Below are 114,261 nucleotides of genomic sequence, written 5' to 3'. Positions count from 1 at the left end.
CGTGCGGGTGGCCGGTGATGTCCTGGACGCGGATGCGCCAGCCGTCGGCGGGCGGCGGGCCCGCGACGGCGGTGTCGCCGCCCAGGCTGACCAGGACGCCGCAGCCCGAGGCCTCCGCGAGGTGCCGGGCGGCGCGGTCCGCGGCCCAGGCCTTGGCAGTCGCGCCGAGATCGAGGCGGATGCCGCGCGGGACGGTGACCGTGCCGGCTTCGCAGTCGAGGGTGATGCGGTGGTGGCCGGGGACCGAGTGGACTTCGAGGCGTACGGGAAGCCCGTCGCGCTCGACCAGGCGGTAGTCGCGGTCGTAGCCGATGGCCTCCATGGCGGAGCCGACCGTGGGGTCCACCGCACCCTTCGTGAGGCGGGCGGCCCGCAGGGCGGTGGCCAGGGCGTCGGCGAGCAGGGGGCTGACGGGGGTGGTCAGGCCGCCCGCGGAGTCCAGGGCGACCAGCTCGGAGTCCTTGCGGAACCGGCTGCAGGCCGCGTCGACCTCGGCGAGGCTGCGGGCCAGCAGCCAGCTGCAGGCGTCGAGGTGCTCGGGGTCGGTGACGACCAGGCGCACCCGGCTGCCGAGGGCGTAGGAGTCGGCGGATGCGGTACGGGTACGCGGTGCGGTCGCGGGTGCCATCACGAGCTCCCCGACGTCGTGTCGCTGGAGCCGGTGTCCGTGCTCGCGGACGGGGTCGAGCTCGGGGACTGGAGCTGGGAGGAGTCGTCGGCCGTGGAGCTGGAGTCCGAGCTGGAGCTGGAGCTGGAGCTGGAGGAACTGTCGTCCGTGGAGCTCGAGCTGGAGGAGCTGTCGTCCGTGCTGGACGCGCTCTCCTTGCTCGGGGTGGAGCTGGGCGTGGAGCCCGTGTCCGTACCGCTCCCCGTCGTCTCTGCCGCGTCCGCCTGCATCGTGCCGACCAGCGCCGCCACCGCCGCCGTGCCGGCCAGCGCGGTCGCTGCCGTCACCGCCGCTATCCGGCGCCTTCCTCTGCTCACCCGGCCCGTCATCACTCTCCCGTCCGAGCGACAAGGGCTGTCGCTCCACGCCCTACGGTGGGCGCTTCAGATGAGAGCAGGCTGAGACAGCAGTGATCCCGGGATGAGCATTCCGCCCATCCCGGGAAAACCAGACATTTAGCCTACGAGGCGTGCGATCGCTTCCTCGACCGTGAGCTCCTCGCGCTCGCCCGTACGGCGGTCCTTCAGCTCCAGGACGCCCTCGGACGAGCGGCGGCCCGCCACCAGGATCTGCGGTACGCCGATGAGCTCCGCGTCCGTGAACTTCACGCCCGGCGAGACACCGGGACGGTCGTCGACCAGGACCCGCACGCCCGCGGCGCCCAGCTTCTCGGAGACGTCCAGGGCCAGCTCCGTCTGGAGCGCCTTGCCCGCCGCGACGACGTGCACGTCGGCCGGGGCGATCTCCTTGGGCCACGCCAGGCCCTTGTCGTCGGCGGTCTGCTCGGCGAGGGCCGCGACCGCGCGCGAGACGCCGATGCCGTACGAGCCCATGGTCACGCGGACCGGCTTGCCCTGCTGGCCGAGCACGTCGAGCTGGAAGGTGTCCGCGTACTTGCGGCCCAGCTGGAAGATGTGGCCGATCTCGATAGCGCGGTCCAGCGTGAGGCCGGTGCCGCAGTTCGGGCAGGGGTCGCCCGCCTCGACCACGACGACGTCGAGGTAGTCGTCGACCTCGAAGTCACGGCCCGCGACGACGTTCTTCGCGTGCTTGCCCTCCTTGTTGGCGCCGGTGATCCAGGACGTGCCGGCCGCGATGCGCGGGTCGGCGATGTAGCGGACCTTGTCCAGGCCCTGGGGGCCGACGTAGCCGCGTACGAGATCCGGACGGCCCTCGAAGTCCTCGGCCGTGACCAGCTCCACGACCGCCGGGGCCAGCTGCTCCTCCAGCTTGCCGAGGTCGACCTCGCGGTCGCCGGGGACGCCGATGGCGACGATCTCGCCGTCGATCTTCACCAGGAGGTTCTTGAGGGTCGCGGAGGCCGGGACGCCGAGGTGGGCGGCCAGGGTCTCGATCGTCGGGGTGTCGGGGGTGTCCAGCTCCTCCACCGCGCCCGGGGCCTCGGCTGCGGCGACCGCGGCCTTGAAGGTGACGGCCTCGGTATTGGCGGCGTAGTCGCAGTTCGGGCAGTCGGCGAAGGTGTCCTCGCCGGCCGCCGCGGGGGCCAGGAACTCCTCGGAGGCCGAGCCGCCCATCGCGCCGGAGACGGCGGAGACGATGCGGTGGTCGAGGCCGAGGCGCGTGAAGATCTTGATGTACGCGGCGCGGTGCAGCGCGTACGACTCGGCGAGGCCCTCGTCCGTGGTGTCGAAGGAGTACGAGTCCTTCATCTGGAACTCACGGCCGCGCAGCACGCCGGAGCGCGGACGCGCCTCGTCGCGGTACTTCGTCTGGATCTGGTACAGCATCACCGGCAGGTCCTTGTAGGACGAGCACTGGTCCTTGACCGTCTGCGTGAAGATCTCTTCGTGCGTCGGGCCGAGCAGGTAGTCCGCGCCCTTGCGGTCCTTGAGGCGGAAGAGCAGGTCGCCGTACTCCTCCCAGCGGCCGGACGCCTCGTAGGCCTCCTTGGGCAGGAGGGCGGGGAGGAGGACCTCCTGGGCGCCGATGGCGTCCATCTCTTCCCGTACGACACGGGTGATGTTGTCGAGGACCTTCTTGCCCAGGGGCAGCCAGGTCCAGATGCCGGCCGCGTTGCGGCGGACGTAGCCGGCGCGGACCAGCAGCTTGTGGCTGAGTGTCTCGGCGTCCGCCGGGTCGTCGCGCAGTGTCTTGACCATCAACTTGGACATGCGCTGGACCTGGGCCATGGTGACAACTCCTGCTTGCGAATCGGTGATAGCAGGAGGTTAGCCGGGGGGCGGGCGGCTGCGGTAATTGGTTAACGGCGGCGGAGCGGCAGCGGGGCGCCCATCACCGCGTACGGGAGCGCCGCCGAGGGGAAGTGGACCTGCTCGGCCAGGTCCTCGTAGCCCAGCTTCCGGTAGAGCCCGCGGGCCGGGGACTCGGTGTCGATCGCGGAGAGGATCGAGCGCGGCTGCTCGGCGCTGTCGGTGATCTGGGTGATCAGGCGGCGGCCTGCGCCCCGGCCCTGGAAGTCGGGGTGGACGTGCAGTTCGGTGATGACGAACGAGTCGTCGAGCCAGTCGGCGGCGCCGTTGGTACGCAGGTAGGGCTCGACGACGGTGGACCACCAGTGGTTGCGGTCGTTGGGCATGCCGTAGACGAAGCCGACCAGCCGGCCGTCGAGGGAGGTCGCGCCGAGCGCGCGAGCACCGGGGTTGAGGAGGTGCCGCAGCACGATGTGGCGGCGGACGCCGACCTCGTCCGCGCTGAGCCCGAAGGCGAGGGCCTGTACGGCGAGGGCCTCGTCCACGCGCTCGGCGAGGTTGACCGGACCGACCACGACGTCATCCACCATGCCCGGCACCTTATGTCAGGGCGCGGTCAGTACGCCTCGAAGCCGTCGCGGAAGACCGGAAGCTTCTCGCCGGCCTCGACGGGCAGGTGAAATCGGTTCTGCCGGGGCGGCATCGGGCAGTTGTACTGGATCGAGAAGCCGCACGGCGGGACGAAGGCGCGGTTGAAGTCGAGGACGACCCGGCTGCTGCCCTCCTCGCGGTGGACGAAGAGGAAGCGCCCGGCGCCGTACGTGGAGACGCCGTTGGTGGGGTCGCCGAAGACCAGCAGCAGCGTCCCGTCGTCGTCGAAGGCGCTGAGCGTGTACGGGGTGGAGTCCACGGTGAGCGTGATGTCGCCGGGGACGACGAGCTCACGGGTGCCGCCGTTGTCGCGGATGTGCTCGAAGGAGACCTTGCGGGCGTCGGCGACCGGCGTGTAGTCGGCCTCCAGGACCCATGCGGGGTCGTACGGGAAGACGTCCGTGCGCTCGAAGTGCTCGATGGCCGGGGACTTCGCGTCCCAGAAGCGCAGCGCGAACTCGGGCTCGCCGGTGACGATGTCGGTGCGCTCGACGGTGGTGACGGTCACGCTCGACGGCTGCCCTTCGAGGGCGGCTTCGGTGTCGGGGCGCTCGCCTGCGGGCAGCCAGCGGGTCTCGACGAGGGCGAGGTTGCCCTGGGGTGCGGTGAGCGAGCGCAGGCGCTCGGCCTGCCACTGGTCCCAGGACTGCTCGGCGGGTGTCTTCTCGGCCATGTCGTACTCGCTCACATCGGTAGTGCTTCAGAACAGGACACTCATGAACGCGCCGGTCTCCCGGAAGCCGACGCGGCGGTAGGAGGCGCGGGCGGCGGTGTTGAAGTCGTTCACGTACAGGCTGACGACCGGGGCGACGTCGGCGAGCGCGAAGTTCAGTACGGCCGCCATGCCGGTCTCGGAGAGCCCGCGGCCGCGGTACTCGGGGGCGACCCAGACGCCCTGGATCTGGCAGGCCCGTACGGTGGCGGCACCGATCTCCGCCTTGAAGACGACCCTGCCGTCCTCGATCCGGGCGAACGAGCGGCCCGCGCCGACCAGTTCGGCCACCCGCGCCTGGTAGAGCAGCCCGCCGTCACCGGCCAGCGGGGAGACGCCGACCTCCTCGGTGAACATGGCGACACAGGCCGGCATGATCACCTCCATCTCGTCCTTGCGGATGCGGCGGACCAGCGGATCGGGCCTGACCTCGGGCGAGGGCTGTTCGGTGACCATCAGGGGCTGGTGCGCGCGGACGTCGCGGGCGGGGCCCCAGTTCGGCTCCAGGAGCTTCCAGAGCAGGGAGGTCGGCTCGGCGGGGCCGACGATGGAGGAGCAGCGGCGGCCGCTGCGGCGGGCCCGGTCGGCGAAGGCGCGGACGGCGTCGGGGGTGGCGCAGATGGGGACGAGGTTCGCCCCGGAGTAGCAGAGGGAGCGGAGCCGGCCGTGTTCGTACCAGCCCCACATCTCACCGCCGAGCCGCCAGGGATCGAGCCCGGCGACCTGCACGCGGGAGGTCACGAAGGCGTTCGCGACGGGCTCGCTGTGGAGGATGGCGAGCGCGGCGTCGAGGTCGCTGGGTTCGAGGACCCGGGTGGCGGTATGCGTCAACACAAGGGGCCTCACCAAACGGTCTGCTGATCTCCGAACTGTACCTGGCGCGTCTGAGCCCCGCCCGGAGTACCGGACGGGGCTCGGACACCTGAAGCCGTGTGTCAGCTGATGGAGACCTCGGGCTCACCGGACATGACGCCGTCCTTCTCCATCTGCTCGGCGATCTTCATCGCTTCCTCGATGAGCGTCTCGACGATCTTCGACTCGGGGACGGTCTTGATGATCTCGCCCTTGACGAAGATCTGCCCCTTGCCGTTGCCGGAGGCGACACCGAGGTCGGCCTCGCGGGCCTCGCCGGGGCCGTTGACGACGCAGCCCATGACGGCGACGCGCAGCGGCACCTCCATGCCCTCGAGTCCGGCGCTGACCTGGTCGGCGAGCTTGTAGACGTCGACCTGGGCGCGGCCGCAGGAGGGGCAGGAGACGATCTCCAGGCGGCGCTGCTTGAGGTTCAGCGACTCCAGGATCTGGAGCCCGACCTTGACCTCTTCGGCGGGCGGCGCGGAGAGCGAGACGCGGATGGTGTCGCCGATGCCCTCGGAGAGCAGGGCGCCGAAGGCGACCGCGGACTTGATGGTGCCCTGGAAGGCGGGACCGGCCTCGGTGACGCCCAGGTGCAGCGGGTAGTCGCAGGCGGCCGCGAGCTGGCGGTAGGCGTTGACCATGACGACCGGGTCGTTGTGCTTGACCGAGATCTTGATGTCGCCGAAGCCGTGCTCCTCGAAGAGGGACGCCTCCCAGAGCGCGGACTCGACCAGCGCCTCGGGCGTGGCCTTGCCGTACTTCTTCAGCAGGCGCGCGTCGAGGGAGCCCGCGTTGACGCCGATACGGATCGGGGTGCCGGTGTCGCGCGCGGCGTGCGCGATCTCCTTGACCTTGTCGTCGAACTGCTTGATGTTGCCCGGGTTGACCCGGACCGCGGCGCAGCCGGCGTCGATGGCGGCGAAGACGTACTTCGGCTGGAAGTGGATGTCCGCGATGACCGGGATCTGCGACTTCGAGGCAATGGTCTTCAGCGCGTCGGCGTCGTCCTGCGTCGGACAGGCGACCCGGACGATCTGGCAGCCGGAGGCCGTCAGTTCGGCGATCTGCTGCAGCGTCGCGCCGATGTCGGAGGTACGCGTGGTGGTCATGGACTGCACGGAGACGGGGGCGTCACCGCCGACGGCGACCGTGCCGACCTGGATCTTGCGGCTGACCCGTCGTTCGGCGAGCTTGGTCGGAACGGCCGGCATTCCGAGAGAAATCGCAGTCATGCGCAGTGCATCCCCAAGGTGTGGATCGAGGTCCCGAGATCAGCGGGCTTCGGCTTCCGAGATTACGTCACCGGAGGGCGCGGCAGCGCACTGCGGTCGGGAATCCCCCCAAACGTGAACGGCCGGACACAAAACGTGTCCGGCCGTCCCCAAGTGTTCTTTCCTAGGTGATTTTGACGGGATTGACGATGTCCGCCACGAGCACCAGGACGGTGAAGCAGATGAAGATCCCGGCAACGACGTAGGCGACGGGCATCAGCTTCGCCACGTCGAATGGGCCCGGGTCGGGGCGCTTGGTGAGGCGGGCGAGGTTGCGCCGCAGCGACTCCCAGAGCGCTCCCGCGATGTGCCCGCCGTCGAGGGGCAGCAGCGGCAGCATGTTGAAGAGGAAGAGGGAGAGGTTGAAGCCCGCGAGGAGGAACAGCATCATCGCGATCTGGTTCTCGGCGGGGACGTCCAGGGTCATGACCTCGCCGCCGATGCGGGCCGCGCCGACGACTCCGACCGGGGAGTCGGCCTTGCGGTCGCCGCCGTCGAAGGCCGCGTTCCAGAGGTCGGGGATCTTGGTCGGGAGGGCGATGATCGAGTCGACGCCGTTGGAGATCATGTCGCCCATGCGGCTGACGGAGTCGCCGAAGGAGAGGGGCTGGATCTCGGAGGCCGGCGAGTATCCGAGGAACCCGGCCGGTACGTACTCCCCGGGCACGGCGTCGCCGTTGGAGTCCTTCTTGTTCACCGTGTTCTTGGCCAGGACCGGGTGCAGGTCGATCCGCTTGCCGTCGCGCTCGACCGTGACGGTGGCCTTGCCGATCGTGGCGCGGATGTGGTCCGAGAGCTCCGACCACTTGGTCACCGGGGTCCCGTTGAAGGCCACGATCTTGTCGCCGACCTGCAGGCCGGCGGCCTTGGCGGGCGAGGCCGCGTCGCCCTTCTTGCAGGTTTCACGGTTCTCGCTCGCCGAGATCACGCAGTTCGAGACGCTGGCGACCTTGGTGGTGCTGGTCTGGAAACCGAAGCCCATCGCAACGCCCATGAAGATCACCACGGCGAGGATCAGGTTCATGAACGGACCGGCGAACATCACGATGACGCGCTTCCACGGCTTGCGCGTGTAGAAGAGGCGGGTCTCGTCGCCCGGCTGCAGTTCCTCGAAGGCCGCCGAGCGGGCGTCCTCGATCATGGAGCGGAACGGCGAGGACGAGCGGGCCTCGATCTTGCCGTCGGGGCCCGGCGGGAACATCCCGATCATGCGGATGTAGCCGCCCGCGGGGATCGCCTTGACCCCGTACTCCGTGTCGCCCTTCTTGCGCGACCAGATCGTCGGGCCGAAGCCGACCATGTACTGCGGTACGCGGATGCCGAAGAGCTTGGCCGTCGACAGGTGACCCAGCTCGTGCCAGGCGATCGAGAAGAGCAGCCCGAAGGCGAAAATGACGATGCCGAGGACCGACAACAGAATCGTGGTCATGCGCGAGCCTCCGCTGTGGCCTTCTGGGCGAGTTCACGGGCCCGGGCGCGTGCCCAGGTCTCCGCTTCCAAGACGTCCGCGACCGTCAGAGAAGTTCCCGCTGTCGGGGTTCCGTGCTCGGTCACGACCGCTGTGACCGTATCCATGATGCCGTTGAACGGAAGCCGCCCCGCGAGGAACGCCTCCACGCACTCCTCGTTCGCCGCGTTGAAGACGGCCGGCGCCGTGCCTCCCAGGCCGCCGACGTGGCGGGCGAGGCCGACCGACGGGAAGGCCTCGGTGTCCAGCGGGAAGAACTCCCAGCTGGAGGCCTTCGTCCAGTCGAAGGCGGGCGCCGCGTCCGGGACGCGCTCCGGCCAGCCGATGCCGATCGCGATGGGGCCGCTCATGTCGGGCGGGGTGGCCTGGGCGAGGGTCGAGCCGTCGGTGAACTCGACCATGGAGTGCACGTAGGACTGCGGGTGGACGACGACCTCGATGCGGTCGAAGGGGATGTCGTAGAGGAGGTGCGCCTCGATGACCTCCAGTCCCTTGTTGACCAGGGTGGCCGAATTCACGGTGATGATCGGGCCCATCGCCCAGGTCGGGTGCGCGAGCGCGTCCTCGACGGTGACGTCCGCGAGTTCCGACCTCGTACGGCCGCGGAAGGGACCTCCCGACGCGGTGACGACCAGCTTCCGTACGTCGGCGCGCTTTCCGGCGGCCAGGGCCTGGAAGAGCGCGGCGTGCTCGGAGTCGACCGGGATGATCTGGCCGGGCTTGGCGAGGGCCTTCACCAGGGGGCCGCCGACGATCAGCGACTCCTTGTTGGCGAGGGCGAGCGTGCGGCCCGCTTCGAGAGCGGCGAGCGTGGGGGCCAGGCCGATCGATCCGGTGATCCCGTTGAGCACGGTGTGGCAGTCGGAGGCCGCGAGCTGGGTGGCGGCGTCGGGGCCGGCCAGGATCTCGGGCAGCGGATCGTTTCCGTACTGCGCGCGCAAGGCCTCGCGCAGTGCGGGCACGGTGTCCTCGCGGGCGACGGCGACGGTACGGACACCGAGCTGCCGCGCCTGCTCGGCGAGGAGAGCGACCCGGCCTCCCGCGGCGGAGAGCGCGGTGACGCGGAAGCGGTCGGGGTTGCGGAGGACCAGGTCGATGGCCTGGGTGCCGATGGACCCGGTGGAGCCGAGGACGACGATGTCCCGGCTTCCTTCGGACGCGTCGAAGGCGATGTGCGGGTCGGCGAGGGGGGCAGGGCTGTCGCTCATGCCCCCATTCTTGCCGCATCGACTGTGCGGAATGACAGGGGCGTCAGTTCTTGGCCGCCTGGAATTTCTTCCACTGCGCGTCGACGATCTCCTGCGGCACTCCCCCGATGTCCTTCGTGGAGAGGATCGAGGCGCGGAAGGAGAGGGTGGTGGAGCCGGAGCGGGCGACGGTGAGGTAGCGGTAGAGCTTCAGTTCGCCCTTGACGTCGAGGACCGTGAAACGGAAGGCCTTGGCCTCGTCGCCGATGGCCGGGGCCTTGAGCGTCTCGACCTTGAGGTACTTCCCCTTGGCGACGGCCCGCTCCTCGGTGAAGCCTGCCGCGCAGGCCGTGCCGGCCTTGGTGAGGGCCTGCATGACGCGGGCCGCGTTTCCTTCGGCGTACGTCCTGAGCTGGACGTCGACGCTCTCGCCGAGCATCTCGTCGGGCTTGTCGACGGTGCGGTTGACCTCGGCGACGGGGGCGCCGTACTGGCCGCTGGCCTCCTTGAGGCTGACGAGCGGCTGGCAGACCTCGGGGTCTGCGGTGTACTCGTCGCTGAACGGGCCGTCGAGGGCGGGTTCGGAGGCGGTGTACGGGCCGACGGGCTCGCCGTCGGTGAGGGAGGCTGCGGTCAACCGGGCCTTGGTGAGCGGTGCGGGGGCCTTGACGCTCTTGGACGCGGACGGCTTGGCGTCGGCCTTGTCCTTGCTGTCGCCGCCGCATGCCGCTGCTCCTGCGCAGAGCACGGCCACGAGTGCGCCGGCCGCTGCGCGTCGTCTGTGGTGCTGGTTCATGTGTCTGGCTCCCCGCCCCTGAAGTCTGATCAACTGGCGTCGATCAGAGACCGATTGTAGGGACGGGACGAGGAGGTCCGGTGGAGCATTTTCTGCGCCCCGAGGGGACGCCGCCGACGAATGGATACAGCCACGCGGTCGCTTTCAGCGGGAAGTCCGTCGCCGTCTCCGGCCAGGTGCCGGTGGATGCGGAGGGGCGGATCGTCGGCGAGGGCGATGCCGAGGCCCAGATACGGCAGGTGTTCGTGAATCTGCGGGCTGCGCTGGCCGGGGCGGGCGCGGAGCTCGCCGACGTCGCCAAACTCACCGTCTTTCTCACGGACTTGGCCGATCTGGGGGCGTTCCGGAAGGTGCGGGACGAGTTCATCGACGTCGAACGGCCGCCCGCCTGCTCGCTGGTGCAGGTGGTGGGGCTGGTCCATCCGGCGTTCCGGGTGGAGATCGAGGCGCTCGCCGCACTCCCCGCGTAACCCGGTTACAAACGTTCCCGTATATCGTGGTGGCATGAGTGAACCCGCCGGTCTGCGCGAGCGCAAGAAGGACCGCACCCGCCAGCTCCTCTCCGACACCGCCATCGAGATGTTCCTGGCCGACGGCTTCGACCGGGTGGGCGTCGCCGACATCGCGGCCGCGGCCGAGGTCTCCAAGCCGACGCTCTTCCGCTACTTCGCGTCCAAGGAGGACCTCGTCCTCCACCGGTTCGCCGATCACCAGGGCGAGTCGGCCGGGGTCGTGCGGGACCGCGAGGCCGGCGACACTCCGCTGCAGGCGCTGCACCGGCACTTCCGGGCGGGACTCGACGCGCACGATCCGGTCACCGGGCTCTGCGACCACCCGCAGGTACTGGCCTTCCACCGGCTGGTGTTCGACACCCCGAGCCTGACGGCCAGGGTCGCCGAGTACGCCGCGGCGGACACCGAGGCACTGGCCGGGGCGCTGGCCGAAGCGCCCGGCACGGCGTCGGGGCCGCTCGCCCACTCGCTGGTGGCCGCGCAGTTCATCGTCGTACGGCAGATGCTCGCCCGGAGGAACTGGGCCGAGCTGGCGGGCGGCCGCAGTGTCCGTCAGGTGCACCCCGAGGCCGTGGCCGCCGCCGAGCTGGCGTTCTCGCTGCTCAGTGACGGGGCATCCAGTCACGGCTACTGAGGATGTCGAGCCGTGACACCGCCCGGGTCAGGGCGACATAGAGCCGGTTGAGGCCGCGGGTCTCCGCTTCGACGATGTCGGCCGGCTCCGCGACGATCACGTGGTCGTACTCCAGGCCCTTGACCGTCGAGACCGGCATGACGGTCAACCTCTCGCCCCCTACGGGCAGTTGTGCGCCGACGAGCGCCGCCGTCACGCTCTCCGTGAGCACGTCCGGGACCAGTACGCCGATCGATCCCTCGTGGCCGAGCGCCTCGCGCGCCGCCTCGACGACCGCCTTCTCGAGGTCGGTGACGTCGGTGGTGCGCAGCCGGCCGTCGGTACGGAAGGAACGAGTCGCGGGGACGTCCACGTGCAGCTCGGCCAGGAGCTCGTTGGCCAGCTCCACCACCGCGGCCGGCACCCTGAACCCGGTGGTCAGGGCGATCACCTGCGCCTGCGGCTTGCCCAGGAGCTCCAGTTGTTCGGTCCAGGAGCGGGCCGCCCAGGGCGCGGTGCCCTGGGCGAGGTCGCCGAGGACGGTGATCGAGCCGTGCTCACTGCGGCGGGCGACCGCGCGGCACTGCATCGGGGACAGGTCCTGGGCCTCGTCGATGATCACGTGTCCGTAGCCGGCGGGCCGCTCGATCAGGCCTGAGAGTTCGTCGAGGAGTACGGCGTCGGCCGCCGTCCACTTCGCGCTCTTGAAGGAGCGCGGCCGCTTGGGCCACCGGAGGGCTGCCAGCTCCTGCGGCGGTTCGCAGAGAAACTCGAAGAGCACCTGCTCCGGTTTGACCGTCGGCCACACCTCGTCGAGGAAGGGCGTCACCCTACGGCCCGTCCGCTGCACCCAGGCCGCGTTGACCGGCAGCGCGCGCCGCTCCGCCTGCAGTTGCATCAGCGCCACGATCCGCGACCGGACGCGCTCACGGCCGACGCTGTACGGGACCGCCGCGCGCACGGTGTCGTCGACGATGCGGCGCAGGTCGTCCGCGTCCACGCGCCAGACGAACGCACCGTCCCGGACGGCGACGGGCTCGGTGGGCTTGGTGATCCGGCCGTAGAGCACGGTGCGCAGCGCCTGCGCCATGCCGGCGCCGTGCTTGATGACGGCGGCCTCTTCGCTGTCGGTGCCGAGGACGGGGCCGCGCGCCAGGAACTCCTCCATGGTGCTCTGTTCGACGTCGACCTCGCCGAGCGCGGGGAGCACGGCCGAGATGTATCCGAGGAAGGCCCGGTTCGGGCCCAGCACCAACACCCCTGCGCGCTGGAGCCGTTGGCGGTGGGAGTAGAGGAGATAGGCCGCCCGGTGCAGTCCGACGGCGGTCTTCCCCGTGCCCGGTGCGCCCTGGACGCAGAGGGACTCCTCCAGGCGGGCGCGGACCAGGTCGTCCTGTTCGGGCTGGATGGTGGCGACGATGTCGCGCATCGGGCCGACCCTGGGGCGCTCGATCTCGGCCGCCAGGAGCTTGCTGCTCGTCTCCGCTCCGTCCGCCAGGAGCTCGTCCTCGAACCCGGTCAGCTCCGTACCCGAACCGGACCAGCCGAAGCGGCGGCGTACGGCCACGCCTTGCGGGTCGCGGCCGCTCGCCTGGTAGAAGACCTTCGACACCGGTGCGCGCCAGTCGATCACCACGGGCAGCGCGCCCGTCTCGCCGGAGATGTGCCGCCGGCCGATGTGGTGGCTGCGGCCGCCGTGCTCCCCGGAGTCGAAGTCCAGGCGCCCGAAGAACGGCGGCCCGTCGGGCTCCTCGCTCATCTCCTTGGCCAGGCTCTTCAGATACCGGCCGAGCCGCTCGGCGCCGAAGCGGTCGGCGGAGACGGTCTCGCCCGCGATGACGTTCTCGTGGGCCCCCTCCAGCATCCGGCGCAGTCCGGCCCTGCACCGCTCTACGTATGCGCGCTCCTGGTCGAGTTCCTTCATCCAGCACCCCCTGAACAACTTTAACCGAGTTACGAATTTAACTTGGTTAGATTAAGTCATTCGGCCGGGACCCGCAAGACCGTGACGGCCCCGAGCGCCGCCAGGGCGGTCAGCAGTACGGCGAAGACCGTCGCCCCCGTGGACAGCCCCACCGCATCGCTGAGATAGCCGGCGGCGACGGGGAGCGCGCCCGCCGGGAGGTAACCGCCCATGTTCAGCGCCGAGTTGGCCTCGGCCAGGCGGCGGGCCGGGATCGTGGAGTTCAGCAGCGTGAGGCCGCCGAGCTGACCCGCACCCTGACCCGCGCCGGCCAGGATCGCGGCGGTGATCAGCAGGGCGGGCGATTCGGTGCGTACGGCTGCGATCAGGGCCAGCATCGCCAGGGCCGTGCTCGTCGCGCCGGCCAGGAGGACGGACCTGATCCGCAGGGCGCGGACCGCGAACTGCACCGCTGTCGCGGCCAGGAACATCACGAAGGCCATCGCCCCGGCCACCATCCGGCTCTCCGTGCCGAGGAGGGAGGAGAGGAGGGAGGGGCCGAGCGAGAGGACGAAGGACGTTGCGGTGATTCCGGGGGCGAACACCGCGATCCCGAGGGCGAGTTGGCGCCGGTTCGCGCGCGGGACCGAGGGGATGCGGATCCAGGACGCGGGGGCCTGTGCGCGGTCCGGGCGGCGCAGCGGCATCCGTACGGCGACCACGAGCGCCGAGACCAGGAGGGCCGCCTCCACCGCGAAGACCGTGACCGTCGGGGCGGGGGCGAGTTCAGACAGTACGCCCGAGAGCAGCGGGCCGAGCCCGGCGCCCAGCACCATCGCGCAGGAGGCGAGGAGCGCCGCCAGGCGGGTGCGGTCGGGGCCCGCCACGTCCGTCACCGCCGCCATTCCGGCCGAGACGGCGGCCCCGACCGCGATGCCGGTGAGCAGCCGGGCCGCGATCAGTGCCGCCACCGAGTCGGCCGTGGCGAAGATTCCGCAGGCGAGGAGGGCGAGGGCCAGGGCGGGGAGGAGGACCGGTTTGCGGCCGATGCGGTCGGAGAGGACGCCGGAAACGAGGAGCGAGGCGATCAGGCCGGCGATGTAGCAGGCGAAGACGACGGTCAACACGCCCCTGGAGAAGCCGATTTCGCGCTGCCAGAGGCCGTAGAGCGGGGTCGCCGCGTTGGAGAGGACGAACACCGCCGTCACCGGCCAGGCCGCGAGCCAGATCCAGCGGCGGGGGGCCGGGGGCGACGGGTTGTGGGTGGACCGGGCTGGTACGCGGGCATGCCGGACAGACGTCACGGGGGTCTCCCTCACCGAGCTTCAGTACGAGTTTTCTCGAACTTAGCATGCAGTACGATTCAAGTCGTACTGATGAGATCGATGAGGGAGACCCCCGTGCCGTCCGCAGTCCTCCCGGAGCCCCTGCCCGAACCCGCCGTCGCCGAGCTGCGCCTGGAGACCGTCCTCGGCGCGCTCAGCGATCCGCTCCGGCTGGGCATCGTCCGCAAACTCCTGCTGGAATCACCGGAGTCGGACCGCACCTGCGCCTGGTTCGGGATCGACCGGCCCAAGTCGTCGCTGACCCATCACTTCAAGGCGCTGCGCGAGGCGGGCGTGACCAGACAGCGGCAGTACGGTCTCGAGCGGCGCAGCCTCGTGCGCGTCGACGACCTCGATGCCCGCTTCCCCGGGCTGCTCGACCTGGTGAGAGAGTGGACCCCGCCTACCGCGTGAACGCCGCGAAGGCCTCGTGGAAGCCGGGGAAGGTTTTGCGGACGCAGCCCGGGTCGTCGAAGGTGATGCCCGGGGTGCGCAGGCCCGTCACCGCGAACGACATCACGATGCGGTGGTCGCCGTGCGTGGTGATCTCGGCCGGGCGAGGTGTCCCCGGCCGGATCTCGATCCAGTCCGGGCCTGTGGCGACCTCGATACCGAGCGCGCGAAGGTTGTCGGCGCAGGCCTCCAGGCGGTCGCACTCCTTGACGCGGGTGTTGCCGACGTCCTCGATCCGTACGGGAGTTGATGCGTACGGGGCGATCGCCGCCAGCGTCGGCATCGTGTCGGAGATGTCACGCATGTTGACCGTGAGGCCGGTGAGGCGGTCCGGTCCCGTGACGGTGGTCGCGTCGGCCGTCGTACGGACGTCCGCGCCCATGCGCGACAGGACCTCGACGAAGCCCAGGTCGCCCTGGAGGGCTCCGGTGCCCAGGCCGGGGACCGTCACCTCGCGGCCGGGCGTGAGGGCGGCCGTCGCGAAGAAGTAGCTCGCGGTGGAGGCGTCGGGCTCGATCGCGTATGTAGTGGCGCGGTAGCCGGTGGGCGGGACTGAGAAGACGTTGCCCTCGCGGGTGGGGCGGGCGCCGAAACTGCGCATCATCGCAAGGGTGATCTCGATGTACGGGGCCGAGACGAGGTCCGTGACGGTGATGCGCAGGCCCTCGGCGGTGAGTGGGCCGAGGAGGAGCAGGGCGGTCAGGTACTGGGACGACTGGCCTGCATCCAGGGTGAGTTCGCCGCCCTTGATCCCGTGTGCGGCGATGCGCAGGGGGTGGTGGCCTTCGGCCCCGTCGTGGGTGAGGTCGACGCCGAGTTCCTGGAGGGCGCGGGTGAGCGGGGCCAGGGGGCGGCGGCGCATCTGGGCGGAGGCGTCGAAGCGGTACGTACCGTGGCCGGCGGCGGCGAGGGTGGGCAGGAAGCGGGCGGTGGTCGCGCCGTCGCGGCAGTAGACGTCCGCGTCGGTGGCCGCGGGGCCTTCGGGGCGGCCCTGGATGCGCCAGGCGCCGGGGGCGCGCTCGACGTCGTAACCGAGACTGACGAGGCCCTCGGCGAAGCCCTCGGTGTCGTCTGAGACGAGGGGCCGAAGGAGGGTGGTGGTGCCCTCGGCCGCCGCGGCGAGGAAGAGGGCGCGGGCGGTCACGGACTTGGAGCCGGGGATTTCGATCTCGGTCATGAGGGGAGATTTTGCCCGGTCCGGAGTGAGGGGCGGGGGTGCGTTTCACGCGTTGGACGCGCTGCGGGAGCGTGCGAGGCGCAGGTAGCATCCGCGCATGCCCAAATGGCGCGTTCTCTTCTGGCTGTTCGTCTTCATGGCCGTCATGACTCTGGGCAGCCTGCGCACGGTCCTCGTCGCGCACCGCTGGGGGCTGGTGGCCGAGTTCACCGTCGTCGCCGCAGGGTTCGCGGGCGCTGCGGTGTACGTCGCAAGGCGCCGCCGCGCGGAGCGCGACAGCGCCTGAGCCGGTCCGCGTCTCAGCGGACGGGGCGGTGGACGTTGTCCTTCGTCGTCGGGCCGGGGGTGGCGTCCGCGATCCAGGGGCCTTCGCCCGAGGGGTCGACGATGCCCTGTTCCAGCCAGTTGTACGTACCCGACAGGACGCCCGTGACGACCTTGCGGTCCAGGTCGTCGGTGTTCGTCCAGAGGCGGGCGAAGAGTTCGTCGGTGCGGATGCGGGACTGGCGGCAGAACGCGTCCGCCAGCTGGTACGCCTCGCGGCCGTACTCCTCGGTGGTGCGCAGGAGTTCGGCCCGTACGCAGGCCGCGCTCATCGCGAAGAGCTCCGCGCCGATGTCCACGATCCGGCCGAGGAAGCCCTGTTTGGTCTCCATGCGGCCCTGCCAGCGCGACATCGCGTAGAACGTCGAGCGGGCCAGCTTGCGCGCCGAACGTTCCACGTAGCGCAGATGGCCCGAGAGGTCAGGATGGTCCTGCGGGTGGAACTCCGCGTAACTGCGCGGGAGTTGACCCGGTCCCGCGACCAGCTTCGGGAGCCAGCGGGCATAGAAGGCCCCGGCCTGGGCGCCCGCCTTCGCCTTGGCCGAGAGGTTCTTCTCCGGGTCGATCAGGTCGCCTGCGACCTTCAGGTGGGCGTCGACCGCCTCGCGGGCGATCAGCAGGTGCATGATCTCCGTCGAGCCCTCGAAGATGCGGTTGATGCGCATGTCGCGCAGGACCTGCTCGGCAGGAACGGCCCGCTCGCCGCGTGCGGCAAGGGAGTCGGCCGTCTCGAAGCCGCGGCCGCCCCTGATCTGGACCAGTTCGTCCGCCATCAGCCAGCCCATCTCCGAGCCGTAGAGCTTGGCGAGCGCCGCCTCGATGCGGATGTCGTTGCGGTCCTCGTCCGCCATCTGTGACGAAAGGTCCAGGATCGCCTCCAGGGCGAACGTCGTCGCCGCGATGAAGGCGATCTTCCCGCCCACCGCCTCGTGCTGGGCGACCGGCTTGCCCCACTGTTCCCGTACCGAGGACCACTCGCGGGCGATCTTCAGACACCACTTCCCCGCGCCCACGCACATCGCGGGAAGGGACAAGCGCCCCGTATTGAGCGTGGTCAGGGCGATCTTGAGGCCCGCGCCCTCCGGGCCGATGCGGTTCGCCGCAGGGACGCGGACCTGGTGGAAGCGGGTGACGCCGTTCTCCAGACCGCGCAGCCCCATGAAGGCGTTGCGGTTCTCGACCGTGACGCCCGGCGCGTCCGCCTCGACCACGAAGGCGGTGATGCCGCCCTTGGACGTCTCGGACTTGGGGACGCGCGCCATGACGACCAGGAGATCGGCGACCACGCCATTGGTCGTCCAGAGTTTTACGCCGTCGAGGATGTACGCATCGCCGTCGGGCACCGCCGTCGTCGCGAGGCGCGCCGGGTCCGAGCCGACGTCCGGCTCCGTGAGGAGGAAGGCGGAGATGTCGGTGCGGGCCAGCCGCGGCAGGAAGGCGTCCTTCTGGGCCTGCGTACCGAAGAGCTTCAGCGGCTGCGGTACGCCGATCGACTGGTGGGCGGAGAGGAGCGCACCGATGGCGGGGCTGGCCGAACCGGCCAGCGCGAGCGCCTTGTTGTAGTACACCTGCGTCAGTCCGAGACCGCCGTACTTGGTGTCGATCTTCATGCCGAGCGCGCCGAGCTCCTTGAGCCCGTTGATCGTCTCGTCGGGGATCCGCGCCTCGCGCTCGATGAGCGCGCTGTCGACCTTCGTCTCGCAGAAGACGTGCAGCCTGGCGAGGAAGTCCTCGCCGCGCTGCGCGTCGTCGGCCGCCGGCAGCGGATGGGGGTGGATGAGGTCGAGCCGGAAGCGGCCGAGGAAGAGCTCCTTGGCGAAACTCGGCTTGCGCCAGTCCTGTTCACGCGCGGCCTCGGCCACCTGGCGGGCCTCGCGCTCGGTGACCTTGGGGGTCTGCGGGGTCGGTCGGCTGTCCTGTGGTGCGGTCATGAGGGGAACTCCTCGCCGCGGGGTGTCGGGTGGACGCACCTACCCGTTACCGAGCGGTGCTACCCGTCCGTATTACCCGATTCCTGACGGCTCGGCCAGACCTCGCGCGGGTCGGACACGCGAACGGCCGGAGCCCCCGCACAGTGGGCTCCGGCCGCCGGATCTTTCGCGTACGCGCGTACCTGCTAGAGCGCGAGGCCCGTGAAGACCATGACCCGCTCGTAGGTGTAGTCCGCCATCGCGAACGCCACGCCCTCGCGGCCCACACCGGACTGCTTGGCGCCGCCGTACGGCATCTGGTCCGCGCGGTACGACGGGACGTCGCCGATGATCACGCCGCCCACCTCCAGCGCGCCGTGCGCACGGAAGGCCGTCTGCAGGTCGTGGGTGAACACCCCTGCCTGCAGGCCGTACTTGGAGTCGTTGACCGCCGCGAACGCCTCCGCCTCGCCGTCGACCTTCCGCACCGAGAGGACCGGCCCGAAGACCTCCTCGCAGGCGAGCGTGGTGTCGGCCGGGAGGTCGGCGAGGACGGTCGGCGCGTACGCCGCACCGTCGCGCTTGCCGCCCGTGAGCAGCTTGGCGCCCGCCTTGACGGCCTCGTCGACCCAGGACTCGACGCGCACGGCGGCGGCCTCGCTGACGAGCGGGCCGACATCGGTGGCGGCGTCGGACGGGTCACCCGTCACCTGCGCCTCGACGGCCGCGACGATCTTCGGGACGAGGCGGTCGTAGACGGCGGCGTCCGCGATCACGCGCTGCACGGAGATGCAGGACTGGCCGCCCTGGTAGTTCGAGAAGGTCGCGATACGGGTCGCGGCCCAGTCGAGGTCCTTCTCGGAGGCCCAGTCGCCGAGGACGACAGCCGCACCGTTGCCGCCGAGCTCCAGCGTGACGTGCTTGCGCGGGACCGAGTCCATGATCGCGAAGCCGACGGTCTCGGAGCCGGTGAAGGAGATGACCGGCAGCCGCTCGTCCTGGACGAGGGCGGGCATCTTGTCGTTGGCGACCGGGAGGATCGACCAGGAGCCGGCGGGGAGCTCCGTCTCGGCGAGCAGGTCGCCGAGGATGAGGCCCGAAAGGGGCGTCGCCGGGGCCGGCTTGAGGATGATCGGGGCGCCGACGGCGATCGCCGGGGCGATCTTGTGGGCGCAGAGGTTGAGCGGGAAGTTGAAGGGCGCGATGCCCAGGACCGTGCCGCGCGGGAAGCGGCGGGTCAGGGCGAGCCGGCCCGCGCCGCCGGCGTCGGTGTCGAGGCGCTGGGCCTCGCCGCCGTTGTAGCGGCGGGCCTCCTCGGCGGCGAACCGGAAGACGGAGACGGCCCGGCCGACCTCTCCGCGCGCCCACTTGATGGGCTTGCCGTTCTCGGCGGAGATCAGCTGGGCGATCTCCTCGGTGCGCTCGACGAGGCGGCGCGAAACGTGGTCGAGGGCGGCGGCGCGCACGTGCGCGGGGGTCGCGGCGAACTCGTCACGTACGGCGTGCGCGGCGGCCACGGCCTCCTCGACCTGGGCGTCGGTCGGCACGGCGACCGTGCCGACGAGCCGGCCGTCCCAGGGGGAGGTGACGTCGAAGGTGTCCTCGCCGGTGGCCTGACGGCCGGCGAGCCAGAAGGCGTGGGTGGAAGTCATGTTTCCCACCGTAGGGGCGGGGCGGCGGCGTGGCGTTTGTCCGGGGTGGAGTGGTGGGGGTGTCGGAGGTGCCGGATTGGCAATCTCAGCCCCTCCGGCGATTGAGGAGCGGGGTCCGGGGCGGAGCCCCGTGCGTCACGTCTGCGCCGGTGCCGACGTCGCTTTCAGCGCCAGCCACAGCTCCATCCGTACATCCGCGTCGTCCAGCGACCGCCCCAGGATCTCCTCCACCCGCCGCATCCGGTACCGCAGCGTGTGCCGATGCACCCCCAGGTCCGCCGCCGCCGCATCCCACTGCCCGTGGCGCGAGAGCCACGCCCGCAAGGAGTCCACCAGGTCGCCCCGGCCCTTCGCATCGTGTTCGTACAGCGCCCTCAGCATCCCGTCCGCGAACGCCCGCACCGCGTCGTCCGCAAGCAGCGGCAGCACCGAGCCCGCCGCCAACTCGTCGTGTTCCACCAGCACCCGGCGCCTGCGTCGCGCGACGGAAAGTGCCTGTTCCGCCTGCTTGTACGCGGACGCCGTCGCGATCGGACCCGCCGGGGCCGACTGCCCGATGACCACCTCGTCCTCCTCCGGCACCGCGTCGGACGAACCCCGGCGGCCTTCGAGCACCTCGGCGTACGTGGCGACCGCCTCGACGACCGCGCCCTCGTCCGCCGCGAGGACCACCAGGCGCTCCCCGTCGGGCACGGCGAGGACCGTCTCGCCCGCTCGCGAGGCCCCGGTTTCGAGGGCGTCGGTCAGCTCCTGCAGTACGGCCGGGTCCGCCGCCTCGGCGATCAGGATCCGGAAGGGCGCGTCGAGGAGCCCGTTGTAGAGGTCACCCGCCACCCCGCGCGCATGGTCGGGCTGGCCCGCGAGGAGCATCCGCAGCACCGCCGCCCCCAGCCGCTGCTCGGCCGCCTGCAGGGAGCGCGACCGCTCGGTGGTCAGCGTCAGCAGGGCGATCGCGGAATGTACGGCGTACCGCTCGGCCGTGCCCAGCGCCGCCCCCGTCCCCACGGCCAGCGCCCCGCGCGCCCGCCGCCCGGTGCCCAGCGACTGGAGCTCGACGCGGTCGTCCGCGCCGCCGACCACCGCGCTCGCCGGCGCGGGCCGCTCGCGCAGCCGCTCCACGTCGGGGGTGAGGCGGGCGGCCCGCCGTGCGGCCCAGTCGGGGGCGGCCGCGACGACCGCGCCCGAGGCGTCGTACAGCGCCGCCCACCCGTCGACGTGCGCGGCGAGGCGGGCGAGCAGGTCGCCGGGGCCGTCGCCGTTGAGGGCGGCCCGGGTCAGTTCGCGCTGGGCCTCGAAGCCGGCGGTCACCGAGCGGTACTGGTCGGCGGCGATCGCGGCCGAGACCGCCTTGCTGATCGCCAGGAAGGGCGTGCGCCGCGGGACCTCCAGGAGCGGCAGGCCCTCCTCCTCGGCGGCGGCGACCAGCGCCTGCGGGATGTCCTCGTAGTTGACGCCGACGGCGAAGCCGAGCCCGACGACCCCGGCTCCGGAGAGCCGCTTCACGTACCGCCGCATCGACTCGGGGTCCTCGGCGTTGAGCGTCATCGCCGTGATGAGGAGCAGCTCGCCGCCCTCCATGTACGGGACGGGGTCGGCGAGCTCGCTGACGTGCGCCCAGCGGACCGGGGTCTCCAGCCGCCCCTCCCCCGCGCGCACGGTCAGCTTGAGCGCGGAGTGGTGGACGAGGGAGGCGAGGGTGGGCGGCACGGGGCGGAACCTTCGGGTGGGGGTGCGCCGTTCCGTATGAACAGCACCCTTCGATTCTGCCAGGACGGCAGAGTGTCCCCAACCGGTTCAACCGTGAAGATCCACGAGCAGCGGCGGCGCGTGCTCTCCCCGTACGGTCGTCAGCGACAGCACCGCGTGCCCGGTGGGCACCTCACGGGCCAGGTCGGAGGCGGACCAGCGCTCGCGCTCGACCTTCCGTACGGTCACCGCGTCCGTGGTGACGGCCTTCCCCGTGACGAGTTTCCGCACCGCGTGCACGGCCCGGGTGAGCGGCTGGTCGGCGAAGACCGTGTGCTTGGCGACCTCCGTCGTCTCCACCCACTCGGTGCCCCAGGACTGCGCGAAGAGCCGCCCGTCCCAGGTGGTGACCCCGGCGAACGCCATGTGGCAGCCGGCCGCACCGAGCAGCGACGTGTGCAGGTTCTCCGGTACGTCACCGAGCGCGCGCAGCGTCAGCAGCACTCCGGCGTTGGCGTTCCGCAGCCGCTGCAGGGCCCGGACCGACTCGGCGGTGACGGCGTGGGTGGCGTCGTCGATCACCAGGAACGCGAAGAGGGAGCGGTCGCGGCGGGCGGGCGCCCCGGCGGTGAACTGGGCGAGGACGAGGCGGGTCAGGACATGGGCGGCCTCGGGGTGGGCCCGCTCGGGCAGGTCGATCCGGGCGCGCAGCGGGTGTTCCAGGGTGCGCAGCGAGAAGGGGCGGCTGTCGCCGCTCGCGTCGAAGAAGTCCGCGAAGGCGGGCCGGTCGAGGACGGCGACGCGGTCGGCGAGGGCGAGTGCGGGGTCGCCGGGGGTGCCGAACTGGCGGGCGCGGGCGTCGAGTTCGCGCAGGTGGGGGCCATCGGCGGCCAGGCGTCGGCGCAGGTCGTCGAGGGCGGCGGGGGTGGCGTCGAGGAGCTCGCGCAGGACGGGGACGGAGGGGAAGTGCCCGTGGGCGGCGCGGTAGGGGCCGAGCAGCTGGGCCAGCGCGGTCTGGGCGCGGCGCGCGTCGACCTCGGGCAGGTCGCCGGCGAGGGCCTCGGCGAGGAGGGCGGCGGCCTCGTCGGGGTCGGCGGTGCCGCCGTACAGGTCGAGGTCGTACGTGGAGGCCGGGTCGCCCGGCTTCACCACCACGTCGTATCCCTCGTCGGGTCCGAGCGGGGTGCCCGCCGCGCAGACCGCGACGACGGCGGCCTGGCCGGCGAGGGCCTGCAGGGCGAGCGACTCGACGACGGGGCGCACCAGCAGCCGGGTCTTGCCCGCGCCGGGCGGCCCGACCGCGAGCAGCGAGGAGCCGAGCGTGTCGGGGTCGACGGCGGAGCCCGCGCCCCGGCGGGCGGCCGGGTTGCGGTCGCGGTCGGCGTACTGACCGAGCCGCACCTGCGAGGTGAGCAGGTCGTGCGTGGCGGCGCGGGCGGGCAGGTCCCGGTCGCCGGAGGGATGCGGACAGGCCTGGCCGCCCTGGCGCAGCACCGCGTCGGTGAACGCCGGAAGCCGGGAGGGGTCGGCCTGGACGGATTCCCAGGCCCGCCGGATCCGTACACAGTCAACGTCGTTCATGAGCCCGGAGTTCCCGTCGGCGGCGAGCCGGTCGGCGGCGGCGGGCAGTCCGGCGGAGCGCAACTGGGGCCAGGCGGCGGGGTCTTCGCTGTTGCTCTGCTGCTGCGGAAGGGCGGCGCGCTTCTTCCCCTGCCGCAGGTCCCGTACGAGCGTGAGCCAGCCGCCCGCCCTGGCGATCGGCCAGAGGATGAGGGCGGAGACGACCAGGTGGTAGACGGTCCCGAACGTCTCGACGTTGTTCTTCGTCTGCTCGGCGTCGGTGGTGAACAGCCAGGACTTGGGGGTCAGGCCGAGCGCAAGGTTGTCGAAGGGGAGCAGGTCGTCGGCGCGTACGAAGAACCAGACCAGGACGGCGCCGACCAGGGCGGTGCGCAGGGCGCGGGAGGGCTGCGGGTGGTCGACGGCGTACCGGTGGAAGACCTCGCGCCAGTTGCCGAGGCGGCCGAAGCCGACGATCACAAGTGCGGCGACCAGGCTGTTGTAGACGGCGAGGGCGGTGATCGCGGCGGTGGGCCGCTCCAGGCCCCACCAGTCGGTGGGCGTGACGAGCTCGAGCAGGATGCGGCTGTGCGGGACGTAGCCGTTGCGCCACAGGGACCAGACGAGTGCGGCGGCGAGCAGCGCGACGACGGCTCCGCCGATCAGGGCCCGGTTCGGTACGCGGTCGGGGTCGGCGTCGGGGCGCGGCCGGTGCCCGAACCGCCAGAGCCCCGGTTCGGCGGCGGCGCGCGGGGTCCGGAGCCAGTCGGTGACGCCGGGGCGGCCCGTGGAGGGGGCGTGGGTGGGGGCGGGCGGGACGGCGGGGGGCCCGGCGGGGCGCGGGACGGGGTTGGCCCGGGTCCCGCGTGCGTCGTGGGTGCCCTCGGTGTCCATGCTGATCGCCCCTCCGTCTGCGTACGCGACCCCCCAATCTAGTGCCCCGCCTGGCCAGTTCACCGTCCCGAGCGCGACCCGGGCGGGTTGCGCGGCCTCCGTCCCGGGGCTCTGCCCCGGACCCCGGTCCTCAATCTCCCCCAAGCTCTTAAGGAGCAGGGGGGACCCCCTCGACGGCTTGATTTGCCCACCCTTTTTGCCCTTGCGGACAACGACACGCCCCCACCACTACCGAACGGCGCATGCCCAGCTCCTCCCCCCACCCCTAGCCTGCGAGAAGAAGCCAAGCGTCCGATTTACCCCGGTCACCCCCAGCCCACCCCAGGAGTCCCCCATGACCGCTCTCCCGCAGGAGCGACGCGTCGTCACCGCCATCCCCGGCCCGAAGTCGCAGGAGCTGCAGGCCCGCCGTACGGCCGCCGTCGCCGGTGGCGTCGGTTCCGTGCTGCCGGTCTTCACGACCCGCGCGGGCGGCGGCATCATCGAGGACGTCGACGGCAACCGCCTCATCGACTTCGGTTCCGGCATCGCCGTGACCTCGGTCGGTTCCTCCGCCGAGGCCGTCGTCCGCCGGGCCTCGGCCCAGCTCGCGGACTTCACCCACACCTGTTTCATGGTCACGCCGTACGAGGGCTACGTCGAGGTCTGCGAGCTCCTCGCCGAGCTGACCCCGGGCGACCACGCCAAGAAGTCGGCCCTCTTCAACTCGGGCGCCGAGGCCGTCGAGAACGCCGTCAAGATCGCCCGTGCGTACACCAAGCGCCAGGCCGTCGTCGTCTTCGACCACGGCTACCACGGCCGTACGAACCTCACCATGGGCATGACGGCGAAGAACATGCCGTACAAGAACGGCTTCGGCCCGTTCGCCCCCGAGATCTACCGCGTCCCGGTCGCCTACGGCTACCGCTGGCCGACCGGCCCGGACAACGCCGGCGCCGAGGCGTCCGCCCAGGCCATCGACATGATCAACAAGCAGGTCGGCGCGGAGAACGTCGCCGCGATCATCATCGAGCCGGTGCTCGGCGAGGGCGGCTTCATCGAGCCGGCGAAGGGCTTCCTGCCGGCGATCGCGCAGTTCGCGAAGGACAACGGCATCGTCTTCGTCGCGGACGAGATCCAGTCCGGCTTCTGCCGTACGGGCCAGTGGTTCGCTTCCGAGGACGAGGGCATCGTCCCCGACCTGATCACCACCGCCAAGGGCATCGCGGGCGGCCTCCCGCTCGCCGCCGTCACGGGCCGCGCCGAGATCATGGACGCCCCGCACTCGGGCGGCCTCGGCGGTACGTACGGCGGAAACCCGGTCGCCTGTGCCGCCGCGCTCGGTGCGATCGAGACGATGAAGGAGCTCGACCTCAACGCGAAGGCCAAGCGCATCGAGGAGGTCATGAAGGCCCGCCTCGCCGCCATCCAGGAGAAGTACGACATCGTCGGCGACATCCGCGGCCGCGGTGCCATGATCGCGATCGAGCTGGTCCAGTCCGGCACCAAGGACCCGAACCCGGCGGCGACCGCAGCTCTGGCCAAGGCTTGCCACGCCGAGGGTCTGCTGGTCCTCACGTGCGGCACGTACGGGAACGTCCTCCGCTTCCTGCCTCCGCTGGTGATCGGCGAGGACCTGCTCACCGAGGGCCTCGACATCCTCGAGCAGGCCTTCGCGGGCATCTGAACCACGCCTGTGACCTTCAGTAACGGTCAGACGGTGTGAAGACCCTGTGGGGGGCCGATGGCGGGATGGAGATCCGGCTGTCCGCCCCCCTGGTCTCTGCCGTACGGTTTCTGCAGATGAGAGAAACACCTCGCCCGCAGGGAACTGCGGACGAATCCAGGCAGGGGCCTCCCCAGTTCCAGCCTGGTCGTGCCTTCGCGCACACCACCGGAGCTTCGGGCTCCGGAAATCCTCACCGATCGGATGGCCGCCCGCCCCACACCCCCCGGGGCGCGCGGCACACCGGTCCAGCCCTTCGCTCCGGAACAACCCCCCCTGATCCGGAGCGAAGGGCTTCCCCCTTTCTCCTCCCGGCACTCTGCGTAGTCCTCTTCGCGCTGATCACCTGGCAGGTCGCGTCGGCCGGCCCCCTGCGCCGCCTGGACGAGCGCGTCGACCGCACCCTGGTGAACCACGGCCCGTCCTGGCTGACCCAGCTCCTCGCGGACCTCGGCAACGTCCAGATCGCGCTCCCGCTCCTGGCGGCGGCAATGGCGTACGCAGCCTGGCGCGGCGCCCGCACCCCAGTCCTGGCCTCCGCCGCGACGATGGCGCTGACCCCGGCCCTGGTGGTCCCCCTCAAGGACTGGATCGCCCGCCCGGGCCCACTGACACCGGAGACGGGCTACTTCCCGTCGGGCCACGCGGCGACGGCGATGGTGGCGTACGGCGGGGCGGCACTGCTGATCTCCCCGTACCTGAAACGGAGTTGGGCCCTACCGCTGGCAGCGGCGCTGAACCTCGCGACAGCCACCGGTCTGATCCTGCACGGCTACCACTGGCCCCTGGACGTCATCGCGAGCTGGCTCCTGGGAACACTGCTCCTGGTGCCGCTGGCGCGGACCGCTCAGGGCTCCAGGTCAGCCACCCCCCGGCCGGTCAGCACGTCGAACGGAACCGACGCCTGATCGTGCGCGATCAGCCACTCGCCCTCCGTCTTACGGAAGCAGAACGTGCCACGGACCCACATTCCGTCCGTCGTCGCGCCGTTCCGGAGCGTGCCGCTCAGGCGACCGAAGCAGTGGCCGAAGGCCAGGCTGTTGTCCACGGACAGGCGCAGGTCTCGCACCTCGTACGACACCTCGGCGAAGAAGGTGAATGCCTCCTCCCAGTTCTTCATCTTCGCCTCCACGCCCACGTGTTGCAGCGGCGGCTGGACGTCGAAGGAGATGACGTCCGGGGCGTAGAGCTTCCTCAGGGCGTCGAGGTCCTTGGCCCGGATGCCCTCGACGATCTTGTCCATGTGCTGCCGGAGTGCTGCTTCGTCCGCCTCGTACTGTGTCGGCATGGTGCCCACCCTTTCCTCGGTCGTGGATATGACGAAGCAGCGCCCCGGTATGTGACACCGGGGCGCTGCGGACGTCGGAACAGGGGGCTAGCTCCAGTTGTACGCGTCGAAGTTCTTCGAGAACTCCTGGTTGTTGAAGCGGTCCCAGTTGATCGACCACGTCATCAGGCCGCGCAGCGCGGGCCACGTCCCGTGCGTGGTGTACGTCCCGCAGTTCGTCTTCTTCGTCAGGCAGTCCAGGGTCTTCGTGACCTCCGCCGGCGACGTGTAGCCGTTGCCCGCGTTCGTCGACGCCGGGAGGCCTATCGCCACCTGGTCCGGGCGCAGCGGCTGGAAGACCTTCGTCGTGTCGCCCGCCACCGGGAAGCCCGTCAGCAGCATGTCCGTCATCGCAATGTGGAAGTCGGCGCCGCCCATCGAGTGGTACTGGTTGTCCAGGCCCATGATCGAGCCCGAGTTGTAGTCCTGGACGTGGAGCAGGGTGAGGTCATCGCGCAGGGCGTTGATCACCGGGAGGTACGCGCCCGCGCGCGGGTCCTGGCCGCCCCAGGGGCCCGATCCGTAGTACTGGTAGCCGAGTTGGACGAAGAACGTCTCGGGGGCCATCGTCAGCACGAACTTCGAGCCGTACTTCGCCTTCAGGGTCTTCAGCGCCGCGATCAGATTCACCACCACCGGGGTGGTCGGGTTCCGGAAGTCCGTGTCGCCCGTGTTGAGCGAGAGCGAGTGGCCCTCGAAGTCGATGTCCAGGCCGTCCAGGCCGTAGTCGTCGATGATTTTCGAGACGGACGACACGAAGGTGTCCCTGGCCGCCGTTGTCGTCAGCTGGACCTGGCCGTTCTGGCCGCCTATCGAGATCAGGACCTTCTTGCCCGCCGCCTGCTTCGCCTTGATCGCCGCCTTGAAGTCCGCGAGCGACTCCACCGTCGGGCACTCGCTCACCGGGCAGAGGCTGAAGCGGATGTCGCCCGACGTCACCGAGGTCGGCTCGCCGAAGGCCAGGTCGATCACGTCCCAGGAGTCGGGTACGTCGGCCATGCGCGTGTAGCCGGAGCCGTTCGCGAAGCTGGAGTGGAGGTAGCCGACCAGGGCGTGCGCGGGGAGCGTTCCTGTTCCCGTGCCGCCGCCCGCCGTTGTGGTGGCGGTGACCGTCACCGACTTCGGGGACTCGCCCGCCGCGTTGGACGCCGTCACCTGGAAGCTGTACGCCGTCGAGGCCGTCAGGCCGCTCACCGTGGCCGAAGTGCCCGTCACCGTCGAGACCTTGGTGCCGTTGCGGTAGATCGCGTACGACGTCGCGCCGCTCGCCGCGCCCCACGAGAGGTCCACCGTCGTGGAGGTGACCGTGCCCGCCCTCAGGCCCGTCGGCGCCGCCGGTATCTGCGCGGGTGCGCCGCCGGGGCCGACCAGGGTGAGGTCGTCGGCGCTGTACGCGGCGGTTCCGTACCAGCCATGGGTGTAGACCTGTACCGACGTCGTCGAGGCGCCCGTCGTGAAGCTCGTGGTCAGCTGCTGCCAGCCGGTCGCCGACTGCGTCCAGGTCGACACGTCCGTCGTCCCCGTCCCGGTCGCGCCGAGGTAGACGTAGCTCCCCTGCACCCAGCCGCTCAGCGTGTACTTCGAGTTGGGCTGGACCGCGACGGTCTGCGCGCACTGGGCGTAGTCGCTGCCCGCGGGTGTCGCCCTGAGCGCCGAAGTGCCGCTGCGGACGGGCGAGTTCACCGCGGATCCGTTCGTACAGCTCCAGCCGTCCAGGCCGGCCTCGAACCCTCCGTTACGCAACTGATCCGCATCCGCGGCCTGCGCCGTCTGCGTCAGAACAACGATTCCGCTTGCGGCCAGGGAGGCCGAGGCGAGCACAGCCAGAAGTCTTCGACGATCCACAACTGCCTCCGGACGTGGCGGGATTGATGTGGTGGAGCGCGCCACAATTTGGTCCAGACCAATCCTGTTGTCAAGACCTCTGGCGGAGCATCACCCTCCGCCGCCCCCACCACCCCCGTCATTCCTGGCGATTTGGGACGCCGCCTCGTGCATCGCGAGCTCCAGGAGCGCGGGATCGGTCAGCGTGCCGTTGCCGTCGGGGAGCACCAGCCAGCGCACCCCGCCCGTCGCGCGCCCCGGATACGGGACCACGATCCAGGTCCCGCGGCCCGCCCCCCGCACCCCCGTGCCGACCCAGCGCGCGGCCGTCCCCGGCGGTACGAAGAAGCCCATCCGGGAGTCGCCGAAGTCGGCCAGGACAGGGCCGGGCCGGTCGATCAGCCGGGTGAGGACGTCCAGGGTCGGATAGCCCAGTTCGCCGGGGAGGATCAGTACGTCCCAGAGCCTGCCGGCGGGAAGGAGAGCGACCCCGTGCGGGTTGCGCTCCCATTCCCATCGGCAGGCGTCCGGATCCGGTGCCACCGAAGCCAGCCACTCCACCGCGGTCTTTGTCTCCGAGCCACTCATCGCTCGGCCCTCCATCCAGTCCGTGTACGCGAAAACGGTGCGTGCACTGGGTGAGAGCGAGGTGGCCGTGAACTATGACGCGGGTTTGGCTACTTGTTGGTAGTGAAGTGGGTCACACCATGATCAGTGGTTGTGCGCCCCCGGCGCGAGCCGGGGGCGCAAGATCAGGAGTCGAAGCCGAGTCCCACCTTGTCCATGGCCTTCAGCCACAGATTGCGCCGGCCGCCCTGCGCGTCCGACCTGGCCAGGGACCACTTCGTGAGGCCGATCCCCGCCCAGGCGAAGGGCTCCGGCGGGAACGGCAGCGGCTTGGTGCGCACCATCTCCAGGGCGGTGCGCTCGGTCCGTACACCGGAGAGCAGATCCAGCATCACGTCCGCACCGAAGCGCGTCGCGCCCACGCCCAGGCCCGTGTACCCGGCCGCGTAGGAGACCTTCCCGCCGTGCGCCGTCCCGAAGAACGCCGAGAAGCGCGAGCAGGTGTCGATCGCCCCGCCCCAGGCGTGGCTGAAGTTGACGCCCGCCAGCTGCGGGAAGGCGGTGAAGAAGTGCTCCGCCAGCTTCAGATACGTCGCCGGGCCGTGGTCCAGGTCGGCGCTCATCCGGCCCCCGTAGGGGTAGATCGCGTCGTAGCCGCCCCAGAGGATCCGGTTGTCCGCGGTGATGCGGAAGTAGTGGAACTGGTTGGCGCTGTCGCCCAGCCCCTGGCGGTTCTTCCAGCCGATGGAGGCCAGTTGGTCCGCGCTGAGGGGCTCGGTCATCAGCGCGTAGTCGTAGACCGGCACGGTGTACGGACGGACCCGCTTGACCAGCGACGGGAAGATGTTCGTGCCCAGCGCGACATGGCGCGCGCGGATCCTGCCGTACGGGGTACGGACCGCCATCCCCGCGCCCGCGCCCACCAGGTCCAGGCCCCGGGTGCGCTCGTAGATCCGTACGCCCAGATCCAGGCACGCCCGCTTCAGGCCCCACGCCAGCTTGGCGGGGTGGAGCATCGCGACGCCGCGCGGGTCGTGGAGGCCGCCGAGGAAGGTCGGGGAGTCGACCTCCTTGCGGACCTGGTCCCGGTCGAGGAACTCGAGCCCTGTGAAGCCCAGTTCGGAGATCTCCGAGTGGAACTCACGGAGCTCCTCGACCTGGTGCGGCTGAGTCGCCACGTCGATCTCGCCGGTGCGCTCGAAGTCGCAGTCGATGCCGTACCGGGCGACCGTCTCCTCGATCGCGTCGAGGTTCTGCTCGCCCAGCTGTTCCAGCTTCTGGATCTCGCCCGGCCAGCGGGCGATGCCGTTGGCCAGGCCGTGGGTGAGGGACGCGGCGCAGAATCCGCCGTTGCGGCCCGAGGCGGCCCAGCCCACCTCGTGGCCCTCGATCAGGACGACGTCCCGCTGCGGGTCGCGCTCCTTGGCGAGGAGCGCGGTCCACAGTCCGCTGTAGCCGCCGCCGATGACGAGGAGGTCGCAGGTCTCGTCGCCCGTGAGGGCGGGGAGGGTGGCGGGCTTTCCCGGGTCCTCCAGCCAGAAGGAGACCGGGCGGGCCTCGGAAAGGGATCGTGCGGCGGACGTGCGCATGGCGGCTGGGGCCATGTCTTCCAACTCCCTCAGGGAACTTTAGGGTTTTGCGCTGTTCTTCTGCCGGCTGTTGCTGAGCAGCTGCGCGGCGAGGACCACCAGTACGGCAATGATGAACATCGCCGTGCCGATGACGTTGATCTGCACCGGCGTGCCGCGCTGTGCCGATCCCCAGACGAACATGGGGAAGGTCACCGTCGAGCCGGCGTTGAAGTTGGTGATGATGAAGTCGTCGAAGGAGAGCGCGAAGGAGAGCAGCGCACCTGCGGCGATTCCGGGGGCGGCGATGGGGAGCGTGACCCGTACGAACGTCTGGACCGGACCCGCGTACAGGTCGCGGGCCGCCTCCTCCAGGCGCGGGTCCATCGACATCACGCGTGCCTTGACCGCCGTCACCACGAAGCTGAGGCAGAACATGATGTGCGCGATGAGGATCGTCCAGAAGCCGAGCTTCGCGCCCATGTTGAGGAAGAGCGTGAGGAGGGAGGCCGCCATGACGACCTCGGGCATCGCCATCGGCAGGAAGATCAGCGAGTTGATCGCGCCGCGCGCCCGGAAGCGGTAGCGGACCAGCGCGAAGGCGATCATCGTGCCGAGCACGGTTGCGCCCAAGGTCGCCCAGGCCGCGATCTGCAGGGAAAGAGACAGCGAACCGCACATGTCGGCGACGCCGCAGGGGTCCTTCCAGGCGTCGAGCGAGCCCTTCTGCCAGGCGTAGTTGAAGCGCCCCTTCGGCTTGTTGAAGGAGAACACCATCACGACGATGTTCGGCAGGATGAGATACGCGAGCGTGATCAGGCCCGCGATGGTGATGAGATTGCGTCGGAGCCAGCGCATCAGACCAGGTCCTCCGTTCCGGCGCGGCGGATGTAGACGGTGACCATGGCCAGCACGATCGCCATGAGGATGAAGGAGAGGGCTGCGGCCGTCGGGTAGTCCAGTACGCGCAGGAACTGCGACTGGATGACGTTGCCGACCATCTTCTGGTCGGTGGAGCCGAGCAGTTCGGCGTTGACGTAGTCGCCGCTCGCCGGGATGAAGGTGAGGAGCGTCCCGGAGACGACACCCGGCATGGAGAGCGGGAAGGTCACCTTGCGGAAGGTGGTCGCGGGGGTGGCGTACAGGTCGCCTGCCGCCTCGTGGAGGCGCCCGTCGATGCGCTCCAGCGAGGTGTAGAGCGGCAGGATCATGAAGGGCAGGAAGTTGTACGTGAGGCCGCAGACCACCGCCATGGGTGTGGCCAGGACGCGGCTTCCCTCCGTCCAGCCGAGCCAGCTGGTGACGTCCAGGATGTGCAGCGTGTTGAGGACGTGCACCACCGGGCCGCCGTCGGCGAGGATCGTCTTCCAGGCGAGGGTGCGGATCAGGAAGCTCGTGAAGAACGGCGCGATGACCAGGATCAGCACCACGTTGCGCCAGCGGCCCGCCTTGAAGGCGATCAGATACGCGAGCGGGTAGCCCAGGATCAGACAGAGGACCGTGGCCGTTCCCGCGTAGAGCAGGGAGCGGATGAACTGCGGGTAGTACTCCTGGAAGGCGTCCCAGTACGTCTGGAAGTGCCAGGTGACCTCGAAGCCCTTCTCCAGGGAGCCGGTCTGCACGGACGTCGACGCCTGGTAGACCATCGGCAGCGCGAAGAAGATCAGCAGCCAGACGATGCCGGGCAGCAGCAGCCAGTACGGGACGAGCTTGCGGCGCAACAGGGGCTTGCGGACCGGGAGTTCGGCGGGGGCGGCGGGAGGTGTCTCCGTGAGCGTCGTCACGCCGCCTCCTCCGTCCCCGCGTCGATGTCCTGGGCCGCGTCGAGACCGAAGGTGTGCTCGGGGTTCCAGTGCAGGACGACCTCGGCGCCGGGGGTCAGGCGGGAGTCGCGCTCGATGTTCTGTACGTACACCTCCAGCTCGGGGCAGACCGGGCTGTCGATGACGAACTGCGTGGAGACGCCGATGAAGCTGGAGTCGGCGATACGGCCGGTGATGCGGTTGCGGCCGTCGGGTATCTCGTCCGCGTCGTCCGCGTGCGCGAGGGAGATCTTCTCGGGGCGTACGCCGACGAGGAGCTTGCCGCCGCTTGAAGTCTGCGCCGAACATCGGTTGGCGGGCAGGTGCAGCTTGGCCCCGGAGGCCGCCACCGTGATGTCGGATCCCGCCTCGACGACCTCGGCCTCGATGAGGTTGGAGGTGCCGAGGAAGTTGGCGACGAAGGTGGTGTTCGGGTTCTCGTACAGATCGGCGGGTGCGCCCAGCTGCTCGACGCGGCCGCCGTTCATCACCGCGACCGTGTCGGCCATGGTCATGGCCTCCTCCTGGTCGTGGGTGACATGGATGAAGGTGATGCCGACCTCGGTCTGGATGCGCTTGAGCTCCAGCTGCATCTGACGGCGCAGCTTGAGGTCGAGCGCACCGAGCGGCTCGTCGAGGAGCAGGACCTGCGGGTGGTTGATGAGCGCGCGGGCGACGGCGACGCGCTGCTGCTGGCCGCCGGAGAGCTGGTGCGGCTTGCGGTGCGCGAAGTCGCCGAGCTGGACGAGCTCCAGCATGTCGTCGACCTGCTTCTTCACCGACTTGATGCCGCGGCGGCGCAGGCCGAAGGCGATGTTCTCGGTGACGTTCAGGTGCGGGAAGAGCGCGTAGGACTGGAAGACGGTGTTGACGGGCCGCTTGTACGGGGGCAGGTCGGTGACGTCCTTGTCGCCGAGGAAGACCGTGCCGGTGGTCGGGTCCTCCAGGCCGGCGATCATCCGCAGCGTGGTGGTCTTGCCGCAGCCCGAGGCGCCGAGCAGGGCGAAGAACGAGCCCTGCGGGACGGTGAGTTCGAGGGGGTGCACGGCGGTGAAGGAGCCGTAGGTCTTGCTGATGCCGGTGAGGCGGACGTCGCCGCCTGAGGTCTCTGTCATGGGTTGCGATCCCGGAGTCTTGAGGAGGGGGAAGAGGGAGGGAGGAGGCTCAGACGCCGATGAGCTTGGCGAACTTCTCTTCGTACGCCGTCTCTTCCTTGCTCGTGAGCGAGCGGAAAGCGTGCGACTTCGCTGCCATGGCCTTGTCCGGGAGGATCAGCGTGTTGGACGCCAGAGCCGGGTCGATCTTGGCGAGTTCGTCGTGCACACCGTCGACGGGGCAGACGTAGTTGATGTACGCGGCGAGCTGGGCGGCGACCTTCGGCTCGTAGTAGTAGTCGATCAGCCGCTCGGCGTTGCGCTGGTGGCGTGCCTTCGCGGGGACGAGCAGGTTGTCCGAGGAGGTGAGGTAACCGGCCTTCGGGATCGCGAACCTGATGTCCTTGTTGTCGGCCTGCAGCTGGATGAGGTCGCCGGCCCAGGCGACACAGGCGGCGAGGTCGCCCTTGTCGAGGTCGGAGGTGTAGTCGTTGCCCGTGAAGCGGCGTATCTGCTTGGAGTCGACGCCCTTCTGCAGGCGGGCTATCGCACCGTTGAAGTCGTCGTCGGTGAAGGTGGCGGGGTCCTTGCCCATGTCGAGCAGGGTCATACCGACCGAGTCGCGCATCTCGGTGAGGAAGCCGACGCGGCCCTTGAGCGCGGGGTCGTCCAGCATCTGCGAGATGGAGTCGACCTTCTTCCCGCCGGTCGCCTTCACGTTGTACGCGATGACGGTGGGAATGCCGGTCCAGGGGTAGGAGTAGGCGCGGCCCGGGTCCCAGTCGGGGGAACGGAACTGGGCCGAGAGGTTGGCGTACGCATGCGGGAGGTGCGACGGGTCCAGTCTCTGGACCCAGCCGAGGCGGATCATGCGGGCGGCCAGCCAGTCGGTGAGGACCATCAGGTCGCGGCCGGTGTCCTGGCCTGCGGCGAGCATCGGCTTGACCTTGCCGAAGAACTCGACGTTGTCGTTGATGTCCTCGGTGTACTTGACCTTGATCCCGGTGCGCTTCGTGAACGCCTCCAGGGTCGGGCGGTGCTTCTCGTCGTCGCTGACGTCCATGTACTCGGTCCAGTTGGAGAAGTTGATCACCTTCTCCTGGGCCGAGTGGTCGTCGGAGGCCTTGGCGGTGCCGTTGTCCCGTGCGGCGGCGGGAATGCCGCAGCCGCTCAGGGCTGCCATTCCGCCGACGGCCAGGGCGCCGGCGCCGGAGGCGCGCAGCAGCGAACGGCGGGTGAGGGCGCCCCGGCCGCTGCGCAGACTGCGCTGCATGGCGGCCAGTTGGGCCGGGGAGAGACGCTCGGTCTCGTACTGCTCCATGGGCTGTCTGCCCTTCCTCTATCGGTCCCCGAAGATCGTGCGGTGCCAGTCCTTGCGGGCGACCGCGGTGTTGTCGTACATCACGTGCTTGACCTGTGTGTACTCCTCGAACGAGTACACGGACATGTCCTTGCCGAAGCCGCTGGCCTTGTATCCGCCGTGCGGCATCTCGCTGATGATCGGAATGTGGTCGTTGACCCAGACGCAGCCCGCCTTGATCTCGCGGGTGGCGCGGTTGGCGCGGTAGACACTGCCGGTCCAGGCGGAGGCGGCGAGGCCGTAGGGGGTGTCGTTGGCGAGGGCGATCCCTTCGTCGTCGGTGTCGAAGGGGAGGACCACGAGGACGGGGCCGAAGATCTCGGCCTGGACGATCTCGCTGTCCTGGGGGGCGCCGGTGACGAGGGTCGGGAGGTAGTAGGCGCCGTCGCGCTTCGGGGCTTCGCCGCCGGTGACGACGGTGGCGTACGCGCGGGCGCGCTCGACGATCGCGGCGACGCGGTCGCGGTGCTGATAAGAGATCAGCGGGCCGAGGTCGGTGTCCGGGGCGAAGGGGTCGCCGACGCGGACGGACTCCATCAGCTCGGCGACGCCGGTCACGAAGGCGTCGTAGAGCGGGCGTTGTACGTAGGCGCGGGTGGCGGCGGTGCAGTCCTGGCCGGTGTTGATCAGCGATCCCGCGACGGCGCCGTGGACGGCGGCCTCCAGGTCGGCGTCGTCGAAGACGACGAACGGGGCCTTGCCGCCGAGCTCCAGGTGGATGCGCTTGACGGTCGCGGTGGCGATCTCGGCGACGCGCTTGCCGACGGCGGTGGAGCCGGTGAAGGAGGTCATGACGACGTCGGGGTGGGCGACGAGGTGCTCGCCCGCGTCCTTGCCCGCGCCGGTGACGATATTGACGACACCGTCCGGGATGCCTGCTTCGGTGGCGGCCTGCGCGAAGAGGAGCGAGGTCAGCGGGGTGATCTCGGCGGGCTTCAGGACGATGGTGTTGCCCGCGGCGATCGCCGGGAGGATCTTCCAGGCGGCCATCTGGAGCGGGTAGTTCCAGGGGGCGATGGAACCGACGACGCCGATGGCCTCGCGCCGTACGTAGGAGGTGTGGTCGCCGCTGTACTCGCCCGCGGACTGGCCCTGGAGGTGACGGGCCGCGCCCGCGAAGAAGGCGGTGTTGTCGACGGTGCCCGGCACGTCGAACTCGGCGGTCAGCTTGGCCGGCTTCCCGCACTGGAGGGACTCCGCGTAGGCGAACTCCTCGGCGCGCTCGGCGAGTACGGCCGCGAACCTGTGCAGCGCGTCGGAACGCTCGCCCGGGGTTGCACCCGACCAGCCGGGGAAGGCGGCGCGGGCGGCGGCCACGGCGGCGTCGACATCGGCGGTCGAGGCCAGCTCGTAGGTGTAGACGATCTCGCCGGTCGCGGGGTTCACGACGTCGTGGTGACGGCCCGAGGTGCCGCTCCTCAATTCTCCGGCGATGTACTGCGCGCCGGCCGCGAAGCGGTCCTGCACCTGGAAGCGGTTGCCCATCGTGCTCTCCGTGCTCTGCGTAGCTCCAGCTCGATTTGAGTGCCGATCCTGACAGAGGCACAGTTCTCCAACAAGTGATTCCGTTGTTGCCTTTTGGTTACGCGACGGATTCGGTCGACCATGTGTCGTCTCAGCCTGGAAAACCACGACGGAGTGTCAGTGGCGGCTGCGAGACTCGCGTGCATGGGGAAGATCGAGGAACTTCACGCGCAGGTCAGCGCGGGCGAGAAGATCAAGTATCTGCACTTCTGGGGGCACACGCCGAGGCCGGACGGGACGCTGAGCGCGAGCTGTCTGAGCCAGTGGTGGCCGTCGCCGTTCACGGTGGACGGGGTGGAGTACGCGACGGCGGAGCACTGGATGATGGCGTCCAAGGCGCGGCTCTTCGGCGACGAGGCGGCCGAGCGCAAGGCGGTGGAGGCGAAGAACCCGGCGCTGGCGAAGAAGGCGGGCCGCCTGGTCAAGGGCTTCGACGACACGGTGTGGGAGCGCGAGCGGTACGGCATCGTGGTCGAGGGCAGCGTGCACAAGTTCGGCGCAGAGGCCGGGCTGCGGGATTTCCTGCTGGCCACGGGCGACCGGGTACTGGTGGAGGCGAGCCCGATGGACCGCATATGGGGCATAGGCCTGGCGGCCACGGACGACCGAGCCCAGGACCCGTCGAAGTGGCGCGGCCTGAACCTGCTGGGGTTCGCGCTGATGGACGCGCGGACCCGGCTGCGGCGTTAGCTGGGCTCTCTGCTGCGGGCGGGGGCCCTGACGGAACAGGGCCCCCGGTCCTCTATCGGGTCAGCGTCAGGGAGATGGACGTCTGGTACGTGTCGCTGAACGGGTCGTCGTCCGAGTCCGCGTCCGTCGCGATCGCCCAGATGATGAAGCCCAGGACCACCGCGCCGATCACGATCCCGATGCTCCCGAGGATGATCCCCGCCAGCGCCATCCCGCCGTTGTTCGCCTCGCCCCGGTTGGCCCGCTTGCGGCCGAGGATTCCGAAGATCAGCGCGAGGATGCCCAGGATGATCCCGATCCCCCAGGCGCAGAAGATCACCACGGAGATGATGCCGAGCACCATCCCCGCGATGCCGAAGCCGTTCATCGGCGCCTGCTGCATCGTGTTCCAGCCGCCCTGGCCCGCGTATCCCGGGTATCCGGGATAGCCGGAGCCCGGGTAGGCGCCCGGGGCCTGGGGTGCGCTCGGGTACGACGGGTATCCGTAGCCGGCGGGCGACTGCGGCTGCCCGGGTCCGTTGGGACCCGTCGGCGGCGGCGGTACGGCGCCGGGCTGCGGTTGCCCCGGGCCCTGTCCGGGGCCGGGACCCTGCGGGCCCTGCCCCGCCTCGGGCACTCCCGGCATCGCCGAGACCGTCTGCTGGTCGTGCACGGGACTGCCCGTGGGCGCCTGCGGCTTCTCCAGCGGAACCTTCCGCTCCGGAGGAGCCCAGGGGTCCCTGGGGGGATCCTGATCCCCCGGTGGCTGCTGCGCATTGTCTGACATGGGCCTCCCCCATCCTCGGATCGACATGCTAGGTCCTGCGGTCGCAGGCCGAGCCCCCGCCTACGATGATCCCCGAACACCAGCACCCACCGCATCCCGGAGGACCCGATGACCGACCACGACCTGCACCCTTTCATCGCAGGCCTGCCCAAGGCAGAGCTGCATGTGCATCACGTCGGGTCGGCCTCCCCCCGCATCGTTGCCGAGCTGGCCGCGCGCCACCCCGACTCCCAGGTCCCCACCGACCCCGAGGCGCTCGCCGACTACTTCACGTTCACCGACTTCGCGCACTTCATCCAGGTCTATCTCTCCGTCGTGGACCTGGTCCGCACCCCCGAGGACGTCCGGCTGCTGACCTTCGAGGTCGCCCGCGACATGGCCCGCCAGAACATCCGGTACGCGGAGCTCACCATCACCCCGTACTCCTCGACCCGCCGCGGCATCCCCGAGAAGGCCTTCATGGAGGCGATCGAGGACGCCCGCAAGGCGGCCGAGGACGAACTGGGCGTCATCCTGCGCTGGTGCTTCGACATCCCCGGCGAGGCAGGCATCGTCTCCGCCGAGGAGACGGCCCGTATGGCTGTCGAGCTGCACCCCGAGGGCCTGGTCTCCTTCGGGCTCGGCGGGCCCGAGATCGGCGTACCGCGCCCGCAGTTCAAGCCGTACTTCGACCGCGCGATCGCCGCCGGACTGCACTCCGTGCCGCACGCGGGCGAGGCGACGGGCCCCGAGACGATCTGGGACGCGCTCACCCACCTCGGCGCCGAGCGCATCGGCCACGGCACCAGCGCCGTCCAGGACCCCAAGCTCCTGGCGCACCTCGCCGAGAACCGCATCGCGCTGGAGGTATGCCCGACCTCCAACATCGCGACCCGCGTGGTCGAGACCCTCGACGAGCACCCGCTCAAGCAGATGGTCGACGCCGGCGTACTGGTCACCATCAACAGCGACGACCCGCCCATGTTCGGCACCGACCTCAACAACGAGTACCTGGTCGCCGCCCGCCTCCTCGGCCTCGACGAGCAGGGCCTGGCCGCGCTGGCGAAGAACGCCGTCGAGGCGTCCTTCCTCGACGAGGCGGGCAAGGCGAAGCTGGCCGCGGAGATCGACACGTACACCGCGAACTGGCTCGCCAAGTAAGACAGACCCGCACAATGGGCGCATGCGCACCGTCACTGCCGTAGGCCACCGCGGCGACCCGTACCGCGTCCGTGAGAACACCCTCCCCTCCCTGCGTTCGGCGCTGGGGAGGGGAGCGGGCGCGGTCGAGATCGACGTCCGCCTCACCCGTGACGGCGTCCCCGTCCTGCTCCACGACGAGACCCTTCAACGCCTCTGGGGCCACGACCGTCCGCTCGGCCGGCTCTCCGCCGCCGAGGTGCGCGGGCTGACGGGCGGCGGCGTCCCCACCTTCGAGGAGGCCCTGGCCGCCACGGACGGCCACCGCCTCATGATCGACCTCCCCGGTGCGGACGCGAAGGCGGTACGCGCCGTGGTCGGCGCCGTCCACGAGCACGGCGCGGCGGAGCGCGCGTACTACTGCGCGGGTGCGGCGACGATGCTGATGGTCCGCGCCGCCGACCCCGCCGCCGAGATCGCCATGACCTGGACGACCGTCGCCCCGCCGCGCCCCGCACTCGTGGACGCGGTGAAGCCGCGCTGGCTCAACTACCGCTTCGGACTGGTCACTTCGGACCTCTGCGACCGCGTCCACCACGACGGGCTGCTGGTCTCGGCGTGGACCGCCGACACGAAGCGGACGATGCGCCGGCTGATCGAGCGCGGCGTCGACTCGATCACCAGCAACCGCGTCGACGTACTGGCACCCCTGACCCAACTGCCCCGCGAACCCTAGGGGTTGCCCCCGGTGATCATCCGGGCCGGGGCCGACCCCACGGATGATCCGCAAGCGCTCCGGCCTCAGCAGGATGGCTCATGTCCGCACCACAGCCGTCCACCTCCGGAGTGAGTCACCGATGAACGCCCGCACCCGCAATGTCCTGCTCGCCGCCACCGTCGTCCTCGGCCTGGCGGCCGGCACGGCCGCGCCCGCCCTCGCCGACTCCCCCGCAGCGGTCTCCGCGCAGCACACCGCTCCGGACGCGGCGGCCCTGCGCGCGGCGATCGCCGGGCTCCCGAGCGCGGACGCGACGGCCGCGCTCGTACGGATCGGAGGCAGAGACGGGAGCTGGCGCGGGAGTTCAGGCGTACACGACCTCGCCTCCGGGAAGCCCGCCGACCCGAACGGGCGCTTCCGCGCCGGCTCCGTCACCAAGGTCTTCACCGCCGCCGTGGTCCTCCAGCTCGCCTCCGAGCACCGGCTCTCCCTGGACCGCCCGGTCCGCGACTACCTCCCGGACCTGATCCCGGCGGCGTACAAGCACGTCACCGTACGGCAGTTGCTCAACCACACCAGCGGTCTGCCGTCGTCCGGCGGCGTGGACGGCACGCCCGAGGAGGTGTACCAGCACCGCTTCGACGTCTACTCGCCGCAGCAGCAGGTGACCTCCGCGACGTCCCAGAAGCCGCTCTTCAGGCCCGGCACCCAGCAGAGTTACGACAACATCGGCTACACCGTGGCGGGCCTGCTCATCGAGCGGATCACCCACGACTCGTACGAGAACCAGGTCACCCGCCGCATCATCAACCCCCTCGGCCTGCACGGCACTTCGCTCCCCGGCGCCGACACCGGCATCAGCGGCCCGCACAACCACGGCTACCAGGCGTACGAGCACGCCGACGGCACGACCGAGCTGCGTGATGTGACGGTCTGGGGTCAGACGGGGTCCTGGGCCGCGGGCGACCTCATCTCCACCACCGCCGATCTGGAGCACTTCACCAAGGCCCTGTTCCGCGGGCAGGTGGTGCGCGGGCCGGTGCTGGAGGAGATGTTCACGCTGCCGAAGCTGAAGAAGGGCACGGCCGAGTACAGCGCCGGGCTCTCCGCGCTGAACCTCGGCGGGCGCCAGGTCTGGGGCAAGACGGGCAGCCGCTACGGCTATCTCGCGGCGATCGCGGCGACCCGCGACCTCTCGACGACCCTCGTCTACAGCGTGAACGGGACGGACGCGAAGGGCGACGGCATGAACGCGACCGCCATGAAGATCGTGGTGGCCGCCTTCGGAGCCCCGGACCCCTCCTGACATGCTGCGTTCATGGACACACGATCGACTTTCCTGGAGCGCACGTTCGGCCTCGACGGCCGTACGGCACTGATCACCGGCGGGAGCTCGGGCATCGGCCTGGGCATCGCACGGGCGCTGGCGGGGGCCGGCGCCCGGGTGGTCCTCCTGGCCCGCAACGAGGACCGGCTCCGGGCGGCCGCGGACGAGCTGAAGCCCGCCGACGTCTCCTGGATCACCGCCGACCTCGGCTCGCGCACCGAACTCCACGCCGCCGCCGACGAGATGGAGTCGCGCTTCGGCGCCCCCGACATCCTCGTCACCTCGGCGGGCATCAACCCCCGGCCGCCGCTCGACGACCTCGGCGAGGACGTCTGGGACGCCACCCTGGAGGTCAACCTCACCGCCCCGTTCCTCCTGGGCCAGCGGTTCGGTCCGGCCATGGCGGCGCGCGGCTGGGGCCGGATCATCCACCTGGCCTCGCAGCAGTCGATCCGCGCCTTCGGCAACAGTGGCGCGTACGGCGTCTCCAAGGCGGCGATCTGCGCGCTGACCCGCTCCCAGGCGGAGGCCTGGTCGCGGCACGGCGTCTGCGTCAACGCGATCGGCCCCGGCTTCGTCCACACCCCGCTCACGGAGCCGGTCTTCTCCGACCCGGACCGCCCGAAGGCCCTGGCGGCCCGCACGATGACCGGCCGCAACGGCGAGCCCGAGGACTTCGGCGGAGCGGCGGTGTTCCTGGCGAGCGACGCCGCCTGCTACGTCACCGGGCAGACGCTCTTCGCGGACGGCGGGTTCTCCGTCACCTGAGCCCCCCGATCACGCGGCCCGCTCCAGGGCCGCGTGATCGACGGCGTGCGCCAGCGGCAGCCCCGCCGCGAGGCGCTCCGCCTCCGCGGCCACGGCCAGGCCGAGTCGGGCGATCTCATTGCCCTGCGAGCCCGCGACATGAGGGGTGAGGTAGATGTCGGGGAGGTCGTAGAGCGGGGACAGGGCGGGCAGCGGTTCGGGGTCGGTGACGTCGAGAATCGCGCGGACACGGCCCGTCCGCGCCTCGTCGGCCAGCGCCTCGGTGTCGACGAGACTGCCGCGTGCGGTGTTGATCAGGACCGCCCCGTCGGGCATCAGCGCCAGCTCCCGGCGGCCGATCAGCCGGTGGGTCTCCGGGGTCTCCGGGGCGTGCACGGTGACGATGTCACTGGTGGCGAGCAGCCCGTCCGCCCCGTACAGACCGCGCAGTCGTACGCCGAGCGCCGCGGCCTGCGCCTCGTCCACGTACGGATCGGTGAGCGAGACCTCGAAGTCGAAGGGGCGCAGGAGCTCGATGACGCGGCGGCCGATGCGCGAGGCGCCGACGATGCCGATGCGACGGCCGAAGTTGCCGATGGAGGGGACGATCCCGCCGAGTTCGAACGTGCGGGCCGTGCGGTAGCTCTCGCGCTGGGCGAAGAGGTCCTTCCCCGCGAGGAGAATCATGCCGAGGGTGTACTCGGCGACCGGCAGCGCATTGGCCGCCGCGGCCGAGGAGACCAGCAGCCCGCGCCGCCAACAGGCCTCGGTGATCAGGGTCTTGACCGATCCTGCCGCATGCAGCACCGCGCGGAGCCGGGGCGCTGCGGCGAGTACGGAGTCGTCGAGCGGCGGGCAGCCCCAGCCGGTGACGAGGATCTCGGTGCGGGCCAGCTCCTCGCGCACCCGGGGGTCCGTGAAGTTCTCCGCCAGCAGACCGGGGTCGATGTCGACGGCCGTACGCAGCCTGGCCATCACCGGGGGCGGGAAGGCGTACGGCAGGGTGGCGGCGCCCATGGCGAACAGCGCTTTCGGGCGGTCGCCGGACTGGGGATCGGACAAGGGAGGGGCCTTCCGGGTCGGCTCGCACAGCAGGTATAGAAACCGGTTCCTACGCTAGAACCCCTCACCCGGCGCGGTCAACGAACGGGAGAGGGGCGATAGTTGCGGCTGCGGACACGCTTCCGGGAGGTCCTGACCGCACTGCTCTTCCACCCGGCTGCAGGGCACTGCTAGCCTCCCGTTTCGGGAACCGGTTGCTGCGCCTTGTGGCACCGCCCGTGGGGTGGAAGGATCAGCGCGGATGACCAGGAAGACCGCCGACGTTCAGGGCCGGCACACGATCCGCGACGTCGCAGCCCGCGCCGGGGTGTCCGCGTCCACCGTGTCGCGGGTGCTCGGCGGCGAGTACCCGGTGAGCGCGGCGACCCGCTCCCGCGTCATGCGGGCGGTGGACGCCCTCGACTACGTGGCGGACGCGCGCGCGAAGGCGGTGGCGGGCGCGGGCACTCCGACGCTGGCCTTCGTCCTCGACGACATCACCGGGCCCTCGTTCGCGCAGATGGCACAGGGTGTGGAGCGCGAGGCCCGCAAGATGGGCCACCTCTGCCTGGTGTGCAGCACCGACGGGGATGCCGACGAGCAGCTCGCCTTCACGGAGATGATGCGCGCCCAGCGGGCCGCGGCCGTGATCCTGGTAGGCGGCGCGCACTCCACCCCGAGCTACGAGGAGCGCACGGCCCGCACCGCGCACGCCCTGCACTCCTCCGGCTCCCGGCTCGTACTGTGCGGGCGCCCCCCGCTGGCGGAGAAGGTGCCCGCGACCGTCATCGAGTACGACAACGAGGGCGGCGCCCACGCCCTGTGCGCGTACCTCCTCGGCCAGGGCCACCGCCGCATCCTGCTCCTCGGCGGCGCCCCCGACAACACCACCCTGCAGGGCCGCGAGCGCGGCTACACCTCCGCGCACCGGGCCGTGGGCATCGAGCCCGACCCGGCACTGCGGCTGCCCGGCGACTTCACCCGCGACAGCGGCCACCGGCTGATGCGCCAAGCCATCGAGCGCGGGCTGGAGTTCAGCGCGGTGTTCGCGACGACGGACATGGTGGCGGCGGGCGCGCTCACCGCGCTGCACGAGGCGGGGCTCTCGGTCCCCGGTGACGTGTCGCTCGCCGGGTACGACGACATCGCCTTCACCCGCGATCTGCACCCGCCGCTGACCACGGTGCACGTCCCGTACGAGGAGCTGGGCCGCCTCGCCGTCCGGACAGCCCTGAACCGGGATGCGGACGGCGGGGCGGAGCATCTGCTGCTCGGCACGCATGTGGTCGTACGGGAGTCCACGGCGCGCTTCACCGGGTGAGACGACCGGCTACTTCGCGTACATCAGCGTGCCGAAGCCGAGCTGGTCGTAACCACCGCTGGTGGAGCCGTAGTTGCCGCCGCCGCCCTCGGGGGCGAGCGAGTAGTACATCTGCGAGATGTACTTGTCGTCCAGGTTCAGCCGCCGGTTGTAGTGGAAGTGCAGCAGCGCCCAGACCGGGCGCACCTGGCCGCGCGAGGCGGACGAGATGACGGTCTGCTCGCTGTAGGCGCAGTTCTGTCCGGTGCCCCAGCTGTAGGTGGTGTAGGGGACGTCGTTTCCGAGGTTGTACTTGGCGACGTACTGGGCGGCCTTCATGACGCGGCGGTCGTCGTAGGAGTAGAGGTCGTCGCCCTGGTTCCAGGCCATCTCGCAGATCGCGCCGATCTGGCCCATGCCCATCATGGTGTGGCCCTGGTCGCGGCCCGACTCCTGCCACTGGCCGAGTGCGTAGCCGTCGTCGTCGTCGGTGTAGAGGAAGGGGACGGCCTTGGCCAGCGCGCCGTTGCCCGCACCGGACTTGAAGTAGGTGACGGCCTGGTCGTACTTGGCGCTGTCCTCGCAGAGGATGCCGATGGCCATGATCGACGCCATGTTGCACAGGTCCCAGTTGGCCCAGTAGTTGGTGATGCAGGCGTCGTTGTGGCCGGTGAGGAACTGGTTGTTGAGCGGGTAGAAGACGTTGGTCATCATCGTCTGGAAGGCGGCGAGGTCGAAGCCGTCGTAGTCGCGCATCAGCTCGGCGGCGTTGGCGAACTCCCAGCCGTAGATGCCTGCGGCGAGGAAACGGTCGGCGTTGCCGGTGACCGAAGTCAGCGTCGAGGACCAGGCGTTGAGGATCGTGGCGGCGCACTGGGCGTTGGCCTCGGTGCCCGCGACCTTCCAGCGCAGCGCGTTCTGGTACGCGGCGGCGATGTCGTTGTAGAGCGAGGCGTAGTTCTCTCCGGTGCCACCGCGGATCACGGTCTCCTTGGGGCTGGGGGTCCAGGTGGACGCGGAGTGCGCGTTGGCGGTGAGGACGTTCCAGCCGGACAGCCAGGGCTCGGTGCCCGCGGCGACGCGCACCTTCGCCCGGTTGATGTCGCCCGCGTTGTGCAGCATGCCGGGGTGGGTCCAGGTGGTGGGTGCCGCGTCGGCGGTGGCGGAGGTCAGCGCGGTGGTGGCCGAGCCCGCCGCGAGTGCGGCGGTGAGACCGCCGGCGGTCTTCAGCAGACCGCGGCGGCTCAGCACGGTTTTGCGGTGGGTGGGGTGGGGGGACGGTTGATTCATGGACCGGGCTCCTTCGGTGGGGGGATTACGGGAGCGGGGTGACGGTCACCTCGCCGAACACGGTGGTGGCGAGGGTCAGGGGGCTGCGGGAGCAGACCACCAGGCCCACGTCGTAGGGGGCGTCTCCGAAGCCGGGGATCTCACCTGCGGCGACCTGGGTCCAGGTGGCGCCGTCGTCGGCGGAGACGTACGCGGTGAAGGCCGCCCCGGTGCGCCGCAGCCGCAGGAGGCAGGGGGCCGCTACCGTGGCGCTGCCCGTGAAGGCGGATGCACCCGCGACTTTGGTACGCAGCATGAGCTGAGCGGCGGTTCCGCCCGCGACGATGACGCCGGCCGCCTGGTCGAACGGGGACAGGGACTTGGCCATCAGCAGGCCGACCCGGTCGGCGGGTGCGCCGGTACGGGAGACGAGGCGGGCGGTGAGCTCGCAGTCGCCGGTGACGGGGCGGCGTACGAACTGCCCTGTCATCGCCTGGCCGTTGGTGTTCAGATCGACGCCCGCCCCGCGCACGGTGAACGTGCCGTTCTCGTACGAGGTCGATCCCGGCGTCCGTATCGCGACGACGCCGAGCGTGCCGAGCGTCCGCTCGTCGGCGGCCGGGTCGCCGAGGTCGCCGTACGTCCAGGGGGCGGGTGGCGGCGCACCAACGGTGAGGGCGAGCGCGCCGGTGGCGTCACCGGCCGCGTTGCCGGCCGTGGTGGTGACGGGGAAGGTTCCGGTCTCGGCGGGTGTCCCGGAGATCAGTCCGGTGCGCCGGTTCAACCGCAGACCGCGCGGCAGGCCGCTCGCGGTGAAGCGTACGGGCTCGTGGGAGGCGCGCAGCTGATGGCGGAAGGCGTCGCCGGTGTTCGCGTACGCGGTGCCGTGCGAGGTGAGGAGGGGTGCGGCGGGCGTCGGCATGGGCGCGGCCGCGGACCGTGAACGCGGGCCGCTGCCAACGGTGTTGGTCTTCGCGACGGTGTAGTGGTACGTCTCCCCGGGGGTCCCGGTGGCGTCCGCGTACCGCAGCCGCGTACCGAGGCCGACCGGGCCGATTCCGGTGGCGAGCGTGCGGTACGGGCCGTCCGGGCGGGTGGCGCGGAGCAGGGTGTAGCGGGCGGAGGGGTCGGGGTCGGTCCAGGCCAGTTCGACGGCGTCGGCGCCGGTGACGGCGGTCAGATCGGAGGCGGTACGGAAGGGGCGGCCCGCGCTCCAGCCGGTGACGATGACATTGTCGAAGGCGGCCGTGCCCGTCTCCGCGTAGGCCTGATCGACGCCCAGGCAGGAGGTGAAGGCGAGTCCCGCGTACACCGAGCGGCCCAACTCGACCTCGGTGGAGCCCACTTGGGTCCAGTACACGCCGTCCGGCGAGATCTCCCCGGTGAACCGGGATCCCTTGCGGGTGACGCGCACCCAGTACGGGGCGCGCAGCCGGTAGCCGTCGCCCGCGCCTTCGACGTACGGCGCGCTCAGCGGGGTCGCCGAGCCGGGAAGCGTACCGAGGTCGGAGATCGGGAACGAGGCGGCGGTGGTGATCGCCTGCTGCTGCGCGGGCGGTACGGGTGTGGAACCACTGCCCGTGGTCGCCGCCGACGGAGCGGAACGCACCGTCCACACTCCGCTCCAGGTGTGCAGCGGCAGCCCCTGGATCAGCATCGAGGCGTGCGGGGCGCCGGCCGCGAGGGAGCCGCGGATCATGACTCCGGCCTTGGAGTACTGGGAGCTGAGCGGCTGGACGAGGCGAGCGGTGACGGTGCCGTCGCCGTGCAACGGCAGATGGACGAAGCGGAAGGCGTCGGAGGTGGACCCGATGTCCGCGCCACCCGCCTCCAGGACGAACCGCTCCCCGTCGAAGAGGGCCGCGCCCTCGCGGCGCACGTCGCCGACGTTGTGCGATTCCCAGCGCCCGGGGAGACCCGCACCGGCACTGATGACGGCCGAACTCGGGCTCTGCGAGAGGGAGTTCACCGCCGAGACCGTGTAGTGGTACGTGCGGCCCGCGCGCACCGAGCGGTCGGCGTACGAGGTCCCCTCGACGCCCGACTCCAGCCGCTCGTACGGCCCTTGGGGGTCGGATGCGCGCCACACCGTGTACGTGTCCGCCCAGGCAGTCGGCAGCCAGGACACGGTGACCGCGTCGCGGGTGCCGGTGGCCGAGAGCCCGGCGGGGGCGGTGGGGGCGGCCGGGGCGCGGACGGCGCCCGCGTAGGCCAGCGTCCCGAAGGAGGGCAGGTCGTCGTTGCTGCCCTCGACGGCACGGGCGCCGTCCGCGCCCCGGAAGAGGAGCTGCCGGGTGGCGGGGGCTTCGAGTCCGCGGACTCCGGCGTAGTGCGCGTAGGCCATCTCGTAGACCGGCGGTATGGAGCCGCGCGAGGTCGCGGAGACGGCGGTCTTGATGTACTTGCCGGTGCGGTCGAGGTCGGGGACGAAGGGGACGTCGCCGCCGAGGTTGTAGCGGGCGGCGTACTCGACGTTGGCGAGGATCCTGTTGTCCAGGTGGCCGTAGAGGTCGACCCCCTGGGCCCAGGCGACCTGGGCGGCGTCGGTGAGCAGGCCGACGGCGAGCTGTTCGTGGCCCTGGTCGCGGCCCGACTCCTGGCCCTGACCTGCGTCGGTGACGATGCGGTGGGGCACGCTGCCGTCGCCCGCTCCGGCGGCGGCGTAGCGCAGGGCGTCCTCGAAGAGGGTGCGCTGTTCGCAGAAGACGCCGATGGCCAGGACGGTCTGGACGGCGGTGAGGTCCCAGTTGCCGTTGGCGTAGAGCATGTAGCCGGAGACGGCCGGGTACCAGACGCGCAGGAACGACTCCTCGCAGCGCGCGACGTCGGCGTCCGCCCAGCCGTCGTAGCCGGTGTGGCGCAGGAGTTCGGCGGCGTTGACGAACTTGAACGCCTGGAGTCCCGCGCCGAGCGGGCCGTCGGCGCCGGTGATCGCGGTGAGCGAGGCGGACCAGGCGTTGAGGAGGTCGCGGGCTTTGTCGGCGTGGGCGCGCTCGCCGGTGATGCACCACATGAGGGCGTTCTGGTACGCGGCGGCCGAGTCGGCGACGGCCTGGGACATGAAGTTGGAGGGGCCGCGGCCCCAGGAGGTGATCTGCCCGGTGTTCTGCACGGGGTACGCCGCCGAGGAGCGGGCGTGGGCGGCGAGCGCGAGGTAGCCGTCGTACACCGGGGACTCCTGCGCGGCGACGGCGGTCCTCATCCGGGCGAGGTCGGCGGCGGTGTGCAGGAGGCCGGGGTGGGAGAAGGTGAACTCGCCCTCGGAGTCGGCCTGTTGGGCGGCCCGCGCCGCGGGCACGAACAGGCTGTTCGTGCCCGCGGCGAGCAGCAGCGCCGTGGAGGACTGGAGCAGGGCGCGGCGGCCGAGGGGCGGTGTCACAGTGCGGCCGCCTCGGCGGTGGTGAGGAACTTCAGGTGGGTGACGTGCTCGTTGGCGTACCACTGGACGGTGTCGGTCGTGTAGTACCAGGTGGGCTTCTTCATCGTGTCGGCGACGACCGTGCCGTTGATGACGAGGTTCTCGAAGGTGACGCCGTCGATGGCGTGGTCGGCGTCGTAGCCGAGGAACAGCGACGGCTGGGCGTGGGTGCCGGTGTAGCTGAGGTTCTTGACGTAGACGTCGCTGATGCCGCGCCCGACCGAGGTGTTGTACTTCGTGTTGTACATGACCTTCATGTAGATGACCTGGCCCCAGCGGAAGTCCTCGATCCGGATGTCCTCGATCCGGACGGTCTTGAGGAGGTTGGAGTCGCCGACGTTCAGGGCGATGCAGCCCTGGTAGTTCAGCTGCGGCTCGCGGTGGTCGAGGATGTCGAGGTTCTGGATGACGAGGTTCTCGATCGTCTCGGGGTTGTCGCTGTTGCCGTGCGTGCCCACGTTGATGGGGTGCGCGACGTCCGCCCACAGGGTGCAGTTCTTGATGGTGATGTCGCGGGTGTCGCCGTAGTAGTCCCAGCGGTGGCAGTAGATGGCGAAGCAGTCGTCGGAGTTGCGCATGAAGCAGCCGTCGAAGGTGATGTCGGTGGAGGAGAAGACGTCGAAGCCGTCGCCGTTGCCCTTCGAGCTGAAGGAGCGGGCCTTGGTGACGTGGACGTTCTCGCTCATCCCGAACGTGCCCGCGTATCCGTTCGGGTTCATGATGATGACGTCGCGTACGCGGATGTTCTTGCTGCCCTCGCAGAGGATTCCGCCGGGTCCTGCGTTGAGCATGCCGTGGCCGGTCAGGGCCGCCTTTTCGACGTTCTTGAAGAAGACCTGCGCTTTGAGGACCGCGCCGCCCGCGAGATGGACGGTCTTGCCGCTGGGGACGGTGAGGACGTTGCCGGGGACGGTGTGCTCGCCGGGGCCGAAGTAGATGACGTCGGGGTCGTCGGCGGCCGGCGGGTGCGGGTCGACCCGGTTGGTGATGATGTGCAGGCAGTCGAAGACCAGGTCGTTGACCTGGACGACAATGTCCTTCGGCGTCTCGAGGGTGAACCGCATGGTGTCGCCGAGGAGTTCGGGCGTGATGCCCAGCGCGTCGGGGCGTACGCGGGCCTTGGTGGTGCCGCCGGGAACGTAGATGATCTCCAGCTCGACGGGGCCGCGGAAGTCGAAGTACACCATCGATGAGTTGTAGACCTTGCCGGAGCCCGTGTCGGCGTTGATCTCCTCCAGCTGGGGCCGCCAGATGTCGAGGGTCTGCCACTCGCCGTCGGGCACGGAGCGGACGCGCACCTTGAAGCTGGTGTTGGTCGGCATGGTGGAGGGGCGGGGGTAGGTGACCAGCTTCGGTACGGGGGTGTGATGGCCGCCGGCCGGCTCGGCGGCGGCGGTACGTGCGGTGAGTCCCGACAGGCCCGCGGCGAGGACGGTCGCGCCTGCGGCCTGGAGGGTTCTACGGCGGGTGGGGTTCTGGGGCACGCTCATGGAAGGCTCCTTGCGAGGGCGAGGGCAGCAACCGGTTGTCGGGCAATGCGGCAGAGCATCTTCCTGTTCCGTCGCACGCGTCAAGAGATCGGACAGCATTACGCGAAAGCCGTGCGCCCCCGGCGGCACATCACCTGCAACGCCGCCCAGGCGTCCGACAGGCCGAACGACTCACGGCAGGCGAAACAATTTCGTCATCTCCCCTTGCTAGGGACTCCCTGATGGGCCTAGCGTCCACGCCAACCGGTTTCTATATGTTGCGCGTTGACCACCCGCCAGTACTCCCGAAGGATCACGGTCAGATGAACTTCACCAGTTCCAGGAGCAAGCTCGTCCGAGCCGCGGCAACCGGCCTCGCCCTGACCGGACTGCTCTCCGCCTGCGGCGGATCGGGCTCCGGCGACAAGGCGTCATCGGGATCGGGCGGCCCCGTCACCCTCCCCTTCTGGGGCTGGGCCAACGGACAGCCGGAGGTGGTCAAGGCGTTCAACGCCGCCCACAAGGACATCCGGCTCAAGTACACCAAGGTCACCGACCAGTTGACGATGCAGAAGCAGCTCGCCAACGCGGTCAAGGCAGGCAACGCGCCCTGTCTGGTGCAGAACACCGCCGAGTACGTGACGACACTGGTCTCCCAGGGCGCCCTGGCCGACATCACCCCGTACGTCTCCTCCGCCAAGTCCACGTTCAACGCGGGCTCCTGGGCGAGCGCCCAGGTCCAGGGCAAGTCGTACGGCGTCCCGACCAGTTCGGCCCCGGCCTTCACGATTCTCCGCACCGACCTCTTCACCAAGTACGGCCTCAAGGCCCCTGCCACCTGGGACGACTTCATAGCCGCCGGCAAGGTGCTCAAGAAGCACGGCATCCACCTCACCAACTACGCGGGCGAGGACCCGAGCACCCTGGAGGTGCTCGCCATGCAGGCCGGTGCCCACTGGTACGCCATCGACGGAGACTCCTGGAAGGTGAACTTCCAGGACCCCGGCACCCTCAAGGCCGCCCAGGTCATCCAGGAGATCGTCGACAACGACCTCGACTCCACGCTCTCCTTCGCCGACTACGCCGCCGTCCAGCGCAACTACGACACCGGCGGCACGGCGACCCGGCAGATCTCCACCTGGCAGATGGCCGGCATGGTGCAGAACTTCACCAAGTCGAACGGAAAGTGGGCCCTGTCCCCCTGGCCGACGTTCACCGGCGAAGCGGCCAAGACCCCGGCCGGCACCAACCAGAGCGGCGGCGTCACCCTCGTCACCAAGCAGTGCAAGAACCAGAAGCAGGCCGCCGAGGCCGCCCTCTGGATGTCCACCGACACCGGCGCCGTCGGCACGATGGCCAACCCGGAGACCGGCAACGGCGTGATGCCCGCCCTCGCCGACAGCCAGAGCTACGTCGACAAGGCGATCTCCGCCAAGCTCCTCGGCCCGAACTACGAACCCGCCAAGAAGACGGTCACGGACAGCCTCCCCACCGTCACCACCGACTGGACCTTCGGCCCCAACTGGACCGCGATGTTCACCGAGTTGGCCACCGGCTGGGCCAAGGTCGTCTCCAAGGAACAGAAGGTCACCGACCTCCTCGCACACATGCAGGAGTGGACGGTCAAGGACCTGAAGTCCCGCGGCATCAGCGTCGAGGGCTGAGGGGCAGACCCGATGATCCGCTCCCAGCGCTGGAAGGGCGCCGCCTTCACGGTGCCCTTCCAGCTCGGCTTCCTCTTCATCTACGCGGTCCCGATCGGCTACGCCGTCTACGAGTCGCTCTTCCGCGAGCAGCAGTCAGGACTCGGCCTCGGCGGCGCGACGACGAAGTTCACCGGTCTCGCCAACTACCAGCAGGGACTGACCGATTCGGCCTTCATGGGCTCGGTCCTGCGCGTGGTCCTGTTCGCCTGCGTCCAGATCCCCGTGATGCTCGCGATCAGCCTGCTCCTCGCCCTGTTCCTGGACGCGCTGACCTCCCGGGCGGCAAGCCGGCTCCGCATCCTGCTCCTGGTCCCGTACATGATCCCCGGCGTGGTCGCCGCCGTCGTCTGGGTCAACCTCTACAGCCCCGACGTCGGCCCGCTGACCTCGCTCGGCCGTCTCTTCGGGGCGTCGTGGGACTTCTTCGCGCCCTCGATGGTCTGGCCGTCCATCGGCAATCTGCTGACCTGGCACGGCATCGGCTACAACATGGTGATCATCTACGCCGCACTGCAGTCCGTACCCCGCGAGCTCTTCGAGGCAGCCCGCCTCGACGGCGCCTCGGAGAAGCGCATCGCCCTCTCCATCAAGATCCCGCACGTACGCGGCGCGCTCGTCCTCACCGGTCTGCTCTCGATCATCCAGATGCTGCAGATCTTCAACGAGCCGGCCCTGTTCCGCAACGTCACCCCGCAGACCGTGAGTGACGCCTTCACGCCGATCATGGTCATCTACAACCAGGCGTTCAACGCCAACAACTACCACTACGCGGCCGCGCTCTCCGTCCTCCTCGCCCTCATCCTCGGCATCGCCTCCTTCCTCTTCTACCGCCTGACCTCGAAGGAGACCGACTGATGGTGATGACCGACCCCGAAACCGAGCAGCACCGCCGCACAGCCGCCGTGCGCACGCTCGCCCGCCCCGACGCCCGGGCCCGGGGCCGCGGCGCCCAGCGCTTCGTACTGCTCGGCCTGGTGCTGGCCTGCGCGTACAGCCTCTTCCCGGTGTGGTGGCTGCTCGTCGCCGCCACCAAGGACCGCACCGGGCTCTACCAGAGCAACGGCCTCTGGTTCTCCGGCATGCACCTCTGGGCGAACCTGCGTCAGCTCTTCACGTACGAGAACGGCATCTTCCTGCGCTGGACGGCCAACTCACTCCTCTACGCAGGAGTCGGCTCGCTCGGCGGCACCCTGATCGCCCTGGCCACCGGCTACGGCCTGGCCCGCTTCGACTTCCCCGGCCGCAACGCCGTCTTCGCGTGCGTGGTGGGCTCCTTCCTGATCCCCATCGCCCTCCTCACGCTCCCCCTCTATCTCCTCTTCTCGGCGATCGGCATGGTCGACACCCCGTGGGCGATGCTCGTCCCCTGCCTGATCAATCCGTTCAGCGTGTACCTCGCCAAGGTCTACACCGAGGCGACGATCCCGTACGAGATCCTGGAGGCGGCCCGCATCGACGGCGCGGGCGAGCTGCGGATCTTCTTCTCCATCGTCCTGCGGATGATGACGACGGGCGGCGCGACCGTCTTCCTGCTCGCCTTCGTGAACACCTGGAACGCCTTCTTCCTGCCGCTGACCGTGCTGCGCGGCGAGGAGAACTGGACGCTCAACCTGGGCCTCTACAACTGGTCCGGCAAGCGCCTGGAGTCCGGCGTCGACCTGACGAGCCTGGTCCTGACGGGCGCGCTGCTCTCGATCGTGCCGATGGCCGTGATGATGACGGCGATGCGCCGCTACTGGCGCTCGGGGGTCACGCTGGGAGCGCTGAAGTGACCGAAGCGGCCGATGCCGCCGTCAGCGCCTCCAGCTGCTTGATCTTCCGTCGTACGACATAGAGCGGGACGACCCCGAAGATCCCGAAGGACATGTCGATCACCGACCACCAGAAGGGGATCCCGCGGACCGGACCGCAGATCAGGGCGAGCGGGATGATTCCGGCGCAGGCGATCATCCCGAACTCGATCACCCAGATGTTGCGTACGGGGTCGCGGTAGGGGCCGTAGAAGGCCACCGCGATGACGAGGTGGGCGAAAGCAAGCCAGTCCGTGCCGTACAGGACAAAGGGGTACTTCGCGTCGGTTTCGTCCAGCCCCACGCGCACCCGGTGGATCCACTCCATCAGCGCCGGGAAGTGGTCGGGGACCACCTGCGTGGACTTCAACAGGCTCTCGGTCCAGTGCAGTTCGTGCACCAGCGGGAAGGCGGTCAGCCCACTCAGGACCAGGCACACGATGAAGACGACCAGCCAGATCCGTATGCGCCGCAGAAGCGATCTTCGTTCAGTCATGGGGGCAGCGTATGACCAGCCCCACTGCACGACTTCGCCCCCAGCCCTACCAGGGAGATTCACATGCCGTTAGCATGTTCGAGCTTGCGACGACTACCCTGACCACCCGTTTCTCACGGGAAACTCATGTCATCCGGCACAGTAAGTGACCTTTTGTCTTTATTTCACCCAATGAGCCGGACACATGACGACCACACCACCGCGAATACCCAGGCCCCGCAACGAGCTCGAGCCCGAGCGACGCACAAAGCTGTGGGTGGCAGCGGGTGCGGCGACCCTCGGCTTCCTCGTCGCCCTGGAGATCGCGGCGCGGCACTACGGCCAGCCGGGTCCGCTCACCCATGAGGCACGCGAGCTGATCTTCGCCCCCCGCCTGGGTCCGCTGATGTACGCCGGTCTTGCGCTCACGATGGTAGTGCTCACCTGGCGGCAGCGGTTCATCGCGCTCGGCGCCGCGGCCGCCATCGACCTCGGCTTCCTCCTGGTGCGCCTGGCCGCCGGCACCGGCCCCCAGCAGTTCGGCAACGGCGCGCTGTGGGTGACCGTGGCCATCGCGGTCGTCGCCATCACCCGCCGCACCGGCACGGAACGCATGCTGCTGCTCAAGGGGGTCGGGCTCGGCCAGCTGCTCGTCTTCGGCCACAAGACGGGCGACACCTGGCTGCTCATCACCTCGAAGGCCCGCCCGAAGGTGCTCGACCCGTACGTCGCCACCGCCGACCACGCCCTCGGCAACCCCTCCTGGCTGGTCGGCCGCGCCATCGAGGCCACCCAGCCGATCAGCGGCCACGCCCTCCACGTCGTCTACGGACAACTCCCGCTGGCCGCCGCACTCATCGGCCTCTACCAGCTGCGCCACGTCGCGGCCGAGCGGCGCTTCCCGGCCCACCACCTCGTGCGCACGTTCCTGGTCATAGGCCTGCTCGGGCCCGCCGTCTACATGATCTTCCCGGTCGTCGGCCCGATCTACGCCTACGGCGCCGAGGGCGGCCAGTGGGCCGTGTCCAACGTCTGGCCGGACAGCCTGCCGTCGATCGGCGTCCCGCACCCGGTCCTCTTCGACGGGATCACCCCGCGCAACTGCATGCCCAGCCTGCACACCGCCTGGGCCACCACCCTCTTCATCCACTCCCGCAACGGCTCGCGCGCCATGCGGAACACGGGCACCTTCTGGCTGGTCGCGACCCTCACCGCCACGCTGGGCTTCGGCTACCACTACGGCGCCGACCTCATCGCAGGCGTGGTCTTCGCCCTCACCGTCGAGGCGGGCATGCGCGCCCTCTCCCGCGGCTGGGACCGGTCGGCCACCGTGCTCGTCGGCTACGGCACGGTGGTCTTCACCGCACTCCTGCTGTCCTACCGCTATCTGCCGATGCAGCTGGCCGCCCACCCGTGGGTGTTCGGCCCGCTCCTCCTCCTGGCGACGGCCTCGGTGATCCACCTCTACCTCCGGACCACCCGCCGCTGGGACCCGAAGGCCGCACCGGAGCAGCAGGCGGGCAAGCGCCCCGCGGAGCCGCAGCTCGAACCCGCTTGAGGGCGGTGGATCGTACGGGTCAGAGCCCGACGATCGAGTTCCACCGCTTCGCGAACTCCACCCGCTCCTCGGACGTGATGTCCCGGGCGATCGCCAGCCGCTTGCGCATCGCGTCGTCCGGGAAGATCAGCGGATCCTCCGCCAGGGCGGCCGTGTCCTCGTCCTTCGAGGACGCGAGGACCTCGCGCGCCGCGGGCACCGGACAGACGTAGTTGACCCAGGCCGCGAGCTCGGCGGCGACCTCGGGCTCGTAGTAGTAGTCGATCAGCTTCTCGGCGTTGCTCTTGTGGCGCGCGAGGTTGGGGATCATCATCGACTCGGCCCAGAGCTCGGCGCCCTCCTCCGGCACCACGAACTCGATGTCCGGGTTGTCCGCCTGCAGCTGGATGACGTCGCCCGAGTACGCCTGGCAGGCCAGGACGTCGCCCGTCGACAGGTCCTTGATGTAGTCGTTGCCGGTGAAGCGGCGTATCTGCCGGTTCTTGACGTACTTCTCCACCTCGTCGCACATCCGGTGGAAGTCGTCCGCCGTCCAGCGAGTGATGTCGACGCCCTGCCCCTGCATCAGCAGTGCGAACGCCTCGTCGAGACCGGAGAGCAGCGTGACCTTGCCCTTGAGTTCGGGGGCCCACAGCTCGCTCATGTGCTTGATCTCGCGGCCGAGCTTCTTCTTGTTGTACGCGATCCCGGTGATCCCCGACTGCCACGGCACGCTGTGCATCCTGCCCTTGTCGAAGGCGGGCGAACTGAGCTGCGGGTCGAGGTACTTGGCGACGTTGGGCTGCTTCGCGCGGTCCATCTCCTGGACCCAGCCGAGCCGTACGAAGCGGGCCGCCATCCAGTCGCTGATGACGATCAGGTCCCGGCCGGTCTCCTGGTGGTTCATCAGCGCGGGGCTGATCTTCCCGAAGAACTCGTCGTTGTCGTTGATCTCCTCGGTGTACTTCACCGATATCCCGGAGCGCTTCTGGAAGGCGTCCAGGGTCGGGCGCTTGGAGGCGTCCTCGTCGTCGGTGTCGATGTAGAGGGGCCAGTTGGCGAAGACCAGGCTCTTGTCGCGGGCCGAGCGGTCGGCCGCGGCCCGGTCGCCGGGCTTCACGTACGCGGCCGGCACCCCGCACCCGGTGAGCGCCGCGAGGGCCCCGACCGTACCGAGACCGCCGAAACCGCGGAGGAGGGAGCGACGCGACATGCCGAGATCTGCCATGCCGCACAGCCTCTCCTCACCCGGGGCCGCCGGGCAATGGACGCTGCGTACGCTCGGCGCCCGCCGACCCCGACACCTTGTCGGGCGGAAAGGTCACCTCGACACAGAGTCCGCCGCCCTCCCCCGGCCTCGCCTGCACGGATCCGCCGTGCGCGGCGGTGATGGCCGCGACGATGGAGAGCCCCAGACCGTGGCCGTCGCGGCGCCTGGTGCGCTGGTCGCCGAGGCGGCGGAAGGGCTGGAAGAGGGCGTCGATCTGGTCGGGCGGGATCGGCGGGCCGCTGTTGGTGACGCGCAGGGTGGGGCAGCCGGCGCGCAGCCCGGTCCGCACCGAGATCCAGCCGCCGTCGATCACGTTGTGGCGTACGGCGTTGTCGATGAGGTTGCCCGCGAGGCGTTCCACCAGCGGGGGATCGCCCAGGAGTCCGGCGGGCGCGAGGTCCGCCTCGATGCGGTGACCGGTCTCCGGCAGCAGGGCTCCCGCGACCGCCGCGAGATCGACGTACTCCCGTTCCTGGAGCCCGCGCTGGCTGCGGGCGAGGGTCAGCAGCGCGTCGATCAGGCGCTCCTGCTCCTGGCCCGCCGCCCGTACCCGCAGACAGGCGGCGCGCAGGGTGTCGGCCGTCGCCTCCGGGTCGGCGAGCGCGACGTCGACCAGGGCCTGCTGGAGGGTGAGCGGGGTGCGCAGTTCGTGCGAGGCGTTGGCGACGAACTGGCGCTGCGCCTCGAAGGAGACCTCCAGGCGGGCCAGCATGTCGTCGAACGTGTCGGAGAGATCGGTGAGTTCGTCGGCGGGGCCCTGCACGGCGAGCCGCCGGTGCAGATGGTCGGCGGAGATCCGGCGGGCGGTGGCGGCCATGCCCCGCAGCGGCGCGAGGACCCGCCCGGCCACCAGCCAGCCGAGCAGCAGCGAGAGCCCCACCATCACGCCCAGCGCGATGCCCGACTCGACGAGCAGCAGGTGCAGTTGGTCGCCGCGCTGGACGTCCAGCTGCTGGACGACGTACGCACCGACCTCGGGCCCCTTGTGGGCCAGCGGGCCGTCGAGCGTCGGCGCGGGAGCGCCCGCCTCGCCCTTCGCCCGGGACGCCGAGTTCGCCATCAGCCCGTACGTGATCGCCAGGAGCACGGCGGCGGCCGCCACGAACAGCCCGCTGTAGAGCAGCGTGAGCCGCCACCGGACGCTGCGGGGGCCGCGCAGGAGCCGCCTCACACCCGGTATCCGGCCTGGGAGACGGTCTCGATCAGCGGCGGCTCGCCGAGCTTGCGGCGCAGCCGGCTGATGGTGACCTTCACGGTCTGGGTGAAGGGGTCGGCCGCCTCGTCCCAGGCCCGCTCCAGGAGTTCCTCGGCGGAGACCACCGCGCCCTGTGCGGCGAGCAGCAGCTCCAGTACGGCGAACTCCTTGGGACTGAGCGGGAGTTGGAGCCCGGCCCGGGTCGCGGTCCGGCGTGCCGGGTCGAGCCGCAGCTCGCCGTGGACGAGGACCGGCGGCAGCGCGGGCTGCGCCCGGCGCGCCAGCGCCCGTATCCGCGCGACGAGTTCGGTGAACGCGAAGGGCTTGGGGAGATAGTCGTCCGCGCCGAGGCCGAGCCCGGCGACCCGGTCGGCGACCGTACCGGACGCCGTGAGCATCAGCACACGGGCCCGGCTGCCCCCCTCGGCCAGCGCGCGGCAGACCCGGTCACCGTGGAGACCTGGCAGATCGCGGTCGAGCACGACGACGTCGTACCCGTTGACCGTGGCGCGCTCCAGCGCCGTATGCCCGTCGAACGCGAGGTCGACGGCCATCCCCTCACGGCGCAGTCCCGCCGCCACGGTCTCCGCGAGCTCTTCGTGATCCTCGACCACCAACACGCGCATGGAGAAGAGGATGCCGGGCCGGGGGTTACACGGCCGTAAGGGCGGCCGTTCCCGTGCCGTAACCGCCCCCGGAGTTGGGTGAGTAGCCGTAACAGCCACCACCACACGAGGAGGCACCCATGCGGGTGTTGACCAGCCGTCCGAAGCGCATGATCGCGGCGACGGCACTGTTCTCGGCAATCACTCTGACCGGCGTCGGCGCGGCACAGGCCACGGCATCCCCCACGCACGGGGGCGGCAAGGGCGGCAGCGCCGGCAACAAGGACGCCGCAGGCAGGGCTTTCGGCAGCTGCATGCGGGAGCACGGGCTGAAGAACTTCCCCGACCTCCACATCCAGGTGGACAAGGACAAGGCCGGGAAGAGCGGCAAGGGCGGAGTCTCCGTGCAGGCCAGTGGGGATTCCCGTCTCGGCGGAAAGCCCTTCGACCCGACGTCGAAGGCGTACCAGCGCGCCCTCAAGGCCTGCGGTCCGATCCTGACGAAGGCCGGAGTGCCGCTGCCGCCTGAGCCGGGCGACGGCAAGTGCAAGGCGGTCAAGGGCGGCAAGGGCGAGAAGGGCCTGCCCAAGCTGCCCGGTCCGCCGAACGGCCCCTTCAAGGGCCACAAGGCGAAGCACATCGTGGGCCCGGGCAAGGGCGGCTCCGAGAAGGGCTCCGCCCGCCACGGGGAGATCTGCGTCATCCAGAAGAAGGGCTGACACGGCACCGCACACGAAGCGGCCCCGGACGGATCAACTCCCGTCCGGGGCCGTTCTGTTCACCGCAGGGTGGCTCAGCCGTCGATCGACGTCATGACGTGCTTGATGCGGGTGTAGTCCTCGAAGCCGTACGCGGAGAGGTCCTTGCCGTAGCCGGACTTCTTGAAGCCGCCGTGCGGCATCTCGGCAACCAGCGGGATGTGGGTGTTGATCCACACGCAGCCGAAGTCCAGGTTCTTGGACATCCGCATGGCGCGCGCGTGGTCCTTGGTCCACACCGAGGAGGCCAGCGCGTAGTCGACGCCGTTGGCGTGGGCCAGGGCCTCGGCCTCGTCCGTGAAGGACTGGACGGTGATGACGGGGCCGAAGACCTCGTTCTGGATGATCTCGTCGTCCTGCTGGAGGCCGGAGACGACGGTCGGGGCGTAGAAGAAGCCCTTCTCGCCGACGCGGTGGCCGCCCGCCTCGACCTTGGCGTGCGCGGGAAGCCGGTCGATGAAGCCGGTGACCTGCGCGAGCTGGTTGGCGTTGTTGAGGGGGCCGTAGAGCACGTCCTCGTCGTCCGGCTGCCCGGTCTTCGTGTCGGCGGCAGCCTTGGCGAGCGCGGTCACGAACTCGTCGTGGATCGACTCGTGTACGAGGACGCGGGTCGCGGCTGTGCAGTCCTGGCCGGCGTTGAAGAAGCCCGCCACCGAGATGTCCTCGACGGCCTTCGGGATGTCGGCGTCCTCGAAGACGACGACCGGAGCCTTGCCGCCCAGCTCCAGGTGGACGCGCTTGACGTCCTTGGCCGCGGACTCCGCGACCTGCATGCCGGCCCGCACCGAACCGGTGATGGACGCCATCGCCGGCACCTTGTGCTCGACCATCGCGCGCCCGGTGTCGCGGTCGCCGCACACAACGTTGAAGACACCCTTGGGCGCGATCGCCCCGATGATCTCGCCCATCAGCACGGTCGACGCCGGCGTGGTGTCGGACGGCTTCAGTACGACGGTGTTGCCCGCGGCCAGCGCCGGGGCGAACTTCCACACGGCCATCATCATCGGGTAGTTCCAGGGCGCGACCTGCGCGCAGACCCCGACCGGCTCGCGCCGGATGATGGAGGTCATTCCCTCCATGTACTCGCCGGCGGCGCGCCCCTCCAGGAGCCGTGCCGCGCCCGCGAAGAAGCGGATCTGGTCGATCATCGGCGGGATCTCTTCGGAGCGTGTGAGCCCGACCGGCTTGCCGGTGTTCTCGCTCTCGGCGGCGATCAGCTCCTCGGCGCGCTCCTCGAAGGCGTCCGCGATCTTCAGCAGGACGCGCTGGCGCTCGGCGGGGGTGGAGTCGCGCCAGGCGGGGAAGGCGGCCGCGGCCGCCTGCATCGCGGCGTCGACGTCCGCGTCGCCCGAGAGGGGCGAGGTGGCGTACGCGTCGCCCGTGGCCGGATTGACGACCTCGATGGTCCGGCCGTCAGCGGCGTCCCGGAACTCTCCGTTGATGTAGTTGCGCAGCCGGCGCAGCTCGGTGGTCACAGCCACCCCTCCTGTCAGAAGTCCGATGGGTGAGACACCCACACTAGTAGGAGGTGCCACGCTTTCGACATACCCAGCCCCGACGAACTTCGGATTCAGTTCCAGAAACGCATCAAGACAACGAATTTCATCGCTCGGGGCTTGCGGGACGGTCGAGACCTCATGCAGAGTGAGGACGTGGCCAGTCGCAGCGCGGAATCCAGAAACGGGAACGGCACCCCTCCGATCGACGCCGTCTCCCTGGCGATCATCGAGCAGCTCCAGCAGGACGGCAGGCGTCCGTACGCAACGATCGGCAAGGCCGTCGGCCTCTCCGAAGCAGCCGTACGACAGCGCGTGCAGAAACTGCAGGACCAGGGCGTGATGCAGATCGTCGCCGTCACCGACCCTCTGACCGTCGGCTTCCGGCGTCAGGCGATGGTCGGGATAAGGGTCGAGGGCGATCTCGACCCGGTCGCGGACGCGCTGGCCGCCATGGACGAGGTCGACTACGTGGTGATGACCGCGGGCTCCTTCGACCTGATGGCGGAGGTCGTCTGCGAGGACGACGACCACCTGCTCGACGTGATCAACAAGCAGATCCGCGCCCTCCCCGGAGTGCGCGCCACCGAGAGCTTCGTCTACCTGAAACTCAAGAAGCAGACCTACCAGTGGGGCACCCGATAGTCATGAGCAAGGACCTGAGCCGGACCGCGTACGACCACTTGTGGATGCACTTCACGGACATGTCGTCGTACGAGAACGCGCCCGTTCCCACCATCGTGCGTGGCGAGGGCACCTACATCTTCGACGACAAGGGCAAGAAGTACCTCGACGGCCTCTCCGGCCTGTTCGTGGTCAACGCCGGCCACGGCCGCCACGAGCTGGCGGAGGCCGCGTACAAGCAGGCGCAGGAGCTGGCCTTCTTCCCGGTGTGGTCCTACGCCCACCCGAAGGCCGTCGAGCTCGCCGAGCGTCTCGCCCACCACGCGCCGGGCGACCTCAACAAGGTCTTCTTCACCACCGGTGGCGGCGAGGCCGTCGAGACCGCCTGGAAGCTGGCGAAGCAGTACTTCAAGCTGCAGGGCAAGCACACCAAGTACAAGGTCATCTCGCGTGCGGTCGCCTACCACGGCACCCCGCAGGGCGCCCTGTCCATCACCGGACTCCCGGCCCTGAAGGCCCCCTTCGAGCCGCTGGTCCCCGGCGCGCACAAGGTGCCGAACACCAACATCTACCGCGCCCCGATCCACGGCGACGACCCGGAGGCCTTCGGCCGCTGGGCCGCCGACCAGATCGAGCAGGAGATCCTCTTCGAGGGCGCCGAGACGGTCGCGGCGGTCTTCCTGGAGCCGGTCCAGAACGCGGGCGGCTGCTTCCCGCCCCCGCCCGGCTACTTCCAGCGGGTGCGCGAGATCTGCGACAAGTACGACGTGCTGCTCGTCTCGGACGAGGTCATCTGCGCCTTCGGCCGCCTGGGCACGATGTTCGCCTGCGACAAGTTCGACTACGTACCGGACATGATCACCTGCGCCAAGGGCATGACTTCGGGCTACTCCCCGATCGGCGCCTGCATCATCTCCGACAAGCTCGCCGAGCCCTTCTACCGGGACGGCAACACCTTCCTGCACGGCTACACCTTCGGCGGCCACCCGGTCTCCGCGGCGGTCGGCCTCGCCAACCTCGACATCTTCGAGCGCGAGAACCTCAACCAGCACGTGCTCGACAACGAGGGCGCCTTCCTCAAGACCCTCCAGAAGCTGCACGACCTGCCGATCGTCGGCGACGTCCGCGGCAACGGCTTCTTCTACGGCATCGAGCTCGTCAAGGACAAGGTCACCAAGGAGACCTTCAACGAGGACGAGACCGAGCGCATCCTCTACAACGCCGTCTCCAAGGGCCTGTACGAGAACGGTCTGTACTGCCGCGCCGACGACCGTGGCGACCCGGTCGTCCAGCTCGCGCCGCCGCTGATCTCCGACCAGTCGACGTTCGACGAGATCGAGTCGGTCCTGCGCCACGTCCTCACCGACGCCTGGGCCAAGATCTGACAGGTGTGAACCCCGCCCCCGGTCACCGCACTTGGTGACCGGGGGCGGAATGCTGTCCGCACCGCGCTGGTTGGACGGGGTGAGCAAGCGCTCAGCCACTTCCTCCGAAAGGCTCCGCCATGACAGCCCCGTTCTCGCTCCCCATCACGGTCCGCGGTTACGAGACCGACTCGCAGGGCCACCTCAACCAGGCGGTCTACCTCCAGTACGCGGAACACGCCCGCTGGTCCTACCTCCAGCAGGGCGGCATCCGCCAGTCCGACCTCCTCGACAAGGGCGTCGGCCCGGTCGCCCTCGAAGTCACCGTCCGCTATCTGCACGAACTGCGGGCCGGCGACGAGACCGTGGTCGACTGCCGCTTCGTGTGGGGCGAGGGCAAGACCTTCCGCATCGAGCAGACGATCCGCAGGGCCGACGGCACGGTGTGCGCCGAAGTGACCGGTGTGGGCGGCCTGTTGGACCTCCGCGCCCGCAAGCTCGTCACCGACCCGCGCCAGCAGTTCCGCGAGCTCGCCGCCGACCCGGCCGTCTTCGACCTCTGAGGCCTCCGGGCCCTCGCGTACACCCATCCGGGTGGGAACAGGAGCTGCCGCACCGCGCGGCTGCCCCGCCCGGCCAGGTCTCAGTCCTTACGGTGCCCAGTGACCGATCGGCTCCGCTTTCGTTCCCCCGTACGGGGGGCCGAAAATCTGAACTGAACCGAGGTGTTCACCATGGTGGCCCCACCGGACAACGATGTGCTCTGGGCACGCGCGGTGCACTACTCCCACAGCGGATCCCCCGCGCTCACCGGTGTCTCGCTCGGTGTCCGCGAGGGCGAGATCCTCGCCCTGACCGGCCCACGCGGCAGCGGCAAAACGACTCTGCTGCAGTGCCTCTCGGGACAGCTCACGCCCTCCCAGGGCGAGGTGTGGTTCAACAGCACCCCCATCCACACGATGAACCCCCTCGCCCGAGAGCGTCTGCGCATCGACCGCTTCGGCTGGATCGACCCCGAGCCGCACCTCGTCCCCGAGCTCAACGCCTGGGAGAACACGGCGCTCCCGCTGCTGCTCAACGGCACCGCCCACCGCGCCGCCAAGCAGGCCGCGATGGAGTGGCTGGAGCGCCTCGACATCGGTACGTACGCGCGCAAGCGCCCCCACGGCCTCCTCCAGTCGCAGCGCCAGCGCGTCGCCATCGCCCGGGCGCTGATCACCTCGCCGACCGTGCTCTTCGCGGACGAGCCCACCGCGTCCCTGCACCGCACTGACCGCGCCCAGATCCTGCGCACGCTCACCGCGGCCGCACGCTCGCACCGCATCACCGTCGTGCTCGCCACCCACGACCCGGACGTGGCCGCCCTCGCCGACCGCACCGTCTCGCTCCTCGACGGACGCCGCGTCAACTCCGTACAGCTCGCGGAAACGGAGGGCAGTCCCGAGTGCTCGCTCTCCGTCTAGCCCGCGGCACCCATCCCCTGGTCCTGCTGCGCCGACTGATGGTGGCGGCCGCATCCGCGGGCGTCGGATTCCTCCTCCTGGGCACGCTCGCCTACGCCTCCTCGCACCCCGCCCACGCCTCGCACGCCACGCTGCGGCTGCTGTGGTCGCTGATTCCCCTGGCCGCGACGGTGTACTTCGCGGTCTCGGTCGCCCGTACGGACCCGAGCACCCGCCCCAGCCCCGGCCTCACCGCGGCCGGCCTCGGGCCGGTCTCGCTGACCGCGCTGGCGGCGGTCTCCACCGCGGTCTCCTGCACGCTCGGCAGCGTGGTGGGCCTGCTCTTCTTCCTCCACCTGCGGGGCGACATCACCGGGCTGCCCTTCGACGGAGCGGCCTCCCAACTCCTGTCCTCCCAGGCCCCGTTGCCCCTCGCGGCCGCCCTCACCCTGCTCGCGCTCACCCCCGTCCTCGCGGCGGCGGGCAGCGCCTGGACGATGCGCCCCCGCAAGACGACGCCCGCACCGCTGACCGCGCCCACCGGTCTCCCCTGGGGCATCGCACTGATCGCGGCCGGACTGGCGACGGAGTCGTACACCAGCCGGGCCGCCGGCACGCCCTTCCCGCTCCCCGGGCACTTCGACGGCAGCCCGCTGGGCGTGCTCGCGGGCTGGACGCTCACGGCGATCGGTCTGGCGACGGCGGGTCCCGGGCTGACGTACACGACCGGGCGCGTGCTGCAGTCCCTGCACCCGGGAGCGGTACGGCTGCTGGCCGGCCGGGTGCTCCAGGCCGAGGCCGGACGCATCGGCCGCCCCCTCGGGGTGGTCTGCGCGGTGACCTCCGGCGTCATCGCGGCGGCCGGCGTCTACACGCCGGGGCCCGACTCCTTCGGACCGCTCACGGGTCTGGGCGCCGCCGTCGTCATGACCTGCGCGGTGGCAACCCTCCTCACGGCGGCGCTGGAGTCGAAGCAGTCGCGCGCCGCCACCACCACGGCGCTGGTCCGCCTCGGCGCCCCCGCCCAGCTCCTCCGCAAGGCGTCGGCGCTGCGCGTCGCGGCACTTCTCGCCGTGTTCGCGCCGCTGACCTGGGCCGTCGCCGAACTGGCCGCCCTTCCGCTCACCCGCTGACCCAGCCGCGACGCGCCGCGATCACGCCCGCCTGGAAACGGTTCGCGGCGCCCAGCTCACCGGTCAGACGGCTGATCCTGCGGCGCATCGTCCGTACCGACCAGCCCAACTGGCGGGCTATCGCCTCGTCCTTGAGCCCGCTCACCAGCAGAGTGAGCATCTGGCGGTCGTCCTCGTCGAGCGGGTCGTCGGCGGGCGCGCCCAGCGGGGTCGCCTCGCGCCAGCACATCTCCCAGTAGTCGATGAGGCCGTTGAGGAGCGCCGAGGGCCGGATGACCGCGGCACGCACCTCGTCGGTCGCGCCGAAGTCGAGGGAGAGCGGCATCAGGGCCAGTCTGCGGTCGGCGATGGCGAGTTTGATCCGCAGCCCCGGGAGCACGCGCGCCATCTCGCCGTGTGCGACGAGCTCCTGGATGTCGGCGAGAACGCCCGGCCACTCCAGGGCCTCGGGCGCGTACACCACCCGGTAGCGGACCCCCCGGGACAGGGCCGTCGCCTCGACCGGATTGGAGGTCGTGAGCGCGTACGGCGGCCGGTCCAGGGTGATGACTTCCTCGCGCGCCTCCTGCTGCAGCGTCACGAACCAACGGCCCAACGCCTCACTGCCGTGCACGACTTCGATCTGTTCGGAGCCGCCCGTGTGGGCCGCGGTGAAGAGCCGCGACAGCTCGTCCGCCGCCGATCGGACCGAGTCGAGTTCGGCCGTACGGGAGCGTACGAGGGCCTCGACGGCGGCGCCCGGCTCGATCGCCGCATAGCGGCGACGGGCGCCCGACAACCTCCCCACCAGGCCGTTCTCCCTGAGCCTGTCCAGGGCACGGGCGGCGCGCTCCAGCGAGCAGCCGAGGTCGTCGGCGAGGTCGGCGGGGGCTGCGGTGTGGCGGACGAGGATCGCGCGGTACACGCTCTCGTCGAACGGATCGATGCCTGCGGCGGTGAGCTGGGACATGGTCGGATCTTGGCCGGTCGGTGCCAGCGGCAGCAATGGGCCAGGCCAAATCGTTGTCCGGAACATGCTCCGCCGATTAGGACTTCGGGTCATGGCTACCTCTCGAAGATCTCACCGCCGCGGAACACGGCGCGCACTGACCGCATCGGTCACCGCGTCCGTGCTCGGCGGACTCCTTGCCGCCGCTCCCCCGTCCGCCTCCTCCGCCGCGCAGCCCGACCCGGAGCAGCGGGTGATCGTGACGCTCGACGGCGCGGCCGCGGCTGCCGGAGTCGGCGCCCTGCGGACAGCTGACGCGGGAGAGGTGGCCGCGGACCGCAAGGCCGTTTCCGCGGAGCAGTCGGCGTTCCTGGAGCGGGCGAAGGACGCCGGGGTGCGCACCGCCAAGCCGCGCAAGCTGGGGCTGCTGCTCAACGCGGTGGCGGTGACGGTCAAGGCCTCGCAGGTCGCCGGATTGCGCGGGCTGCCGGGCGTCGCGAGTGTCAGCCCCGATACGAAGATGAAGGTGCAGACCGACGACGCCGTGCCGCTCGTCGGCGCGCCCGACGTCTGGAAGCGCAAGGACTCCAAGGGCCAGAAGGCCAACGGCAAGGGCGTCACCGTCGCCGTCCTGGACAGCGGCGTCGATTACACCCACCCCGACCTGGGCGGCGCGTTCGGCGAGGGCCACAAGGTCGTCGGCGGGTACGACTTCGTCAACGGCGACGCCGACCCGATGGACGACAACGGCCACGGCACCCACGTGTCGGGGATCATCGCGGGCAGCGCCGCCGAAGAGGGCGGCGTCACCGGTGTCGCTCCGGGCGCCCAGCTCCTCGCGTACAAGGTCATGAACGCCAACGGCGAGGGCAACACCTCCGACATCATCGCGGGGATCGAGGCCGCGATCGACCCGGCCAATCCGCACCGCGCCGATGTCATCAACATGAGCCTCGGCGGTTACGGCGACGGCAGCGACCCCCTCGGACAGGCAGCAACGGCCGCCACCAAGGCGGGAGTTGTCGTCGTCGCCTCCGCGGGCAACGAAGGCCCCGGCAGCGGTACGGTCGGCACCCCCGCCGCGGCCGACGGCGTCGTCGCGGTCGGCGCGTCCGTCAGCGGGCTGCGCATACCGGGCGCCGCCTACAAGGGCGGCGAGAAGATCCAGACGTACCGCGGGATGATCTCCGCGAACCCGCCGGCCAGGCCGCTGACGACCGAGCTCGTGGACGTCGGCCAGGGCACGCCGGAGGACTGGGAGCGGGCGGGCGACGTCAAGGGCAAGGCCGTCCTGATCAACATGCTGGTCGCCCAGAACTCGCAGGACCTGTACGCCTCGGAGCTCGAGACCGCCCGCGAGGCGGAGCGCCGCGGCGCGGTCGCCGTCTTCGGCGGACAGTCCGGGGGCGGCGGTCCGGTCTTCTCCGTACCGCAGTCCGACAACACCGTCCCGCTGGCCCCGCAGACCACCGTGAAGGAGTCCGGCGACTCGCTGCGCATGGACTCCGAGGTGATGCTGGGCGTGGACTCGACGCAGTTCGCCGAGCTCGGGCGCAAGCTCGCGGCGGGCAAGGTCGAGATCACCCTGACCGGCACGGACGTCACCGACAAGATCGCCTCGTTCTCCTCGCGCGGCCCCGACCTCAACTGGAACCTGAAGCCGGAGCTGGTCGCACCGGGCTACGACATCCGTTCCACGGTCCCCAAGTCCCTCTACGCGCCCGGCTATTACCGCATGTCGGGTACGTCGATGGCCTCCCCGATGGTCGCCGGCGCCGCAGCCCTGCTGCGTCAGCTGCACCCGGCCGAGACCCCGGCGAAGGTCACCTCCGAACTGGTGGGCTCCACCAAGAAGGTCGACGACTACGGGACCACCACGGTCGGCTCCGGCCGCCTCGACGTGTCCGCTGCCGCCGACGCCGCCGACACCGGGATCACCACCACCCCCTCGACGCTCTCGTACGGACTGGCCGACCTGGCCCACCGCACCGTGGGCGGCAGCAAGAAGCTCACCGTCCGCAACTCCGGGTCCCGTACCCGTACGGTCTCCCTCAAGGTCAGCGGCGAGGCCACCGTCAGCCCGCGCACCCTGCGGATCCCGGCGGGCGGCAGCGCCACCGCCACGGTGACCGTGCGAGCCGACCGCCCGTCGGGCGAGAAGGAGATCACCGGCACGGTCACCGTCGACCCGGACAACGGGGCCGCGCTGCGCGTCCCGTACCTCCTGGTCATACGGCAGTTGTTCGTGCAGGCCGGTCCCGACCCGAGCGACGGCAAGTCCACCGCGGTCGTCTTCACCCCGGCCGCCCTCGCGAAGCCTCCGGTCCTGACCGTGACCCCGCCGCACGGCAGGTCGTACACGGTCGCCACGAAGCTCCTCGGCGGCAACGTCTACAAGGCCGAGATCACCGGCCGGGGCGACGGCGCCCACCTGGTCTCCGCGAGCGCCGAGACCTCCGACGGCAAGACGCTCGTCTCCAACCGCGACGGCTTCGACGTCACCCCCGTGGCCAGCCGCAACTCCCGCTGGCAGCCCGTCGGCCCGTACGAGGCGAGCGGCGCGATCGACACCGCGCCGAGCGCCCCCGGGCACGCGGTCCTCAGCCAGTACGGCAAGATCGGCCCCTGGGCGACCGATGACAACGGTGCCACCTGGCGCCAGAACGGCCGCCTCCCGCTGACCGATGTGATCGGCCAGCCCTTCACGGTCGTCGACCCGAAGAACGCCGACCGCTGGTGGTTCGCGGCCAACAGCGCGAGCGGCATCCCGCGTACGTCCTCGATCCTGCGCACCGAGGACGCGGGGCGCACCTGGGAGACCCTGAACACCCCCGACTCACCGGTCGTCAAGTTCCTCACCGACGCGACGGGGCACACGCTCATCGCCCTCACCGAGGCCGGACTGGTGACGAGCACGGACGGCGGGGACCACTGGACCGCACAGACCACCGGCGTGCCCGGGTCCGAGATCTACGACATGGCCATCGGCGGCGACAGCCTCTATCTGTCCGCGGGCAAGTCGATCTGGAAGCGCGACGGGGTCACCTCGGGCACGCTGGGCGAGGCGAAGCAGGTCTACGCGACGAAGGACGGCAAGATCACCGTCACCCTCGCCGCGGACCGCGACGTGGTGGCGGCGTACGAGATCGGCACCGGCGTCATCGGCTCGCACGACGGCGGCACGACCTGGTCCACGCTCGACAAGTTCGGGTACGGGGGTTCGGGGCTGAGCGTCACCGGCGGCGATGTGTACGCCAGTTACGGCGACCAGACCCGCATCGGCCGCGACCACGGCCGGACCTGGAGCACCATCCCGGGCGTCAACAACTCTTCGGTGGGCTTGGACTTCGACCGCTGGCAGGACGGCTCGCTGACCGTCTCCGCGTCCTCGGCGGGCATCTACCGCACGTCCGGCAGCGGTACGGACTACCAGCGCATCGGCGTCCAGGGCGGCACGGTCAACTCCCTTGCGGTGAGCGGCAGTTCACTGCTCGCGGCCGGTGACGTGGGCACGCACCGCGCCCAGCTCCCCGTCTCCGGATCGGACTGGGGCAACACCGGCGGCGAGGGCACGATCGGCAACACGGTCCCGCTGATGCAGGCCTCGCCCAGCGACTCGCGGATCGTCTGGCGGGTGCGCTACGGCCCGTTCGGCGACTTCCATGTGGAGCGCAGCGGCGACGCCGGGGCGACCTGGGAGGAGAAGGGCGCGGGCGACGGCCAGGTCTTCGCGATGACCGTGCACCCGGCCGATCCGAACCGCGTGTACGTCGCCTACGGCAACAACATGAGCACCGGCCTCTTCTCCACCACGGACGGCGGCGCGAACTGGAAGAACCTCCGCCAGGACACGTACTTCACCGCCGTCGCGGGCGACCCGAAGAACGCGAACCGGCTCTGGCTCGGCACGACCGACGGCCTCTACCGCTCGGACAACGGCGGCGCCGACCTCACCAAGGTCGCCGACGGTCTGGTGACCACCATCGAGTTCGCGGGCTCCCGCATGCTGACCGGCGGCGACACGATCAAGGTCTCGACGGACGGCGGCAAGAGCTTCCGTACGGGCGACACCGGATCCCTCCCGATGCGCGTCAGCGACCTGCTCCAGGTGGGCAACACCCTGTACGCGTCCACCACCAGCGTGTGGGAGACGGCGCTGCCGCGCGGCGGCCGGGGCGTGCTGCGCTCCACCGACGGCGGCCGGACCTGGCACAACGTGTCCACGGGCCTGCAGAACACCAACGCCACGAGCCTGGCCGCCGCGGGTGGCTGGCTGTACGTCGGCACGGTGCAGGGGGGCGTGCACCGCATGAAGCTCTGATCTCTCAGAGCCACTGAACCGGGGGATGCAAGGAGGGGAGCAGGGAGGTCCGGGCACATTCGCCCGGGCCTCCCTGCCGCGTTCGCCTACGATGACCGCGTGGATCAGAACACGGATCGTGAGATCGAAACCCTGGACGAGTTCGACCGGGCCGTCGCCCGCGGCCCCCTCGGCGGACACCGCATTCAGGCCGTCGACCTGACGGACCGTGACAAGGCGCTGCGTGCCACCGACACGGCGGGGGCGGTGTTCCTCGGCTGCCCGATGACCCCCGACACGGAGGCCAAGGTCCGCGGCGACGGCGCGCTCGTCTTCCCGCCCGTCCCCGGACTGCCGTTCGCCCCGTACCGCGGACTGCTCTACTCCGCGGACGAGCTCTTCGAGGGGCTCGCCGAGGGGTACGAGCAGACCCCCGACGCCCGCGCCTACGCCTGGTTCCAGCAGACCAAGACCGACGGCGACGTCTTCGCCTCGATGCTCCGCTCGATACACGACGACGCGATCTCCGACGCCCTCGACGAACACCTCGTCGGCGCGCAGGTGGTGGGCGTGATGGGCGGCCACGCGATGGCGCGCGGTACGGCGGAGTACGCGGGCGCCGCCCGCCTCGGCCGCACGCTGGCCCGCACCGGCCTGACCGTCGCCACGGGCGGCGGCCCCGGCGCGATGGAGGCGGCGAACCTCGGTGCGTACGCGGCACCCTTCCGGGACGCGATGCTGGACGAGGCGCTCGAACTCCTCGCCAAGGCACCGTCGTTCACCCCGTCGGTCTCCGACTGGGCCGCGGCCGCCTTCGAGGTACGGACCCGCTGGCCCCGGGGCGGCGACTCGGTGGGCATCCCCACCTGGTTCTACGGCCACGAGCCGCCCAACGCGTTCGCCGGCCACATCGCCAAGTACTTCGCCAACGCCACCCGCGAGGACGGCCTCCTGGCCCGCTCCACGGCGGGCGTGATCTTCCTGCCGGGCGCGGCCGGGACCGTACAGGAGATCTTCGACAACGCGACGCCGAACTACTACTCCTCGCGCGGCGAACCGACCCCCATGGTCCTGGTGAACCGTACGCACTGGACGGAGAAGCTGCCGGCCTGGCCGCTGCTCCAGGCGCTGGCGAAGGGCCGCGCGATGGAGTCGCGCATCGCCCTGGTCGACACGGTCGCCGAGGCCCCGGTGGCACTGGCCCGCATGCTGGACCAGTAGGCGGCAGGGAGCTACTCCGCGGGCAGCAGCACCACGTCGTCGGCCGCGAAGACCGCCCCGACCGTCGCCCCCTCCTCGGGCGCCGCACCGGGCGGGCACTGGGCCTCCAGCCGGGGGCCGTTCGACGGCTCCAGGAGTACGGCGACGTGCTGCCCCCGGAAGGTCCGCGCCCGCACCGTGCAGCGCAGCCCCTGGTCCGCCGCCACGAGACGTACGCCGGCCGGCCGCACCAGCAGCCGGCACTCGCCCTCCGCAGAGCCCGCGGCCACCGGGACCTTCCCCCACGGGGTGTCGGCGGCCTCGCCGCTCACGGTCGCGGACACCACGTTGTCGAAGCCGAGGAAGCGCGCCACGAACTCGGACGCGGGCCGCTGCCAGACGTCCAGCGGCGTACCCGTCTGGGCGATGCGCCCGTCGCGCATCACCACGACCCGGTCGGCGAGCGCGAACGCTTCGCCCTGGTCATGGGTGACGGCCAGCACGGTGGTCCCCAACTGCCGGAAGAGCGCCCGGAGTTCCCCCACGAGCCGCTCGCGCAGCCCGCGGTCCAGCTGCCCCAGCGGCTCGTCCAGCATCAGCAGCTTCGGCTGCGGGGCCAGCGCCCGCGCGAGCGCGACACGCTGCTGCTCGCCGCCGGAGAGCGCGGCGACCGCCCGCCGCTGGGCGCCGGGGAGCCCGACCAGCTCCAGCAACTCCTCGACGCGACGCGCCTGTTCGGCCCGCCCGGCACCCCGCATCCGCAGCCCGAAGGCGACATTGCCCGCGACGTCGCGCTGCGGGAAGAGCTGGTGGTCCTGGAACATCAGGCCCACACCGCGCCGGTGCACCGGCACCCCGCTCTGGTCGGCGCCGTCGAGCAGCACCTTCCCCGACGCCTCCTGCAGCCCCGCCACCACCCGCAGCAGCGTGGACTTGCCGCTGCCGCTGGGCCCGAGCACACAGACCGTCTCGTGGTCGGCGACCTCCAGGTCCACCGCGTCCAGGGCGGCCCGGTCGCCGAAGCGTACGGTCACCCCTTCCAGCCTCAGCATCAGAACTCTCCCGAGCGGTCGGTACGTATACGCTCCAGCACCAGCAGCGACACCGCGCACACCAGCATCAGGATCGTCGAAAGGGCCATCGCCTGGCCGTAGTTGAGGTCCCCGGCCCGCCCGAGGAGCCGCGCCACGGCCACCGGCAGCGTCGGATTGTCGGGCCGTGCGATGAAGACCGTCGCCCCGAACTCCCCCAGCGACACGGCGAAGGCGAACCCGGCGGCCACCAGCAGGGCCCGCCGCACCATCGGCAGATCCACCTCGCGCCAGGCCCGCAGCGGGGACGCCCCGAGCACGGCGGCGGCCTCGCGCAGCCGCCCGTCGACGGCGCGCAGGACCGGCAGCATCGTCCGTACGACGAAAGGCACACCGACCAGCGCCTGGGCGAGCGGCACCAGGATCCAGGAGGTCCGCAGGTCGAGCGGCGGTTTGTCGAGCGTGATCAGGAACCCGAAGCCGACGGTCACGGCCGAGACCCCGAGCGGCAGCATCAGCAGCGCGTCGAAGCCGCGCACGAGACGACCGGCCCGCCGGGTCAGCGCGGCGGCCGCAAGCCCCCCGACCAGCAGCGCGATGGCGGTCGCCACGAGCGCGTACTGCACCGAGTTCCAGATGGCGTCGATCGGCGGTACGAGGAAGGTCCCGCCGTCCGCGCCCTGCGACTGCAGCGCCCGGAAATAGCCGAAGCCGTAACCCTCGGGGGTGTCGAGGGACCGCTGCACCAGCACCGACAGCGGCAGCAGGATCAGCACCACCACGGATACGAGCACCCCGCCGAGCAGCGCCCACTGCCCCGCACCCCGCGGCCGGCGTGCCGTCTGCGCGGGGTCCACCAGCTTCAGCGCGCTCTCCCGGCGCCGTACGGTCCAGGCGTGCAGGGCGAGAATCGCGCCGACCGCGGCGAACTGCACCAGGGTCAGCACGGCGGCGGTCGGCAGATCGAGCAACTGGGCGGTCTGCCGGTATATCTCCACCTCAAGGGTCGAGAAGGCGGGCCCACCCAGGATCTGCACCACACCGAAAGAGGTGAAGGTGAAGAGAAAGACCATCAGCGAGGCGGCGGCGACAGCAGGCCCCAGCGCGGGCAGCGTCACGCGACGCCAGGCGGCGAACCGGGACGCCCCGAGGACCCGCGCGGCCTCCTCCTGCCGGGGGTCGAGCTGCGACCAGAGCCCGCCCACGGTCCGTACGACGACCGCGTAATTGAAGAAGACATGGGCGAGCAGGATCGCCCACACGGTGGTGTCGAGCCGCACCCCCCACAGCTGGTCCAGCATCCCCCCGCGCCCGAGCACCGCCAGAAAGGAAGTGCCGACGACCACGGTCGGCAGCACGAACGGCACGGTGACGATCGCCCGCAGCAGCTGCTTGCCGGGAAAGTCGAAGCGCGCGAAGACATACGCACCGGGCAGCGCGATCAGCAGCGTCAGCGCGGTCGAGGCGAGCGCCTGCCAGAGCGTGAACCACAGCACCTGGAGAATGTCCGGCTCACCGAGCACCTCCCCGATCCGCCCGAACTGCCAGTCGCCGCCCACGTCGAGCCCGCGCCCGACGATCGCGACGACCGGATAGGCGAAGAAGAGCGCGAAGAACGCGACGGGACCGGCCATGAGCCCGATCCGCACCGCGTTCCCGCGCATCCCGGCACCTACTTGACGAGCGAGGACCACGACTTGACCCACTGGTCACGGTTCTTGGCGATCGTCTCGGGCGCCACGGTCTTCGGGTCGGTCACCTTGGCACCGAACTCGGTGAACAGCGCGGGGACCTCGGCGTTCTTCGCGACCGGGTCCACGAACATGTTCAGCGGCATGTCCTCCTGGAACGTCTTGCTCACCAGGAAGTCGATCAGCGCCTTGCCGCCCGCCGTGTTCTTCGCCCCGTCCAGCAGCCCCGCGAACTCGATCTGCCGGAAGCAGGTCCCGGTCGCGACACCGGTCGGCGCGGTCTTGGGCTGCGGCTTGGCGTAGAGCACCTCGACGGGCGGACTGGAGGCGTACGAGACGACGAGCGGCCGGTCCCCCTTGGCCTTCTTGCCGCCGGCCGACCCGGAGAACTCCTCGTTGTAGGCCTGCTCCCAGCCGTCGACGACCTTCACACCGTTGGCCTTGAGCTTCTTCCAGTACGACTCCCAGCCGCTCTCGCCGTACTGGGCGGTGGTACCGAGCAGGAAACCGAGCCCCGGCGAAGAGGTCGCCGCATTCTCCGTCACCAACAGATTCTTGTACTCGGGCTTCACAAGATCGTCGAAGGACTGCGGCACGGCGATCTTGTGGTCGGCGAAGTACTTCTTGTCGTAGTTGACGCAGATGTCGCCGCTGTCGATCGGCGTGACCCGGTGCTTCTCCGAGTCCAGCTGCACAGCGGCGTCGACCTGGTCGAGGCCCTTGGCCGTGTACGACTGGAACAGCCCGTTGTCGAGCGCGCGCGAGAGCAGGGTGTTGTCGACGCCGAAGAAGACGTCACCGCGCGGGGACCCCTTGGTGAGGATCTCCTGGTTGAGGGCCGCCCCCGCGTCCCCGCTCTTGAGGACCTTGACCGTGTACCCGGTCTCCTTGGTGAACGCCTTCAGCACGGCCGGGGAGGCGGCGAAGGAGTCGTGGCTGACGAGGGTCACGGTCTTGGACGACGTACCGGACGACGACGAGCCGCCGTCCGAACTCCCGCACGCGGCAAGGGTGGTGACGCCGAGCGCGGCAACAACGGCGGTGACGGATATTCGGGTGATGGTGGTGCTCACTGAATTCCTCCTGGGAGATCCAGGAAGAGACGCGGCCCCGCCCGCCGGGAAGCGGGCAGGGCGCAACAGCTCGAGTATGAGACCGAACTTCCTACCCAGAATGACCTGGGCAAGGTTCTGAGGGTCTGCGGCTGGGCCGCACTCTCAGCGCTGTGGCGCTCCCCTGTCGGAATATGAAAATGTGCGGCCAGTATTGCACGGGCCTGTTCGGGTCCTACCGCTCGGAGGCGGCCAGCTGACCACAGGCCCCGTCGATCTCCTGGCCACGCGTGTCCCGTACGGTCACGGGCACGCCGTGGGCTGCGATCGCCGCGACGAAGGCCTTCTCGTCCTCAGGACGCGAGGCGGTCCACTTCGACCCGGGCGTCGGGTTCAGCGGAATCAGGTTCACATGGACCCGCTTCCCCTTCAGCAGCCGCCCCAGCCGGTCACCGCGCCAGGCCTGGTCGTTGATGTCGCGGATCAGCGCGTACTCGATGGAAATCCGGCGCCCGGACTTCTCCGCGTACTCCCATGCCGCGTCCAGCACCTCGCGCACCTTCCACCGCGTGTTCACGGGGACGAGGGTGTCGCGGAGCTCGTCGTCGGGGGCGTGCAGCGAGACGGCGAGCCGGCACTTGAAGCCCTCGTCGGCGAAGCGCAGCATCGCCGGGACGAGCCCGACGGTCGAGACGGTGATCCCACGCTGCGAGAGCCCGAGCCCGTCCGGCTCGGGGTCGGTCAGCCGGCGGATCGCGCCGACGACGCGCTTGTAGTTGGCGAGCGGCTCGCCCATGCCCATGAAGACGATGTTGGAGAGCCGCGCGGGACCGCCCGGTACATCACCGTCGCGCAGGGCGCGCATGCCGTCGACGATCTGGTGCACGATCTCGGCGGTGGACAGATTCCGGTCGAGCCCGGCCTGCCCCGTCGCACAGAACGGACAGTTCATCCCGCACCCGGCCTGGGACGAGATGCACATCGTCACGCGGTCCGGGTAGCGCATCAGCACGGACTCGACGAGCGTCCCGTCGTGCAGCTTCCACAGCGTCTTGCGCGTGGTGTCGTCGTCGCAGCTGATGTGGCGGATCACGCTCATCAGGTCGGGCAGCAGCGCTTCCCGGAGCTTCTCCCGCGAGGCGGCCGGAATGTCGGTCCACTGCTCGGGGTCGTGCGCGTACCGCGCGAAGTAGTGCTGCGACAGCTGCTTGGCGCGGAACGGCTTCTCACCGATCCCGGCCACGGCGTCCTTGCGCTCGGCGGGCGTGAGGTCGGCGAGGTGCGTCGGCGGCAGCTTCGCCCCGCGGGGCGCGACAAAAGTGAGTTCTCCGGGCTTTGGCATGGTGATTCAAGTGTCGCAGACATACGAAGGAGGGCTCGCCGTCCTGTGGACAACGAGCCCTCCCGTACGAAAACAGCAGGTCAGGACCCTACGAACAGCACCAGCAACAGCCACACGACCGGCGCGGTCGGCAGCAGCGAGTCCAGTCGGTCCATGATTCCACCGTGACCGGGCAGCAGCGTGCCCATGTCCTTGATCCCGAGATCGCGCTTGATCATGGATTCGCCCAGGTCGCCCAGGGTCGCACTGGCCGCGACCGCGAGGCCGAGCAGCAGACCCTGCCACCACTGGCCGTCGTCGATCAGGAACTGCATGCACAGCGCCCCCGCCACCATCGCGAAGGTCACCGCCCCGACCAGACCCTCGCGGGTCTTTCCGGGGCTGATGCGCGGCGCCAGCTTCGTCTTGCCGAAGCGCCAGCCGATCGCGTACGCACCGGTGTCGCTGACCACGGTGAGCAGCAGGAAGGTGAGCACCCGCTGCGGGCCGTCGTCCGCCGTGAGCATCATCGCCACGAAGGTGGCCAGGAACGGTACGTAGAAGGCCGCGAAGACCCCTGCGGTGACGTCCTTGAGGTAACCCTCGGGCGGCTCGGTCATCCGCCACACCAGGACGGCGAGAGCGGTGAGCGCCATCGCCACCCAGGCGCCCTCGGCACCGCGTACGTAACCGGCGACGACCATGGCCGCACCGCCCACCGCGAGCGGCACCAGCGGGGCCTTGATGCCCTTGCGCTCCTCGAGCCGGGAGGTGAGCTCCCACAGGCCGACGACCACGGCGACCGCTATCACGCCGACGAAGACGGCCTTCACGATGAACAGCGAGCCGACGACCAGAGCGCCGAGACCGACACCGACCCCTATGGCCGCGCGAAGATCACGGCCGGCCTTCTTCTTCTCAGGAGGCGGCGGTTCGGGGGCGGACATGGGCTCCTGCGGAATCTCGTCGCGGAACAGGGGACCGCTCAGCCGAGCGGCCCCCTGGTCGCGGTCGTCGCTGTTGTCTGCGGACTCGGCGTCTCTGCCTGCGTCGGGCACGATGGGCATGGGCCGAGTCTGCTCAACTTCATGCTCACCGTACGCGGGACCCGCCGGGAAAGGCCCCTGGTCGGGGGCCTGACCCCAGTATTCGGCTCTCGGCGGGGCGCCCCAGGAAGAGTCGTTCATCAGACCTCGAGCAACTCGGCTTCCTTGTGCTTCAGCAGCTCGTCCACCTGCGCGACGTACTTCGCGGTGGTGTCGTCGAGCTCCTTCTCGGCACGGCGGACCTCGTCCTCGCCGGACTCCTTGTCCTTGACGAGCTTGTCGAGGGTCTCCTTCGCCTTGCGGCGGATGGAGCGGATCGAGATCTTGGAGTCCTCGGCCTTGGTCTTGGCGACCTTGATGTACTCCTTGCGGCGGTCCTGGGTCAGCTCCGGGAACGTCACACGGATGATGTTGCCGTCGTTGCTCGGGTTGACGCCGAGGTCCGAGTCACGGATCGCCTGCTCGATGTTGCGCAGCGCGCTCTTGTCGAACGGGGTCACCACGGCCATCCGCGCCTCGGGAACCGAGAACGAGGCCAGCTGGTTGATCGGGGTGAGGGCACCGTAGTAGTCCGCCACGATCTTGTTGAACATCGCCGGGTGCGCACGGCCGGTGCGGATCGCGGCGAAGTCCTCCTTGGCGACCAGGACGGCCTTCTCCATCTTCTCCTCTGCCTCGAGGAGGGTCTCTTCGATCACCACTTGCTCCTGCATGTTGAGAGAGGTAAACCCGCGTCTTCCCTGCACGGTGTCCGACCGGCAGGGCTTTGTCCATGCCCCGGTCAGGCCCGGGTTCCCTGGCCGTTCACCAGCGTCCCGATCTTCTCACCCTTGACGGCACGGGCGATATTGCCCGAGGTGAGCAACTCGAAGACCAGGATGGGGAGGTCGTTGTCCCGGCAGAGGGTGATGGCCGTCATGTCCGCCACCTTCAGGTCGCGGGTGATGACCTCGTTGTACTCGAGCGCGTCGAACTTCACCGCGTCCGGATTGGTCCTGGGGTCGGAGTCGTAGACCCCGTCGACACCGTTCTTGCCCATGAGCATGACTTCGGCGTCGATCTCCAGCGCGCGCTGGGCGGCGGTGGTGTCGGTGGAGAAGTACGGCATGCCCATACCGGCGCCGAAGATGACGACGCGGCCCTTCTCCAGGTGCCGTACGGCACGCAGCGGGATGTACGGCTCCGCGACCTGGCCCATCGTGATGGCGGTCTGGACGCGGGAGTCGATGCCTTCCTTCTCCAGGAAGTCCTGGAGGGCGAGGCAGTTCATGACCGTACCGAGCATGCCCATGTAGTCGGAGCGTGCCCGGTCCATGCCGCGCTGCTGCAGCTCGGCGCCGCGGAAGAAGTTGCCGCCGCCGATGACGACCGCGACTTCCGCGCCGTCACGGACGACCGCGGCAATCTCGCGGGCTACGGCGTGGACGACGTCGGGGTCGACGCCGAGTCCGCCGCCGCCGGCGAACGCCTCGCCGGACAGCTTCAGCATGAAGCGGCCGCGCTTCTTGCCGTCGCTCGTGATGTCGGCTTTATCGGCCTGTTCCATGGGGATCTCCTCGTACACATACGAAGAAGGCCATTGCCCGGGGTCCTTGCGGTTCCCTGTGCGGCAATGGCCTCCTCGTCAGATCTGCGGTCGCCCTGCGCGTACGCGGCCGACTGCTTCAGACCCTATCGGGGTCCTGGGTCGGTCGACGACCGGACTCAGATGCCGACCTTGATGCGCGAGAAGCGCTTCAGGGTGACACCGGCCTCCTGCAGTACCTTCTCGACGGACTTCTTGTTGTCGAGGGCGTACGGCTGACCGAGGAGCGTGGCGTCCTTGAAGAAGCCGTTCACGCGACCCTCGACGATCTTCGGGAGCGCGGCCTCGGGCTTGCCCTCGGCGCGGGTGGTCTCCTCGGCGACGCGACGCTCGGTCTCGACGACCTCGGCCGGAACGTCCTCACGGGTGAGGTACTTCGGCGCGAAGGCGGCGATGTGCTGCGCGATGCCCTTGGCGACCTCGGCGTTCTCCTTGTCCAGCTCGACCAGAACACCGATCTGCGGGGGCAGGTCGGGCATGGTGCGGTGCATGTACGCGGAGACGTAGCCGCCGGTGAACTGCGCGAAGCGGTCCAGGACGATCTTCTCGCCGAGCGTGGCGTTGGCCTCGTCGACGTACGCCTGGACGGTCTTGCCGGCCTCGATCTCGGAGGCGAGCAGCGCGGCCAGGTCGGCCGGGTTGGTCGCGGCGGCGTGAGCGGCGAGCGCGTTCGCGACGGCCTGGAACTTGTCACCCTTGGCGACGAAGTCCGTCTCGCACTTGAGCTCGAGCAGAACGCCGGAGGTCTTGTCGTCGGAGATGACGGAGACGACGGCACCGTTCTCGGCAGAGCGGCCCTCGCGCTTGGCGACGCCCTTCTGGCCCTTGATACGGAGCGCCTCGACGGCCTTGTCGACGTTGCCGTCGGCCTCGTCGAGCGCCTTCTTGCAGTCCATCATGCCGGCGCCGGTGAGCTCGCGGAGCTTCTTGACGTCAGCGGCGGTGTAGTTCGCCATGATCCTGAAATTCTCTCTCGAAGTCTGAAAGATCTACGGGTGAACGGCGGGGGCCGGTGGGCCCCCGCCGTCAACTACCGAACCTGTGAAGGTCAGGCCTGCTCAGCAGCGTCCGCGGCCGGGGCCTCGGCGACCGGGGCCTCGGCCGCGGGGGCCTCGACCTCGGCGGCGGGGGCCTCGACGACCTCGGCAGCGGCCTCGGCGGCGGGCGCCTCAGCGGCGGCCGGAGCCTCGTCAGCCTTCTCGTCGGCCTTCTTCTCGCCCTCGAGCAGGTCGCGCTCCCACTCGGCGAGCGGCTCGGCGGCGGCCTTCTCGCCCGGCTTCTGGTCGCCGGTCGCAGCGCCGGAGCGGGCGATGAGGCCCTCGGCGACGGCGTCGGCGATCACGCGGGTGAGCAGGGTGACGGAGCGGATCGCGTCGTCGTTGCCCGGGATCTTGTAGTCGACCTCGTCGGGGTCGCAGTTGGTGTCGAGGATCGCGACGACCGGGATCTTCAGCTTGCGAGCCTCGCCGACGGCGATGTGCTCCTTCTTGGTGTCGACGATCCAGACGGCGCTGGGAACCTTCGACATCTCACGGATACCACCGAGGGTCTTCTCCAGCTTGGCCTTCTCGCGCGAGAGGACCAGGAGCTCCTTCTTGGTGAGACCCGAGGCTGCGACGTCCTCGAAGTCGATCTGCTCAAGCTCCTTCAGACGCTGAAGGCGCTTGTAGACGGTGGAGAAGTTGGTCAGCATGCCGCCGAGCCAGCGCTGGTTGACGTAGGGCATGCCCACGCGCGTCGCCTGCTCGGCGATCGCTTCCTGCGCCTGCTTCTTGGTGCCGACGAACATGATGGAGCCGCCGTGCGCGACGGTCTCCTTGACGAACTCGTAGGCGCGGTCGATGTACGACAGCGACTGGAGAAGGTCGATGATGTAGATGCCGTTGCGCTCCGTGAAGATGAAGCGCTTCATCTTCGGGTTCCAACGACGGGTCTGGTGACCGAAGTGGACGCCGCTTTCCAGCAGCTCCCGCATCGTGACGACGGCCATGGCCGTACTCCTTGAGGTGCTCGGTTGTCGCGTCCGCAGGATTGCGGTCGCGCCTGACGCCCCTTCGCGCCGTGCCACAAGGGACCGAGAGGCGCGTCCACCGACCGCTCAGAAAGGGTTGGTGGGGGGCGTGCGAAGTCGACCCGGTGACCCGGATCGCCACAAGAAGTGTACGGGACCCGATGAGTGCCGGGTGACGGCGATGTCCACAACCGTCCGGCCGTCCACAGGCCCGCACGCTCGGGGGCGTTTCGGGGGACGGTTTCCGTATGCGCCTGATCATGCTGAGCCTGCTGTTACTGCTGTCCGCCGCCGGTCCGGCCGGGGCCGAGGAGGCCCCGGGCGACCGGAGCTGGCCGGTGGGGAACCGGCCGGCCGTCGTCCGCGCCTGGGATCCGCCCACCTCCGCGTACGGTCCGGGCCACCGCGGGGTGGACCTGGGGGCGCCGGCCGGTGCTCCGGTGCGGGCCGCGGCGGCGGGGACGGTGTTCTTCGCTGGCCGGGTGGCGGGACGCGGGGTGGTGTCGATCACGGTGGCCGGCACCGGGCTGCGTACGACGTACGAACCGGTGGAGCCCCTGGTGGAGAAGGGCGCCGAGGTCACGGCGGGCGCTCGGGTCGCCACGCTCTCCCCCGGCTCCTTCCACTGCGCGGAGCCCTGTCTGCACTGGGGTCTCCTGGACGGGGACACCTATCTGGACCCGCTGACCCTGCTGCCCCCGGAGCTCCTGCGCAGGCCGCCGCCCCGGCTGCTCCCGGTCTTCGGCGTCCCGGAAACCGGGACCACTCCGGTCCTGGCCGCGACGACAACCGCCCCGGCCCACGCCCTGCTCCTGGCAGCGGTGGCGCTCTGGGCCTGCGGGAGGCTCAGCCCCGTACGCCGCCGAGAGCCATCGCGACCGCCGCGTCGGCGATCGCGCCGGGGTTCTCCGCGCCCGCCTCGATCCGTCGCACCGCCGCGTCGACCACGCCCTGCAGGAGCATCGCCGCGAGGCGGGGCTGTTCCTGTCCCAGGGCCTCCAGCGCCTCCACGATCATGGCGATGAGCCCGCCGTGCGCATCGCGGATCTTCTCCCGTGCGCCGGCGTCGAGTTCACTGGCCGAGATCGCGACGACGGCCCGGTGCCGCTGGTCCCCGACCAGCGCGAGCTGCTGGCGTACGTACGCCTCGACCTTGCCCTCCGCCGAAGCGGCCCCCTCCATCGCGGCCTCGATCTCCGAAGCCCAGACCGGAAAGTCCGCGGCGCAGAGTTCTTCGACGACCGCGGCACGCGAGCGGAAGTACTCGTAGACGGAGGACCGCGCGAGACCGGTGCGCTCCGCGAGTGCGGGGAAGGTCAGCGCCTCCGTACCGCCCTCGGACAGCAGGGAGCGTGCGGCGTCGAGGAGAGCGCTGCGCTGCATGGTCCGGTGCTCGGCCACGGAGGCCGCTCGAATCCTGGGCACGTTTCCACTCTACGGACCAAGACCGGGCAGGGACGATTCAGCTCCGCCCTCAGCGCCCGACGTCGGCCAGTTTCGCCCGCAGCTGGAGGACCGACTTCGTGTGGATCTGGCTGACCCGGCTCTCGGTCACACCGAGTACGTTGCCGATCTCGGCCAGGGTGAGGCCCTCGTAGTAGTAGAGCGTGACGACGGTCTTCTCCCGGTCGGGGAGGGTGTTGATGGCCCGGGCGAGCAGTCGCCGCAGCTCACGGTCCTCGGCGACCTCCACCGGGTCGTCCGCGTGGTGGTCCTCCAGGGTGTCCATCAGACTCAGCCGGTCACCACCCTCGCCGCCGACGTGCAGCAGCTCGTCGAGGGCCACCACGTTCGCCAGCGACAACTGGCTGAAAACGGCGTGCAGTTCCTCGACCTTGATGCCCATCTCCGCGGCGACCTCCCCCTCCGAGGGAGTGCGGCGCAGCTGCGCCTCCAGCGTGGCGTACGCGCGCTCGACGGCCCGCGCCTTCTGCCTCACCGACCGGGGAATCCAGTCCAGCGCCCGGAGTTCGTCGATCATCGCGCCCCGGATACGGGTGATCGCGTATGTCTCGAACTTGATGGACCGCTCGATGTCGAACTTCTCGATGGCGTCGATGAGTCCGAAGACCCCCGACGAGACGAAGTCGGCCTGCTCGACGTTGGGCGGCAGCCCCACACTGACCCGGCCCGCGACGTACTTCACCAGAGGCGAGTAGTGCAGGATCAGCTGATCCCGCAGCTTGCCGTCGCCCGTGGTCTTGTACGACCGCCACAGCTCATCGAGGGTCGATGGCGCGGCGGGTCGGTCGTGACCCCGGGCAGCGGGGGGCACTGCCGCGCGGTCGGACCCGGACGTGTGCTGGGGCATGCGTTGCCTTGAGCCGTTCTGCTGTGAGCTGGGAATCCTTGTGAGCGTAGCGTGACTGAAGAGTCGCAGTGCGCGAAGGATATGGGATCGCGACTGCTCGCTTCCGTACCGGCATTGCCACCCGGGAGGCGATGCCGAGAGGACCGTGCAGGTCATCGGCATTACCTTTTCACCCGATTGCCCCAGGTCAAGCACCGCCTCGCCGCGCGTCACCGGTCCGCGTCGCTTCGGCCGCCAACTTCCAGGTGTCGCCGTGGCGTTCGACGAACCCCAACGAGTGGAGTTCGTACAGCCTCCCGAGCGCCTCGTCGCCGGAGGTCCCCGACTCCCGTGCGATGTCCCGTCCGCGCACCGCCCCATGGGCCGGCAGTGCCTCCAACACCCGCGCGGCGACCGGATCGAGCAGATCCCTGGGCAGTACGGGCCCGCGCCGGTCCGGTGCGAGGTCACCGATCTCCCCGACGAGCTCGACCACTTCGTCCGCGTCCGACACCAGCACACCCTCGCCGCGCAGGAGTTCGTGCACGCCCGCCGAGAGTCCGCTCGTCACAGGACCCGGCACTCCCATGGTGAAGCGCCCGAGCCGCTGTGCGCTGCGGGCGGTGACCAGCGATCCCGAGCGGTACTCGGCCTCCACGACCACCGTGCCGCGGGTGAGCGCGGCGATCACCCGGTTCCGCATGATGAAGCGGCTCGGCGTCGGATGGTCCCCGGGCGGCAACTCGCCCACCACCAGACCTTGTTCCGCGATCCGCCCGATCAACTCGCTGTGCCCGCGCGGATAGACCTGGTCGACCCCGCAGGCAAGCACGGCGACCGTGGCCCCGCCCGCGGCCAGCGCCCCGCGATGCGCGGCCCCGTCGACCCCGAAGGCGGCCCCCGAAACGACAACCCATCCTCGCTCGGCAAGCCCCGACCCCAGCGAGCCGGCCATGTGCGCCCCGTACGGCGTGCATGCCCTGGCCCCGACCACGGCGACGGACCGCAGCGCCCACATCCGCAGATGGGGTCGCCCCCGCACCCAGAGCCCCACCGGCCTGGCATCCCCCAGGTCATCCAGCTGCCGCGGCCACTCCTGATCCCCAGGACAGACAAACCGCCCACCGACAGCCGCAACAGCCTCCAGATCCCGCCTCGGCACAGCCGCAACAGCCCGCAACCGATACCCCCCGAGCCGATACGCACTCACCCCCCGCAGCGCCTCCCCCTCCCCCTCCTCACAACAAAGCCTCCGCATGACCTCGACGGCCCCCAACTCCCGCACCCACCGCCCCCCGACTTCCTCCCCCGGCTCCAAAACCCGGGTAAGAGCCGCCCGCGCCATCCGCTCCTGCTCGCCCACGTCCGTCACAGCGCCTCCCCCATGACCGCCAACGCCCCCCGGTCGACTCCGGTCCTCAATTGGAGGGCCAGGTCGATGTCACCCGGCTCAGGACGGTCGTGGCCCCTGAGGTCCGCTACGGTCCAGGCCACCCGCAGCACCCGGTCCAGGCCACGGGCTGTCAGCAGCCCCCTCTCCATGTCCCGTTCGGCGGCTGCCAGCGCCCCCGGCGAAACCATCCATCGGGTGCGCAGCTCGTGCCCGGGCACCTCACTGTTGGTGGTCCACGGGGTCCCTTCCAGCCGTGCCGTGGCCCGCTCCCTGGCTTCCCTCACCCGGAGTGCCACGGCCTCGGTGGGCTCTCCCCGCCCGCCCTGTTCCATCAGATCCGCACGCTGGACGGGCTCGACTCCGACGCGCAGATCAACCCGGTCCAGCAGGGGCCCCGACAGTCGTGCCTGATAGCGGCGGACCGAAGAGGGCGGGCACTCACACGAACCGTCCGGCTGCCCGTGCCGGCCGCAGGGACACGGATTGGCAGCGAGCACCATCAGGAACCGGGCCGGCAGCCGCACCACCCCGGCGCTGCGGGCGATCACCACATGTCCCGACTCCAGAGGCTGCCGCAATGCGTCCAGGGCCTGTCCGGAGAATTCCGGTGCCTCATCCATAAAAAGAACGCCTCTGTGCGCCAGTGACACCGCACCCGGCCTCGGCATTCCGTTGCCCCCGCCCACCAGCGACTGCATCGTCGCCGAATGGTGCGGTGCGCAGTACGGAGCTGCCCTGACCAGCGGCTCCCCCGGTGGCAGGATCCCCGCCACCGAGTGCACCGCGGTCACTTCAAGGGACTCCTGCCTGGTCAGCGGCGGCAGGATCGCGGGCAGTCGCTCGGCGAGCATCGTCTTGCCCGCTCCGGGCGGCCCGTGCAGCAGCAGATGGTGTCCCCCTGCCGCCGCGACCGCAAGCGCGGTCCGCGCCGTCTTCTGCCCTGCGACGTCGGCCAGGTCCGGTACATGGCCTCCGGCATCCACGGCCAGCCCCGTCCCCACCCCCGCACCCGGCACCAGAAGTCCCGCCAGCCCCGCGTCCGGGCGGCCCGGCTCTGTCGGTTCTTCGTCCGGGACCGGTTCGCCCGTCAGTACGGCGATGAGCTGGCGCAGGCTTCGTACGCCGAGGACCGAGACGCCCGGGACCAACGAGGCCTCGCCTGCTGTCTGTTCGGGGACCACCACCTGGTGGTAGCCCGCCTCCGCTGCGGCCAGTACGGCCGGCAGGATGCCCCGGACCGGGCGGACCCTGCCGTCCAGACCCAGTTCGCCGATCAGGACCAGGTCGGCGATCTCCTTGGGGTCGATCCGTTCGGCCGCGCCCAGCACCGCGCAGGCCACGGCCAGGTCGAAGCCGCTTCCGCCCTTCGGTACGGACGCCGGGCTCAGACCCACCGTCAGCTTCTTCTGGGGCCACTCCGCGCCGGAGTTCGAAACCGCCGCCCTGACCCGGTCCCTGCTCTCCACCAGGCTCTTGTCCGGCAGCCCCACCAGCGCGAAGGTCGCGACGCCCGGTTCCAGGTCGGCCTGGACCTCGACCACCACTCCCTCGACGCCCACCAGCGCCACCGAGCACGCACGTGCGAAGCCCATCTCAGGCCACCCCCCGCGCGTGCTCGACGACGGGCGCCCCGCGCCGTGGCAGCAGCACCCCGACGAGGTCGATGCGCACACCGCCGGGCGGCGGTCCTCCGTGGAGTGCGAGCCAGAGCTCGGCCAGGCGTCTGAGGCGGTCCGCCTTGGCCGGGGTGACACCCGCCATGGGGTGTTCGAAGGCCCCTTCCCTCCGGGTCTTGACCTCACAGACGACCAGTGCGTCGCCGTCCTCGGCGACGATGTCGATCTCCCCTGCCCGGCATCGCCAGTTCCGCTCGACGACCGTCATCCCGGCATCGGCCAGCGTCCGTACCGCCAGCTCTTCGCCGTACCGCCCGAGTGCCCCCCGTGCGTTCATGTCGGCACCACCTCCGGCACCGACACTGACGCACGCGCACCCGGAGAGTGGATCTTGGTGGATTACTCGCCGGTTGTGGACAACTCCGTCACCCTGATCAGCTGCCGGGAAGTTCGAGGTCGCTCTTGTTGAGCTCCTCGATGTTCACGTCCTTGAACGTGAGCACCCTCACCTGCTTCACGAACCTGGCCGGCCTGTACATGTCCCAGACCCAGGCATCCGCCATCGAGACTTCGAAAAAGACCTCGCCCTGGACCGAGTGCACCTGCATCTCGTAGTCATTGGTGAGGTAGAACCGACGCTCGGTCTCGATCACGTATTTGAACAGCCCGACGACATCCCTGTACTCCCGGTAGAGCTTCAGCTCCATCTCGGTCTCGTACTTCTCGAGGTCCTCGGCGCTCATGGCATGTTCCCCTTCAGCCGTGCGTCCCCCTATTGTGCGCCGGTCACCTGCGCCCCTAGACGATTTCCGGGGCCAGAACCACCGGCGCCGCCGGAGGACCCTCGTCGAGCAGCGTCTTCAGCAGCCCGGCGAGCCTGGTCGGATACACCGTCTCACGCGTCGCGGACAGTTCGGCGGAGGTCCACCACCTCAACCCCTCGACACTGCGCCGCTCCAGCTCCGTCAGACCGTCCATCGCGGTCTCGGTCTGTTCCGTACGCACCAGGAAATACCATTCGTCCTGGTCCCAGCGGCGTCCGTCGAACGGGAACGAGCAGATCCGCGTCCAGAGCACGGGACCCAGCTCGACGTCCACGATCCCGGTCTCCTCCTTCAACTCGCGCCGCACGGTCTCGTCCCGCGTCTCCACGCCCTCGACCCCGCCGCCCGGCGTGAACCACCAGGTGCGCTCCGGGTCGTCGGGTTCGTACCCGTGCATCAGCAGGATCCGGTCCTGGGGGTCCAGTACGACGGCCCGCGCGACCTTCCGCAAGTCACCCTCGTCCGGCAGCACGCGACACCGCCTTCCGGCGCCCGAAGAGCCGTGCGAGCGGCCCGTACAGCGATCCGCCGACGATCAGCACCACACCGGCCACCAGCGCCCACACCACCAGCTTCAGCGGGCCCGGCTGCGAGATCCCGCCTGCCAGCGAGGAGAAGCCCTCAGGCCGCGCCAGCATCCCGCCCATCGGCCAGGCGATCGCGTCCACCCGCGCACTCACCGCCGAGCGCGGCACGGAACCGTGATCGGCGTCGGTCAGATGGACCCGTGAGTCCATCGAGTTGGTGCGCTCGTCACCGAGGAGGAAGAGCTGCCCCTGGGGCACCGTGGAGGTGAAATTGACCGGCGAGGCACGCTTGGTGTCCTGCAGATACGGTTCCTCGACCGGCTTGCCGTTCACGGTCAGCCGGCCCTGCGCATCGCAGCAGGCGATCTTGTCGCCGCCGATCCCGATCACACGCTTGACCATGGGCGAATCGCCCCACACCGCGTCCTTGAAGACCACCACGTCGCCGCGGTGCACCTCGCCACCGTCGATGCGCTGCGCCAGCACCCGCTCGCCCGCCTTGATGGTCGGCGTCATCGAGTCGGTCGGCACCGTGTACGGCTTGTACTGCACCGCACCCCAGGCGAACCCCCCGAGGAAGAGCACACAGCCGACGGCCACGGCCAGCCCCGACAGCACACTGCCGAGGCGGCCGCGGCCGCCGCTCGTACCCGAATCTATGGATCCGCCTGACCCGCTCATCCCAGCGCTCCCGCACATCGGAGATCGACAACCTGGGACGGCACCCTACCCGGCGGTAGACCCGCGGGTCAGCCTCCGCCTGCGCCAGAGCACGAGGGGCAGCGCTCCGGCGAGCCCCAGACCCGCGGGGCCGACGGTGGCCGCGGCGTTGATGCCCGGCTGGTCGAAGGTGGACGGAACGGAGAGCCAGTCCCAGTGGTTGACCGGCCAGGCGACCGTGAAGGCGCGGCCGACGACCTGCTTGTTCTCGACCGTGCCACCGCCCTTCAGCTCCTGGTGGTAGCGGGAGTCGAGGGAGTTCTGCCGGTGGTCGCCCATGACCCAGATGCTGCCCTTGGGCACATGGATCGGCCCGAACGGCTCGTCGTCGCAAGGGGTGTCACCGGGGAAGATGTACGACTTCTCGTCCAGCGCCTTGCCGTTGACGACGACCGGGCCGCCCTTCTTGCACGACACCGTGTCCCCGCCGACCGCGATGACCCGCTTGATCAGGTCCTTCTCCTCGGCGGACGGCATCAGCCCGACCAGGCTGAGGAACTTCTGCACCGCGTTGGGGTTGGGCGTGGGCTCGCCCTCCAGCCAGCCGCCCGGGTCGTGGAAGACCACGACCTCGCCGCGCGAGGGCTCGGAGCCGAACCACGGCGTCAGCTTGTCGACCAGCACCCGGTCACCGCGCTGCAGGGTGTCCTGCATCGAGTCGGAGGGGATCGAGAAGGCCTGTACCAGGAAGGTCTTGATCAGCAGCGCGAGAATCAGCGCGATACCGATGAGCAGCGGCAGTTCCTTCCAGAAGGAACGCTGCTTCTTCGGCTCGGGATCAGTGGCTTCCGCCGTGTCCCCGCCGCCGTCCGCCGCCGGTGGATCGGAGTCCACGACCTCAGCGTCGCCGGACGTACCGGGTCGGTCCTCCGGCTCGTCGTGTCCGGATCGTGCGCCGACCGCCAAGTCCCCCACATCCACTCCTCACTCCGTGCGACCGCCTGCCCCATAGTCGACGCAGGCCCACCACTCCCATAACGAGCGGGAGTTCCGCAGGGGTCGGGAGTCGGATCGGTCCGTCAGGATCCGGATCCGGACCCTGGGAGGACACACTATTCGACGCAACCGGTGCCGCAGTCGACACGCCCGCCGCATCAGGAACCGATGCGAAGGTGGGCGGTTCCTCCAGTTTTCGCCAGTGTCCGAAGGGCCAGGCGATCAGAACAGCCCGTCCCACAACGTCGTCCTCGGAGACCGTCCCCTGGTACGCCTCGGTCAGATGGAAGCGCGAATCGGCCGAATTCGACCGGTGATCGCCCATCACGAAGATCCGTCCGGCCGGGACCTTTACCTCGAATTTGAGTTGCGACGGCGGATTTCCGGGGAAAAGGTACGGCTCGCTCAGCGCCTTGCCGTTGACGGTGACCTGGCCGTTCTTGTCGCAGCACTTGACGGTGTCCCCGCCGACCGCGATGACGCGCTTGATCAAATCCTGCTCGTCGTTGGACGGCAGCAGCCCGATGAAGGTCAGCGCTTCCTTGATCTGCTTGATCACCACCGGGGAGTCCTCGGCGGTGCTCCCGGTCTCCTGCTGCAGCCAGTGGTTGGGGTCCTTGAAGACCACCACGTCGCCGCGCCGGGGCTTCGAGCCGAACCACGGAGTCAGTTTGTCGACCAGCACCCGGTCGCCGATCCGGATCGTCTGCTCCATCGAGCCCGACGGGATCACGAAGGCCTGCACCAGGAAGGTCTTGAGTACGAGCGCGATCAGCACCGCCACGGTTATCAGGAGGGGTATCTCCTTCACCGCCGACCTGCGGCGCCGCCGCTTCACCTTGCGCGCGAGCCTGCGCCGCTCCGCACGGGTCGGCAGCGACCGCGCCGTGGTGGCGGTCGGCCGCGACCCCGTCGGCAGCGGGTCGTCGGCCACCGGGCCGCCGCGGCCACGCCCCCGGTTACCCATGGGAGCCGCCCGCCGCCGGTACGCCGTCGAAGGCAGCCGTACGCTCCACCGAGCTCCAGCGCCCGAGCGGCCACCCGATCCACTGCGCCCGCCCGATCACCTGCCCGACCGGCACCATGCCGCCGCCGGCGTCGCCGAGGTGGTCACGGGAGTCGCTGGACCTGGCGCGGTGGTCACCCATGACCCAGAGCGTCCCCGCGGGCACCGCGATGTCGAAGTCGACGGACGACGGCGCATCCCCCGGGTACAGATACGGCTCGTCCACCGGCTTCCCGTTCACTTCGATCCGCCCCCGCCTGTCGCAGCAGACCACATGGTCGCCGCCCACCCCCACCACACGCTTCACATAGTCGGTCTCGGCGGGCTCGGCCAGACCGAGCGCCGCGGCCGCACCGTGCAGCGCACCGGTGACCGGATTCCCCGCGGGCCGCTCGCTCACGAAGGAGCCCGTGCCGTCGAAGACGACGACGTCCCCGCGCCGCGGAGCACTGCCGAAACGGTACGCCAGCTTGTTGACCAGCAGCCGGTCCCCGACCTTCAGCGTGGGCTCCATGGAGCCGCTGGGGATCAGGAAGGGCTGCATCACGTACGTACTGAACAGCAGCAGGCCGACAGCGCACGCGACGACCGTCAGCCACCCCTTGCGCCCCAACACAAAGCGCGACCTCTCCCCCTCACCGGTGTCCGGTACGGAGGAGCTGTCGCGCTCAGTGTCGTGCAGTGCTTCGGTGTCCATCGCGGCCAGAGTTTATCCGGCCGCACTGTGGACTCAGCGGTCGCGCTTCTCCTTGATCTTCGCGGCCTTGCCGCGCAGCTCACGGAGGTAGTACAGCTTCGCGCGGCGGACGTCACCGCGGGTGACGACCTCGATCTTCTCGAAGATCGGGCTGTTCACCGGGAAGGTGCGCTCGACGCCGACGGAGAAGGAGACCTTGCGGACCGTGAAGGTCTCGCTGACGCCCGCACCCTGGCGACGGACGACTACGCCCTTGAACTGCTGGATACGCGAGCGGTTGCCCTCGATCACGCGGACGTGAACGTTGACGGTGTCACCCGGGCGGAACGCGGGGAGGTCGCTGCGCAGGGAGGCGGCGTTGACGCCATCGAGCAGGCTTGCCATGGTTATCTGCTTTCTTCGCCGATGCCACAGGTCATCAGCGGGATCATCGAGATGATTTCGGGAGCTGTTCGCGTCGGGCCTGCGTCGTTCCCCCTGTGGCAGGGGCGCCGGCTGGACGTACAGCAGCGGCCTATTCTTCCACGGCCTCGGGGCTGCGCCCAAATCGGCCGTCGGGGCCCGGCTTCCAGCCCAGAATCGAGAGCATCTCCCGGTCCTTCTTGTCGAAGGCGGAGGGGTCGCAACGCTCAATCAGATCAGGCCTGTTGAGCGTCGTACGGCGGAAGGCCTCGTCCCGCCGCCAGCGCGCGATCTTGCCGTGGTGGCCGCTGAGCAGGACGTCCGGGATGCCGCGGCCGCGCCACTCGGGCGGCTTGGTGAAGACCGGGCCTTCGAGCAGGTTGGCCATGGCGCCGGGGGCGAAGGAGTCGTCGCGGTGCGATTCGGCGTTGCCGAGGACACCCGGGAGCAGCCGGGCGACGGCCTCGGTGATCACCAGTACGGCAGCCTCGCCGCCGGCCAGGACGTAGTCCCCGATGGAGACCTCGTACACCGGCATACGGGTCGTGTACTCGTCGATGACCCGGCGGTCGATGCCCTCGTAGCGCGCGGGCGTGAAGACCAGCCAGGGCCGCTCAGAGAGCTCGACGGCGAGCTCCTGGGTGAAGGGGCGGCCGCTGGGCGTGGGGACGACCAGGACGGGGCCGTGGGCGCCCGCCTCGTAGCCGTCGGCCAGGGCGTCGTCCAGGCAGGCGCCCCAGGGGTCGGTCTTCATGACCATGCCGGGGCCGCCGCCGTAGGGGGTGTCGTCGACCGTGTTGTGCCGGTCGTACGTCCACTCGCGCAGGTCGTGCACCTGTACGTCGAGCTGGCCGCGGGCCCGGGCCTTGCCGACCAGCGAGACGTTCAGGGGTTCCAGGTACTCGGGGAAGATCGTGACGACGTCGAGCCGCATCAGGCGTCGTCCTCGTCCCTCGTCGAAGCCACCTCGGCCTGGCTGTCGTCGATGAGACCGGGCGGCGGGTCGATGACGGCCCGCTGCTCCTCCAGGTCGATCTCGGTGACGATCTGCTCCACGAAGGGGATCATCAGCTCGGTGCCGTCGGGGCGCTCCACGATGAACAGGTCCTGCGAGGGCAGGTGCGTGATCTCGGTGATCCGCCCGATCTCGGTGCCGTCGGCCAGCACCACGTCGAGGTCCATCAGCTGGTGGTCGTAGTACTCGTCGGGCTCCTCGGGGAGCTCCTCCGGGTCGACGTCCGCGATCAGCAGGGTGTTGCGCAGGGCCTCGGCGGCCGTGCGGTCCGTACAACCCTCGAAGCGCAGGAGCAGCCTGCCGCTGTGCACCCGGCCGGTCGCGATGGTCAGCGGACCCGTGGCGGCGGGGTCGGTGGTGAGCACGGCGCCGGGCCCGAGCCGCAGCTCGGGCTCGTCCGTGCGTACCTCTACGGTGACCTCGCCCTTGATGCCGTGGGCACGGCCGATGCGCGCAACAACCAGCTGCATCGCTTCGCTCCCTCTTTGCGGCTAAACCGCCGCCGCTCTCGCGGAGGTGGCTGAAGTCCGTCGTGGTTTCTCAATTGATGGTTACGGTCGTCACACGACAAAGGCCGGGGGGAACCCTTCGGCCCTCCCCCGGCCCAAGCCGGTGTTCAACACGTTGTCGGCAAACCCTGTCTCAGCGGACCTGGTCCACGTCGACGAGGTCGACGCGAATGCCGCGGCCGCCGATGGCGCCCACGACGGTACGCAGAGCGCGTGCGGTGCGGCCGTTGCGGCCGATCACCTTACCGAGGTCGTCGGGGTGGACCCGGACCTCGAGCACCCGTCCGCGACGCAAGGTGCGCGAGGCGACCTGTACGTCGTCGGGGTTGTCGACGATGCCCTTTACGAGGTGCTCGAGAGCCTCCTCGAGCATGATCAGGCCTCGGTCGACTCGGAGGCGGACTCGGCCGGGGCCTCGTCCGACTTCTTGTCAGCCTTCTTTGCCTTCGGGGTGATGGCCTCACCCTTCGGCTCGCCCTCTTCGATCGAAGCGGCGAACGCCTCGAACGCGGCGCGCTTGTCTTCCTTCGGCGCGGCGACGAGCAGCGGCGCGGGGGCCGGGAGGCCCTTGTGCGCCTGCCAGTCACCGGTGAGCTTCAGGATCGCCATGACCGGCTCGGTCGGCTGAGCGCCGACGGAGAGCCAGTACTGCGCACGCTCCGAGTTGACCTCGATGCGCGAGGGGTTCTGCACCGGGTGGTACAGACCGATCTCCTCGATGGCCCGGCCATCACGGCGGGTACGGGAGTCGGCGACGACGATGCGGTAGTGAGGCGAACGGATCTTGCCCAGACGCTTCAGCTTGATCTTGACTGCCACTGGAGTGGTGTCTCCTGGTCTTGACGTGGTTGGGCACAACGAGATGCCACGTGGGGTTGCGGTACTCGGGTGCCCGATGGACGCGTCAGCCGGAGGCGAGAGGGTCCTGCACGGCTGTCGAGTACAGCTGTCCATTGTGCCACACGCCTGCGGCGGGCGTGTCCGCCCCCTCCCTCCCCGGAAAAGGGGGGTCAGCCCGCCGCGGCCACCACTTCCGGGATCCGGAACGGTTTGCCGCATCCGCCGCAGACGATCGGCGCCTGCGCCAGTACGGAAGGAACGACCCGGACGTTGCGGCCGCAGTCGCAGACCGCCTTCACCCGCACCCCTCCGCCCGACGAACCGTGCCGGGCGGCAGGTCCGCGGAAGGAGCGCTTGGTGTCGGCGGCCGTCGCGACGGTGTGCGCCTTCAGCGCGCGCTGCAGCCGTTCGATCGTTGGCCGATAACGGCGCTTGGCCTCGGGATTGAGCGCGACCAGGGAGAAGCCGCTGCTGGCATGCGGCTCCTCGGGATGGTCGAGGCCCATTTCCTCGGCAATCGCCAGGAATCGTCGGTTGTGGTATCTGCCGGCGCGCGAGGTGTCGCGGACACCTCGGGCGGCGGCGATGCCGTGGACTGCCTCATGGAGCAGTCGCTCGAAGGAGAGCTCAGCGCCGCAGGCGGACGAGGACTCTCCGATCAGGGACTCGGGCGCGGCTAGATCTGGCAGCTCGGGGTGGTACCGCTGAATGTCGGCCCACGCCTGCGCCAGCTCTGCGGCGAGTACAGGTGGTGTCGTGCTCACGTCGTGACAACGAGCCGGAGGCCCCCAGTGTTCCTATTACGGGGCATCCCAAATAATTTGCACGTACCCGTCAGTTGCCATTGATGCGTCCTGACGAGGGCGGGTGCGCTGATCTGCGGAGAAGCCTCGCAGCTCCTATCAAGGTGGTGCGTAGGGGCGCGTACGCCCCGGCGCTTAGACACCCACCGGGCGCCGGGTCGCGGGACAACCCCTGGGGCGCAAGGGGCCTTTCGGCCGTAATGGCGACCGCGCTCACGGACACCACGACGGCGACGCTACCCGGAGCACCGTCCACGGCGCACACCGGCCGTACCGGGCAGGGGCATCCGGGGCGCACGCAAGCATTGCCCTTCGCCCTCTGGACTTGGGCACGGATGCGGAGTTGTCTGGCATACGGGGAGAGTGCGCGCACGCATGTACGGGGGGCTGTCAACCAGGGCACAGCCGACCTCTCGGCGGATTGGGGCGCTTTCGATGACACCTACGCTCGTCCGGCACCACACCGTCTCCCCGGAAGCGGGCGCTCGGGCCCGCGACTGGGCCGAGATACAGGAACGGATGCTGGTACCGCTCTACGAAGCGGTGTACGAGCGGCTGGAGGTGGGCCCTGCCACCCGGCTGCTCGGCCTCGGCTGCGGTTCCGGTCTCGCCCTGCTCGTCGCGGCTGCGCGGGGTGCGGCCGTCACAGGCGTGGACAGCCATGCCGAGCGCATCGCGCTGGCGCGGGAGCGGCTGCTCCCGGTGGACGGCCGGCCGGGGAAGGAGGCCGCGTCCACTCCGTACAACCTGATCACGGCCTTCGAGCCGATCGGCTGCGCGGCGGGCGACACGGAGGATCTCGTGCCCGCGCTCCGGGAGGCGGTCGGCCGCGCCGAGCGGGGCAGCCCGGTGGCCCTGACGGGCTGGGGTCCGCCCGAGCGATGCGCCACCTCGGCGGTGCTGCGGGTGGCCGCGCGGCTGACGGACACCGTACGGCGGCCGCTGCGGGACGACCTGGAGGAGATCGCGGCGCAGGCCGGGCTGAAGCCGGACGGCTCCGGCCGGGTGGCCTGCCCCTTCGGCTACGCGGACATGGACAGCGCGGTGCGGGGGCTGCTCTCGACCGGGCTCTTCGACGCGGCGGTCCGGGCGACGGACGGCTCACAGGTGGAGAAGGAGCTCACGGAGGCGCTCCATCCGCATGTGCGCAGGGACGGCACGGTCTGGATGGCGAACATCTTCCGGTACGTGATCGCCCGTATCCCCTAGACCGCGTCAGGCCTCGTCCTTCGTCATCCTGGTGATGCCGGCGGCCCGGTAGGCGTCGGCCTCCTCCAGCGTCTCGTTCTCCAGGAGCGCCCCGGCCAGCGCGTCCAACTGGCCGCGGTGCTCGCGCAGCAGGCGCTTCGCGTCCTCGTAGCAGTCGTCGACGATGCGCCGCATCTCCGCGTCGACCGCGTCCAGTGTCGCCGGGGCGGCCGAGAGACCGTACGCGCCCTGGGAGTCGTTGGGGATGGCGGTGAGGCGGCCGACCTTCTCGCTCATGCCCCAGCGGCCGACCATGCCGCGGGCCAGGTTGGTGACCTGCTCCAGGTCGTTCTCGGCGCCCGTGGTGATGACGTCGAAGACAACCTGCTCGGCAGCCATGCCGCCCAGCGCGCTGATGATCCGGGCGCGCAGATACTCCTCGGTGTACGCGTACTTGTCGGAGTCAGGGGTGGAGAGCGTGACGCCCAGCGCCCGGCCCCGCGGCACGATGGTGATCTTCCGGACCGGGTCGGATCCGGGGTGCAGCATGCCGAGCAGGGCGTGCCCGCTCTCGTGGTACGCGGTCCGGCGGCGCTCCTCCTCCGGCATCACCAGCGGCCGCTCCGCTCCGAGCTGGACCTTCTCCAGTGCGTCGGAGAGCTCCGACTGTCCGACGGTCTTCTCCTTGCGCTTGACCGCGAGCAGGGCCGCCTCGTTGGCGAGGTTGGCCAGCTCGGCGCCGGTCATCCCGGGTGTCGTACGGGCGACTTGGGCCAGGTCGACGTCCTCGGCGAGCGGGATCTGCCGGGTGTGGATCTTCAGGATCGCCTCGCGCCCGCCGCGGTCGGGCGGGCTGACCTGGACGACCCGGTCGAAACGGCCGGGCCGGGTGAGGGCCGGGTCGAGGACGTCGGCGCGGTTGGTGGCGGCGATGACGACGACGCCCTCCGAGCCGGAGAAACCGTCCATCTCGGTGAGGATCTGGTTGAGGGTCTGCTCGCGCTCGTCGTGGCCGCCCATGCCGGAGCCGCCGCCGCGCGCCCGCCCGATGGTGTCGATCTCGTCGATGAAGATGATCGCCGGGGCGACCTTGCGGGCCTCGGCGAAGAGTTCCCGTACGCGTGAGGCACCCACGCCCACGATCATCTCGATGAACTCCGAGGCGGATGCGGAGAAGAACGGCACGTCCGCCTCGCCCGCGACGGCCCGGGCGAGCAGCGTCTTTCCGGTGCCGGGAGGGCCGGCGAGGAGCACACCGCCCGGCATCCTGGCGCCCATCTCCCGGTAGTCCTGCGGGTTCTTGAGGAAGTCGACGACCTCCGCCAGCTCGCCCTCCACCTCGTCGATGCCCGCGACGTCCTCGAAGGTGGTCCGCTTCCCCGACTCCAGCGCGACCGGCTTGGGCGGGGCCTTGCGGCCGAGGCCGCCCATGCCGCCGCCCATCGCTGCGCCCATCCGCCGGGCGATGAAGATCCACAGGACGACGAGGAGCAGCATCGGGGCGAGCGAGATCAGCAGGTTGGAGAGGAAGCTGCGCTCCTGGACGACCGGGGTGGCCGTGACCGTGGCGCCGTCCTTGGCGAGGGCCGACCAGAGGTCGTCGTCGGCGAAGGAGGGGCGCTGGGTGGTGAACTTGGTGTAGTCGTCGCCGCCGTCGGGGTTCTTGGCGGACTTCTTGAGCTGGCCCTGGATCGCGTCGCCCTTGGCGTAGATCTTCTCGACGTTGTTCGCCTGGACCTGCTTGTTGAACTCCGTGTACGAGACGGTGGGCTCGTTGCCCGAGTCGAACAGGGACAGCACCAGGTTGGCGATCAAGTAGACGACGAGCGCCGTCAGGATCAGCCCGCCCCACCCGCCGGGCATCTTCTTCTTCGGCGGCGGGGGCGGCGGTGCGCCCTCCGAGCGCCAGGGCTGGTCCGGACTGTCGCGGGGCGGTACGGGCGTGGGAGTGCTCACGTCGCGACCGTACTGGAGATACGACACACCGGCACCAAATGGGTCATATAGGTATGAACAGCAACGAAAAAGCGGCCCGCACCCCGGTGATGGGGTGCGGGCCGCCTTTTCGTGTGCGTACGGGCTAGCCCATGAACTTCTTGAACTCGTCCGGGAGCTCGAAGTTCTGCGGGACCTGGGCGGCGCCCGGCTGACCGGCCGCGCCCTGCTCGCGGCGCTCGGCCGCGGCCTGCTCCTCGGCCTTGCGCTTCATCGGGTTGCCGCTCTTGCGCTTGCCCTTGGCCTGCTTGACCTGCTTCTTCTGCCGGCCCGGGCCGCCGCCCATGCCCGGCATCCCGGGCATGCCCGGCATTCCGCCGCCCTGGGCCATGCGCGCCATCATCTTGCGCGCCTCGAAGAACCGCTCGACCAGGCCCTTCACCGCGCTCACCTCGACGCCCGAACCACGGGCCACGCGCGCCCGGCGCGAGCCGTTGATGATCGTGGGGTCCTGGCGCTCGGCGGGGGTCATCGACTTGATGATCGCGGCGGTACGGTCCACGTCGCGCTCGTCGATGTTGGCGATCTGCTCCTTCATCTGCCCCATGCCGGGCAGCATCCCGAGCAGCTTGGACATGGAGCCCATCTTCCTGACCTGCTCCATCTGCGCCAGGAAGTCGTCGAGCGTGAAGTCCTTGCCGCCCTTGCTGCCCTGCAGCTTGGCGGCCATCTTCTCGGCCTCGTCCTGACTGAAGGTCTGTTCGGCCTTCTCGATCAGGCTGAGCATGTCGCCCATGCCGAGGATGCGGGACGCCATGCGGTCCGGGTGGAACGTGTCGAACTCGTCCAGCTTCTCGCCGTTGGAGGCGAACATGATCTGGCGGCCGGTGACGTGCGCGATCGAGAGGGCCGCACCACCGCGGGCGTCGCCGTCGAGCTTGGAGAGGACGACGCCGTCGAAGCCGACGCCGTCGCGGAAGGCCTCGGCGGTGTTGACCGCGTCCTGACCGATCATCGCGTCGACGACGAAGAGGACCTCGTCGGGGCTGACGGCGTCGCGGATGTCCGCGGCCTGCTGCATCAGCTCCTGGTCGATGCCGAGGCGGCCGGCGGTGTCGACCACGACCACGTCGTACTGCTTCGACTTGGCGTACTCGATGGAGTCCTGGGCGACCTTGACCGGGTCGCCGACGCCGTTGCCCGGCTCCGGGGCGTAGACGGCGACGCCCGCGCGCTCGGCGACGACCGAGAGCTGGTTGACGGCGTTGGGGCGCTGGAGGTCACAGGCGACGAGCAGGGGCGCGTGGCCCTGGCTCTTCAGCCAGAGGCCGAGCTTTCCGGCGAGGGTCGTCTTACCGGCACCCTGCAGACCCGCGAGCATGATCACGGTCGGCGGGTTCTTGGCGAACCTGAGGCGACGGGTCTCGCCGCCGAGGATGCCGATGAGCTCCTCGTTGACGATCTTGACGACCTGCTGGGCGGGGTTCAGCGCCTGGGAGACCTCGGCACCGGCCGCGCGCTCCTTGACCTGCTTGATGAAGGCGCGGACGACGGGCAGTGCGACGTCGGCTTCGAGGAGCGCGATACGGATCTCGCGCGCGGTGGCGTCGATGTCCGCCTCGCTGAGGCGCCCTTTGCCCCGGAGGTTCTTGAATGTCGCTGCGAGGCGGTCGGAAAGGGTATCGAACACGGCGGTCGCGGATCCTCGGGTCGGGGGCGGATGGGCGTTGCCGTCCAGGGTATCCGGCCGCTGCGCGGAGCCGTTCCCCCCTGTGCGACTAATCCGTCGCCGCTCTCGCGGAGGTGGCTGGCGCGGGTGGGGGTTGCTCAATGGCCGCTTACGGTCCGTTCGGATGCGACACCGGGGAAAATCGAGCCCACATCAGCAAAATCAAGCCCCTCCGGCGATTGAGGAGCGGGGGTCCGGGGGCGGAGCCCCCGGAGGAGGCCCGCCCCCGGCGCCGTCAGCCGCGCAGCTCTGCCTCCAGACCCCGCGCCAGGCCCGCCGCTGCTTCCCCCGAAAGCGGCGCACCCTCGGCCCCGGTCACATAGAACGCGTCCACCGCATTCGCCCCCAGCGTCGACACATGCGCACTGCGCACCCGCACGCCCGCCCCCTCCAGCGCCCGCCCGATCCGGTGCAGCAGCCCCGGCGCATCCTGGGCCCTCACCTCGATCACCGTCGCCAGACGCGAGCCCGCCGCGGCCACCTTGACCCGTGGAGGCGGCGCCTGCACTCCCCTCCGGCGCGGGTACGCCGCCTCCCGTTCCGCCAGCTTCGCCCGGATGTCCAGGGATCCGTCCAGCGCCCGTACGAGATCCGCGCGCAGCCGCGCCGCCTGCGGCAGCGACCCGTACTCCGCCGCCACCCGCCAGCTCAGCAGCAGTACGTCTCCCGGGACGCCCAGCTCCCCCGGCAGTTCCACGGCCCGCAGATCCGCCGCCCGCACCGTCAGCCGGTGCAGCGCCAGGACCCCGGCCACCGCTGGCAGCACCCCGGGCTGGTCCGGCAGGGCGATCAGCAGTTCCACGCCCACCGGTTCGGGCCGCCCGTCCTCCTGCGGCGCCTCCGTCTGCGCGTGCAGCGCGAGGACCGGCTCCCCGGTCCGCAGCGCCTCGATCGCGAGCCGTTCCTGCTCCGCGCTGGGCGCGGCCGGCTCCGGCTCCTCGGGTGCGTCCCCCGCGAGCACCGCCCCGACCCGCTTCACCAGGTCCGCGACGAGCGAGCCCCGCCACGCCGACCACGCCGCGGGCCCGGTCGCCAGCGCGTCCGCCTCCGTCAGCGCGTGCAGCAGTTCCAGCGTCGATAAGGAACCCACCTCGTCGGCCACCGACCGCACCGTCGCCGGGTCGTCGAGGTCCCGCCGCGTCGCCGTCTCGATCAGCAGCAGATGGTGGCGTACCAGCGTCGACAGGACCGCGACCTCACCCGCGTCGAAGCCGATCCGCGCCGCCACGTCCCGTGCGATGACCTCCCCGGCCACGGAGTGGTCGCCGGGCCAGCCCTTCCCGATGTCGTGCAGCAGAGCAGCGACCAGGAGCAGGTCGGGCCGCCCGACCCGCCGCGTCAGCGACGAGGCGCGCACCGCCGCCTCGACCAGATGCCGGTCAACTGTCCATGTGTGTACGGGATTGCGCTGCGGCCTGCACCGCACCCGCTCCCAGTCGGGCAGCAGCTGGGTGATCAGCCCCTCCGCCTCCAGCGCCTCCCACACCGGAATGGTCGACTCCCCCGCGCCGAGCAGCGTCACCAGCTGCTCGCGCGCCTCGGCCGGCCACGGCACGGGCAGCGGCTTCACGGCGCCCGCGAGGCGACGTACCGCGTGCAGCGAGATCGGCAGCCCGGCCTGCGCGGCCGCCGCGGCGGCCCGCAGCGGAAGCACCGGGTCCTTCTCCGGCTTGGCGGTCCGTGCGAGGACCACCTCGCCCTCCAGCTCCACGACGCCCTCGGCGAGCGGGGTCCGCTCGGCCACCGGAGGCTTTCCGCCGAGCATCGTCCGCAGCCGGGGCCGCGCCGACCTCGCCTTCAGTACGCGATTGACCTCGCGCCAGGTGACGTCACTGGCGTACGACACCGTACGCGCGGCCTCGTACACCTGCCTCAGCAGTACGTCGGCGTCCAACAGCCCCAGTTCCGCGGCCACTTGGTCCTGCTCCTGCAGCGCGAGCCGGTCCGTCGCCCGCCCCGTCACCAGATGCAGTGCGTCGCGCGCGTCCATCAGCCGCCGCCGCGCCCCGTCGAGCCCCTCGCGCGGCGCGTCCGCGAGCCAGGAGGCCGCCACCGCCCGCAGGGCCGTCGCGTCGCGCAGCCCGCCGCGCGCCTCCTTCAGGTCGGGCTCGAGCAGGAACTGGAGCTCGCCCTGGCGCTCGGCCCGCTCCGTGCACAGTTCGTAGAGTTCCGGCAGCCGCTTGGGCGCCTGGTTGCGCCAGTCGGCGAGCACGGCCGTACGCAGGCCCGTCGTCAGCCCCAGGTCGCCCGCCACGTGCCGCGCGTCCAGCAGCCCCAGCTGCACCTTCAGATCGGAGCCCGCGGTCTTGCGGGCCTCGCCCGGAGTCCGTACGGAATGGTCCAGTGCGAGCCCCAGGTCCCACACCGGATACCAGACCCGGTCCGCGAGCGAGGCGATCGCGCCCGCGTCCGCGCTCCCGTCGTGCAGGAGCAACAGGTCCAGGTCGCTGCGCGGCGAGAGCTCCCCGCGCCCGTACCCGCCCACGGCCACCAGCGCCGCTCCCCGAACCCCTGCCGCCTCGGCGGCCGAGGTGAAGAGCGCCCCGATCCAGTCGTCGGTCAGCTTGCAGAGGGCAGAACGGCGCGGCGGCCCGGACTGCGCCTTCTCATTGAGGAGGCGCAGCCGGGCCGCCGCGTAACCGCTGGGTGCCGACTCCGGATGTTCAGGCTGGTCAGTCATCGCATCGATGCTCGTCACCCAGTAGTTCCTGTCTCTTGTCCTGCGCTCAGAGGGCGTCCGGGCCGCGTTCGCCGGTCCGTACCCGGACCGCCGTCTCGACCGGCACGCTCCATACCTTGCCGTCACCGATCTTGCCGGTTCGGGCGGCCTTCACCACGACATCGATCAGTTCTTCCGCGTCCGCGTCCTCGACGAGGACCTCGATGCGGATCTTCGGTACGAGGTCCACGGTGTACTCGGCGCCGCGGTAGACCTCGGTGTGGCCGCGCTGACGCCCGTACCCGCTGGCCTCGGTGACCGTGAGCCCCTGTACCCCGAAGGCCTGCAGGGCCTCCTTGATCTCGTCGAGCCGGTGCGGCTTCACCACTGCGGTGATGAGCTTCATGCGTCCACCTTCTTCGTCTGCTCGGCCGTGCCGGCCGCGGGCACTGCTGCCGTACGGGGGGCCGCGCCGCCGCCGGCGCCGCTGAAGTCGTAGGCGGTCTCGGCGTGTTCGGTCTGGTCGATGCCCGAGACCTCGACGTCCTCGGTGACCCGCATCCCGATCGTCTTGTCGAGCAGGAAGGCGAGGACCGCGGAGACGACCAGGGAGTACCCGAGGACCGAGAAGACACCGATGGCCTGGATGCCGAGCTGGTGGAAGCCGCCGCCGTAGAAGACACCGGCCACGTCCGACTGGACTCCGCCGGTGGCGAAGAAGCCGATCAGGAGCGAGCCGACGACACCGCCGACGAGGTGGACACCGACGACGTCGAGCGAGTCGTCGTATCCGAAGCGGAACTTGAGGCTGACGGCCATGGCGCAGAGGACACCGGCGATGGCGCCGACCGCGATCGCGCCGAGCGGGGAGACCGCACCGCCCGAGGGGGTGATGGCGACGAGTCCTGCGACCGCGCCGGAGGCTGCGCCGAGCGTGGTGAAGGAGCCGTGGCGGAGCTTCTCGTAGCCGAGCCAGGCGAGCATGGCGGCGGCGGTGGCGACCTGGGTGTTGACGAACATCACCGCGCCGACGCCGTCGTCGTTGCCCAGCCAGGAACCGGCGTTGAAGCCGAACCAGCCGAACCACAGAAGGGCGGCACCCAGCATCACCAGGGGGAGGCTGTGGGGGCGCATCGGGTCCTTCTTGAAGCCGACGCGCTTACCGATGACCAGGATCACGCCGAGGGCTGCCGCGCCGGCGTTGATGTGGACCGCGGTACCACCGGCGAAGTCGATGACGCCCTTCTTGAAGAGCCAGCCGTCGGAGGCCCAGACCCAGTGGGCCACGGGGAAGTAGACGACCGTGGCCCAGAGCGTGATGAACAGCGCCCAGGCGGTGAACTTGACGCGGTCGGCGAGCGCGCCGCTTATCAGGGCGGGCGTGATGATCGCGAACATCAGCTGGAAGACGGCGAAGACGTAGACCGGGATGGTGTATCCGGGCCAGAGCTCGGTCAGTCCGATGCCGCTGAGGCCGAAGTAGTCCTTGGTCCAGCCGAAGAAGCCGTTGCTGGCGCCGAAGGCGAGGCTGAAGCCGTAGAGCACCCAGAGGATCGTGACGATCCCGAGGCTGATGAAGCTCATCATCAGCATGTTCAGGGTGGACTTGACCCGGACCATGCCTCCGTAGAAGAAGGCCAGGCCCGGTGTCATGACCATCACCAGTGCGGAGCAGATGAGCATGAAGCCGGTGTTGGCCGAAGACAGCGTTGGGGCGTCTGCAGCAAGCGTCGTGATGCCTGGGGGCATCGGCGTCTCCTCGTCGTAGGTACGGCCTGTGCGGGCGAGCAGGTGCGAAAAGGGGTGGCCGGTTATGGACGATGAGGTTGGCGCAGCGCGGTTTCGGACGATGCCGCACGATGTTTCACCGCAGTGACGAAGCGGCGGGGCGTGTTACGCCCGGGTGAATTGCCGGATCGGCCCGGCCGCCCGCCGATACCCTGCGCACATCACAAACCGGCCGCGACGCCCACCCTTCGACCTGGCGTGGGGGAGCCGAGTCGGGCTGTACGGGGTGAGTGCCGCGGCCGGGGCCTGTGGGGCGGGAGTGGTGCGGGGACCGTACGCAGACCGCCTCAGACCGCTTCCGCGGTCTCGGGGAGGTGCTGGGCCATGAGCTCGGTCAGGTCGATCACTTCGGGTACGTCGCCGAAGTCGCGGACGGCGGTGTCGACCGTCTTGCGCAGCCTGGTGTTGACCCGCTCGGACCGTACGCGCCTGGCGATCTCCAGCGCCTTCCCGGCAAGCACCGTGGACTGCTCGGGTTCGCGCTTGAGCAGGTGGACGGTGGCCATGCCGATCAGATTCAGTGCGTACGAACGCTGGTGCTCGTCGTCCTTGCCGAAGAGCTCGACGGCGCGCTCCATGACCGGCTCTGCGAGCGAGGCGTACGTCGGGGAGCGGCCGGCGACATAGGCGAGGTCCCGGAAGGAGTGGGAGTTCTCGCCGTTGAGTTCGGCCTCGGAGAAGAAGCGGATCCAGTCGGGCTCGGGCTCGCCGTCGAACCCGGCGTCGGTGAAGGTGTCCTCGGCCATGCGCACGGCCCGTTTGCACTTGCTGGGCTGGCCCATGTTCGCGTACGCCCGTGCCTCCATCGCATACAGCATCGCCTGGGTGCGCGGGGTGGCGCAGTCGCGGCTGCCGTACTGGGCGAGGTGGATGAGTTCCAGGGCGTCGTCGGGGCGGCCGAGGTGGATCATCTGGCGGCTCATCGAGGACAGGACGTACGAACCGAGCGACTTGTCCCCGGCCTCCTTGGAGGCGTGCAGGGCCAGGACGAAGTACTTCTGGGCGGTGGGCTGCAGCCCCACGTCGTAGCTCATCCAGCCGGCCAGTTCGGCCAGTTCGGCCGCGCACTTGAAGAGGCGCTGGGCGGTGGCTTCGGGCTGCGGCTCCTGCAACAGGTCAGTCACTTCGTGGAGTTGGCCGACGACCGCCTTGCGGCGCAGACCGCCGCCGCACTGGGCGTCCCACTGGCGGAACATCGCGGTGGTGGACTCCAGGAGGTCCAGTTCGGGCCGGGAGAGGCGGGAGGGCCTGCGGGAGAGGGCCTGGGCGTCCAGGGAGGCGGGCTCACCGGCGGGCGAGGGCACCAGCCAGCGCTGCATCGGCTCGATGAGGGCGGGGCCGGCGGCCAGGGCGAGCGAGGTGCCGAGGAAACCGCGGCGCGCCAGCATCAGATCGCTGCGGGAGAACTCACTGAGCAGCGCCACGGTCTGCGGGCCCGCCCACGGCATGTCGACGCCGGAGACGGAGGGCGACTGGTGCGCGGTGCGCAGGCCGAGGTCCTCGATGGCGACGACGGAGCCGAAGCGCTCGGAGAAGAGCTCGGAGAGGATGCGCGGGATCGGCTCGCGCGGCTGCTCGCCGTCGAGCCAGCGCCGCACCCGGGAGGTGTCGGTGGAGATGTGGTGGGCGCCCATCTGCCGCGCCCGCCGGTTCACTTGGCGCGCGAGCTCGCCCTTCGACCAGCCGCTGCGCACGAACCATGAGCCCAACTGCTCGTTCGGGCGCTTGCCGGCCTGTGTGCCGCTCTCGCCGCTTTCGCCGCTGCCGCCCACTGGACTGCCCCCATCCCGCTGGATCCTCTGCGCGTCAGGCCCTCTGCCCGAGCCCTTCAAACCTCAACCCCTATCAGAATGCCGTGAGTTGAGGCCTCTGTCTGGAGCTTGCGCCCCCTGGAACAGGAAACCGGGTTGCCTCCGGCATACCCACGCGTGCACAACGACCCAGGGTTCGTGTACTGAAAGTAATCCTACGATCACCCCTCCCGCGAGGGCGATTCCAGAAACGCCACCATTCGCCACCCCTCCGAGTGAACTCGCCTGCCGCCAGGCGCGATTCACTTGACACGGGACGATCAGGAGCAGGCGGAGCGATGTGCGCCGGGGCGCGCAACTCGACCCGCACCACCCCACACGTCACTCCACGCCGTCGGGTCAGGGCCGTCGGCAACGGAGAGTCACCGTGGGGCTCCACGTCGTAACCACCGGCGCGTTCACCCGTTGGAGGGGGCATGGGCTTCACGATCGGCGGAATCCGGGGCACCAAAGAGACCCGGCCCGGCGTACGGCGCCGCGGCCGTATCGCGTCGGACTGCACAGCGGTGGCGGAGTACACCGGGCTGTGGGGCTGGGACGTGGCACCGGGAGCGAGGGCCGCGGCGGGCAACTGCTCCTGTGGAAGCGCTTCGTGTACGTCACCGGGCGCCCACCCCCTGGGCTTCGCCCCCGGCGTCCCGGCGGGCGCCACCCTCGACGAGGTCACGGCCGCCTGGTCGCAGACGCCCGGCGCCGCGGTGCTCCTGGCGGTCGGCCGCAGCTTCGACATCCTCGACCTCGCGGAGGCCGCGGGCCGCCGCGCCCTGGTCCGCATGGAGCGCATGGGGCTGCCGCTCGGCCCGGTGACGGTGACCCCGACGGGCCGCGCCCAGTTCTTCGTGGCCCCCGGCGCCGCGGCCGAACTCCCCCAACTGCTCTACCGCATGGGCTGGGACGACGCGGGCCTGGACCTGCAGGGCCTCGGCCCCGGCACACACATCACGGCCCCGCCCTCGGACCTGTCCGGCCTGGGCCCGGTCCGCTGGCTGCGCCCCCCGACCCTGGAAACGGCAGCGGGCCCCCCGCAGGCCCGCCTGCTCCTGGGCACGCTGGCGTACACGAGCCACCGTTCCGCAGCGGCCTGAAGCCGAAGGGGCCGCCACACCTGCGCACATTTCTTCACGCGCACCTCGCACGCTTCGCGGCTTCGGCGCGCTGCGCCGGACTCCGTCCGCCGACCCGACCCCCAAAGCCGGAGGGGCCCGCCACACCTGCACCGTGTGGCGGGCCCCTCCTCACGCACGTACGAGAACTCAGTCCCCGATCAACGCGTCCACGAACGCCTCCGGCTCGAACGGAGCCAGATCGTCCGCGCCCTCGCCCAGACCCACCAGCTTCACCGGTACGCCCAGCTCACGCTGCACCGCGATCACGATGCCGCCCTTCGCCGTCCCGTCCAGCTTCGTCAGCACAATGCCGGTGATGCTCACGACCTCCGCGAACACCCGCGCCTGCACCAGCCCGTTCTGACCTGTCGTGGCGTCCAGCACCAGCAGCACCTCGTCCAGCGGACCGTGCTTCTCCACGACCCGCTTGACCTTGCCCAGCTCGTCCATCAGCCCGGTCTTGGTGTGCAGCCGGCCCGCGGTGTCGATCAGTACGACGTCCGCACCCTCGGCGATGCCCTCCTTGACCGCGTCGAAGGCGATCGACGCCGGGTCGCCGCCCTCGGGGCCGCGTACCGTACGGGCGCCGACGCGGTCGCCCCAGGTCTGCAGCTGGTCGGCTGCGGCGGCGCGGAAGGTGTCGGCCGCGCCGAGCACCACGCTGCGTCCGTCCGCGACCAGGACGCGGGCGAGCTTGCCGGTGGTGGTGGTCTTGCCGGTGCCGTTGACGCCGACGACCATCACGACACCGGGGGTGTCGACACCGCTCTCGGTCTTGACCGCGCGGTCGAAGTCCGTGCCGAGCAGCTTCAGCAGCTCCTCGCGGAGCAGGGCGCGCAGGTCTTCGGGCGTACGGGTACCGAGCACCCGGACCCGCTCACGCAGCGCGTCGACCAGCTCCTGGGTGGGCGCGACACCGACGTCCGCGGTGAGCAGGGTGTCCTCGATCTCCTCCCAGGTTTCCTCGTCGAGGTTGTCGCGGGACAGGAGCGTGAGCAGCCCCTTGCCGAGCGAGTTCTGCGAGCGGGCGAGCCGGGCGCGCAGCCGCACCAGGCGGCCCGCGGTCGGCTCGGGGACGTCGATCTCGGCGGCGGGCGGCGCCGCGACGACCGGGTCCTCGACGGCTGCGGGCTCCGCGACGGCCTCGTCGGCCGAGCCGGGAAGTTCGACCTCCTCGATCGTCCGGCGCGGCTCGTCGCGCGGCGGTGCCGCGTCCTCGCCGACCTGCGGTTCGGCGGGCGGGGCGGTGATGGTCGGCGCGGAGGGCGGGGCCGGGGGCAGCTGCTTCTTCTTGCGGCTGCTGACCACGAGCCCGCTGATCGCGCCGACGGCGACCAGGGCGATGACTACAACAAGGATGAGGATTTCCATAACCCGTCCAGTATCGACCATGCCCCGCCGACACCGGGTCTTTGTAGCTTCCACCAAAGGACATAGGCACATCTAGGCCATATGACGTATTAAACTACGATGGAGCCGGCCCTATCAACGCGCGTAGAGTCCAAAGCGATCACCCCCCACCGGCTCAACGCGGAGCCGAGCGAGAGGCATGGACCCCCACACCATGAGCACCACCGCCACCGAATCCGAAGGCGCACTCGAGACCCGCGGTCTCGAACCCGTGCCGGACAACGAGCGCACCGGTCGCGTCCGTGACCTCTTCCCCACCTGGGTCGCCGCGAACATCAGTGTGCTGCTGCTCACCATGGGCGCGAGCCTCGTGGCGATCAACCACCTGAACTTCTGGCAGGCGCTCATCGTGGCGATCGCCGCGCCGATAGTCAGTTACGGGCTGGTCGGCCTGATCTCCATCGCGGGCAAGCGCGGCGGCGCCCCCGGCATGGCACTCTCGCGCGCCGTATTCGGCCAGCGCGGCAATCTGCTCCCCGGCTCGCTGATCTGGGTCGCCCGCTGGGGCTGGGAGACCATCAACGCGGTGACCGGTGCGTACGCCCTGCTCACCGTGCTCGACATCTGCTTCGGCATCAAGAGCAACAAGTTCCTGATCGTCGTCACGCTGCTGCTCTTCGTGGTCGTCACCTTCGCGATCTCGGGCCTGGGCATCAACGCCGTCCAGAAGTGCAACAAGTACGCGACGTACTTCTTCGGCGTCTTCTCTCTCCTGGTCCTCGGCTACCTCATCGCCACCACCGACTGGTCCGCGGTCTTCGACCGGCCCGCCGGCAAGACGGCCCTGGTGGTCGCGGGCATCGGCACCATCGCCGCGGGCGGCGTCAGCTGGATCCCCGCCGCCCCCGACTTCACCCGCTACCTGCCCCGTACCGCCTCCGCCAAGGCGATGGTCGGCAACTCCATCGGCGGCGCCGGCATCGTCGTCCTGCCGATGGTCCTGATGGGCGCGGTCATGGCGGTCTCCACCCCGGACCTGGCCAGCGCCGCCGACCCGGTCTCCTTCCTCGGCGACCTGCTGCCGATGTGGATCGCCGTCCCGTACCTGCTGATCGCCCTGGTCGGCATGCTGCTGATCAACGCGATGTCGATGTACTCGGCCGGATTCACCGCACAGACCCTCGGCTTCAAGGTCCCGCGCCACTGGGCGGTCTCCATCAACGCGGCGATCTCGCTGATCTTCGGCGGCATCCTGATGCTCGCGGCGACCGGCTTCATGGGCAACTTCATCTCCTTCCTCTCGCTCCTCGCGGTCGCCTTCTCCGCCTGGGTCGGCGTCTTCGGCGCGGACATGCTGAGCCGCAAGGAGTACGACGGCAAGGCGCTGCTCGACACCACGCGCACCAGCGCCTACTGGTACAAGGCCGGCTTCAACCCGCCCGCGGTCATCGCCTGGGCCGTCGGCCTCGTCGCCGGTCTGCTCTTCACCACCAGCCAGTGGTTCACCGGACCGCTCGCCTCCAACAACCCCATCGGCGAGTACGGCCTCGGCTGGGTGGCGACCATCGTCATCTCCGGCCTGCTCTACCTGGCCCTCCCCAAGCCGAAGCCCGCCGCACCCCAGGGCGCGTCCGAGGCCGGAGAGGCCGAGGAGCCCGAGCCTCTGGCCGTCTGACGCTGCGTCAGCTACTGTCCCCCTTCGCCAACTCCCACCCGGCGAAGGGGGACTTTCCCGTCATGGCATTCTCAGTGGTCCGCTTCAACCTGGTCGATCCGGACGCCACCCCCGAGACTCTCTCCGCCCGCTATCGCGCCGCCCTGGACATGGCCGCGTACGCGGACACCCACGCGGTCGACACCCTGCAGACCGAGGAGCACCACGGAGCCGCCAACAACTGGCTGCCCTCCCCCCTCGCCTTCGCGGGCGCCATCTTCGGTGCGACCAAGCGCATAGCCGTCACCGTCTCCGCCGTCATCGGCCCCCTCTACGACCCGCTGCGCCTGGCTGAGGAGATCGCGGTCCTCGACCTCCTCAGCGCGGGCCGTCTCGTCACGGTCGCGGGCATCGGCTACCGGCCCGAGGAGTACGAGCAGATGGGCGTCGAGTGGGGCAGGCGCGGCAAGCTGCAGGACGAGCTCCTGGAGACGATCCTGCAGGCCTGGACGGGCGAGCCCTTCGAGTTCCGCGGCCGTACGGTACGGGTCACCCCGCGCCCCTTCACCCAGCCGCACCCGCTCCTGCTGGTCGGCGGCTCCTCCAAGGCGGCGGCCCGCCGCGCCGCCCGCCTCGGTCTGCCGTTCTTCCCCAGCGCGCACATGCCGGACCTGGAGGCGTACTACAACGAGCAGCTCGCCGCGCACGGCACCGAGGGCTTCTGCATGATGCCGACGGCCGAGATCCCGCTGCTGCACGTCTCCGAGGACCCGGACCGGGCGTGGGCGACGTACGGCAAGCACTTCCTCCACGAGGCGAAGATGTACGCCTCCTGGCAGTCCAAGGACATCAAGTCGGCGGTGCGTTCCGGCGCGGGCACGGTCGAGGAGCTGCGCGCCGAGGGCGTGTACCGCATCGTCTCCCCCGACGAGTGTGTGGCGCTGGCCAACGAAGGGGGCGCGGAAAATCTCGTACTGCACCCGCTGTGCGGCGGCATGCCGGTGGAGGAGGGCTGGAGCAGCCTGCGCCTCTTCGCGGAAAAGGTGCTGCCCCGGCTCAAGTAGGCACTCGAACCGGGGCAGTTCCGTGGGTGAGGAGAGGGGCAGCGGGGGTTAGCCCATCTCCTCCAACGCCTTGCCCTTGGTCTCCTTCACGAACTTGAGCACGAAGGGGATCGAGAGCGCGGCGAAGGCTGCGTAGATGATGTACGAACCGGTGAGGCTCCAGTCCGAGAGGCTCGGGAAGCTCGCGGTGATGGCCCAGTTGGCGATCCACTGCGCGGCGGCAGCGACACCGAGCGCGGCGGCGCGGATCTTGTTCGGGAACATCTCGCCGAGGAAGACCCAGACCACGACACCCCACGAGAGGGCGAAGAAGAGCACGAAGGTGTGGGCCGCGACGAGCGCGATGACACCCTGGGTGTTCGGGAGCTTGCCGTCCACGAGGTCGTAGCTGAAGGCCCAGGCGGTGACGGCCAGCGCGACCGCCATACCGGCCGAACCGACGAGCGCGAGCGGCTTTCGGCCGACCCGGTCCACCAGGTACATCGCGATGACGGTACCGATGATGTTCACGATCGACGTGGTGAACGAGTAGAAGAACGAGTCGGACGGGTCGATGCCGACGGACTGCCACAGCGTCGAGGAGTAGTAGAACGCGACGTTGATGCCGACGAACTGCTGGAAGACCGAGAGGCCGATGCCGATCCAGACGATCGGCAGGAACAGGAAGCTGCCGCCGAGCAGGTCCTTGAACGTCGACTTGTGCTCGCTGCGCATCGCGTGCTCGATCTCGGCGACGCGGGCGTCCAGGTCGGCGTCCTTGCCCTCGACCTCGGTGAGGATCTTCTTGGCCTCGTCGCTCTTGCCGACCGAGATCAGGTAGCGCGGGGACTCGGGGATGACGAACGAGAACAGACCGTAGACGGCGGCCGGGATGACCATGATCCCGAGCATGACCTGCCAGGCCTCGAGGCCCATGAGCTTGCCCCGGTCGTCGCCGCCGGCCCAGTTGAGGAGCCCCCAGTTGACCAGCTGCGAAATGGCGATGCCGATGACGATGCCGGCCTGCTGGAAGGATCCGAGCCGTCCGCGGTACTCCTTCGGTGCGACCTCGGCGATGTACGCCGGGCCGATCACCGAGGCCATGCCGATGCCGATGCCGCCGAACACACGCCACATGGCGAGGTCCCAGAGGGCGAAGGGCAGCGCGGAACCGATCGCGCTGATGAAGAAGAGGACGGCGGCGATCTGCATGACGCGGATACGGCCGATGCGGTCGGCGATACGGCCCGCGATGGCCGCACCGATGGCCGCACCCAGCAGGCCGATGGCGATGACCTGCCCCAGCGCGCCGGAACCGATGTCGTACTTGTCCGCGATCGCGCCGACGGCGCCGTTGATCACGGCGCTGTCGTAGCCGAAGAGGAATCCGCCCATCGCAGCGGCGGCGGTGATGAAGATGACGCGCCCGAGATGCTCCGGCCGGCCCTGGTGGGCTCCGGGCGACGACGCCTGCGCTGTGGTCACGTTGACTCCTGGGGCCCGACAACGGTGACGGGCAGTGGGGGGACGAGCCCTTCCAGTGGCGCATAACTCCGCGTCAGCCACCACTTGAAGGTAAAAGCAACGTTGCAGAGACTATGCCTTCAAGTTTCGAAGTCAAGAGTGGGGTATCCGTGAGCTTCAGGGCGCGATGAGGCGGCTCGCGTTCAACTCTTAAAGTTGATCAACGGAGGCGCTGGCTGATGACCTTGGAGACGCCGTCGCCCTGCATGGAGACGCCGTAGAGCGCGTCCGCGACCTCCATCGTCCGCTTCTGGTGCGTGATCACGATCAGCTGCGAGCTCTCCTGGAGCTCCTGCATGATCCGGATCAGCCGCTGCAGATTGGTGTCGTCGAGGGCCGCCTCGACCTCGTCCATGACGTAGAACGGACTCGGCCTGGCCTTGAAGATGGCCACCAGCATCCCAACTGCCGTAAGGGATCGCTCGCCTCCCGACAGCAGCGACAGCCGCTTCACCTTCTTGCCCGGCGGCCTGGCCTCGACGTCCACGCCCGTGGTGAGCATGTTGTCGGGATCCGTGAGGATCAGACGTCCCTCGCCGCCCGGGAAGAGCCGCGAGAAGACCCCTTCGAACTCCCGCGCCGTGTCCCGGAACGCCTCGCTGAAGACCTGCTCGACACGCTCGTCGACCTCCTTCACAACCTGAAGCAGGTCGATCCGGGTCTTCTTCAGGTCTTCAAGCTGCTCCGAGAGGAACTTGTGCCGCTCCTCCAGCGCGGAGAACTCCTCAAGAGCCAGCGGATTCACCTTCCCGAGCTGCTGATACGCCCGTTCGGCCGCCCTCAGTCGCTTCTCCTGCTCACCGCGCACGAACGGCACGGGCTGGTTCCTCGGGTGCTCCGGGTCGTCGGGAAGCTCCTCTCCCTCCGCCGGCGGGGAGGGCGGCACCGGCTGCCCGGGGCCGTAGTCGGCC

At 70.1% G+C, this 114,261-nt stretch carries 100 protein-coding genes and 1 pseudogene (2 of these 101 cut by a window edge); 30 read left to right on the top strand and 71 right to left on the bottom strand.

The window, feature by feature from the left end; translation table 11 throughout:
• Window positions 1–628, bottom strand: partial view of an FAD:protein FMN transferase gene (locus OG707_RS29650; RefSeq protein WP_329123640.1) — the 5' portion only. It extends 404 nt beyond the left edge of the window; only the first 628 of its 1,032 coding nucleotides appear in the window; it begins with the start codon at window positions 626–628; its stop codon lies beyond the left edge, outside the window.
• Window positions 629–646: 18 nt separating this feature from the next.
• Here OG707_RS29650 and OG707_RS29645 point away from each other — a divergent pair, with 18 nt between their 5' ends.
• Window positions 647–1,069, top strand: a complete 423-nt coding sequence (locus OG707_RS29645; protein WP_329123637.1) for a hypothetical protein — start codon at window positions 647–649, stop codon at window positions 1,067–1,069.
• Between the two features lie 53 nt (window positions 1,070–1,122).
• Here the strand turns inward: OG707_RS29645 and OG707_RS29640 are convergent, their stop codons facing one another.
• From OG707_RS29640 to OG707_RS29605, 8 genes are all read right to left on the bottom strand, one after another.
• On the bottom strand, window positions 1,123–2,817 hold the full coding sequence (locus OG707_RS29640; RefSeq protein WP_329123635.1) for a proline--tRNA ligase: 1,695 nt from the start codon (window positions 2,815–2,817) through the stop codon (window positions 1,123–1,125).
• Window positions 2,818–2,888: 71 nt separating this feature from the next.
• A complete protein-coding gene (locus tag OG707_RS29635; protein WP_329123633.1) occupies window positions 2,889–3,428 on the bottom strand; it encodes a GNAT family N-acetyltransferase in 540 nt (179 codons plus the stop codon).
• A gap of 26 nt (window positions 3,429–3,454) precedes the next feature.
• Window positions 3,455–4,162, bottom strand: coding sequence for a DUF1684 domain-containing protein (locus OG707_RS29630; RefSeq protein ID WP_329128047.1), 708 nt, complete (start codon window positions 4,160–4,162; stop codon window positions 3,455–3,457).
• A 27-nt stretch (window positions 4,163–4,189) separates the two neighbouring features.
• Complete coding sequence (locus OG707_RS29625) at window positions 4,190–5,032, bottom strand: GNAT family N-acetyltransferase (protein ID WP_329128045.1); 843 nt, start codon at window positions 5,030–5,032, stop codon at window positions 4,190–4,192.
• A 104-nt stretch (window positions 5,033–5,136) separates the two neighbouring features.
• Complete coding sequence (gene ispG / locus OG707_RS29620) at window positions 5,137–6,291, bottom strand: flavodoxin-dependent (E)-4-hydroxy-3-methylbut-2-enyl-diphosphate synthase (RefSeq protein ID WP_329123631.1); 1,155 nt, start codon at window positions 6,289–6,291, stop codon at window positions 5,137–5,139.
• Window positions 6,292–6,454: 163 nt separating this feature from the next.
• The gene (locus OG707_RS29615) at window positions 6,455–7,759 is read right to left on the bottom strand and encodes a M50 family metallopeptidase (protein WP_329123629.1); all 1,305 of its coding nucleotides are present in this window, start codon (window positions 7,757–7,759) and stop codon (window positions 6,455–6,457) included.
• Window positions 7,756–9,006, bottom strand: a complete 1,251-nt coding sequence (dxr, locus tag OG707_RS29610) for a 1-deoxy-D-xylulose-5-phosphate reductoisomerase (RefSeq protein WP_329123626.1) — start codon at window positions 9,004–9,006, stop codon at window positions 7,756–7,758. The genes OG707_RS29615 and dxr overlap by 4 nt, the downstream gene beginning before the upstream one ends.
• 43 nt (window positions 9,007–9,049) lie before the next feature.
• Complete coding sequence (locus OG707_RS29605) at window positions 9,050–9,781, bottom strand: hypothetical protein (protein WP_329123624.1); 732 nt, start codon at window positions 9,779–9,781, stop codon at window positions 9,050–9,052.
• Window positions 9,782–9,861: 80 nt separating this feature from the next.
• Here OG707_RS29605 and OG707_RS29600 point away from each other — a divergent pair, with 80 nt between their 5' ends.
• On the top strand, window positions 9,862–10,251 hold the full coding sequence (locus OG707_RS29600; RefSeq protein WP_329123622.1) for a RidA family protein: 390 nt from the start codon (window positions 9,862–9,864) through the stop codon (window positions 10,249–10,251).
• A 34-nt stretch (window positions 10,252–10,285) separates the two neighbouring features.
• Window positions 10,286–10,927 (top strand): TetR/AcrR family transcriptional regulator, encoded by a 642-nt coding sequence (locus OG707_RS29595; protein WP_329123619.1) that lies wholly within the window; start codon window positions 10,286–10,288, stop codon window positions 10,925–10,927.
• On the opposite strand, the gene OG707_RS29590 is transcribed toward OG707_RS29595, so the two are convergent.
• Together OG707_RS29590 and OG707_RS29585 are read right to left on the bottom strand one after the other, a co-directional pair.
• On the bottom strand, window positions 10,896–12,830 hold the full coding sequence (locus tag OG707_RS29590) for a HelD family protein (RefSeq protein WP_329123618.1): 1,935 nt from the start codon (window positions 12,828–12,830) through the stop codon (window positions 10,896–10,898). The genes OG707_RS29595 and OG707_RS29590 overlap by 32 nt on opposite strands.
• Before the next feature lie 56 nt (window positions 12,831–12,886).
• Window positions 12,887–14,113 carry an MFS transporter gene (locus tag OG707_RS29585; protein ID WP_443071418.1) on the bottom strand — a complete coding sequence of 409 codons (1,227 nt, stop codon included), beginning with the start codon at window positions 14,111–14,113 and terminating at the stop codon, window positions 12,887–12,889.
• A 72-nt stretch (window positions 14,114–14,185) separates the two neighbouring features.
• On the opposite strand from OG707_RS29585, the gene OG707_RS29580 reads away from it, so the two are divergent.
• Window positions 14,186–14,548 carry an ArsR/SmtB family transcription factor gene (locus OG707_RS29580; RefSeq protein ID WP_329123616.1) on the top strand — a complete coding sequence of 121 codons (363 nt, stop codon included), beginning with the start codon at window positions 14,186–14,188 and terminating at the stop codon, window positions 14,546–14,548.
• On the opposite strand, the gene aroA is transcribed toward OG707_RS29580, so the two are convergent.
• A complete protein-coding gene (gene aroA, locus OG707_RS29575) occupies window positions 14,538–15,764 on the bottom strand; it encodes a 3-phosphoshikimate 1-carboxyvinyltransferase (RefSeq protein ID WP_329123614.1) in 1,227 nt (408 codons plus the stop codon). The genes OG707_RS29580 and aroA overlap by 11 nt on opposite strands.
• A gap of 97 nt (window positions 15,765–15,861) precedes the next feature.
• Between aroA and OG707_RS29570 the strand changes: the two genes are divergently transcribed.
• Window positions 15,862–16,050, top strand: coding sequence for a hypothetical protein (locus tag OG707_RS29570; protein ID WP_329123612.1), 189 nt, complete (start codon window positions 15,862–15,864; stop codon window positions 16,048–16,050).
• A gap of 13 nt (window positions 16,051–16,063) precedes the next feature.
• On the opposite strand, the gene OG707_RS29565 is transcribed toward OG707_RS29570, so the two are convergent.
• The 4 genes from OG707_RS29565 to OG707_RS29550 all read right to left on the bottom strand — a co-directional run bounded on the left by OG707_RS29565 (window position 16,064) and on the right by OG707_RS29550 (window position 23,790).
• Window positions 16,064–18,019, bottom strand: coding sequence for an acyl-CoA dehydrogenase family protein (locus OG707_RS29565; RefSeq protein ID WP_329123610.1), 1,956 nt, complete (start codon window positions 18,017–18,019; stop codon window positions 16,064–16,066).
• A gap of 185 nt (window positions 18,020–18,204) precedes the next feature.
• Window positions 18,205–19,650 (bottom strand): aldehyde dehydrogenase family protein, encoded by a 1,446-nt coding sequence (locus tag OG707_RS29560; protein ID WP_329123608.1) that lies wholly within the window; start codon window positions 19,648–19,650, stop codon window positions 18,205–18,207.
• 135 nt (window positions 19,651–19,785) lie between these two features.
• On the bottom strand, window positions 19,786–21,357 hold the full coding sequence (locus tag OG707_RS29555) for a PucR family transcriptional regulator (RefSeq protein WP_329123606.1): 1,572 nt from the start codon (window positions 21,355–21,357) through the stop codon (window positions 19,786–19,788).
• 87 nt (window positions 21,358–21,444) lie between these two features.
• A complete protein-coding gene (locus OG707_RS29550; RefSeq protein ID WP_329123604.1) occupies window positions 21,445–23,790 on the bottom strand; it encodes an ATP/GTP-binding protein in 2,346 nt (781 codons plus the stop codon).
• 334 nt (window positions 23,791–24,124) lie between these two features.
• Between OG707_RS29550 and gabT the strand changes: the two genes are divergently transcribed.
• The gene (gene gabT / locus OG707_RS29545) at window positions 24,125–25,456 is read left to right on the top strand and encodes a 4-aminobutyrate--2-oxoglutarate transaminase (RefSeq protein WP_329123602.1); all 1,332 of its coding nucleotides are present in this window, start codon (window positions 24,125–24,127) and stop codon (window positions 25,454–25,456) included.
• Window positions 25,457–25,902: 446 nt separating this feature from the next.
• Complete coding sequence (locus OG707_RS29540; RefSeq protein WP_329123599.1) at window positions 25,903–26,403, top strand: phosphatase PAP2 family protein; 501 nt, start codon at window positions 25,903–25,905, stop codon at window positions 26,401–26,403.
• Here the strand turns inward: OG707_RS29540 and OG707_RS29535 are convergent.
• The 9 genes from OG707_RS29535 to OG707_RS29495 form a co-directional block, all read right to left on the bottom strand.
• A complete protein-coding gene (locus tag OG707_RS29535; RefSeq protein ID WP_329123597.1) occupies window positions 26,343–26,783 on the bottom strand; it encodes a YybH family protein in 441 nt (146 codons plus the stop codon). The two genes, OG707_RS29540 and OG707_RS29535, sit on opposite strands and share 61 nt — an antisense overlap.
• 87 nt (window positions 26,784–26,870) lie before the next feature.
• The gene (locus tag OG707_RS29530) at window positions 26,871–28,667 is read right to left on the bottom strand and encodes a chitinase (protein WP_329123595.1); all 1,797 of its coding nucleotides are present in this window, start codon (window positions 28,665–28,667) and stop codon (window positions 26,871–26,873) included.
• Window positions 28,668–28,757: 90 nt separating this feature from the next.
• Entirely contained in the window at window positions 28,758–29,234 is a 477-nt protein-coding gene (locus OG707_RS29525) for a hypothetical protein (protein WP_329123593.1), read from the bottom strand.
• Between the two features lie 164 nt (window positions 29,235–29,398).
• Entirely contained in the window at window positions 29,399–30,817 is a 1,419-nt protein-coding gene (locus OG707_RS29520; RefSeq protein WP_329123591.1) for an NAD(P)/FAD-dependent oxidoreductase, read from the bottom strand.
• Window positions 30,818–30,841: 24 nt separating this feature from the next.
• Window positions 30,842–31,639: an ABC transporter permease gene (locus tag OG707_RS29515; RefSeq protein WP_329123588.1), complete on the bottom strand. Its 798-nt coding sequence runs from the start codon at window positions 31,637–31,639 to the stop codon at window positions 30,842–30,844.
• Window positions 31,639–32,565: an ABC transporter permease gene (locus OG707_RS29510; protein ID WP_329123586.1), complete on the bottom strand. Its 927-nt coding sequence runs from the start codon at window positions 32,563–32,565 to the stop codon at window positions 31,639–31,641. Before OG707_RS29510 ends, OG707_RS29515 begins: the two co-directional genes overlap by 1 nt.
• The gene (locus tag OG707_RS29505; RefSeq protein WP_329123584.1) at window positions 32,562–33,698 is read right to left on the bottom strand and encodes an ABC transporter ATP-binding protein; all 1,137 of its coding nucleotides are present in this window, start codon (window positions 33,696–33,698) and stop codon (window positions 32,562–32,564) included. The genes OG707_RS29510 and OG707_RS29505 overlap by 4 nt, the downstream gene beginning before the upstream one ends.
• Before the next feature lie 49 nt (window positions 33,699–33,747).
• A complete protein-coding gene (locus OG707_RS29500; protein ID WP_329123582.1) occupies window positions 33,748–34,998 on the bottom strand; it encodes an ABC transporter substrate-binding protein in 1,251 nt (416 codons plus the stop codon).
• Window positions 34,999–35,016: 18 nt separating this feature from the next.
• Window positions 35,017–36,522 carry a gamma-aminobutyraldehyde dehydrogenase gene (locus OG707_RS29495; RefSeq protein ID WP_329123580.1) on the bottom strand — a complete coding sequence of 502 codons (1,506 nt, stop codon included), beginning with the start codon at window positions 36,520–36,522 and terminating at the stop codon, window positions 35,017–35,019.
• Window positions 36,523–36,705: 183 nt separating this feature from the next.
• Between OG707_RS29495 and OG707_RS29490 the strand changes: the two genes are divergently transcribed.
• Window positions 36,706–37,251, top strand: coding sequence for an NADAR family protein (locus OG707_RS29490; protein ID WP_329123577.1), 546 nt, complete (start codon window positions 36,706–36,708; stop codon window positions 37,249–37,251).
• Window positions 37,252–37,303: 52 nt separating this feature from the next.
• Here the strand turns inward: OG707_RS29490 and OG707_RS29485 are convergent, their stop codons facing one another.
• Window positions 37,304–38,017, bottom strand: a complete 714-nt coding sequence (locus OG707_RS29485) for a DUF4190 domain-containing protein (protein ID WP_329123576.1) — start codon at window positions 38,015–38,017, stop codon at window positions 37,304–37,306.
• Between the two features lie 108 nt (window positions 38,018–38,125).
• Here OG707_RS29485 and OG707_RS29480 point away from each other — a divergent pair, with 108 nt between their 5' ends.
• The 4 genes from OG707_RS29480 to OG707_RS29465 all read left to right on the top strand — a co-directional run bounded on the left by OG707_RS29480 (window position 38,126) and on the right by OG707_RS29465 (window position 41,949).
• Window positions 38,126–39,157: an adenosine deaminase gene (locus OG707_RS29480; RefSeq protein WP_329123574.1), complete on the top strand. Its 1,032-nt coding sequence runs from the start codon at window positions 38,126–38,128 to the stop codon at window positions 39,155–39,157.
• 22 nt (window positions 39,158–39,179) lie between these two features.
• A complete protein-coding gene (locus OG707_RS29475) occupies window positions 39,180–39,872 on the top strand; it encodes a glycerophosphodiester phosphodiesterase (protein ID WP_329123573.1) in 693 nt (230 codons plus the stop codon).
• 121 nt (window positions 39,873–39,993) lie between these two features.
• Window positions 39,994–41,160, top strand: a complete 1,167-nt coding sequence (locus OG707_RS29470; RefSeq protein ID WP_329123570.1) for a serine hydrolase domain-containing protein — start codon at window positions 39,994–39,996, stop codon at window positions 41,158–41,160.
• Between the two features lie 12 nt (window positions 41,161–41,172).
• On the top strand, window positions 41,173–41,949 hold the full coding sequence (locus OG707_RS29465) for an SDR family NAD(P)-dependent oxidoreductase (RefSeq protein ID WP_329123568.1): 777 nt from the start codon (window positions 41,173–41,175) through the stop codon (window positions 41,947–41,949).
• A 9-nt stretch (window positions 41,950–41,958) separates the two neighbouring features.
• Here OG707_RS29465 and OG707_RS29460 read toward each other — a convergent pair whose 3' ends face one another.
• On the bottom strand, window positions 41,959–42,945 hold the full coding sequence (locus OG707_RS29460) for a hydroxyacid dehydrogenase (protein ID WP_329128039.1): 987 nt from the start codon (window positions 42,943–42,945) through the stop codon (window positions 41,959–41,961).
• Between the two features lie 286 nt (window positions 42,946–43,231).
• On the opposite strand from OG707_RS29460, the gene OG707_RS29455 reads away from it, so the two are divergent.
• On the top strand, window positions 43,232–44,290 hold the full coding sequence (locus OG707_RS29455; protein ID WP_329123566.1) for a LacI family DNA-binding transcriptional regulator: 1,059 nt from the start codon (window positions 43,232–43,234) through the stop codon (window positions 44,288–44,290).
• A gap of 9 nt (window positions 44,291–44,299) precedes the next feature.
• On the opposite strand, the gene OG707_RS29450 is transcribed toward OG707_RS29455, so the two are convergent.
• The 3 genes from OG707_RS29450 to OG707_RS29440 are packed head-to-tail and all read right to left on the bottom strand — an operon-like array spanning window position 44,300 to window position 50,446.
• Window positions 44,300–45,559: an alginate lyase family protein gene (locus OG707_RS29450; protein ID WP_329123564.1), complete on the bottom strand. Its 1,260-nt coding sequence runs from the start codon at window positions 45,557–45,559 to the stop codon at window positions 44,300–44,302.
• 25 nt (window positions 45,560–45,584) lie between these two features.
• Window positions 45,585–48,917, bottom strand: coding sequence for an alginate lyase family protein (locus OG707_RS29445; protein WP_329123562.1), 3,333 nt, complete (start codon window positions 48,915–48,917; stop codon window positions 45,585–45,587).
• The gene (locus OG707_RS29440) at window positions 48,914–50,446 is read right to left on the bottom strand and encodes a glycosyl hydrolase family 28 protein (RefSeq protein WP_329123561.1); all 1,533 of its coding nucleotides are present in this window, start codon (window positions 50,444–50,446) and stop codon (window positions 48,914–48,916) included. Before OG707_RS29440 ends, OG707_RS29445 begins: the two co-directional genes overlap by 4 nt.
• A 302-nt stretch (window positions 50,447–50,748) precedes the next feature.
• Here OG707_RS29440 and OG707_RS29435 point away from each other — a divergent pair, with 302 nt between their 5' ends.
• From OG707_RS29435 to OG707_RS29425, 3 genes are read left to right on the top strand one after another with little or no spacing between them, the layout of a single operon-like run.
• The gene (locus OG707_RS29435; RefSeq protein WP_329123559.1) at window positions 50,749–52,089 is read left to right on the top strand and encodes an ABC transporter substrate-binding protein; all 1,341 of its coding nucleotides are present in this window, start codon (window positions 50,749–50,751) and stop codon (window positions 52,087–52,089) included.
• Between the two features lie 12 nt (window positions 52,090–52,101).
• Window positions 52,102–52,986, top strand: a complete 885-nt coding sequence (locus tag OG707_RS29430) for a carbohydrate ABC transporter permease (RefSeq protein WP_329123557.1) — start codon at window positions 52,102–52,104, stop codon at window positions 52,984–52,986.
• Window positions 52,986–53,903, top strand: a complete 918-nt coding sequence (locus OG707_RS29425) for a carbohydrate ABC transporter permease (protein WP_329123555.1) — start codon at window positions 52,986–52,988, stop codon at window positions 53,901–53,903. Before OG707_RS29430 ends, OG707_RS29425 begins: the two co-directional genes overlap by 1 nt.
• Here the strand turns inward: OG707_RS29425 and OG707_RS29420 are convergent.
• Complete coding sequence (locus OG707_RS29420; RefSeq protein ID WP_329123552.1) at window positions 53,881–54,417, bottom strand: hypothetical protein; 537 nt, start codon at window positions 54,415–54,417, stop codon at window positions 53,881–53,883. The genes OG707_RS29425 and OG707_RS29420 overlap by 23 nt on opposite strands.
• 184 nt (window positions 54,418–54,601) lie before the next feature.
• Between OG707_RS29420 and OG707_RS29415 the strand changes: the two genes are divergently transcribed.
• Window positions 54,602–55,954 (top strand): phosphatase PAP2 family protein, encoded by a 1,353-nt coding sequence (locus tag OG707_RS29415; protein ID WP_329123550.1) that lies wholly within the window; start codon window positions 54,602–54,604, stop codon window positions 55,952–55,954.
• Window positions 55,955–55,973: 19 nt separating this feature from the next.
• Here OG707_RS29415 and OG707_RS29410 read toward each other — a convergent pair whose 3' ends face one another.
• Genes OG707_RS29410 through OG707_RS29400 form a run of 3 tightly spaced genes read right to left on the bottom strand, consistent with a single transcriptional unit; the run spans window position 55,974 to window position 59,024 of the window.
• Window positions 55,974–57,146: an ABC transporter substrate-binding protein gene (locus OG707_RS29410; protein WP_329128037.1), complete on the bottom strand. Its 1,173-nt coding sequence runs from the start codon at window positions 57,144–57,146 to the stop codon at window positions 55,974–55,976.
• A 31-nt stretch (window positions 57,147–57,177) separates the two neighbouring features.
• Window positions 57,178–58,374 carry a sensor histidine kinase gene (locus tag OG707_RS29405; protein WP_329123548.1) on the bottom strand — a complete coding sequence of 399 codons (1,197 nt, stop codon included), beginning with the start codon at window positions 58,372–58,374 and terminating at the stop codon, window positions 57,178–57,180.
• Entirely contained in the window at window positions 58,371–59,024 is a 654-nt protein-coding gene (locus OG707_RS29400; protein ID WP_329123546.1) for a response regulator transcription factor, read from the bottom strand. The genes OG707_RS29405 and OG707_RS29400 overlap by 4 nt, the downstream gene beginning before the upstream one ends.
• Window positions 59,025–59,143: 119 nt before the next feature.
• Here OG707_RS29400 and OG707_RS29395 point away from each other — a divergent pair, with 119 nt between their 5' ends.
• A complete protein-coding gene (locus OG707_RS29395; RefSeq protein WP_329123545.1) occupies window positions 59,144–59,722 on the top strand; it encodes a hypothetical protein in 579 nt (192 codons plus the stop codon).
• A 74-nt stretch (window positions 59,723–59,796) separates the two neighbouring features.
• Here OG707_RS29395 and OG707_RS29390 read toward each other — a convergent pair whose 3' ends face one another.
• On the bottom strand, window positions 59,797–61,236 hold the full coding sequence (locus tag OG707_RS29390) for a gamma-aminobutyraldehyde dehydrogenase (RefSeq protein ID WP_329123543.1): 1,440 nt from the start codon (window positions 61,234–61,236) through the stop codon (window positions 59,797–59,799).
• 162 nt (window positions 61,237–61,398) lie between these two features.
• On the opposite strand from OG707_RS29390, the gene OG707_RS29385 reads away from it, so the two are divergent.
• The 5 genes from OG707_RS29385 to OG707_RS29365 all read left to right on the top strand — a co-directional run bounded on the left by OG707_RS29385 (window position 61,399) and on the right by OG707_RS29365 (window position 65,820).
• Window positions 61,399–61,902, top strand: coding sequence for an Lrp/AsnC family transcriptional regulator (locus OG707_RS29385; protein ID WP_329123541.1), 504 nt, complete (start codon window positions 61,399–61,401; stop codon window positions 61,900–61,902).
• A gap of 2 nt (window positions 61,903–61,904) precedes the next feature.
• Window positions 61,905–63,266: an aspartate aminotransferase family protein gene (locus tag OG707_RS29380; RefSeq protein WP_329123539.1), complete on the top strand. Its 1,362-nt coding sequence runs from the start codon at window positions 61,905–61,907 to the stop codon at window positions 63,264–63,266.
• Between the two features lie 119 nt (window positions 63,267–63,385).
• Window positions 63,386–63,808: an acyl-CoA thioesterase gene (locus tag OG707_RS29375; RefSeq protein ID WP_329123537.1), complete on the top strand. Its 423-nt coding sequence runs from the start codon at window positions 63,386–63,388 to the stop codon at window positions 63,806–63,808.
• A 171-nt stretch (window positions 63,809–63,979) separates the two neighbouring features.
• Window positions 63,980–64,708 carry an ABC transporter ATP-binding protein gene (locus tag OG707_RS29370; RefSeq protein WP_329123535.1) on the top strand — a complete coding sequence of 243 codons (729 nt, stop codon included), beginning with the start codon at window positions 63,980–63,982 and terminating at the stop codon, window positions 64,706–64,708.
• Complete coding sequence (locus OG707_RS29365; RefSeq protein WP_329123533.1) at window positions 64,690–65,820, top strand: hypothetical protein; 1,131 nt, start codon at window positions 64,690–64,692, stop codon at window positions 65,818–65,820. The genes OG707_RS29370 and OG707_RS29365 overlap by 19 nt, the downstream gene beginning before the upstream one ends.
• Here the strand turns inward: OG707_RS29365 and OG707_RS29360 are convergent.
• Window positions 65,810–66,769, bottom strand: coding sequence for a helix-turn-helix transcriptional regulator (locus OG707_RS29360; protein ID WP_329123531.1), 960 nt, complete (start codon window positions 66,767–66,769; stop codon window positions 65,810–65,812). The genes OG707_RS29365 and OG707_RS29360 overlap by 11 nt on opposite strands.
• A 91-nt stretch (window positions 66,770–66,860) precedes the next feature.
• Here OG707_RS29360 and OG707_RS29355 point away from each other — a divergent pair, with 91 nt between their 5' ends.
• Window positions 66,861–71,069 (top strand): S8 family serine peptidase, encoded by a 4,209-nt coding sequence (locus OG707_RS29355; RefSeq protein ID WP_329123530.1) that lies wholly within the window; start codon window positions 66,861–66,863, stop codon window positions 71,067–71,069.
• A 99-nt stretch (window positions 71,070–71,168) separates the two neighbouring features.
• Complete coding sequence (locus OG707_RS29350; protein ID WP_329123528.1) at window positions 71,169–72,269, top strand: LOG family protein; 1,101 nt, start codon at window positions 71,169–71,171, stop codon at window positions 72,267–72,269.
• Window positions 72,270–72,280: 11 nt separating this feature from the next.
• On the opposite strand, the gene OG707_RS29345 is transcribed toward OG707_RS29350, so the two are convergent.
• From OG707_RS29345 to rpsB, 9 genes are all read right to left on the bottom strand, one after another.
• Window positions 72,281–73,300: an ABC transporter ATP-binding protein gene (locus tag OG707_RS29345; RefSeq protein ID WP_329123526.1), complete on the bottom strand. Its 1,020-nt coding sequence runs from the start codon at window positions 73,298–73,300 to the stop codon at window positions 72,281–72,283.
• A complete protein-coding gene (locus tag OG707_RS29340) occupies window positions 73,300–74,913 on the bottom strand; it encodes an ABC transporter permease (RefSeq protein WP_329128036.1) in 1,614 nt (537 codons plus the stop codon). The genes OG707_RS29345 and OG707_RS29340 overlap by 1 nt, the downstream gene beginning before the upstream one ends.
• Before the next feature lie 38 nt (window positions 74,914–74,951).
• Window positions 74,952–76,043 carry a thiamine ABC transporter substrate-binding protein gene (locus OG707_RS29335; RefSeq protein WP_329123525.1) on the bottom strand — a complete coding sequence of 364 codons (1,092 nt, stop codon included), beginning with the start codon at window positions 76,041–76,043 and terminating at the stop codon, window positions 74,952–74,954.
• Window positions 76,044–76,257: 214 nt separating this feature from the next.
• Complete coding sequence (rlmN, locus tag OG707_RS29330) at window positions 76,258–77,364, bottom strand: 23S rRNA (adenine(2503)-C(2))-methyltransferase RlmN (protein WP_329123522.1); 1,107 nt, start codon at window positions 77,362–77,364, stop codon at window positions 76,258–76,260.
• A gap of 80 nt (window positions 77,365–77,444) precedes the next feature.
• Window positions 77,445–78,530, bottom strand: a complete 1,086-nt coding sequence (locus tag OG707_RS29325; RefSeq protein ID WP_329123520.1) for a phosphatidate cytidylyltransferase — start codon at window positions 78,528–78,530, stop codon at window positions 77,445–77,447.
• Window positions 78,530–79,087, bottom strand: coding sequence for a ribosome recycling factor (gene frr / locus OG707_RS29320; protein WP_329123518.1), 558 nt, complete (start codon window positions 79,085–79,087; stop codon window positions 78,530–78,532). Before frr ends, OG707_RS29325 begins: the two co-directional genes overlap by 1 nt.
• Window positions 79,088–79,170: 83 nt before the next feature.
• Complete coding sequence (pyrH, locus tag OG707_RS29315) at window positions 79,171–79,935, bottom strand: UMP kinase (protein WP_329123516.1); 765 nt, start codon at window positions 79,933–79,935, stop codon at window positions 79,171–79,173.
• Window positions 79,936–80,093: 158 nt separating this feature from the next.
• Window positions 80,094–80,930, bottom strand: coding sequence for a translation elongation factor Ts (gene tsf, locus OG707_RS29310; protein WP_329123514.1), 837 nt, complete (start codon window positions 80,928–80,930; stop codon window positions 80,094–80,096).
• A gap of 92 nt (window positions 80,931–81,022) precedes the next feature.
• Complete coding sequence (rpsB, locus tag OG707_RS29305; RefSeq protein ID WP_329123511.1) at window positions 81,023–81,964, bottom strand: 30S ribosomal protein S2; 942 nt, start codon at window positions 81,962–81,964, stop codon at window positions 81,023–81,025.
• A 269-nt stretch (window positions 81,965–82,233) separates the two neighbouring features.
• Here rpsB and OG707_RS29300 point away from each other — a divergent pair.
• Window positions 82,234–82,608: pseudogene (locus OG707_RS29300) on the top strand (peptidoglycan DD-metalloendopeptidase family protein); the annotation flags it as partial.
• Between the two features lie 223 nt (window positions 82,609–82,831).
• Here OG707_RS29300 and OG707_RS29295 read toward each other — a convergent pair.
• The 17 genes from OG707_RS29295 to OG707_RS29215 all read right to left on the bottom strand — a co-directional run bounded on the left by OG707_RS29295 (window position 82,832) and on the right by OG707_RS29215 (window position 95,524).
• Complete coding sequence (locus tag OG707_RS29295; protein ID WP_329128034.1) at window positions 82,832–83,386, bottom strand: TetR/AcrR family transcriptional regulator; 555 nt, start codon at window positions 83,384–83,386, stop codon at window positions 82,832–82,834.
• 73 nt (window positions 83,387–83,459) lie between these two features.
• A complete protein-coding gene (whiG, locus tag OG707_RS29290; RefSeq protein WP_329123509.1) occupies window positions 83,460–84,296 on the bottom strand; it encodes an RNA polymerase sigma factor WhiG in 837 nt (278 codons plus the stop codon).
• A gap of 187 nt (window positions 84,297–84,483) precedes the next feature.
• Window positions 84,484–85,620: a DNA-processing protein DprA gene (gene dprA / locus OG707_RS29285; protein WP_329128033.1), complete on the bottom strand. Its 1,137-nt coding sequence runs from the start codon at window positions 85,618–85,620 to the stop codon at window positions 84,484–84,486.
• 23 nt (window positions 85,621–85,643) lie between these two features.
• Window positions 85,644–87,260, bottom strand: coding sequence for a YifB family Mg chelatase-like AAA ATPase (locus OG707_RS29280; protein WP_329123506.1), 1,617 nt, complete (start codon window positions 87,258–87,260; stop codon window positions 85,644–85,646).
• 1 nt (window position 87,261) lies between these two features.
• Complete coding sequence (locus OG707_RS29275; protein ID WP_329123504.1) at window positions 87,262–87,621, bottom strand: YraN family protein; 360 nt, start codon at window positions 87,619–87,621, stop codon at window positions 87,262–87,264.
• A gap of 97 nt (window positions 87,622–87,718) precedes the next feature.
• Window positions 87,719–88,027, bottom strand: a complete 309-nt coding sequence (locus OG707_RS29270) for a DUF2469 domain-containing protein (protein WP_005311352.1) — start codon at window positions 88,025–88,027, stop codon at window positions 87,719–87,721.
• A 55-nt stretch (window positions 88,028–88,082) separates the two neighbouring features.
• The gene (locus OG707_RS29265) at window positions 88,083–88,580 is read right to left on the bottom strand and encodes an NUDIX hydrolase (protein ID WP_329123502.1); all 498 of its coding nucleotides are present in this window, start codon (window positions 88,578–88,580) and stop codon (window positions 88,083–88,085) included.
• Window positions 88,561–89,316, bottom strand: a complete 756-nt coding sequence (gene lepB, locus OG707_RS29260) for a signal peptidase I (RefSeq protein ID WP_329123500.1) — start codon at window positions 89,314–89,316, stop codon at window positions 88,561–88,563. Before lepB (OG707_RS29260) ends, OG707_RS29265 begins: the two co-directional genes overlap by 20 nt.
• 45 nt (window positions 89,317–89,361) lie before the next feature.
• Entirely contained in the window at window positions 89,362–90,261 is a 900-nt protein-coding gene (gene lepB / locus OG707_RS29255) for a signal peptidase I (protein ID WP_329128031.1), read from the bottom strand.
• Window positions 90,194–91,258 carry a signal peptidase I gene (lepB, locus tag OG707_RS29250; protein WP_329123498.1) on the bottom strand — a complete coding sequence of 355 codons (1,065 nt, stop codon included), beginning with the start codon at window positions 91,256–91,258 and terminating at the stop codon, window positions 90,194–90,196. Before lepB (OG707_RS29250) ends, lepB (OG707_RS29255) begins: the two co-directional genes overlap by 68 nt.
• The gene (gene lepB, locus OG707_RS29245) at window positions 91,251–91,994 is read right to left on the bottom strand and encodes a signal peptidase I (RefSeq protein WP_329123496.1); all 744 of its coding nucleotides are present in this window, start codon (window positions 91,992–91,994) and stop codon (window positions 91,251–91,253) included. Before lepB (OG707_RS29245) ends, lepB (OG707_RS29250) begins: the two co-directional genes overlap by 8 nt.
• A gap of 33 nt (window positions 91,995–92,027) precedes the next feature.
• Window positions 92,028–92,378 (bottom strand): 50S ribosomal protein L19, encoded by a 351-nt coding sequence (gene rplS / locus OG707_RS29240; protein ID WP_329123494.1) that lies wholly within the window; start codon window positions 92,376–92,378, stop codon window positions 92,028–92,030.
• 130 nt (window positions 92,379–92,508) lie between these two features.
• On the bottom strand, window positions 92,509–93,330 hold the full coding sequence (gene trmD, locus OG707_RS29235) for a tRNA (guanosine(37)-N1)-methyltransferase TrmD (protein WP_329123492.1): 822 nt from the start codon (window positions 93,328–93,330) through the stop codon (window positions 92,509–92,511).
• Entirely contained in the window at window positions 93,330–93,881 is a 552-nt protein-coding gene (gene rimM / locus OG707_RS29230; RefSeq protein WP_329123490.1) for a ribosome maturation factor RimM, read from the bottom strand. Before rimM ends, trmD begins: the two co-directional genes overlap by 1 nt.
• A gap of 172 nt (window positions 93,882–94,053) precedes the next feature.
• Window positions 94,054–94,293, bottom strand: a complete 240-nt coding sequence (locus tag OG707_RS29225) for an RNA-binding protein (RefSeq protein ID WP_003980229.1) — start codon at window positions 94,291–94,293, stop codon at window positions 94,054–94,056.
• A 2-nt stretch (window positions 94,294–94,295) separates the two neighbouring features.
• A complete protein-coding gene (gene rpsP / locus OG707_RS29220; protein ID WP_329123488.1) occupies window positions 94,296–94,739 on the bottom strand; it encodes a 30S ribosomal protein S16 in 444 nt (147 codons plus the stop codon).
• Window positions 94,740–94,930: 191 nt separating this feature from the next.
• Window positions 94,931–95,524 (bottom strand): hypothetical protein, encoded by a 594-nt coding sequence (locus OG707_RS29215; protein WP_329123486.1) that lies wholly within the window; start codon window positions 95,522–95,524, stop codon window positions 94,931–94,933.
• Between the two features lie 474 nt (window positions 95,525–95,998).
• Here OG707_RS29215 and OG707_RS29210 point away from each other — a divergent pair, with 474 nt between their 5' ends.
• Window positions 95,999–96,772: an SAM-dependent methyltransferase gene (locus OG707_RS29210; protein WP_329123484.1), complete on the top strand. Its 774-nt coding sequence runs from the start codon at window positions 95,999–96,001 to the stop codon at window positions 96,770–96,772.
• Between the two features lie 6 nt (window positions 96,773–96,778).
• Here the strand turns inward: OG707_RS29210 and ftsH are convergent, their stop codons facing one another.
• From ftsH to nsdA, 6 genes are all read right to left on the bottom strand, one after another.
• Complete coding sequence (gene ftsH, locus OG707_RS29205; protein WP_329123482.1) at window positions 96,779–98,707, bottom strand: ATP-dependent zinc metalloprotease FtsH; 1,929 nt, start codon at window positions 98,705–98,707, stop codon at window positions 96,779–96,781.
• 124 nt (window positions 98,708–98,831) lie between these two features.
• A complete protein-coding gene (ffh, locus tag OG707_RS29200) occupies window positions 98,832–100,376 on the bottom strand; it encodes a signal recognition particle protein (RefSeq protein WP_329123480.1) in 1,545 nt (514 codons plus the stop codon).
• Between the two features lie 274 nt (window positions 100,377–100,650).
• Window positions 100,651–103,095 (bottom strand): [protein-PII] uridylyltransferase, encoded by a 2,445-nt coding sequence (locus tag OG707_RS29195; RefSeq protein WP_329123478.1) that lies wholly within the window; start codon window positions 103,093–103,095, stop codon window positions 100,651–100,653.
• A 46-nt stretch (window positions 103,096–103,141) separates the two neighbouring features.
• Complete coding sequence (locus OG707_RS29190) at window positions 103,142–103,480, bottom strand: P-II family nitrogen regulator (RefSeq protein WP_206961063.1); 339 nt, start codon at window positions 103,478–103,480, stop codon at window positions 103,142–103,144.
• Complete coding sequence (locus tag OG707_RS29185; RefSeq protein WP_329123475.1) at window positions 103,477–104,823, bottom strand: ammonium transporter; 1,347 nt, start codon at window positions 104,821–104,823, stop codon at window positions 103,477–103,479. Before OG707_RS29185 ends, OG707_RS29190 begins: the two co-directional genes overlap by 4 nt.
• 326 nt (window positions 104,824–105,149) lie before the next feature.
• Window positions 105,150–106,634: a transcriptional repressor NsdA gene (gene nsdA, locus OG707_RS29180; RefSeq protein WP_329123473.1), complete on the bottom strand. Its 1,485-nt coding sequence runs from the start codon at window positions 106,632–106,634 to the stop codon at window positions 105,150–105,152.
• A gap of 455 nt (window positions 106,635–107,089) precedes the next feature.
• On the opposite strand from nsdA, the gene OG707_RS29175 reads away from it, so the two are divergent.
• Window positions 107,090–107,758, top strand: a complete 669-nt coding sequence (locus OG707_RS29175) for a bifunctional DNA primase/polymerase (protein ID WP_329123472.1) — start codon at window positions 107,090–107,092, stop codon at window positions 107,756–107,758.
• A 168-nt stretch (window positions 107,759–107,926) separates the two neighbouring features.
• Here OG707_RS29175 and ftsY read toward each other — a convergent pair whose 3' ends face one another.
• Window positions 107,927–109,150: a signal recognition particle-docking protein FtsY gene (gene ftsY / locus OG707_RS29170; RefSeq protein WP_329123470.1), complete on the bottom strand. Its 1,224-nt coding sequence runs from the start codon at window positions 109,148–109,150 to the stop codon at window positions 107,927–107,929.
• 193 nt (window positions 109,151–109,343) lie between these two features.
• Between ftsY and OG707_RS29165 the strand changes: the two genes are divergently transcribed.
• Together OG707_RS29165 and OG707_RS29160 are read left to right on the top strand one after the other, a co-directional pair.
• Window positions 109,344–110,804, top strand: coding sequence for a cytosine permease (locus OG707_RS29165; protein WP_329123468.1), 1,461 nt, complete (start codon window positions 109,344–109,346; stop codon window positions 110,802–110,804).
• A gap of 62 nt (window positions 110,805–110,866) precedes the next feature.
• Window positions 110,867–111,847, top strand: a complete 981-nt coding sequence (locus tag OG707_RS29160) for an LLM class flavin-dependent oxidoreductase (RefSeq protein WP_329123466.1) — start codon at window positions 110,867–110,869, stop codon at window positions 111,845–111,847.
• A gap of 48 nt (window positions 111,848–111,895) precedes the next feature.
• On the opposite strand, the gene OG707_RS29155 is transcribed toward OG707_RS29160, so the two are convergent.
• Complete coding sequence (locus OG707_RS29155; RefSeq protein ID WP_329123464.1) at window positions 111,896–113,311, bottom strand: sugar porter family MFS transporter; 1,416 nt, start codon at window positions 113,309–113,311, stop codon at window positions 111,896–111,898.
• Between the two features lie 199 nt (window positions 113,312–113,510).
• On the bottom strand, window positions 113,511–114,261 hold the 3' end of the coding sequence (locus tag OG707_RS29150; RefSeq protein ID WP_329123462.1) for an AAA family ATPase. 2,918 nt of this gene lie beyond the right edge of the window; the window shows 751 of its 3,669 coding nt (coding positions 2,919–3,669); the start codon falls outside the window, past its right edge; its stop codon occupies window positions 113,511–113,513.

It is taken from the genome of Streptomyces sp. NBC_01465 (genome assembly GCF_036227325.1).
Taxonomy (GTDB): Bacteria; Actinomycetota; Actinomycetes; order Streptomycetales; family Streptomycetaceae; genus Streptomyces.
Note: the sequence above shows the minus strand (reverse complement) of the source record. Positions and strands in the feature narration are given on the sequence as shown.

Coding starts and splice junctions, on each gene's coding strand:
- OG707_RS29640 (WP_329123635.1), bottom strand. CDS start 2,817: ATGGCCCAGGTCCAGCGCATGTCCAAGTTGATGGTCAAGACACTGCGC.
- OG707_RS29635 (WP_329123633.1), bottom strand. CDS start 3,428: ATGGTGGATGACGTCGTGGTCGGTCCGGTCAACCTCGCCGAGCGCGTG.
- OG707_RS29630 (WP_329128047.1), bottom strand. CDS start 4,162: ATGGCCGAGAAGACACCCGCCGAGCAGTCCTGGGACCAGTGGCAGGCC.
- ispG (WP_329123631.1), bottom strand. CDS start 6,291: ATGACTGCGATTTCTCTCGGAATGCCGGCCGTTCCGACCAAGCTCGCC.
- OG707_RS29615 (WP_329123629.1), bottom strand. CDS start 7,759: ATGACCACGATTCTGTTGTCGGTCCTCGGCATCGTCATTTTCGCCTTC.
- dxr (WP_329123626.1), bottom strand. CDS start 9,006: ATGAGCGACAGCCCTGCCCCCCTCGCCGACCCGCACATCGCCTTCGAC.
- OG707_RS29605 (WP_329123624.1), bottom strand. CDS start 9,781: ATGAACCAGCACCACAGACGACGCGCAGCGGCCGGCGCACTCGTGGCC.
- OG707_RS29595 (WP_329123619.1), top strand. CDS start 10,286: ATGAGTGAACCCGCCGGTCTGCGCGAGCGCAAGAAGGACCGCACCCGC.
- OG707_RS29590 (WP_329123618.1), bottom strand. CDS start 12,830: ATGAAGGAACTCGACCAGGAGCGCGCATACGTAGAGCGGTGCAGGGCC.
- OG707_RS29580 (WP_329123616.1), top strand. CDS start 14,186: ATGAGATCGATGAGGGAGACCCCCGTGCCGTCCGCAGTCCTCCCGGAG.
- aroA (WP_329123614.1), bottom strand. CDS start 15,764: ATGACCGAGATCGAAATCCCCGGCTCCAAGTCCGTGACCGCCCGCGCC.
- OG707_RS29570 (WP_329123612.1), top strand. CDS start 15,862: ATGCCCAAATGGCGCGTTCTCTTCTGGCTGTTCGTCTTCATGGCCGTC.
- OG707_RS29565 (WP_329123610.1), bottom strand. CDS start 18,019: ATGACCGCACCACAGGACAGCCGACCGACCCCGCAGACCCCCAAGGTC.
- OG707_RS29560 (WP_329123608.1), bottom strand. CDS start 19,650: ATGACTTCCACCCACGCCTTCTGGCTCGCCGGCCGTCAGGCCACCGGC.
- OG707_RS29550 (WP_329123604.1), bottom strand. CDS start 23,790: ATGGACACCGAGGGCACCCACGACGCACGCGGGACCCGGGCCAACCCC.
- gabT (WP_329123602.1), top strand. CDS start 24,125: ATGACCGCTCTCCCGCAGGAGCGACGCGTCGTCACCGCCATCCCCGGC.
- OG707_RS29535 (WP_329123597.1), bottom strand. CDS start 26,783: ATGCCGACACAGTACGAGGCGGACGAAGCAGCACTCCGGCAGCACATG.
- OG707_RS29525 (WP_329123593.1), bottom strand. CDS start 29,234: ATGAGTGGCTCGGAGACAAAGACCGCGGTGGAGTGGCTGGCTTCGGTG.
- OG707_RS29520 (WP_329123591.1), bottom strand. CDS start 30,817: ATGGCCCCAGCCGCCATGCGCACGTCCGCCGCACGATCCCTTTCCGAG.
- OG707_RS29515 (WP_329123588.1), bottom strand. CDS start 31,639: ATGCGCTGGCTCCGACGCAATCTCATCACCATCGCGGGCCTGATCACG.
- OG707_RS29505 (WP_329123584.1), bottom strand. CDS start 33,698: ATGACAGAGACCTCAGGCGGCGACGTCCGCCTCACCGGCATCAGCAAG.
- OG707_RS29500 (WP_329123582.1), bottom strand. CDS start 34,998: ATGGAGCAGTACGAGACCGAGCGTCTCTCCCCGGCCCAACTGGCCGCC.
- OG707_RS29495 (WP_329123580.1), bottom strand. CDS start 36,522: ATGGGCAACCGCTTCCAGGTGCAGGACCGCTTCGCGGCCGGCGCGCAG.
- OG707_RS29490 (WP_329123577.1), top strand. CDS start 36,706: ATGGGGAAGATCGAGGAACTTCACGCGCAGGTCAGCGCGGGCGAGAAG.
- OG707_RS29485 (WP_329123576.1), bottom strand. CDS start 38,017: ATGTCAGACAATGCGCAGCAGCCACCGGGGGATCAGGATCCCCCCAGG.
- OG707_RS29480 (WP_329123574.1), top strand. CDS start 38,126: ATGACCGACCACGACCTGCACCCTTTCATCGCAGGCCTGCCCAAGGCA.
- OG707_RS29475 (WP_329123573.1), top strand. CDS start 39,180: ATGCGCACCGTCACTGCCGTAGGCCACCGCGGCGACCCGTACCGCGTC.
- OG707_RS29470 (WP_329123570.1), top strand. CDS start 39,994: ATGAACGCCCGCACCCGCAATGTCCTGCTCGCCGCCACCGTCGTCCTC.
- OG707_RS29465 (WP_329123568.1), top strand. CDS start 41,173: ATGGACACACGATCGACTTTCCTGGAGCGCACGTTCGGCCTCGACGGC.
- OG707_RS29460 (WP_329128039.1), bottom strand. CDS start 42,945: ATGGGCGCCGCCACCCTGCCGTACGCCTTCCCGCCCCCGGTGATGGCC.
- OG707_RS29455 (WP_329123566.1), top strand. CDS start 43,232: ATGACCAGGAAGACCGCCGACGTTCAGGGCCGGCACACGATCCGCGAC.
- OG707_RS29450 (WP_329123564.1), bottom strand. CDS start 45,559: ATGAATCAACCGTCCCCCCACCCCACCCACCGCAAAACCGTGCTGAGC.
- OG707_RS29440 (WP_329123561.1), bottom strand. CDS start 50,446: ATGAGCGTGCCCCAGAACCCCACCCGCCGTAGAACCCTCCAGGCCGCA.
- OG707_RS29435 (WP_329123559.1), top strand. CDS start 50,749: ATGAACTTCACCAGTTCCAGGAGCAAGCTCGTCCGAGCCGCGGCAACC.
- OG707_RS29430 (WP_329123557.1), top strand. CDS start 52,102: ATGATCCGCTCCCAGCGCTGGAAGGGCGCCGCCTTCACGGTGCCCTTC.
- OG707_RS29425 (WP_329123555.1), top strand. CDS start 52,986: ATGGTGATGACCGACCCCGAAACCGAGCAGCACCGCCGCACAGCCGCC.
- OG707_RS29420 (WP_329123552.1), bottom strand. CDS start 54,417: ATGACTGAACGAAGATCGCTTCTGCGGCGCATACGGATCTGGCTGGTC.
- OG707_RS29415 (WP_329123550.1), top strand. CDS start 54,602: ATGACGACCACACCACCGCGAATACCCAGGCCCCGCAACGAGCTCGAG.
- OG707_RS29410 (WP_329128037.1), bottom strand. CDS start 57,146: ATGTCGCGTCGCTCCCTCCTCCGCGGTTTCGGCGGTCTCGGTACGGTC.
- OG707_RS29400 (WP_329123546.1), bottom strand. CDS start 59,024: ATGCGCGTGTTGGTGGTCGAGGATCACGAAGAGCTCGCGGAGACCGTG.
- OG707_RS29395 (WP_329123545.1), top strand. CDS start 59,144: ATGCGGGTGTTGACCAGCCGTCCGAAGCGCATGATCGCGGCGACGGCA.
- OG707_RS29385 (WP_329123541.1), top strand. CDS start 61,399: ATGCAGAGTGAGGACGTGGCCAGTCGCAGCGCGGAATCCAGAAACGGG.
- OG707_RS29380 (WP_329123539.1), top strand. CDS start 61,905: ATGAGCAAGGACCTGAGCCGGACCGCGTACGACCACTTGTGGATGCAC.
- OG707_RS29375 (WP_329123537.1), top strand. CDS start 63,386: ATGACAGCCCCGTTCTCGCTCCCCATCACGGTCCGCGGTTACGAGACC.
- OG707_RS29370 (WP_329123535.1), top strand. CDS start 63,980: ATGGTGGCCCCACCGGACAACGATGTGCTCTGGGCACGCGCGGTGCAC.
- OG707_RS29360 (WP_329123531.1), bottom strand. CDS start 66,769: ATGTCCCAGCTCACCGCCGCAGGCATCGATCCGTTCGACGAGAGCGTG.
- OG707_RS29355 (WP_329123530.1), top strand. CDS start 66,861: ATGGCTACCTCTCGAAGATCTCACCGCCGCGGAACACGGCGCGCACTG.
- OG707_RS29345 (WP_329123526.1), bottom strand. CDS start 73,300: ATGCTGAGGCTGGAAGGGGTGACCGTACGCTTCGGCGACCGGGCCGCC.
- OG707_RS29340 (WP_329128036.1), bottom strand. CDS start 74,913: ATGGCCGGTCCCGTCGCGTTCTTCGCGCTCTTCTTCGCCTATCCGGTC.
- rlmN (WP_329123522.1), bottom strand. CDS start 77,364: ATGCCAAAGCCCGGAGAACTCACTTTTGTCGCGCCCCGCGGGGCGAAG.
- OG707_RS29325 (WP_329123520.1), bottom strand. CDS start 78,530: ATGAACGACTCTTCCTGGGGCGCCCCGCCGAGAGCCGAATACTGGGGT.
- pyrH (WP_329123516.1), bottom strand. CDS start 79,935: ATGGAACAGGCCGATAAAGCCGACATCACGAGCGACGGCAAGAAGCGC.
- tsf (WP_329123514.1), bottom strand. CDS start 80,930: ATGGCGAACTACACCGCCGCTGACGTCAAGAAGCTCCGCGAGCTCACC.
- rpsB (WP_329123511.1), bottom strand. CDS start 81,964: ATGGCCGTCGTCACGATGCGGGAGCTGCTGGAAAGCGGCGTCCACTTC.
- whiG (WP_329123509.1), bottom strand. CDS start 84,296: ATGCCCCAGCACACGTCCGGGTCCGACCGCGCGGCAGTGCCCCCCGCT.
- dprA (WP_329128033.1), bottom strand. CDS start 85,620: ATGGCGCGGGCGGCTCTTACCCGGGTTTTGGAGCCGGGGGAGGAAGTC.
- OG707_RS29280 (WP_329123506.1), bottom strand. CDS start 87,260: ATGGGCTTCGCACGTGCGTGCTCGGTGGCGCTGGTGGGCGTCGAGGGA.
- OG707_RS29275 (WP_329123504.1), bottom strand. CDS start 87,621: ATGAACGCACGGGGGGCACTCGGGCGGTACGGCGAAGAGCTGGCGGTA.
- OG707_RS29270 (WP_005311352.1), bottom strand. CDS start 88,027: ATGAGCGCCGAGGACCTCGAGAAGTACGAGACCGAGATGGAGCTGAAG.
- lepB (WP_329123500.1), bottom strand. CDS start 89,316: ATGAGCGGGTCAGGCGGATCCATAGATTCGGGTACGAGCGGCGGCCGC.
- lepB (WP_329123498.1), bottom strand. CDS start 91,258: ATGGGTAACCGGGGGCGTGGCCGCGGCGGCCCGGTGGCCGACGACCCG.
- lepB (WP_329123496.1), bottom strand. CDS start 91,994: ATGGACACCGAAGCACTGCACGACACTGAGCGCGACAGCTCCTCCGTA.
- rplS (WP_329123494.1), bottom strand. CDS start 92,378: ATGGCAAGCCTGCTCGATGGCGTCAACGCCGCCTCCCTGCGCAGCGAC.
- trmD (WP_329123492.1), bottom strand. CDS start 93,330: ATGCGGCTCGACGTCGTCACGATCTTCCCCGAGTACCTGGAACCCCTG.
- rimM (WP_329123490.1), bottom strand. CDS start 93,881: ATGCAGCTGGTTGTTGCGCGCATCGGCCGTGCCCACGGCATCAAGGGC.
- OG707_RS29225 (WP_003980229.1), bottom strand. CDS start 94,293: ATGCTCGAGGAGGCTCTCGAGCACCTCGTAAAGGGCATCGTCGACAAC.
- OG707_RS29210 (WP_329123484.1), top strand. CDS start 95,999: ATGACACCTACGCTCGTCCGGCACCACACCGTCTCCCCGGAAGCGGGC.
- OG707_RS29195 (WP_329123478.1), bottom strand. CDS start 103,095: ATGACTGACCAGCCTGAACATCCGGAGTCGGCACCCAGCGGTTACGCG.
- OG707_RS29190 (WP_206961063.1), bottom strand. CDS start 103,480: ATGAAGCTCATCACCGCAGTGGTGAAGCCGCACCGGCTCGACGAGATC.
- OG707_RS29185 (WP_329123475.1), bottom strand. CDS start 104,823: ATGCCCCCAGGCATCACGACGCTTGCTGCAGACGCCCCAACGCTGTCT.
- OG707_RS29175 (WP_329123472.1), top strand. CDS start 107,090: ATGGGCTTCACGATCGGCGGAATCCGGGGCACCAAAGAGACCCGGCCC.
- ftsY (WP_329123470.1), bottom strand. CDS start 109,150: ATGGAAATCCTCATCCTTGTTGTAGTCATCGCCCTGGTCGCCGTCGGC.
- OG707_RS29165 (WP_329123468.1), top strand. CDS start 109,344: ATGAGCACCACCGCCACCGAATCCGAAGGCGCACTCGAGACCCGCGGT.
- OG707_RS29160 (WP_329123466.1), top strand. CDS start 110,867: ATGGCATTCTCAGTGGTCCGCTTCAACCTGGTCGATCCGGACGCCACC.